A 115,343-nucleotide genomic window follows, 5' to 3' on the forward strand; every position below is an offset into this window, starting at 1 on the left:
TTTATCGGGATCCCACCAAGATAATCTCCGTGCTCGACACCAAGGTAGAGGCTCCGGCAGAGGCGGCTATTCCCTTCGAACGGAACAAGCGTCTGGGTAGAGGGCTCAACATGAATGGATATGTGGATGCCAACCCCGTAGATGGTAACGATGCCCCCATGACCGAAGCTGATTTCCAGGGCATTGCCGAAGCCGGATTCCAAAGCGTACGTATCCCGACGACTTGGGTGAAGCACTGCGCCAAAGAGGCTCCCTATACCATCGATGCGGACTTCTTCCAAAAGATGGACTGGACCATTGAGCAGTGTTTGAAAAACAACCTCGCTGTCTCCATCGACCAACACTACTACCCGGCCATCAATATGGGCGAAGATGACCCTGACCTCACATGGGAACAGAACCTCGACCGAATTAAGTCGTTCTGGACACAGATTGCCGAGCATTACAAGGATTACCCCAACGACATGCTCTTCTTCGACTTGCTAAACGAACCCAACATGCGCCTTGGAGCCGATGGTTTGAACAAGCTGCATGCCGAACTCATTGCCATCATCCGCCGGACCAACCCGGGCCGTACACTGATTATAGGCACTCCCAATCTGGGACAGACCTGGACACTGGGCGAACTAAAATTCCCGGAAAACGAATGGAATATCATCGTTCAGGGTCACTACTACCTGCCTCATACCTTCACCCATCAGAATCTGGAGTATGTGCCGAGTGCGATGGTAGGACATCAGGTAGAGTGGCACGGAACCGAAAATGAGAAGGCGCCCATTATTCGCGACCTCGACTTCTGCCAACGCTGGAGCGAACAGAGCAGTCGTCCGCTCAACATCGGCGAATACGGTGTCTGCCTCAAAGCCGACCAGCAATCGATGAACCGCTACTTCTCCTTCATGCAAGAGCAGTTCCAATTGCGCGGATTCAGCAGCCACATCTGGGCATACCGCGGGCTGTTCGGCCTCTATGATCTCCAAACAAAGAAATGGAATCAGGAAAGTATTCAGGCGCTGACCAATTTCTAATTATAAAAGATTATTTATTCCTATGAGATATTTATTTAGCCTACTTTTCTTGCTGGCTTACGGGAGCACTGTGGCGCAACAACCGCCCATGTTGCCACGTGATGCCGCCATAGAAGCCAAGATAGAGAAACTGTTGGAGCAGATGAGCCTCGATGAGAAAATCGGGCAGATGGTGGAACTGGAGATAGGCATGATTACCTATCGAGACCCGCGTTACGTCGTGGAGAAGCTTGCCCGGATGTCGGAGCAGGAACTTGCCGACACCTTACGCCGCTTTGGGCTCGACAAGCAGCACAATGCAGCCCAGTTGGCACTGACAACGCCCGAAGATAAGCAAAACAAGGAAAAGCTAATGAGGCTCTACTGGGTGTCCAACGATATCCAGTCGAAGCTTCCCTTCCGGTTGGATGAGGCGGCGCTCGATTCCGTAGTGGGCAAATATAAAGTCGGCTCCATTCTCAATGCGCCACAAACTACCGCCCAGACCCCTGCTATGTGGAATCAGGTGGTAAAGACCATTCAGGATGTGTCAATAAAACATCTCGGTATCCCCACCGTGTATGGTCTCGACCAGATGCATGGCACCACCTACTCCACCGGTGGTACGCTTTTCCCGGGTGCCATCAACATGGCGGCCACTTTCAACCGCGACCTTGTATATAAGATGGGTGAAATAGTGGCCTACGAGACTCGTGCCTGTAATGTACCCTGGATTTACGGCCCATGTATCGACCTCGGCAGAATGCAAGCCTGGAGTCGGCAGTATGAATCATTTGGCGAAGATGTATTCCTCTCCAGCGAGATGGGGGCAGCCGCTCTTCGCGGCATGCAAGGTGATAATCCTAACCATATCGATGCATACCACGTGGCAGGCTGCCTAAAGCATTACTTTGCCTACGGAGCACCATACAACGGACTGGATCGTTCACCGGCCAGATTGAGCTACGAGGAACTGCGCGAGAAGCAGTTTGCGCCCTTTCTGCGGGGAATCCGGGAAGGAGCCTTAAGCATCATGACCAACAGTTCCAACGTAAATGGAGTGAAGGGCACGGTCAACCGGGAATTTATCACCGGCTGGCTCAAGGAAGGGCTTGGCTGGGACGGAATGGTGGTAACCGACTGGGGAGACATCGATGGAGCCGTTACCAGCGACCGCGTGGTCCCTACTGCCAAGGAGGCAATCCGGCTAGCCATCAATGCCGGTGTAGATATGATGATGGTTCCCTCGCAATTCACTTACAACGGCTTACTCAAAGAACTGGTAGAAGAGGGTGGCGTCAGCATGGAACGCATTGACGATGCCGTGCGACGCATCCTGCGCCTGAAACACCGGGTGGGACTTTTCGAACAGCCTAACACCTTTGCTAAAGATTATCCCAAATTCGGTAGTGAGGAGTTTGCAGCATACAGCCGGCAGGCCGCATTGGAATCCATCGTTTTATTGAAGAACGACTCTGTAGACAGCCAAAGTCGCTTATTGCCCATAAAGCAAGGCACCCGACTGCTGGTATGTGGACCTAATGCCAACAGCATGCGTACACTCAACGGCGGCTGGAGCTATACCTGGCAGGGCGACGGTGCCGACCGCGAGGAATTTACCGGGCATTTCAATACCATCTATGAAGCCCTGCGAAACAAGTTCGGAAGCAATCATGTGACATTGGTAGAGGGCGTGAGTTACGACTCGAAACGCTGGGCAATGGATCATGCCGATAATATCGGCGATGCCGTGGCTGCTGCTGCCGACAATGACTATGTGATAGTGTGCATCGGAGAGAATACCTACGCCGAGACCCGGGGCAACATTGCCGATATCAATCTCAGTACCAATCAGAAAAATCTGGTGAAGGCACTGGCTGCTACGGGCAAGCCCATCATCCTGGTGCTGAACGAGTCGCGCGGACGCGCCATCAGCGACATCGAACCTTTGGCAAAGGCCGTAGTACACACCATGCTGCCTGGCAATTATGGAGGAGATGCGCTGGCCGAACTCTTAGCGGGCAATGAAAACTTCTCCGGCCGTCTGCCATATACCTACAGCGCTCAGCCGAATGCAATGGTCAACTACGACTATAAGGCGAGCGAAGTGCGCGAGACCATCAGCGGTGTATACGACTATAATGCCAAGACCTACGAACAGTGGTGGTTTGGAGCCGGTATGAGCTATACCACCTATACCTACAGCAACCTCCGTGCCGATAAGAATAGTTTCACGAAAGACGATGTGCTCACTTTCACAGTCGATGTAAAAAACACAGGCGCCATGGCGGGCAAGGAAACAGTAATGCTCTATGCTTCCGATCTCTATGCTTCGCTCATGCCCGACAATCGCCGCCTGCGCGGGTTCGAGAAGATTGTACTCGCCCCGGATGAAAGCAAAACAGTAACTTTCCGCATCAAGGCAAGCGACCTCGCCTTTATGGGAACCGGCAAGAAGTGGACACTCGAGGCTGGCGAATTCAATATCGCCTGCGGAGACCAGTCGGTGAGCATCCACTGCACGGAAGACTATACCTGGGAAGAAGAAAATATACCTGATAACTGATGAATATGAAGAAGAGTGTTTTCGTTTTATTTTTTCTTTGCCTGGCACTATCCTGCGACGCGTCTGTATGGCCGGCTGTATGGATTGGTTGCCACGCAGAAAAATCGGGCGCGGATCTGCGTGTCGCCTATTTCCGTAAAAGCGCGCAGTTAAACACGGTGCCCGACGCGCACCTGATACGCGTATCGGCAGACAACAGGTATAAACTCTTTGTCAATGGAGTACTTGTTTCTCTGGGACCGGCGCGCAGCGATCTCAGCAACTGGAATTATGAAACGGTGGATATCGCACCCTACCTTCGCCAAGGGAAAAACACCCTGGCAGCCGTAGTATGGAACTATGGAGAGAAGCGTCCGATGGCACAAATGGGAACCAACGAGATTGCCCTATTGGTATGTGCCGACGGAGCAGCCCCGGTGTTCAACACCGATTGGAATTGGCAGGTGCTGACGGGCGAATCCTATTCATCGCTCGACGACTTTGTAGTGCCCGGCTACTATGCGGCCGACCGCGGTGAGCGGTTTGACGCCAACAACTACCCCTGGGGATGGCAAACAGAGCAAGAAGCCCCCGGATTCGATTGGAAGCAAGCCCGGAACCTGGATGCGGCAGCCGACAAGGGTACACGCGACCGTGGAGGCCGCCTCCTTGTGCCTCGCTCCATACCACAAATGGAGATGCGCGAGGTGTCGGCAGGCGATATCAACTTGCCACTGACCGTTGCTCCACATACAAGAACGTCGGTATTGATTGATCGCGACTCGCTCACCAATGCCTATCTCCACCTGACCACTTCAGGCGGCAAGGGGGCTAGTGTGGAAGTATGTTACGCCGAGGCACTGTTCAATCCCGATATGCCCGACATCTGGCATGCCACCAAGCCACATCGCGATGAGACAACAGGCAAAGTTATGATGGGAGTGAAAGACCAGTTCCTGATGGATGGGGGTACGCATCGGCAGACGACTACACTTTGGTGGCGTACCTGGCGTTATCTGGAACTGACGGTGGAAACAGCCGACGAAGCATTAACTATCGAACGCCTGGGAGCCACCTTCACGGCCTATCCGCTAAAGAAGGAGAGTCACCTGCGCGCAGGTCGGGAACTGGAGCAAATGGAGAAGATAGGCTGGCGCACCGCCCGCCTCTGTGCCAACGAAACCTATATGGACTGCCCCTATTACGAACAGCTTCAATATTTTGGCGACGCCCGGATTCAGGCCATGCTCACCCTGTACAACACCCGCGACACACTCCTGCCCCGGCACGCCATCGAGCAGGGACGCATGTCGATGACCGCCGACGGGCTGACACAAAGCCGTTACCCTTCGGCCTCGCCACAGATGATATCCTCCTATTCGCTCAGTTGGATAGGTATGCTCTACGACTACTGGATGATGCGCGACGGACATCAGTGGCTCCGTCAATACCTGCCCGCCGCTCGTCACATCATAGGCTGCTACGAGGAATACTTGCGGACCGACAAGAGTCTGGCGCGTATGCCCCATTGGTTCTTTGCCGATTGGGCCACGGGTTTCGACTATGGAGAACCCAACTACGGTCAAGACGGCAGCTCGGCCTATCAAGATCTGGTGTTTGTTATGGCACTGCGCGAACAGGCCGCTATGGAAAAGGCTTTCGGCTTAGAAGTTTTGGGGAATTATTACCATGATTTAGCTCGTCAGATAACCGCCGCCATCAAAGCCAAATACTGGAACAGCGCGCGCGGATTGTTGGCCGATACTCCTGAACACGATGTTTATTCACAACACGTCAATGCCCTGGCCATACTGGCTGAGGTGCTTGAAGAACACGAAGCGCAAGAGGTGTGCCGCAAGATGCTTGATGATACTACACTCATCCAAGCCACTTTCTATTTCCGCTATTTCGTACAGCAAGCCATGGATAAGGTCGGCATGGCCAACCGCTTGCTCGATACCCTGCAGCCCTGGCGAGACCAGCTTGCCATCGGGCTCACCACCTGGGCAGAAAATCCCGAACCGTCGCGCTCCGACTGTCATGCCTGGAGTGCCCATCTCAATATCGAGTTCTATCGTATGTTGTTGGGCATTCACTCTGCCGCTCCGGGGTTTGCCAAAGTTCGTCTGACTCCTGCTCTTGGTCACCTGTCGGAGGCATCAGGCTCCATACCCCATCCGTTGGGTAGCATCTCTGTAGCATACCTAAAGACGGGCCAAACCTTGCATGCCCGGATTATGCTTCCGGAAGGAGTCCACGCTACCCTTGAATGGAAAGGTCAATGCGTGGAAGTAGAACATTCGCAGGAGTTAGTTATAGCAGAATAAAAACTTATTTATGTTTTATCAAAATCTCAATACGTTCGAATGAAAAAAATACCAAGATAACTTCTGAGCGGATAGCTATAGGCTATTCGCTCATTTTTTACCGGACAGTAATGGATGATAAATTGGACCGAAAAAACCTCCGCTTTAAATGTAGCCATATCTTTATTTGTAGAACATCTTACTGCAAAAGTAGCCTTATTTTACGGATTCTGCGGAAGCTCCACACTATCTAAATCTGTTATTTTGTACCCCTGAGCAGAATCGAACTGCTATTTAACGTTTAGGAAACGCTTGTTCTATCCGTTGAACTACAAGGGCTTTTGCATAGATTCTGCATATTGCAGTAGATTGCGGATGCAAAGATAATGTATTCTGTCGATTTTCCGAAAAAAGTTTTGTTAATCCGATTAACTTTACGAAATTTGTCGGTCAGTGATAGAATACAGTAACCCCAAAAAATTAATCTATAGTAATTCGTAAGTTATGGCAAACGACATGATGGTCAAAGAACTGGAGCAAGTGGTAGTCCGCTTCTCCGGAGACTCCGGCGATGGTATGCAGCTCGCCGGCAACATCTTTTCAACAGTTTCGGCTACCGTGGGCAATGATATCAGTACATTCCCCGACTATCCGGCAGATATCCGCGCCCCGCAAGGCTCACTCACCGGTGTTTCCGGTTTTCAGGTACATATCGGTGCAGAGAAAGTCTATACCCCAGGTGACAAATGCGACGTATTGGTAGCGATGAACGCCGCCGCACTGAAAACCCAATATAAGTTTGCTAAATCCACTGCTTGTATCATCATCGATACAGATGCTTTCCAGAAGTCAGACTTGGAAAAGGCCGCTTTCAAGACCGATAATCCGATAGAGGAAATGGGTATTAAGCAGGATGTCATCGCCGCCCCCATCTCGAAGATGGTGAAAGACTGCCTTGCCGACACCGGAATGGACAACAAGTCCATGCTGAAATGCCGCAATATGTTTGCAGTAGGCCTGGTATGCTGGCTGTTCAACCGCGATCTGAAAATAGCCGAAGATTTCATCCGCGAGAAATTCGCCAAAAAGCCCGAAATTGCCGGGGCAAATATCAAGGTCATCCATGCAGGATATGACTACGGACACAACACCCATGCTTCCGTAGCCCATACATATAAGATTGAAAGTAAGACTACCGTTCCCGGCAGATACATGGATATCACGGGGAACAAAGCAACTGCTTACGGTTTCATCGCCGCAGCTGAAAAGGCTGGCTTGAAGCTGTTCCTCGGCTCCTATCCCATTACTCCGGCAACCGATGTACTGCACGAACTCTCCAAGCACAAGTCTCTGGGCGTGATGACCGTGCAATGCGAAGACGAGATTTCCGGTTGCGCCACTTCTATCGGCGCCGCTTTTGCAGGTGCGCTGGCTGTGACCTCCACTTCCGGTCCCGGTGTCTGCCTGAAATCGGAAGCTATGAACCTGGCAGTCATTACAGAACTTCCGCTGGTTGTGCTCGACGTGCAACGTGGCGGTCCTTCTACCGGTCTGCCCACCAAGTCAGAGCAGACAGACTTGTTGCAGGCATTGTTCGGCCGCAACGGTGAAAGCCCAATGCCCGTCATCGCCGCCTCTTCACCCACAAGCTGTTTCGACGCAGCCTACATGGCAAGCAAAATTGCACTGGAGCACATGACCCCGGTCGTATTGCTGACCGACGGCTTTGTTGCCAATGGCTCCGGCGCCTGGAAGCTGCCCAAACTGGCAGACTATCCCGCCATCACCCCTCCCTACGTGACTTCCGAAATGAAGGACAACTATACTCCGTACAAACGCAATCCCGAAACAGGTGTCCGCTATTGGGCCATTCCCGGACAAGAAGGCTATATGCACATCCTCGGCGGTCTGGAGAAAGACAGCAATACCGGTGCCATCTCCACCGATCCCGAAAACCATGACTTGATGTGCCACCTGCGTGCCGAGAAGGTTGCCAAAATCCCCGTACCTGATGTAGAAGTGCAAGGCTGTGCAGACGATGCCGATTTGCTGATTGTCGGTTTCGGCGGTACATACGGCCACTTGTATTCGGCCATGGAAGAGATGAACAAGGCAGGCAAGAAGGTTGCCCTCGCCCACTTCACTTATCTGAATCCGCTCCCCAAGAACACGGAAACCGTTCTGAAGAAGTACAAGAAGGTGGTAGTTGCCGAACAGAATCTCGGACAATTTGCAGGTTATCTACGTATGAAGATAGACAACTTCACCCCGTACCAGTTCAACGAAGTCAAAGGACAACCGTTCGTCGTTGCCGAGCTGGTCGCAGCGTTCAATAAATTAATTGATAATTGACAGTTGACAATTGATAATAACCATGCGTAATATGCGGATTATCAATGACCAGCCACCAATTATCAACTATCATTTATCAACTATCAATTAAAAAAGATTATGTGCGAATATACAGCAAAAGACTATAAAAAAGGACAACCCCGTTGGTGTCCGGGTTGTGGTGACCACTTCTTTCTGGCTTCACTGCACAAAGCAATGGCAGAAATCGGCAAAGCTCCTTGGGAGAATGCCGTCATCTCAGGTATCGGCTGCTCCAGCCGTCTGCCCTATTATATGAATACGTATGCGATGCAGACCATCCACGGACGTGCTGCTGCCATCTCTACAGGTGCCAAGGTTGCCAATCCCAACTTGACGGTATGGCAAATCTCCGGCGACGGTGACGGTCTGGCCATCGGCGGTAATCACTTCATCCACGCCGTACGCCGTAACATCGACCTGAACATGATTCTGCTGAACAACCGCATCTACGGCCTGACCAAAGGTCAATATTCTCCGACCTCCCCACGTGGTTTCGTCAGCAAGTCGTCTCCCTACGGTACGGTAGAAGATCCATTCCACCCGGCAGAGCTTTGCTTCGGTGCCCGCGGCCGTTTCTTTGCCCGCGCGGTAGCTACCGATGCTCCGGGGACCGTAGAAGTATTGAAGGCAGCTATGGCCCACAAGGGCGCCTCCGTTTGCGAGATTCTGCAGAACTGCGTTATCTTTAATAACGGTACGCATGACTCCGTGGCCAAAAAGGAAGACCGCGCCAAGAATGCCATCTACTTGAAGCACGGCGAACCGATGCTCTTCGGCGAGAACAACGAATACGGACTGATGCAGGAAGGCTTTGGTCTAAAAGTCGTGAAACTCGGTGAGAACGGCATTACAGAGAAGGATATCCTCATCCACGATGCCCACTGCATGGACAACACCCTGCAACTGAAGCTTGCCCTGATGGAAGGTCCCGACTTCCCGATTGCACTCGGTGTTATCCGCGATGTGGAAGCTCCTACTTACGACGATGCCGTTCATGAACAAATCGAAGAGGTGTCTGCCAAGAAGAAGTATCACAATTTCGAGGAATTACTGATGACGAATGATACGTGGGAAGTAAAATAAACCACTAAGATTTATTAATATCATGTTTGCACGAAACAAATAAGGTGCAAACATGATATTAATTTCCTAAAAGTAAGAGTACCTCCCTATCCTTTCTCTCCCAAACATAGATACTTATTACGCCAAACATGCAGTTCTTCCATCAAGAATAACTATATTTGCCACAGTAACACATTTTGAAAGTAATTCTCAGACTTATATTGGCTTAATATCAATCTCACAAACTGCAGGCTGATAGCTCTTTCGTTCGGGTAATCCTTCCCGGATAAAGGTCAAAAACACTCCCACCCTGAAAAGAAAATGCAACCACTGCAACTGTACCAGATTTTATTGCAGTGATAGAGCATACCTCCGATGAACAAGGCTACCAATAAGGGTCGACAACAAGACTTCAAGGAAAGAGAGGGAAATTGTGGAATACCTACTGTGGATTTTTTCCACATCTCCACACCACAAACACCCGAACTTCCCTTTTTCCCGATAGAAAATAAGCAATTGATTATCAACATTATTCATCCTTAAAAGGATAGTCTGCCTTTCGTTTGGCATACCTCTTGCTAAAATATCCGCCGAAAGGACGTAACATTTATAATAAGATAAATCAATTATTTTTCAGTAGTATGAAAATCAGGATGAGAAAACGGTGTGACATTCCACATTCAGCGTCGCACTTCCAAAAAAGTTTGATTATTGCAAGTTGGTTATTAGCATTTCTTTTCACCGGAACAGCCTTCGCACAAGAAAGCCGAACCATTAAAGGCATTGTGAGAGATGTAACAGGAGAACCGCTTATCGGTGCCAGCGTCATACAGAAAGGTACCAACAACGGCGTCATTACCGATGTGGACGGTAACTTCACACTGACCGTTCCTGCAGATGCAACACTCTCTATCGCTTACATGGGCTATGCTACCCGGGAGATAAACCTGGCAAAACGAAAAAAGCAAGGCGACCTGAAGATTACACTCAGCGAAGATACCCAGCAACTGAAAGAAGTCGTAGTAACGGCAATGGGTATCAAAAAAGACACGAAACGTGTCGGCTATGCCATCAGTACCATCAGTGCAGACGAATTGGTAAAGGCAGGAGCACCCAACTTTGCCTCTGCCATGTACGGTAAAGCACCGGGAGTCCGCATCACACAGACACAAGGCGGTTCTGCCGGAGCTGTCTCCATCAACGTACGCGGACTGACTTCCATCACTGGAAATAACCAGCCACTCATCATTCTGGACGGTGTACCCATCCGCAACGGCGGCACGGGTAAAGGCACGGACTTCGCCGAATTTGGCAACGACGGACAAATCCGTTCCAATGGTCTGGTAGACATCAACCCAGAGGACATCGAGAGCCTCAGTATTCTGAAAGGAGCTTCTGCCACAGCTCTCTACGGCTCGGAGGCTGCAAACGGTGCGGTAGTCATCACTAGCAAGCGCGCCAAAAGCGGCAAGCTGACGGTGGACTTCAATGCCCAAGTCATGGCAAACTTACCGGCTTATCTGCCAAAAGTACAGACCGTATACGGGCCGGGAACCTACAACACCGCATACAGCGATTATGAGAAACAGACGGGAGGCTTCTATCAGAGAACCCTAAACGGACAAAGCTACAAAAGCCTCCGTTCCACCACCTTGTCCTTCGGCCCGAAATACGACGGCAGCGAGGTACTTTACTGGGACGGGAAGATGCGCCCCTACCAGGCACTGACCGACAACCCGTGGAAAGAGTTGTTTCGCACCGGCTGGACCCAGACTTACAATCTCGCCATCTCACAAGGGACGGAAACCACCAGCAACCGCTTCTCCTACACATTCATGGACGAGATTCCCAATGCCCTGACCGGAAGCTTCACCAAACACAACTTCAAGCTGACCGGTTCGTATCAACTGGCGAAACCGCTGAAACTGGAATACTCCCTTAACTACATCGTACAGAATGTAGAAGACCGCCCGCAAACCTCGCTCAACCTATACAGCGGTTTCGGCAACATGTTCTCCACCTTCCTGGACATTCCCTATCTGAAACAAAGTTACGTCACCAGTCTGGGATACCGTAATACCTTTGTCGGAGGAAACGCCACGCTGACTCCCGAGGAATCATGGGCCTACGACCCCAGTTACGCCACCGGAGTGAACAACATGCTGTGGAATATGTACCATCACCATAGCGACGAGACAGAGAACCGGCTCATCGGTATGATTCGCCCCACCTGGCAGATAACCAACTGGCTGAGTCTGCGCGCCCAGGTTTCAACTGATATCACAGATGTGAAGCAAACACTGAAATATGAAAGCGAACAACCCAATTCCCTATACGACCCCAACGGTAGCTTCCAGTCCATCAACCGCCGTTACGACATTGTCTATGGAGATGTTATGTTGAACTTCAACTATAATATCAACCGCTTCGACATTGCCGCCACCGTAGGCTGGACCGGACGCTACGAAAATATGAACAATATGAGGGTCTCCACCAATGGCGGGCTTGTCACGGAAAACTGGTTCGACCTCAATGCCAGCCGCTACACGCCAAGCAGTACTCTGCAACGTATGGAACTACTGAAAACCGGCTATATGGGTACACTGAGCCTGGGATGGGACAACTATCTATTCCTTGAACTGACCGGACGCCAGGAACGCTCGTCTACCCTAAAAGACCAGAGTTTTTTCTATCCTTCCGCCAATCTGAGTTTCCTCTTCACCCAAGCCTTCCACATGCCGTCATGGTGGAACTATGGAAAATTGCGCCTCTCATACGGTATCGTAGGAAATGCTCCTGAAACCTATACCGCCAATATCGTCTACGAGCAAGGTTCGGACAACGGATTCACCTGGAACACCATTCCCTCTTCATGGGGGAATGCAGATATCCGTCCGGAAAAGAAATACGAATACGAGATAGGTCTGGAAAGCAAGTTTTTAAATAACCGGTTGGGTATAGATATATCCTACTACAACAACCGTGTAAAGGACCAGATACTCTCCACGCCGCAACCTTCCACATCAGGCGTAAAGAATGTGTTGATGAATGTGGGCGAGGTAGCCAACCACGGCTGGGATATATCAATCAGTGCCACTCCCATACTGACCAGAGATTTCCGCTGGGACCTGACAGCCAACTATGGTGTATATAAGAACAAAGTAGTGAAACTGGCCGATGGAGTGCCCTATCTGGAAATACTCAACTCCGGAGGCAGCGGAATAAAAATACAAGCTGTGGAAGGCCAGCCAATGGGTGACATCTATGCACAGGTTCCCCAAGTGAACGAAAACGGTGAGTACCTCGTTTCCGATAAAGGTCTTTACCTCAACCAAACTGAATTGCAGAAAGTCGGCAACATCAATCCGGCAGGCGTAGGAGGTCTATTCAACTCTTTCTCCTACAAGAATGTATTCCTCGATTTCAGTATCGACTTCCGCATCGGAGGAGATGTCATCAACGAAATGAACCAATATGCCACCGCAGTGGGTCTGACACCCGAATCCCTGAAGTACCGTGATACGGAACACGGCGGACTATCCTATTACTATCCGGGCGACAACAATTCCAGCGGAATTCCGGTACAAGTAGACCCTTCCACGGGTGCCGGCCCCAACGGAGAGATAATCTACCACGACGGCATCATTCTTCCGGGTGTAGTGGCCTCCACTGGCGAAAGAAACACACGTATCATTCCGGCAGGCTATTACTACAACACCACCTATAATTGGGGAACGGAGGCCGAACAGCTGACATACCGCCATTCGGTATTCGACAATTCTTATGTCAAACTGCGTGAATTGACCATCGGCTACCAATTTCCTGAAAAGATGATCTCCAAACTGGGACTGGGCCGGCTGAGTGTGTCGGTCTTCGGACGTAATCTCTTCTACTTCTACAAAGCACTGAAAAACTACGATGCGGAGTCGTCCGTCGGAACATCCTGGGCCAACCAGGCTACCGTGGGAAGTTCTACCACAGCTACCCGCAGTTTCGGTGTTTCACTTCGTGCAAGTTTCTGACAAAACAACCATCCAAAAAACAACAAAGAGTATGAAAAAGACAAAGATATTATCTCTTGTTTCATTGGGAGCATTCCTCTTGACAACATCAGGCTGTACGGATTATGACTTCGACAGCAAATACGAAGACCCCTCCAAAGTAACCCAAGTCACCATCAGTAATCTGATGGTAGGAGTCTTCCAAAAAGTAAAGGACTATGATGTTTACGAATACAACCGGTTCTTCGGATTCGATTCACAGTTTACGGGCAAGTATGCACAAACCTTCGGCTACTCCAACACTACGGATATGTATACCCCCGGCTATATACCCGCTATTGACGGACAGTGGGACAATGTGTATTCGGCACTGGCCCAGTTCCGCAAGCTGGAATCTCTCTACGAGGAAGAAAGCGCGGCAGAACAAGCCCAGGACGAGGCATTCTATCTTGCCGCCAAAGTACAGTTGTACGATTTCTTTGCCGCCACAGTGGACGTTTTCGGGGATATGCCTTTCTCGGAAGCTTGTACGCTGCCGCTTACCAACGATGTAGGTAAATCGTATGCTCATTATGACAAGGCCGAGGATATTTATAAAACCATTCTTGACGAGCTCAAAGAAATTGCTCCGCGGTTCCGCTCCATCCCCACACCGAGGAACTTCAATACACAAGACTTTATCAACAACGGGGACATGGACAAATGGGAACGCTATGCAAACTCCTTGCGACTGCGCCTTGCCATGCGCGTAGCCGCGCAAGGAGACTTGCAGGCGGAAGGCCGTACCGCCATCAAGGAAATCCTGGAAAATCCGTCAGCCTATCCGTTGATAGAGGAACAAGAAAACAACATTCTCATTGTCAACCAGAAGTCTGGGCAACTGAACTTCACCGCAGGCCACGGACTGGGTGACTGGGTAACCAACCGACTTGCTTCGGGCGCCATCATCGACCGCATGCTGGGCCATGGCAACTATGATATGACCAGCAATGACCCACTGAGCGGCGTTTATGTGAAAGGAGAAGACGACCCGCGCATCCTGCTCAACTTCAATCCCGTGAAGATTACCAACCAAAACACCGGTCAATTGGACGAGCACCGTTATCTGGGTACAGACCTTACCGTGGCGGATGAGCTGACGGAATATTACAACTCGCAGGCACAAGACGAAGTCAATACCAGCAACACCGGTTTCTCACAAATCACGCAGAAAGGTTTCTTTTGGGAAAACGACAAATTCGACATGCTGATAATGGCCTCACCCGAAATCCATTTCCTGAAAGCGGAAGCCTATGAAATGGGGTATGGAGTGGCAAAGAATGAAGCGAAAGCGGAAGAAGAGTTCAAAAAGGCTGTCAGCCAGTCCATCACGCTTTACTACTATTACGATTCGGTAAGTACGGGTGAAAACGCACGCCGGTATGATGCCCCTACCGCCGAAGAAACCGCCTCTTTCGCCGCTGCCAAATGGAACAGCACGAAATATACAGACAAGATGGATGCCATCATTACCCAAAAGTGGCTGCATTTCGGTTTCCTAGCCAGTCGTGAGGCATGGAGTGATATCCGACGTACCGGCTATCCGTCCGGCCTAGCCTTCCCCGAAGTGGCCGGTACCATCACAAATGTGCCGAACCGCTGGAGATACCCGAATACGGAAGTCAACTACAATCCCTACTATAAAGAGGTGTCAGCCGAAGACACTTACTACCACAAACTGTTCTGGGCAAAATAAGGACTTTGTTCGCAAACCCATTTTGCCCGAAGAGTATATCATACTCACCACAGAATAACACGGATTAACACAGATTGCCTTAGGAGTTCTGATAATAAAGAGCTTTTAGCAGTGTTAATCCGTGCTATCCTGTGGTGAGTATGTATTTGCCCCCTCTGTTTCTTTTATTCCGAACAGTATCCCTCCTTTTTTAGAAATCTTAAGGATTTCCCGGTAGGGAGATTGCGGGAAACCACTGTCTTTAATGAACGACGGACAAACATCGCTTCCGCAAAAACTGAACTATAACATAACGGACTAAATGAAAAAGTATCCAAATGACTTGATTGGCGACATCATGAAAGCCTTCGGCAAATATGCCGACCGACCGGCATTCGTCATCGAAGACACGGCCTGCACTTATGGAGAGCTGGCAACTTGCGTACAGAAAATATCCTCCCTATTCAAGGACAGAGAAGACAAAATTATCGGCATCGTCGCAGAAAACAGACTGGAAACATACGCATCCATACTATCTGCACTGATTTGCGGAAAGACATACGTCATCCTGCATCCTTCCTACCCCAAACATAGGAACGACAGAATTGCCGACTCGGCAGGCATTCGCCTCGTGCTGCATACCGAGAATATCCATGTCTTGAACCTCGACACCCGGAATCTGGAACTGATATGTACCTCCGAAATAGAGCAGGCAGAGAACTCCGCCACGTTCCATGCCGCAGAAGACATCCTCCATACGGCAGAAGAGGAAAATGCCTACATCATCTTTACCTCCGGAAGCACGGGCGAACCCAAAGGAGTACCCATCTCCCGCCGTAACCTGAATGCTTTCTATACCGCCTACCACCGCCTCGACTGGCAACTGGACGAGAACGACCGGATGCTGCAGATGTTCGAACTCACTTTCGACGTTTCCATCGTATCCTTTCTATATCCGCTGACGCTGGGTGCTTGCATATACACCGTTTCTCCGGAAGGCGTGAAATACATCAACGTAATTGAAACTCTGGAAAAATACGACCTGACCTTCGCTGCCGTGGCCCCTTCACTGCTCCAGCTGCTACGTCCCTATTTTCCGGAGATACACCTCCCCGCACTTAGATATCTAGTGGTTACTGCCGAGGCTTCTGACGCGGAGCTGTTGGATGCTTTCAGAAAATGTGTCCCCAATGCCTCTTTCATAAACCTATACGGACCGACAGAGGGAACCATCTACTGCACTGCCTACCGGATACCCGTCACCTCCTGCAAGCATCACAACGGCATGACCGCTATCGGAAGGCCTTTCGAAGGCATCGATGCCCTAATTATGGATAACGACGGTCGCCCGCTGCCTACCGGAGAAACCGGCGAACTATGGATTAGCGGCAATCAAGTGATGGGTGGATACTGGAATGCTCCCGAAAAAAACGGGGAATGCCTCGTAGAGACCGCCAATGGAAAAGTATACTACAAGACGGGAGACCTCTGCCGGATGGATGCCGACGGTGACATCATCTATTGCGGACGAAAAGACTCACAGATAAAGATACAAGGATTTCGCATTGAGCTGAGCGAGATTGAACATGTGGCAAAAAACTTTTTCAACGGTGAATGCCGTGTAGTCGTCATTCCCAAATACGACAACGACAACCAGTGCGAACTGCATCTCGTCGTAGAGAAGAAACAGCTCGACAAACAGCAGATAGAGGAATATCTGTATAGCAGGCTTCCCTACTACATGATTCCCAAGCATATGCATTGCCTGGAACAGTTTCCGCTGAACACCAGTAGCAAAACAGACAGAAAGAAAATACAAGAACTAATTTAAACTTGACAATGGATACACAGACTATTTTGAATGAAATGAGCCTCATCTTTCGGGAGGTACTGAAAAGAGAGAACATTGTACTTGACAATGAGACCACCGCCCAGGATGTGGAAGGATGGGATTCACTGACCAACATGCAACTGATAAACAAGATAGAGAAGAAATTCAATGTACGCTTCACCTTCAGAGATATTGTAAAACTCAAAAACGTGGGAGACATCTGCCATGCCATTTTAACCAAAACCAACTAGGAAATGTCATTCATATCCCTGAACTTCGTCGTACTGTTTGCGTGTACTTTCATTCTATACCATACGCTTCCTTCACGATTCAGAAAAGCGACCTTACTGACAGCCAGCTGCCTCTTCATAGGCTTCTACCACCTCACTTTTCTGATAACGGCCCTCATCCTCACGCTTACCACCTTCTACCTTGGCAAATGGATAGGACAGACCAAGCGGGAAAGCAGCATGAAGGGAATTTATTTTTCAGGTGTGTGTTTTCTGGTCGTGAGCTGGTTGGCATTCCGGTATGCCGACCGGCTTACAGACTGCCACATCCTTTTTCCGCTGGGAATCTCTTTCTATACTTTCCAGGCCATTTCGTACCTGACAGAAATCTATTGGCAAGAAGAAGAACCGGAAAAGAGCCTGCCCGACTTCATGATATACATGCTCTTCTTCATGAAGTTCCTTTCCGGTCCCATAGAAAGGGCAGGTGACATGCTCCCCCAACTGAAGTCCTGCAAAGCTACGGACTATGCATCCATGGTCTACGGAATGAGACTGATTGTCGTGGGACTGATAAAGAAACTGATACTGGCCGACTCCATCGCCCCATACATAGACGGTGTCTTCGGGTCGGTATACACAGCCTCAGGCGTGCAATTGCTGATGGCATGCCTCCTATATCCGATAGAGCTGTATGCCGACTTCTCCGGATATACCGACATCGCATTGGGAGGAGCGCGCATGCTGGGATTCAAGCTCAGCCCAAACTTCAACCGGCCGTTCATTGCGCAGACCACTGCCGACTTCTGGCGCCGATGGCACATGTCGCTTTCATTCTGGGTACGCGACTATCTGTACCTCCCGTTGTCCTCGAGCCTGCGTGGATGGGGACAATGGGGCGTATTTCTAAGTCTGGCGCTGACCTTCACGGGACTGGGTATCTGGCATGGTGCCGGATGGAACTTCGCTGTCTACGGACTAATTCAAGGTGTCATCATCTTCTACGAGATGAAGACCACAGCATTTCACCGCAGACTGAAAGCCCAATTGGGAAGCCGCTTATATGCCACATTATCCGTCGTAAGGACCTACCTACTTTTTGCCGTATCTCTGATATTCTTCCGGGCAAGTTCTATGGCCGAAGCGTTCCACTACATCAGCCACCTCTCCTTCGGCGTACATTACAGTTGGAAGGAAATGAACATCGGAATGCCGGACCACAACAGCATTGTGGCAGGAAGCGCACTCGTACTGATATTGGTTTACGAATATTTCATGTCCAAGCATGATTTGCTGGAAGCCCTCGGACGACAGCCGGCAGCCGTAAGATGGAGTATCTATTATCTGCTCGCCATAATACTTTTCACACTGGGACAGTTCAACTCGGACAGCTTCATATATTTACAATTTTGACAATAAAGACACATGATGAAGAAAAACAGCGAACGGAACGCAGCCATACGTTTCATGAAAAAGCTCTTTATCCTTTTTATCCCTTTTATAGCCCTACTGGCAGTCTATTTCCTGGACGACCCTTTCATGGTCCTGAAGAACTATGAACGATACGACCAAACCCCGGTTGTACTAAACGAAGGGCACGTGGGGTGGCAGATGTATCTGAACAACCGGGATACCATCCCCATCGACTCCTATATCATGGGAAACTCCTGCACTATGGCTTATCAATGCCATGAATGGGAGAAATACCTCCACGGCGGAAGAGCCGTACGGCTATTCGGAAATGCCGAAAGCCTTGCCGCCGTCTGCCTGAAGCTGAAGGCACTGGACAAGGCAGGTGCAACAATCAAGAACCTACTGCTGATTATCGACAAGGAATCATTGCACAACGACCGTTGCCTCACCGGACATTCCAACATTCTGCCGCCCGCCATATCGGGAATAAGCAGCTTCAAGTTTCAGAAGGAATTCTGCCAAGCCTTCTTCTACCCGAACTTTCTCTTCCCCTATCTGGACTACAAGCTGTTCCATACCTATCGCCCTTACATGAAAGGGGTTATAAACCCCTATGGCTCCACCCGAAACCCGGTAACCAATGACGTGTTAAATCCCAGAGAGAAAATGATAAAGGAAGAGGGAGATAAGTACTGGGAAAACCGGAAAGGAGAATTCACCAAAGAGAAAATGAAGAATTATAGAGACGGGAAATACCGGGAAGCCCCCCAAGTGCTCAGGGAAAAGCAAATCAATCTGTTGCAGGAAATAAAGTGGATTTGCCGGAAACATGATACCGATGTAAAAATCATTATCAGTCCCGACTACCTGCAAGTCAACATAAACCCTGCCGACGTAAAGACACTGAAGCGCTTCTTCGGAAAACGGAATGTATTTGATTTCACCGGTATCAACGAATACACGGAAGACATCCACAATTATTATGAACCGGGTCATTATAGGCCCGCACTTGGGAAAAGGCTGATGGAAAAGATATATGAACCTTATATCTTGTCACCGAACGCCAAATCTCCGGCATCTCCCAGCCCGGGAACGATATAGGAATGCTCGTTCATCTCCGGGTCGATTGCTGCACACCACAAGGTCACTTCATCTCCAGGGAACAGCTTTTCCAGATGCTCTACGCCCTGCTGGCTGGCTATGACACAAGCTATCTGCAACTTGGCCGGCATCCCCTTGGTGACGAAGGCCTTCCAGGCCAATTCCATACTTTCTCCCGTGGCAAGCATCGGGTCTACAATCAATAATGTCTTCTTGGACAAATCCGGAGTAGCGATGTATTCGATGTGTACATCCACCGTACGGCATTCCTTATCCTTATAATAACGGTAAGCGGAAACAAAAGCATTCCCGGCATGGTCGAACATATTCAAAAACCCAGTATGCAAGGGCAGCCCAGCACGGAAAACAGTGGCAATCACCACCTCGTCATCGGGTGTGCTGACCGACGCCACTCCCAAGGGAGTCTGTACCTGCTTGACAGAATACGTCAGTTCCTTACTCATTTCATACGCCATTATCTCTCCAATGCGTTCAATATTACGGCGGAAACGCATACGGTCGCCCTGGACTGCTACATCACGAATTTCTGCCACGTATTGGTTCAAGACAGAATTTGTCTCGGCAAAGTTGATAACCTTCATAATTATAGAATGTTTTGATGTGCAAAGTAAACGAATTTCACCCAATTTGCAACATTCAGTTAGCAGATATTGTTATGGTTTTATAAAAGATTTCCTATTAGAGAAAAATTTCTCTAATAGAGCTTTTCTTTAAAAAGAAAGTATTACTTTTGTAGGCGAAAAACAAGGGACCTGCTGAAAAGCAGGAAAAAAAGAGCTTTTCTACACCCGTTTTTCCTTGTAAATCAAAGGTAAAAGAGATTAAGGAAAGAGATTATAAACCAAATACCAACATTTTAAATCATTAAAAGAAATGGCAAATTTAGATTTAAGCAAGTACGGTATCCAAGACGTGAAGGAAATTATCCACAACCCGTCTTACGATGTACTGTTCGCAGAAGAAACCAAACCAGGTTTGGAAGGTTTTGAAAAAGGTCAGGTAACTGAACTGGGTGCTGTAAATGTAATGACAGGTATCTATACCGGTCGTTCTCCTAAAGATAAATTCTTCGTAATGAATGAAGCCAGCAAGGATTCTGTATGGTGGACTTCTGAAGAATACAAAAACGACAACAAACCTTGCTCTGAAGAAGCTTGGGCTGACCTAAAGGCTAAGGCTGTAAAGGAATTGAGCGGCAAGCGTCTGTTCGTTGTTGATACTTTCTGTGGCGCCAACCCCGCTACTCGTATGAAAGTACGTTTCATCATGGAAGTGGCATGGCAGGCTCACTTCGTAACTAACATGTTCATCCGCCCGACTGCTGAAGAACTGGCTAACTACGGAGAACCCGATTTCGTATCATTCAACGCTTCTAAGGCAAAAGTTGACAACTACAAGGAACTGGGTCTGAACTCTGAAACAGCTACTGTATTCAACTTGAAGACCAACGAACAGGTTATCTTGAACACTTGGTACGGTGGTGAAATGAAGAAGGGTATGTTCTCTATCATGAACTACAAGAACCCGTTGCGTGGTATCGCTTCTATGCACTGCTCTGCCAACACTAACATGGAAGGTACTGACTCTGCTATCTTCTTCGGTCTGTCCGGTACTGGTAAGACTACCTTGTCAACTGACCCGAAACGTCTGTTGATCGGTGACGATGAACACGGATGGGATGACGAAGGTGTATTCAACTACGAAGGTGGTTGCTACGCTAAGGTTATTAACTTGGATAAAGAAAGCGAACCCGATATCTACGCTGCCATCAAGCGTGACGCTCTGTTGGAGAATGTTACAGTAGCTGCTGACGGTAAGATTGACTTCGCTGACAAGAGCGTAACAGAAAACACTCGTGTTTCTTATCCTATCTACCACATCAATAACATTGTTAAACCGGTTTCTAAGGGTCCTCACGCTCACCAGGTAATCTTCTTGTCTGCTGACGCATTCGGTGTATTACCTCCGGTATCTATCTTGAACCCTGAACAAGCTCAGTACTACTTCTTGTCTGGCTTTACTGCTAAGTTGGCTGGTACAGAACGTGGTATCACTGAACCGACTCCGACATTCTCTGCTTGCTTCGGTGCTGCTTTCCTGAGCCTGCATCCTACTAAATATGCAGAAGAATTGGTTAAGAAGATGAACAAGGTTGGTGCTAAGGCATACTTGGTTAACACTGGTTGGAACGGTAGCGGCAAACGTATCTCTATCAAAGATACTCGTGGTATCATCGACGCTATCCTCGACGGTTCTATCGACAAGGCTCCGACGAAGGTTATTCCTTTCTTCGACTTCGTGGTTCCTACTGAATTGCCTAATGTAGATCCGAAGATTCTTGATCCTCGCGATACTTACGAATGCGCTTGCCAATGGGAAGAAAAAGCAAAAGACCTGGCTGGCCGCTTCATCAAGAACTTCGCTAAGTTCACTGGCAACGAAGCTGGTAAGGCTTTGGTTGCTGCTGGTCCGAAGCTCTAATCTGACAATAAAGTTAGAAACATATGGAAAAGGTATCTCCTCCGGGAGATGCCTTTTTTCTTTTTTAATATCTCTATCTCATTGATAATCCGAAAGTTTTAGTAGTTTTGCAGAAACCATTATTCAAATAAAGCAATATGAAAAGTATCAGATTGATGTTGGCAGGCGCAAGTTTGTTGCTGCTCTGCAGTTGCGGTGCCCAGGTCCAGAAAGAGACCCAAGTTGCCAATGCAAATGAAAGCAAAGAGAATACGGTGATTGAAACCATCATGTCACGCCGCAGCATCCGCCAGTACAAACCGCAAGCCGTGAATCGCGACACCATGCAGATTATCCTGGATTGCGGTATCAATGCACCCAACGGACAGAACAAGCAATCGTGGGAAGTGCGTGTAGTGGATAACCCGGATTTCATCAACGGAATTACGGAAATCTACAAGAAGGAAAATCCCAAAGCCGCCGAAGACCCGAAATTCAAGAACATGTTCCGCAACGCTTCTACAGTAGTATTTATTGCCAATGACCCGTCTTATGACCTTTCACAGATTGACTGTGGACTGTTGGGTGAGAATATGATTCTATCAGCCTGGTCCATGGGAATCGGTTCTTGCTGCTTGGGCGGTCCCACGCGCTTCATGACCTCTACTCCGGCTGCTGCCGAATACCTGAAGAAACTGGATATTCCGGAAGGCTATCAGCTACTTTACTGTATCGCTTTCGGCTATCCGGACGAAACGCCCGCTGCCAAACCCCGTAATGCGGCAAAGGTAAAATTCATCGATTGACTTTCGTTTGAATGACGACAATAAAAAGGAGTGCCTCACCTTTCGGCAGGGCACTCCTTTCATATATAACAACTAAAACTCTTCTGTTTATCAGTTCTTGTTTGCGCGTTTACGCTCAAGCTCATCGAGGATAACCTTACGCATACGCATTGATTTAGGAGTAACTTCCACATATTCATCCTCCTTGATGTACTCCAGTGCCTCCTCAAGAGAGAACTGTACGGGAGGAATCAGACGTGCCTTGTCATCCGAACCACTGGCACGCATATTGGTAAGCTTCTTGGACTTCGTTACATTAATCACCAAGTCGTTGTCATGGGAATGCTCGCCCACTACTTGGCCTGCATAAACCTCTTCCTGCGGGAAAATGAAGAATTTGCCGCGGTCCTGCAACTTGTCAATGGCATAGGCAAAAGCCGTACCGGACTCCATGGCAATCATAGAACCGTTGGTACGCCGTTCAATCTCACCCTTATACGGTTGATATTCCTTAAAACGGTGTGCCATGATAGCCTCGCCGGCAGAAGCGGTCAACACATTGGTACGCAGACCGATGATACCGCGCGACGGCATGTCGAACTCAAGATTTACACGTTCGCCGGCACTTTCCATCTTCACCATTTCACCTTTACGACGGGTCACCATATCAATCATCTTGCTGGCATATTCTTCGGGAACATTGATGGTAAGCTCTTCAATAGGTTCGCATTTCACGCCGTCAATCTCCTTGAAGATTACCTGCGGTTGCCCTACCTGCAACTCATACCCTTCACGACGCATGGTCTCAATCAGTACGGAAAGATGAAGCACGCCACGGCCGGAAACAATCCACTTGCCGTCTTCCTCGCTCTTGCGCACGCGAAGTGCAAGATTCTTATCCAACTCCTTCATCAAACGGTCGTGGATGTGGCGGGAAGTAACAAACTTACCTTCCTTACCGAAGAACGGAGAGTCATTAATGGTGAAGAGCATACTCATCGTAGGTTCATCAATGGCAATAGGCGGCAACGCTTCCGGATTTTCGTAATCGCAGACCGTATCTCCGATTTCGAATCCTTCGATACCTACCAACGCACAGATGTCACCGGAAGACACTTCCTGCACCTTTACACGGCCCATACCTTCGAATGTATGCAATTCCTTGATTTTTGATTTCACGATACTCCCGTCACGCTTTGCCAAAGACACATTCATGCCTTCTTTCAATATGCCACGGTGTACGCGGCCCACAGCAATACGCCCGGTATACGAAGAATAATCCAGCGAAGTAACCAGCATTTGCGGTGTACCCTCCAACTGTTCGGGGGCAGGAATATTCTCCAAGATACAGTCCAGAAGCGGATAAATGTTATCAGTCGGCTGCTGCCAGTCGGTACTCATCCAATTATTCTTGGCAGAACCGTAGATAACGGGGAAATCCAGCTGGTCCTCGGTTGCATTCAGGCTGAACATCAAGTCGAACACCATCTCGTACACTTCTTCGGGACGGCAATTTGGCTTATCCACCTTATTCACAACAACGATAGGTTTCAGACCAATCTGCAGAGCTTTCTGCAATACAAACCGTGTCTGCGGCATAGGACCTTCGAAAGCATCCACAAGCAGAATGCATCCATCCGCCATATTCAATACACGTTCCACTTCACCTCCGAAGTCACTGTGTCCCGGAGTATCAATAATGTTAATCTTGGTGTCTTTGTAGTTGATAGAAACGTTCTTTGAGAGAATCGTTATACCTCGTTCACGCTCCAGGTCATTGTTATCCAACATTAATTCACCTGTGCTCTGGTTGCTGCGGAAAAGGTTTCCGGCCAAAAGCATCTTGTCAACGAGCGTCGTTTTCCCATGGTCCACATGGGCAATAATTGCAATGTTTCTAATCTTTTGCATATAATACCTATTATTTTCAAGCGACAAAGTTAGTGATTTTGGATTAGATATGCAGTATAGATATGATTTTTTTGCTGAATATCATTGTGATATAAAAGTTTATCCCTATCTTTGCAGCCCCGAAAGGGAATATTTATAATAACTTTTAATTAAACATTATGTATTTAGACGCTGCTAAAAAGCAAGAAATCTTCGGCAAATACGGAAAGTCTAACACTGATACTGGCTCAGCTGAGGCTCAGATAGCTTTGTTTTCCTACCGTATTGCTCGTCTGACTGAGCACCTTAAGCTCAACAGAAAGGATTATAGTACAGAAAGAGCTTTGACTATGTTGGTAGGTAAACGCCGTGCGTTGCTGACTTATCTGAAGGACCGCGACATCACCAGATATCGTGCTATCGTCAAAGAACTCGGCTTGCGTAAGTAATCTACTTGCGGCAAAACCATTAAAAAAGGAAGTTTTCCAAAAGGAAACTTCCTTTTTTGTTTATAATCCGATTTATACCTAATTTTGTATCCATGAAAAGAAAAGTATCAGCAGCAAATCTTTCGATAGCAATCACTTTTCTATTGATACTGCTATCATTCGGCTTCGGTTATCGCAGCTATTCGCAGGCAGAACAACGTGTGGTCTCTGACCTGAACCAGGCACTGCAACGCACAGTATTGCAGAACAAGGGATTATGGTTGAATGCGGACACAATCCAGACTTATGCCAAACTACAAGAAGTGATAGGTGCCCCCGTTTCTGTAAACGGTTCCCACAGAGCCTTTACCGAAGCATTGTCCATCACCGGATTGAAAGATGTCTCTACCCTTTCGCTGCATATACTGAAAAAGAACTCTCCCGCCACCGTATTCAATGAGATTCCTGCCGGATGTCTTGCCAGCGACACATTGGTATGGCTCTCCACCACAGCCGATGCATCTGGACTGACACTTTCCTTCCGGGGATATGCCCGTTGCTCAGCTACCATGCTGTTCAGCTTATCCAAGCAGACAATTCCGGCAACATTGCTATTGGCCGCCCTGCTGTGGGGAGGATTCACCTTTTTCTATTTCCGTCGGCGCACAAAGACTAATGCCAGTAACGGGCAGCAACAAGAAAACTTCATTACCTTCGGCAACCTTTCGCTTTCCCTCCAGGAAGCCTGCTTCTATAACGAACAGCAGGAAAAGCTAAAACTCACCCCCATGCAGTACACACTGATGGAGATGTTCTACCTTTCTTCCTCACACCTACTTTTCAAATCCGACATCTGCCAATCGCTATGGCCGGGAAAAGACAATGCAGACGAAACGCTTTACACATTGATACGGCGTCTGAAGCCCATTGTCGAGGATAACAGCAACCTCAGAATAACAACAGATCGTGGCCGCGCCTACGGACTGGAAATAAAAACCTAAACATTATAGAATCATGAAGACTAACAAACTTATCCTATTAGGGCTAATCTGCCTGACTGTCGCAATGCCGACAACCGCCCAAAACCGTAACGAAAAGAAAGAGCGCACTGAACGTGCTGTAAAAGAAGCTATTGCTGCTAAACAATACAAAATCAACGTAGATCGGATGCAACCGATGAGAGGCGGTAGCCGTAACTTGACCACCAACTACACACTGGAAATCAGAAACGACTCCGTTTTCTCTTACCTGCCTTACTTTGGAGTGGCCTACAATGCTCCGTATGGAGGAGGCAAGAGCCTGAATTTCAATGCATCCATCACCGGATACACAACCAGAGCACTCAAAAAAGGCAAAATCCAAATAGACTTCAAGACCCGTAGTGATGAAGACAATTATGAGTACCGCCTCACCATCTTTCCCGATGGTTCTACCAGTATCCATGTGCAACCCATGAACAAACAGTCCATCTCGTTCACCGGAGAGATGGATACAGAAAAGTAATCATCTTCCCCCTTTAAAAGGACAAAAGAAAGTATTGTCAGTCTATTGTCAGGCAAATGTCAGACAACTATCCGCTTTTTGTTTCTTCCATCCCGGCAGAAAGCGGATACCTTCGTGTCCCGAAATCAAACAACAACCGGAACATGAAACAGATAATATGTATTCTTGCCCTGCTCCTAATGAGCGTCACGACAACAAAAGCACAAACCAGCCCGGCAACACCCTCCATCCGAGGTAAAATTCTCACAGAGGAAAAGCAACCGATAGAGTTTGCCAACATCGCCCTCCTTTCCGAAGATTCCACCTTCATACAAGGAACGTGTAGCCGAAGCGACGGTAGTTTTGAACTTCTCCCTCCCACTCCCGGAAACTATCTACTACAAGTTTCTTCCATCGGTTACAAAGCCCTTTGCCAGCCTTGCCCCACCGGGAGTACCCACAACTGGATATTGCAAACCGATGCCGTGCTACTTGCGGAAACCGTCATCACCGCCGCCCGCCCCGTTTTCCGACTAAAGGGCGGAAAGTTGGAGACAAGCGTACGGCAAACCCTGCTCGCATCCTTGAATGATGCCAACGACGTATTGAAACATATCCCCGGACTACGCTCCTCTGATGAGGGGTATACCGTTTTTGGCAAAGGGACACCGGTCATCTATATAGATAACCGCCTTCTGCAAGACAACTCCGAACTGCAACGCCTCTCTGCCGCCGATATTGAAAAAGTGGAGCTCATCACCAACCCGGGTGCAGAGTACGATGCTACCGTTAAAGCCGTTGTACGCATACGCACCGTACGTAACAAAAGAGACAGTTTTGGCGGTAATTTCCGTGCAGGAATCACCCAACGGAGACGCAACAGCCATTACGGACAAGTCAATCTGAATTATCAGAAGAAAGGACTGTCCCTGCTGGGCATGCTGTACACCAATTATGAAAACAGAAAACGCCACCAGGAGGTTCGCTACCAGATACCGTCCGAAATACAATGGGATGTAAATAACCGGGTTCACTTATATAATAAGGGACTACTTGCCGGAGGAAAAGCAAGCGCCAGTTACGACTTCACCCCCCAACACAGCCTCGGTGCCTCCTATGAGTTTCATCGTACCCCCGATTATCACAGCAGTGACCATTCGGCATATACCGTCCGGGCAAATGAAGAATTGGCCGATCACACCATACATTCCTCCCAAAACTTGCAGCAAACCAACCGGCACCAGCTGAATGCCTACTATCAGGGCAGCATAAAGCAACTCCACATAAACTTCAACACCGACCTGGTATACGGCAAAAGTTATAATCACCAGGAGGCTCAAGAAGAAAGCCAGACCGAAGGCAATCGCGACATCAGCTCTTTCAACCACGCCGACAACCGCCTTTATGCCGCCAAGTTGATTCTGACCCATCCCCTTTGGAAAGGTGAACTGAAGACCGGTGCCGATTACACCTTCATCCGGCGAAATGACAATTTCCTGAACCGGCAGCACATACTTCCCGATACAGACAGTCGAATCGACGAAAGCAAGTCCGCCGTCTTTGCCGAATACTCACTGACATTAGGAAAAATCAGCCTTCTTGCAGGACTGCGCTTCGAGCATGCCGTCTCCGACTATTGGGAGCAGGAAAAGTACGTGTCCGGTCAAAGTCGTACTTACAATGACTGGTGCCCCAACCTATCGGTAGACTTTCCTCTCGGCAAAGCCCAAGCCAATCTCAGCTATACAGCCAAAAGCAACCGCCCCAGCTTCTTCCAGCTACGTAGCACACTGAGTTATAACAACCGTTTCATCTACGAAGGCGGAAACCCACTGCTCACCCCCGAAACCAACCACGACCTGCAGTTCACGGCCCTTTACAAGTGGGTACAATTCGGACTTAACTACCAATACCGCCGCAATGCCATTGCCTTCATGACCAAAGAATACGAGGACAATCCGGATGTTGTCATCTTCACTACCGGAAATTTCAAACGGATGCAGTATCTCACCGCCTCTGCCCATCTGTCACCCACCGTCGGCATCTGGAAACCGGAGCTCGGCATTTACTTCGCCCAACCGTTCTTCAAAGTCACCAATCAAGGCAGTAGCAAGAATATGAACCGCGGCAGCATTTACCTCTTTCTGCAAAACAGTCTCCAGCTTCCGGACGAGTGGACTCTCTCCCTTGATGCCGACTACCAGAGCGAAGGCAACTTCGGCGCCATGCTGCAACGTTCCTATTGGGGCATAGACGCTGGCATCCGCAAAACATTCTTCAACAAAAGGCTGACGCTCGGACTGCAAGCCAATGACCTGTGGAATTCCCGGTATGGCTCCTTCATGCTGTTCGGTCCCCGGCTGACCTATACGAAAAAGGCAAACCCGGACTCGCGCAGCTTCTCCCTGAACCTAAGCTATCGTTTCAATGCAGCAGGCAAAGCGTACAAAGGAAAGCACGTATCGGAACAAGACTTGAAGCGGCTATAAACAGAACTTTGGGGAAGAAAGAGAAACAGAACAGAAGAATATTATACAAATAAGCCGACCTGCGGAGATATTTCAGCAATATTTTCCCTCAGAATGTTGCATCAAGTAAAAGTTTCTCTTATTTTTGCGGTTTAAGAACTATAAATTATAACTTTTCGACCCCAAAATACTATCATTATGGATACCAGCAAAATTGTAGGAGAAAAAATAAAATCACTCCGTGAAAGCCAATCCATCAGTATGGAAGAACTGGCACAGCGTTCGGGACTTGCTATCGAACAGATTGAACGTATAGAAAACAACATCGACCTCCCGTCACTGGCTCCCCTCATCAAGATAGCTCGTGTGCTGGGTGTACGTTTGGGAACTTTTCTTGACGACCAGGATGAGAACGGTCCCGTGGTCTGCCGTAAGGACGAGTCGCAGAACAGTATCAGTTTCTCCAACAATGCCATCCACAGCCGCAAGCATATGGAGTATCATTCACTCTCCAAATCCAAAGCCGACCGCCATATGGAGCCGTTTATCATTGATGTGGCCGCTACGGACGACAGTGACTTTGTACTCTCCTCACACGAAGGCGAAGAATTCATCATGGTGATGGAAGGGACCATGGAAATCAGTTACGGCAAAAACACCTACCTGCTCGAAGAAGGTGACAGCATCTATTACGATTCCATCGTTCCGCACCACGTACACGCCTATGAAGGGCAGGCAGCCAAGATACTTGCAGTAGTTTATACACCAATTTAAATTAATGGAAAATTAAAAGGTGAAAATGGAAAATGATAAATACTTTCTATTTTCACCTTTCAACTTTCCACTTTCAACTTCCACATCATGTTATACGAACGTACCCTCGGCCAATGGTTGGAACATTGGGCCGAAACAACACCAGACAAAGAATATATCGTTTACTCTGACCGCAACCTGCGCTTCACCTGGAGCCAGTTCAACCGCCGGGTGGACGACATGGCCAAAGGACTTATCGCCATCGGCGTGGAACGGGGAACACACGTAGGTATCTGGGCAGCCAATGTACCCGACTGGCTGACTCTATTATACGCTTGCGCCAAGATAGGTGCCGTCTACGTAACGGTAAACACCAACTACAAACAGTCCGAGCTGGAATATCTCTGCCAGAACTCCGACATGCATACCCTCTGCATCGTCAATGGCGAAAAGGACAGTGACTTTGTGCAGATGACCTATACCATGCTTCCGGAACTGAAGACTTGCCAACGCGGACACTTGAAAAGCGAACGTTTCCCTTATATGAAAAACGTCATCTACGTGGGGCAGGAGAAGCACCGGGGCATGTACAACACGGCCGAAATACTTCTCTTGGGCGACAATATAGAAGACAGCCGCCTGAATGAGCTCAAAAGTCAGGTCACTTGCCACGATGTAGTGAACATGCAATACACCTCCGGCACTACGGGATTCCCGAAAGGCGTCATGCTGACCCACTACAACATTGCCAACAACGGTTTCCTTACCGGTGAGCACATGAAGTTTACCGCCGATGACAAGCTCTGCGTCTGCGTACCATTGTTCCACTGCTTTGGCGTGGTACTTGCCACCATGAACTGCCTGACACACGGCTGTACAGAAGTAATGGTGGAACGCTTCAACCCACTGGTAGTGCTCGCCTCTATCCACAAGGAGCGCTGCACGGCACTTTACGGCGTACCCACCATGTTCATTGCCGAACTGAACCATCCGATGTTCGACATGTTCGACATGTCCAGCCTCCGTACGGGTATCATGGCAGGTTCCCTCTGCCCGGTAGAGCTGATGAAGCAGGTGGAAGAGAAAATGTACATGAAGGTAACCAGCGTTTACGGGCTGACCGAAGCTGCTCCCGGAATGACCGCCACCCGGATAGACGACCCGTTCGATGTACGTTGCAATACCGTAGGACACGACTTTGAACATACGGAAGTAAAGGTTATCGACCCCGAAACCGGAGAAGAGTGTCCCGTAGGCGTACAAGGTGAAATGTGCAACCGCGGATACAACACCATGAAAGGTTACTACAAAAACCCGGAAGCCACGGCCGAAGTCATTGACGAGAACGGTTTCCTGCACTCGGGAGACCTTGGAATAAAGGACGAGGACGGCAATTACCGCATCACAGGACGCATCAAGGACATGATTATCCGCGGTGGTGAAAATATCTATCCCCGCGAGATAGAAGAGTTCCTCTATCAACTGGAAGGCGTAAAAGACGTGCAGGTAGCCGGTATTCCCTCTAAGAAATACGGTGAAGCCGTAGGCGCTTTCATCATCCTGCACGAAGAAGTGGATATGCACGAATCGGATGTACGAGACTTCTGCATCGGCAAAATATCCCGCTACAAGATACCCAAGTATATCTTCTTCATCAAAGAATTCCCCATGACGGGAAGTGGCAAGATACAGAAATTCAAGCTGAAAGACCTGGGATTACAGCTTTGCAAGGAGCAGGGGATTGAGATTGTGTGATAATAAAGGATAAGAGATAAGGGGTTAGCGATTAGGGATTATTTGGGGCCGCATAGACTTTAATATAGGCATAAACCCATCCTTAATCCCTAATCGCTAACCCCCTTATTTTTCTTCTTTTTCCGGATACTTCATATTCTCCTCTTTCATCTGTTCCAAGACCTCATGCAGGTATTTGGCAGACTCCCATTTAGCCATCGGAAGGTCGTGGAGCAGGTAGTTGCCGCAATCTTGCGGAGCGGCACCGGGGACTTCACCTTCATATTCGGCAACAAAGCGGAAGGTGTCCTGCATCAGTGTCAGTATGTCCTGCGGCTTCAAGTCACCTTTCATCAGCAGATAATTACCGGTGAGGCAGCCCATGGGGCCCCAATAGATAATCTTGTCCTGCCACTGCGGGTCGTTGCGCAGGTAGGTGGCGGCAAGGTGTTCGATGGTGTGCAGAGCACCTTGTCCCAAAGCAGGCTCACGATTGGGCTCTTTCATACGGATGTCGAAAGTAGTGACTGTTTCTCCGTTCACTTCATCCTGGCGGGATATGTAAATGCCGCGCAACAAACGGATGTGGTCGATTGTAAAACTAGGAATCTTCTTCATGAGTTATGAGTTATAAGTTATGAGTTATAAATTGCTGGGAAGGGTGGAGAGGAAGGTCCATATCGTGAGGAACGAACGCTCTGCCATGGTTCCCCAGAAATCGGCATACTGCGAAGCATGGTCCTCTACTCCGGGTGTGTCGCTGATGATGCGGAAGCTGAGAAAAGGAACATTGTACAGATAGCAAGTCTGCGCAATGGCGGCAGACTCCATATCAACGGCAAGACCGTCGGGGAAACGTTGCTTGATGGTATCCAGCTCCGTACGGTTGGTGATGAACTGGTCGCCGGTACAGACAAGTCCGCTGTGGATGCGGCTTTCCATTCCGGCTTCGTTCAGCGACAAGGCATGTTTCAACAGAGAGGAACATCCCTCGTAAGAGGCGGGAAAACCTTGCACTTGTCCGTACTCGTTACCGTCGCCGCACCAGACGTCGTGATACACCAGACGTTGGCTTGCCACTACATCCGTCACCTTCAGGCAAGCATCAATGCCGCCCGCCACACCGGTGCTGACGATGCAGTCCGGAGAAAAGCGCCGTATCAGTTCCGAAGCTCCTACCGCTGCACTCACCTTACCGATGCCGCATTGCGTCAAGATTACATGGTTACCGCCCAATGTACCTTCCACATAGCGGAAACTACCATCGCCCGACGTATTCTTATCCTGCAAGCGCTCCACCAACCGGCGGTGTTCGCTGTCCATTGCACTGATTATCCCTATTGTCATATCTATAATAATTTAAGCTTGCATATTATCGTTAAAGCACTTTAATCTTTTTTTGGAAAGGCAAAGGTACAACATTCTGCCGATAACGTGACAATAACAATCTGCATTTATGTATCTTTGCCACAAAAGCGAAGATAGGCTGCACCTCAACAAAACTTTTTCATGCAAGCATGAAAGTTCTGTATTCGGTTTGCACTATCTTTGCCCCACAATTGATTAATTGATAACTCATAACTTATAACTCATGAAGAAGCTTCTTCCCGATCTTATTGCCATCTTGGCATTCGTCCTCCTTTCCTTCGCCTACTTCTTCCCGGCGGATATAGAAAACCGTATTCTCTTTCAGCACGACACGGCTGCAGGAGCAGGGGCAGGACAAGAAGTCAAGGAGTATTACGAACAGACGGGCGAACGCAGCCGTTGGACAAACTCGCTGTTCGGCGGTATGCCCATGTATCAGATAGCCCCTTCGTATGACTCCACCAAGTCACTGCAGTGGGTACAGAAAGCCTACCAACTCTTCCTGCCCGACTATGTGTGCCTCACATTCATGCTGATGCTCGGCTTCTACATCCTGCTGCGCGTCTTCGGCATACCGGTCTGGCTGGCCGGACTGGGCGGTATCATGTGGGCATTCTCGTCCTATTTCTTCATCCTGATATCTGCCGGACACATCTGGAAGTTCATCACCCTTGCCTACGTGCCGCCCACCATAGCAGGCATTGTGCTCGCCTATCGTGGGAAACTGCTGTGGGGAGGCATCCTCACCGCCTTGTTCGTGGCCCTGCAAATCACCTCGAACCACGTGCAGATGTCCTATTACTTCTTCTTCGTCATCCTTTTCTTTGTGGGAGCCTACTTCGAGAAAGCATGGCGTACCAAGACATTGCCCCAGTTCTTCAAGGCAAGTGCCGTACTGATTGTGGCAGCCCTCGTCGGCATAGCCGCCAACGTATCCAACCTCTATCACACCTATGCCTACAGCAAAGAAACCATGCGCGGCAAAAGCGAACTGGTGCAGACCGGCGACGCTGCCAAGCAGACCAGTAGCGGGCTGGACCGCGACTACATCACCCAGTGGAGCTACGGCATCGACGAAACACTGACTCTGCTGGTGCCCAACTTCAAAGGCGGAGCATCTGCCGCCCTCAGCCAGAGTGAAACTGCCATGAGCAAGGCAAACCCGATGTACAGCAGTCTGTACGGCTCACTGACACAATATTTCGGTACCCAGCCCATGACGTCGGGTCCCGTCTACGTCGGAGCATTCGTCTTGTTTCTGTTCGTACTGGGATGCTTCATCGTGAAAGGACCGTTGAAGTGGGCATTGATAGGAGCCACCTTCTTCTCCATCGTCTTGTCCTGGGGCAAGAACTTCATGCCGCTGACGGATTTCTTCATCGATTACGTCCCGTTGTACAACAAGTTCCGCGCCGTGTCCTCCATCCTTGTCATAGCAGAGTTCACGATACCTTTGCTGGCTATCTTTGCCCTGAAACGCCTGCTCGAAGAGCCGGAAATCTTAAAACAGGAAAAGAAGCCCCTCGGCATCAGCCTGCTGCTCACTGCAGGCATCGCCCTGCTGCTTGCCATTGCCCCGGGCAGCATCGGCTCCGGCTACGTGCCCGCCCAAGAGGCACAGATGCTGCAGAATGCCGTCAACCAGCAGATGATACCCGCCAACGAACTCTCCGACATCCTTGCCAACTTGGGAGAGATGCGTGCCGAACTCGTCAGCAGCGACGCCCTGCGTAGCTTCATCATCATAGGCATCGGCTGCAGCCTGCTCTGGCTCTATGCAAGCGGCAAGCTGCGTAGCTCGCTGACCATTGCAGGTATCACCATACTCTGCCTGGCAGATATGTGGGGGGTCAACAAGCGCTATCTGAATGATGCCCAGTTCGTGCCCCACTCCATCCGTACGGAAACCTTCACCAAGACGAATACAGACGAGCTGATACTACAAGATACCAGCTTGGACTATCGTGTATTGAACTTTGCCACCAGCACCTTCGATGACAACAACACCTCCTACTGGCACAAAAGCGTCGGCGGTTATCACCCGGCCAAGCTGCGTCGCTACCAGGAAATGATAGAGCATCACATCTCTCCCGAAATGCAGGCGGCCTACAAGGCCATTGCCACCGCCGGAGGTGAGATGGACAGCGTGGATGCCAATAAGTTCCGCATACTGAACATGCTGAACACCAAATACTTCATCTTCCCTGCAGGACAGCAAAGACAAACCGTTCCCATCCTCAACCCGCACGCCTACGGCAATGCATGGTTTGTAAACAAGGTGCAGTATGTGAACAACGCCAACGAAGAGATTGACGCCCTGGACAGCATCATACCCACAGAGACAGCCGTAGTGGATGCCCGCTTCAAGGATGTGCTGAAAGGTACCACGGAAAGTTATAAAGACAGCCTCTCCAGCATCCGCCTGACAAGTTACACACCTAACCGCCTGACGTACGAAACGAACAATGCCCAAGACGGTATTGCCGTATTCTCCGAAATCTATTATCCGGACGGCTGGCACGTAACCATCGACGGACAGCCTGCCGAACTGGCACGCGCCGACTATATCCTGCGCACAATGTATGTTCCTGCCGGACAGCACACCATCGAAATGCGCTTTGACCCCACCAGCCTGCACGTGACGGAAGGCATCGCCTACGGAGCACTGGCGCTGCTGGTGATAGGTATCATCGTGGCAGTGCTGATAGCCAAAAGGAAGTATGTAAAGGCATAAGAACAAATATCATATCATTCCCCCACAAGCACCCGACGCATTCCGCTATTCATACCCTGATACGGAATGCGTCGAGTGCTTATGTCCGTTCCGTTATCCCCTCATGTTTGTTCTGTCATTCCCTTATGTCTGTTCTGTCAACCCCTATATATTGATGAAAAACCACGGCTGTGAAGCATATTCTTCACAGCTGTGGCACGTCTTCTTCACCGCTGTGGGAAAGGCGTACCACAGCCGTGCGCACATGATAAACCCAAAGGCTTCTCAAGACAAACCACCGTGCAAAACACAACAGAAGCCTATGTAGCACACAACGGAAGCCTATGCAAGAGACAAGAAAGCCCGGTCAGATGCGCAAAAAACCGTTTCTACCCTCCCGGGTAAAAACGGTTCAAGTCAATAATACATGAAAAAACGCTATTTAGAGAGAGTCTCTTCTATAACGGAATGGTTCTCTTCCTTCTTCACTCATCATCAGCAGTTCTCCGAACTGACATCAAAGTTAGGGAAGCATAACAAGAACAACAAATAGAATCTACGAAAAGGCATATCTCATCGACAGAACGGAAAAGAATGAACCCTACAATAGGGAAAAGAATGAAAAAAAAGCTATAAACAGTCGGCAGAACGATATATTTCAGTAACTTTGCTAACGTGAAAACAGGCTGCACCCCAGCATAAAAAAATGAACAGTATGGAAACTACCAGACAAAATAAAATAGCCCGTCTCCTGCAGAAGGAACTGAGTGATATCTTCTTGTTGCAAACCAAGTCCATGCCCGGCATACTGATTTCCGTCAGTGCCGTACGCATCAGCCCCGACATGAGCGTGGCACGCGCTTATCTCAGTATATTCCCCTCGGAGAAAAGCGAAGAAATAGTCAAGAACATCAACGGAAACATGAAATCCATACGCTTTGAACTGGGTACCCGCGTACGCCACCAACTACGCATTATCCCCGAACTGAAGTTCTTCGTAGACGACTCACTGGACTATCTGGAACGAATTGATGAACTGCTGAAATAATGTCCCTTCCCTTCTTTATAGCCCGCCGCTACCTCTTCTCCAAGAAGAAACACAATGCCATTAATATCATCTCCGGCATTTCGGTGTGTGGGGTGGCATTGGCTACGTTGGCGTTGGTATGCACCTTGTCCGTGTTCAACGGTTTTCAGGACATGGTGGCAGGCTTTTTCACAGCTTTCGACCCGGAACTGAAAATCACCGTCCGCGAAGGTAAGGTTTTCGACCCGCACGAAGCGTGCATCCGGCAAGTACACGCCCTGTCCGAGATTGACGTGTGGACGGAAACACTGGAAGAGAATGCCATGGTGCAGTACAAAGACCGCCAGGCAATGGCCGTCATCAAGGGAGTGGAGGACAATTTCGAACAGCTTACCTCCATCGACAGCTTGCTCTATGGGACGGGAAAGTTCCTGCTGAGCGACTCGGTGGTGGACTATGGTTTTCTGGGTGTGGAACTTATATCCGAGTTGGGCACCGGCATTCAGTTCGTGGACCCGTTGCAGGTCTATGCCCCCAAACGGAACGTACGGGTAAACATAGCCAACCCCACTGCGGCTTTCAACCGGGAGTATCTCTTCTCGCCCGGCGCCATCTTTGCCGTCAACCAGCAAAAATACGATTCACGCTACATACTGACGTCACTCGACTTTGCCCGCCGTCTGTTCAATTATGACACGGAAGTCTCTGCCATCGAGATGAAACTGAAACCCGGTTCCAACATCGGCTCCGTACAAAAGAAAATAGCAGGCATTCTCGGCGACCGGTTCATTGTACAGAACCGCTACGAGCAGCAGGCCGATGTTTTCCGCATCATGGAAATAGAGAAACTCATCTCTTATCTCTTCCTCACCTTCATTCTGGGTATCGCATGCTTCAATGTCATCGGTTCGCTGTCCATGCTGATACTGGACAAACGGGAGGACGTGGAGACACTGCGCAATCTGGGTGCCGATGACCGGCTTATAGCGCGCATCTTCTTGTTCGAAGGCAGGATGATTTCTGTATTCGGCGCCCTCTCCGGCATCGTTTTAGGATTGTTGCTGTGCTTTCTGCAGCAACGTTTCGGGTTGATTTCATTGGGGGGAGGCAATGGAAGTTTTGTAGTGGACGCTTATCCGGTAAGTGTACATGCCACGGATATTATTCTGGTATTCTTAACGGTCATCACTGTAGGCTTCTTGTCCGTATGGTATCCGGTGAGATACCTCAGCAAGCGGCTGCTGAGAAAAAGATAAAAAAACAGTTACTTCTTACGGATAATCGTCAATCCGTCACGCAGGGGAAGAATGACTTTCTCCACACGCGCATCCCGCGCCACCAAATCATTGAAGGCTTTGATACTGATTGTTTGCAGGTCTGTGCGATGGGGTTGTTCTTCCAGCACATGGCCATCCCACAAGGTATTGTCGGCAATGATATATCCACCGCCGGAAAGGCGGGCGAGCACCATTTCATAATACTCTATGTATTTACGCTTATCTCCGTCAATAAAGGCAAGGTCGAAAGTGAGGTCCAGTTGCGGTACCCGCTCCAAGGCATCGCCAATGTAGAACCTGATTTTATCCGCGTAATCGGAATTCTCCAGCCACGGACGGGTGAAGTCCTCCTGCTCGTCGTTGATTTCAAACGTATGCAGCATCCCGCCCTCCGGCAGTCCTTCTGCTATGCAAAGTGCGGAATACCCGCTATAAGTCCCTATCTCCAGCACCTGCCGGGGACGAATCATCCGGACAAACATCTTGAGCATACGCCCCTGCAAATGTCCGGAAGCCATGCGGGGATATAGCAACTTGACATGCGTGTCGCGATAGAGCGCTTTCAGATAATCGCCCTCATCATCAATGTGCTGCAAAATGTATTCGTCAATCGTCACTTTGTTAATGGATTATAGGTTAGGGATAAGGGATTAGGGGTTAGGGGTTAGTTCTGCGCACAATTATTAATTAATCATTAACCGCTAATCCCTAACCCCTTATCCTTAATCCCTTATCCTACAAGTATCTGTTACTGTTAGGCAGCACACTATCTTCAGCATGCTTCAAGGCATCTTCTACGACATTGATTTCAAGGAAAGAGGTCTGTGTGCCTTCCTTACCGCTACTCAGGTAGCCCACCATGTCCGTAGGACATAAACGGCCTTCCTTCAACAAGCGACGCAAGGCTGCAAAGTAATATTCCTGCCCGTTGGCAAGTTCGGGCATATAGATAGCTTCCACACCGTAGGAAAGGGCAAGGTGCCGCATGGTCTTTTCCTTGTAGCAGATGGCCAACACCGGATATTTGCCACGGAAAGCGGCAAGGTTACGGGCAGTACGGCCGCTGTAACTGTCGGTGATGATTGCACGGATTTTCAGTTTGGTGGTAGCCTTTACCGCTTGTTTGGCCAGGAACGCAGTCACGTCGTTGCTGTTCTCGTCCAGCGGAATACGGATATCGTTGTCAGACAGCTTGTCTTTCTCCGCTTGGGCGGCAATCTTGGTCATCGTCTTCACCGCTTCTACCGGATACTTTCCATAGGCGGTTTCACCGCTCAACATCAAGGCATCCGTACGATAATAGATGGCATTGGCAATGTCCGTTACCTCCGCACGGGTGGGACGCGGATTGGAAATCATGGTATGAAGCATCTGTGTGGCAACAATCACCGGCTTCTTGGCAAGAATACACTTGCGGATGAGCACACGCTGGATGCCCGGAATACGTTCCTGCGGAACTTCAATACCGAGGTCACCGCGAGCTATCATCACACCGTCGGCTACTTCCAGGATTTCATCGATATTATCAACGCCTTCCTGGTTCTCAATCTTAGCAACAATACGGATATCGCTGTTATGAGCGTCAAGAATCGCCTTGATGTCGAGTATATCCTGCTTATTGCGCACAAAGGAGTGGGCAATGAAGTCTATGTTCTTCTCAATGGCATAAAGGATATTGGTGCGGTCCTTCTCCGTCAGAGAAGGCAGATTGATGCGGACGCCGGGAACGTTGACGCTCTTGCGGCTGCCCAGAGTAGCCTCATTCTGTACTTCGCAGAGCAGGTAGTCGGGGGTCTTCTCTACAACAACCAACTCCAAGTCACCGTCATCAATAAGGATATGGCCGTCCACATTCAAGTCTTTGACGAAATGGGGATAGGATACCGAGATACATTCACGGGTAGTCTCCTGCTCCGGGTTGCCTACCACCTTCACGCGGTCGCCCGCCTTGAAAGGAATGGGCTCAGCCAGAACCGTCGTGCGGACCTCCGGTCCTTTCGTATCCATCAGGATAGCGATGCGGTTGGAAACCGTACGCACATTGTTTATCAACTTCTCGGCACCTTCACGGCCAAGATGTGCAGTATTCATACGTACAACATTCATACCTGCATCGAACAACTGCTTTATAAAATCAACATCACAGCGCTGGTCAGAAATCGTTGCGACAATCTTCGTTTGCTTCAATAACATAATCTATATACCTATTTTATTTAATAATCTTTTAACGCCTCCATGGCCAGACGGTAGGAGTTCAGCCCGAAACCGAGAATGACACCTTTACAAGCGCAGGAAATCATGGACACATGACGAAAAGCCTCGCGGGCATGTACATTAGAGATATGCACCTCAACCACCGGAGAAGTGACCGAACGGATAGCATCCTGCAGAGCGATGGACGTATGGGTGTAAGCACCCGCATTCAAAATGATGCCGTCCACATCAAAACCTACCTGCTGAATCTTGTCTATCAGCTCTCCCTCAATGTTGGACTGGAAATAGTCAATCTGTACATCCGCATATTTCTTACGGAGTTCGGCAAGGTAGTCTTCAAAAGTAACGCTACCGTAAATGGAAGGTTCACGTTTGCCCAAGAGATTTATATTGGGGCCGTTAATAATCTGTATCCTCATAACACAATTTTTTATACCTTTGCGGTGCAAAGATAGTGCAAACCGAAAGCAGATGCAAATTTATTTGCAATTTGCTGAAATGCAGCCTATTTTCGCGAAGCAAAGGTAGAAAAAAGAAATGAAATCAGAAGAAAAATCCACGAATAAGGAGAAACAAACGCTGATAATCAGAAAGTACCACCAGTATCTGAAACTGGAAAAAGCACTCTCACCCAATACAGTGGATGCTTACCAAACAGACTTACAGAAGCTGCTGCACTTTCTGGAAGGAGAGGGTATCGCTATCCTTGACACTACCCTGGATGACTTGCAGCATTTTGCCTCCGGACTGCACGACATCGGCATCCATCCCCGCTCGCAGGCACGCATCTTGTCGGGCATCAAGTCATTCTTCCATTTCCTCGTCATGGCCGACTACCTGGAGGGAGACCCCAGCGAACTGTTGGAGGGACCCAAAATCGGATTCAAGCTTCCAGAAGTACTGACGGTGGAAGAGATAGACCGCATCATCTCCGCCATTGACCTAGGCACAAACGAGGGGCAACGCAACCGGGCCATCCTCGAGACTCTATACAGTTGCGGCCTACGGGTATCGGAACTGTGCAACCTGAAAATCTCCGACTTGTATTTCGACGAAGGCTTCATCAAGGTAGAAGGTAAGGGCAGCAAACAGCGCCTTGTACCCATATCGTCCCGTGCCATCAAGGAGATAAGGAACTGGTTCGTGGACCGCAATGGAGGCTGGAAAATCAAGAAGGACTTCGAGGACTATGTATTCCTGGCACGCTGGGGCAAAAATATCTCGCGCATCATGGTATTCCATCTCATCAAGGAACTGGCGAAGAAGGCCGGCATCACCAAAAACATCAGTCCGCACACCTTCCGCCATTCCTTTGCCACCCACCTGCTTGAAGGAGGAGCCAACCTGCGCGCCATACAAAGTATGCTGGGCCACGAATCTATCGCTACAACAGAAATTTACACACATATTGACCGGCACAGATTGCGCAGTGAAATCATAGAACATCATCCCCGCAATATAAAGTACCGCAAAGAGCGAGAAATTCATTAAATTATGATAAAATTGCTGCACGAGTTAACAAACTGTAATAGGATTTAATATCTTTGCGTTGTTATGTTCATGCCTAAACAGCACACTAACATGGAATAGACAAATTTCAATTACAAACAATTAATTTATACCTAAAATGACTAAGAAATTGTATCTGCCGTTTTTAATGGCAATGATTGTTGCATTAATGACATCGTGCAGCAAAAAGATGGGTGAATTGTCATCAGATTATTTCACCGTAACTCCTCAAGTTCTAGAGGCTGTAGGTGGTAAAGTTCCCGCTACAATCAACGGAAAATTCCCCGAAAAGTACTTCAACAAGAAGGCTGTGGTAGAAGTGACCCCTGTGCTGAAATGGAATGGCGGCGAAGCTAAAGGCCAATCGGCTGTGTTCCAGGGCGAAAAAGTAGAAGGTAACGACCAGACTATCTCTTACAAGATGGGCGGCAGCTACACTATGAAGACATCTTTCGACTATGTACCGGAAATGGCCAAATCCGAACTGTATCTGGAATTCAAGGCTACAGTAGGCAAAAAGACTGTCACTATCCCTGCTGTAAAAGTAGCTGATGGTGTAATCTCCACTTCTGAGATGCTGGAACAAACATTGGGCAGCGCTAACCCCGCCAATGGTGACGACGCTTTCCAACGTATCATCAAAGAAAAGCATGACGCCAACATCATGTTCTTGATTCAACAAGCCAACGTACGCGCCAGCGAATTGAAGACTGCCAAAGAATTCGGCAAAGAAGTGAAAAACATAGACGAAGCTGAAAACAAGAAAATCAGCAACATCGAAATCTCCGCATACGCTTCTCCCGATGGTGGTGTAGGCTTGAATACTACACTGGCTGAGAACCGCCAGGACAACACGGCTAAAATCATCAACAGAGATTTGAAGAAAGCAAAAATCAATGCAGCAGTAGACACCAAGTATACGGCTCAGGACTGGGAAGGCTTCCAGGAACTGGTATCCAAATCAAACATCCAAGATAAAGAATTGATTCTTCGCGTTCTTTCCATGTATCAGGATCCTGAACAAAGAGAACAAGAAATCAAGAACATCTCTTCTGTTTATAAGACTTTGGCTGACGAAATCCTGCCGCAACTGCGTCGTTCACGCCTGACTTTGAACTACGAAATCATCGGTAAGTCTGACGAAGAAATCGCAAACCTCGCCGACAGCGATGCCAAGCAGCTGAACATCGAAGAATTACTGTATGCCACCACCTTGACTAAAGATGCTGCCAAGCAAGAAGCCATCTTCACAAAAGCTACTCAAATCTACCCGAACGATTTCCGTGCTTACAACAACTTAGGTAAACTGGCTTATCAGGCTGGTGATCTTAACAAGGCTGAAAGCTACTTCAAGAAAGCTCTCTCCATCAAGGATGCTCCTGAAGCAAACATGAATCTCGGTCTGATTGCCTTGACCAAGGGCGACAGAACAGCAGCAGAAAGCTATCTGAGCAAGGCTTCCGGTTCTAAGGAACTGAACGAGGCATTGGGTAATCTGTATGTTGCTCAAGGACAGTACGACAAGGCTGTCAGCTCATTTGGCGACACTAAGACTAACAGCGCTGCTTTGGCACAAATCCTGGCTAAGGACTACAACAAGGCTAAGAACACACTGGCTGCTATCGAAAGACCAGACGCTTATACTGACTACCTGATGGCTGTACTTGGCGCAAGAACCAACAATACATCTATGGTAACCAGCAGTCTGAAGAATGCCATTGCAAAAGAACCGGCTTTGGCAAAGAAGGCTGCTTCTGACCTGGAATTCGCCAAATACTTCACTAACACTGACTTTATGAATATCATCAAATAATAAAGGTTAGATTGAAAAGAACGTGCCCGGCATAGAAATATGTCGGGCATTTCTTTTTATTCACACCAAAAAGAAGTATTTTCGCGACGAAGTATCAGAAAAAGAACCGGAATGAAGAAAATCTATCTTGCATACCTTCTGCTTATTATATTGTCTGCCTGCGGCAGCAAAAATACAAATTCAGTCTACCTAAATGGTGAAATCAAAGGGCTGGGGAATGATACCCTTTATATATATGGTACGGACAAGTTCTATAACCGTATGGACACTCTGCTTGTCAAGGATGACAAGTTCTCTGCAACCCTCACCACCGACACGCTTGTCTCTACATGGCTGCAATTCAGTGACGGCACAGAATATCCGCTTTACCTGAACAAAGGAGACAAAATAAAGATAAAAGGCTCCGCCGCCGAGCTTACTTCACTGGAAATCACGGGGAATGCCCCCAATGAAGAACTGACAGCTTTTCAGAAAGAGTTGAAAGGTTTGAGTACTCCCTCGGAGAAAGCATTGGAAGAAAAAGCAGAAGCCTTCATCAACAGCCATCCTTCTTCGCTGGTAAGTATCTATCTGCTGGAGAAATATTTCGTGCAAAAACCGCAACCGGACTTCTCCTTAATCAAAGAAATGACAGAACACATGACCGGAGGCTTGAAAGACCGTCCGTATGTGGACGAACTGCTTGACCTTATCCAAGAAGAAGAGAAGGTATCCGTTGGGAAAACCATCCCTTACGTCAACCTGCCCAATGCCAAAGGCACACAAATCAGCCGTACTAGCTTTAAGGACAAATATCTGTTGATACATTTTTGGGCATCTTGGGACCCGCAAAGCATGGAAGCCAACGCTGCCCTGCGCCGGATTTACAAGAAAGAAGAAAAGAACAAGCTATTCGCACTCTGGGGCATTTCCTTGGATATCGACAGAAAGGAATGGGAAGAAGCAATCAAAAGAGATACCCTGAAGTGGGAACAGAGTTGTGATTTCTCCGGATGGAACACAGCGCCCATCAAACAGCTCGCCATACAAGCATTGCCTGCCAATCTGTTCCTTAGCCCTTCCGGAAAAATTGAAGGGAAGAATATGAGTGAGGAAGACATCAAAAAGAAACTGGAGGAGATAGAGCAAAAGGAAAAAGAGAAGAAAGAGAGTGAAAAGAAACTCAAAAAACAAAACCGACGGTAGCCTATCCTGCCATCACTAACCCCTAATCACTAAAAACGTGCTCATAAAAGTTTTTGGAGCGGCTGTTCAAGGTATTGACGCAACCCTCATCACCATTGAAGTCAACAGTTCCAGAGGCTGTATGTTCTATTTAGTCGGTTTGCCGGACTCTGCGGTCAAAGAAAGCCATCAACGTATCATATCTGCTTTGCAGGTCAACGGCTACCGGATGCCGACCAGCAATATTGTCATCAACATGGCTCCGGCTGACATCCGCAAGGAAGGTGCAGCTTACGATTTACCTTTAGCCATCGGCATACTTGCCGCCAGCGAAGTTATCCAGTCCGATAAGCTGGAACGCTATCTGCTGATGGGTGAACTAAGCCTTGACGGCAGCCTGCAACCTATCAAAGGAGCACTCCCCATTGCCATCAAGGCCAGAGAACTGGGGTTTGAGGGTATGATTGTACCGCAACAGAATGCCCACGAAGCGGCAGTAGTAAACAATCTGAAAGTGTACGGAGCGGGAAACATCAAGGAAGTTATAGAATTCTTTAATGGCACGCAGGAATTAACCCCTACGTTAGTCAACACCCGCGAGGAATTCTATTCCCAGCAGAGCAACTTCGATTTCGACTTTGCAGAAGTAAAAGGACAGGAAAATGTGAAACGAGCCTTGGAGGTAGCTGCTTCGGGCAGCCACAATATACTTCTCATCGGTTCGCCGGGCAGCGGTAAGTCCATGCTTGCCAAGCGTCTGCCATCTATACTTCCTCCCCTCTCTTTGGGAGAGAGTCTGGAAACGACCAAGATTCATTCTGTTGCCGGAAAGTTGGGCAAAGACGGTGGACTCATCTCGAAACGCCCGTTCCGCGCCCCTCACCACACCATTTCTACGGTAGCGATGACCGGTGGAGGAAGTTTCCCCCAGCCCGGTGAAATCAGTCTGGCACATAACGGAATTTTATATCTTGATGAACTGCCAGAGTACAGCCGTAACGTATTGGAGGTTCTTCGCCAACCGCTGGAAGATAGGAAGATTACCGTGTCACGCATCCGATGCAATGTAGAGTACCCGGCAAGTTTTATGCTGGTAGCCTCTATGAATCCGTGTCCATGCGGGTATTACACGCATCCCACCAAGGCTTGTGTATGCAGTCCTGGACAAGTACAAAAGTACCTGAACCGCATATCCGGACCTTTGCTCGACCGTATCGACCTGCAAATTGAAGTCACCCCACTCCCCTTTGAAGAGATGGCAGATTCTCGCCCCGGCGAATCGAGCGCCACCATACGCGAGCGTGTGATACGTGCCCGACAAATTCAAGAAGCAAGGTATGCAGACATTCCCGGCATATATTGTAATGCCCAGATGAACAGTAAACTGCTTGCTCGCCACGCCCGTCCGGATGACAAAGGACTTGCCATGCTCAAAACTGCCATGAACCGCCTAAACCTTTCGGCCCGCGCCTACGACCGTATATTGAAAGTATCACGCACCATCGCCGACCTGGAAGGCTGCGAATTGATACAGCCGGCACACTTGGCGGAAGCTATCGGATATAGAAATCTGGATAGGGAGGACTGGGCAGGATAAATCGTCGCGAAATAAAAATATAAAATTCCGTGGAACTTCCCAGCCCCACGGAATCATGATCAAGAAATCTATTATCTTTTTATAATAGTAGTTCTCCACATATTATACAGAAGAAATTCTCACATCTTATTCTTCATTTTGAATACCGAGTATCATATACCCATAAGGAGGCAATGTAATATGATAGTCCTCAGACAATACAGGTGGTATATTATCTCCATCCAATAGATTTAGAGGAGTTTGTCCCAGCAAGATACCCGTATTCTTCAAATTCACAGAAATGGTTTCCGTACTATTCTGGAAATTCATAATGACTAGGGCCGAAACTTTCCCATCTTTATTGCTTCGTTTAAAGACAGTATACTTACTATCATCATTTGAAGGAATACAAGTGCGCTGTCCCATGGGAGCCAACCCGTTATAGCCATTCTGCAACCTGATTAAATCATAAAACTTCTTCTGGTCCTTTTGAGGCCACTTATCAAGAATTAATTGGGCTATATAATCCGAATGATGATCACCATAATGGTTTATTACTACTGTCCCCATGGAAATTAAATAAGCCAATTCAAAAAGGCGCTCCTCATTAGTAGCTGGAATCTCCCACATTGGTGGAGTAATAGTTGTTGCCCCCAATGCCACAATACGGTCTCTATAACTCTTCAACTTTCCATTCAATTCACATGGGTTCTGATTTCTTCTGGCATTTAAGACCTCACTTCTTTTTCCACCGCCCCAACCATACATATCAAAACCTTGAATTAGTTTAAAATCAAACCTGCTAATCCATTTTTCAATATTTGAAGCTCCCTCCGCATTAGTTAGAATGCCTCTACGATTTAAAACTTTTATAATAGACTCATTGATAATATCGTCAGTAATACCATCATAGACCTCAGGAGCATCCAGAAGTATTCCATCCACCCCCTTATCTGCCCAAAAGTCCAGATAATTCCGACACTCTTCCTGCCACTCCCAATTGTTAAAGTTGTAGCTTGGAATGCGTCCTTCAGCCCCATCCGAGTTTCCCCAACACGAATAGTAATAAGCCTGGGCTCTGTCACTCCAAAACCAATTGTCATTCAACTTCTTATCACTGAAATGAAACCAGTTCCTCTCCTTACTATATACACCATTACGCTGATCATCACATGCTTTTTCAAAGAAAGGAGCTTTATACCAACAATAACCAACATTTCCAAAGAAAGTCAGCCTCATATCCCGTGCATGTACTTCACGGAGAAGGTCCTCAAAATCTTCCAATGTTCCAATAGACGGGTCTATGGCATAGTTATTTGTAGCTCCAAGCCCTCCCCACACACTAGGATCACCTTCATATATAGCCGAAAGTTCAATATTACGATAACCTTGTGCCTGCAATATATCCAAACTGTCTTTTATAGAGTTAAGCGTTTGGCGATAGTATTTGGGGTAATACCTTGTCATACCAGAAGTCTCTTCCCACCACGTTGCATTACGTGGTGAACCAAACCCCTTAATGACCAACGAACGGCTACCTGCTCTACTTTTACTTTTGGCATCCAATATAGTTAATTTGATATACCGATATACACCATTCAATTCTTTTACGTACTCAGTACCGGCAATACCCGAACGACAGTCTGCCAATAAGTCCCATTTTTTATTATCATTTGACCCTTCAATAATAAAGGACCAAACATCTTTTTCCACAAAAGTCTGTTTTATATTCCGAACATCACATGGCAAACCTAAATCCGCACATAACCATTGCGGATAAGCATTATTGTCCGCATACCAAAAAGTAGTATTGTCACCATCAAAGGCCTTCTTCTGAGTATGATTATTGTCGCAAAACGAAGAAGTGGCAGCTAAAGCATTAAAGGCCAAATCCTCAAGTTCCCGACCGCCTAAAGAAACCACATCTTTTTCTGTTCCAAAAACTCGAAATTCACAACTGTGTGCCCAATATCCCTTCGCTGAGCCCAAAATAGTCAGTCTAATATAACGGAATTCTCCTGAAACCGGAGTTTTGAAATCAAATCCACTAATACCATCTGTATTATCAACCAAAACAGCCCAGTGCAATTCATCATTGGAACCTTCAATCTTAAACTTCCAGCTATCATGGTCTTTAAAGATTTGCTGAATTCCGGATAACGTACAAACCTCTTCCAGATCAACAGTCAAAGATTGGGGAAACTGCTCATTATCAGCAATCCAATAGGTTGACATATTTCCATCCAAAGCATCATTCGGATTATGATCCTTTTGCAGCACCACATTAGTGCATTGCTTACCTAAAGCAATATTCTTATCCGCATTTGTTCCATTTATAACAAATTCTTTCGAAGAAGGCAGAAAACCATCTTTAGACTCAAGGACAGTTAATTTTACATAACGGTACACGCCACTCACACTTTCTGCAAAAACATCACCGGAAGCTCCTTTCGTCTTATCTACCAACAGCAACCAATTCTCTTTATCAACAGAGCCTTCTACCTTGAATTTCCAAACAGACGATTCATGAAATACCTGACAAATGCTAGTCAATGAATAAGAGGTTTTCAAATCTACTACAATCCATCCGGCAGACTGGCTAGATTGCCAGAAAGAAGTCAAACTACCGTCTACAGCTTTGGCTGAAGAATGCTTCCCTTTGGAAGAAGATGCCACAGTGGACGCTCCTACCGATAAATTTCCTTTCCTTACTTCAAGAATATCCGTTCCAGACCTTGCAAAAGAGAAACTATCACCATACTTTTCCCGAGAATAGCCATGGAGAGATAGCATCATCACCAATACCCATACAATCTTAAATTTCATAATCATCTTAAATTTGTTTATCATGTTTATTTGAATCTCATAGATAGAACGTTATCGAATTATCCCCCAACTTGAGTTTCATTTCCCCACAGTTTGGCACCATTACCCAAATTCTTTCGCCACTCATGCCTCCATCTATGTATATCCTGATCACGAATAAAAGCTTTAGGCCTTCTATCTTCTTTGGTCGGAGCAGGAGGTAGAACTCCAGCTTCTGATTGATACCAGTATACCACACTACTAATATCCAGTGTCAAATTATTATTATGCCCATGTTCTATTGTCCCTCTTAACGATTTCTCAAAATAAATCGGATCTGCCACAAAGAAACGATACACATGCGTTCTTCCCAACCAACCATTGTCATTATTAACCCTTGCATAACCATAATAAGGATGATTGAACAAGGTCTTCGGACACCACGAAGTATTAAAAAAGTCTTCAGTGCCCGTACCTAACAAAGATGCCTTTTCTTCACCATCAATGAATATCATATCATCTCCTTCTCCATACCACATTGTTGAAGGAGAATGGACATAATAATTTATCCCTACAAAATGTCCTTTACCCTTTATATCAGCAAACAGATAGTTATTAGCACCGTCCACATTATTACCCATTGGTCCTACCAATCCCCATTCGGTTTCACCTTCTGGTAAAGCTTCCGTCAATTCATGATTATACCATGCATGGAAACGTCCTGAACCCACCGGCAATTTTCTCATTTCTACATAATCTACATAAAAATAGATGCAATCAATATTTATATCGCTTTGATTCTCTATCTCTAAACGGGCACCATTGGCAAAAGGCATCTGGAAATAAGAAACCAAACCAGTCCCATTTGTAGGACCAACTGCCAATGGGAGTGTAGCATATTCATAATGCTCGTCCCATCCATTTCCAAAAAAAGCAGCAATCGGAGACTCTACTGAAGGAGTAGACCGTCCATCCCAATATATCCTGAATATGAGATCATTTCTCATAATATGCATCGGGGCAATAGTAAACCAAATATGGTTAATAATACCAGTACCCGGAATATCAACACTCCATTTCTCTCCTGGTTTTATAGGACCTACATTATCATTATTATTCCCCGTTTTATCGGCACTACTTATTCTACGGTTACGGACACCTTCTTGAATAGTAGTCAACCCTCCTAGTTCTCCACCCCTCACTTGAGTATGACCATCTAAAGTTGCGAACATACTCAAAAAGAACAACATAATCAAATTTATTTTTTTCATTCTTAATGTATTAATCAATTAAACAATACACATATTGATTTTTTACTGGGTATTGGAAGACATGGAAGGTGGAGCATCTTGCGGCCTACTTCCCCATTTATAATTAGGCTTTTTCCCCATTATCAACTCCAGTTCCCCCCCATTTACCAGTTCAGAGTGATAGAACCAAGGTTTAGAAAGTTTCTTCCCGTTCAATTTGGCAGATTGTATATACCGATTCTCATTGGACACATTTTTTGCTTCAATTACAAACTTACCACCTTTATAGTATTTTTCATCCAAATGAATGGTTACCTTCTCAAATAATGGCGAACTAATCTCATAAAAAGGCTCCACACAGCCTCCTCCATTCACTTCAAACAGCCCCATTGCAGCCATTACAAACCAAGCTCCACCTTGTCCCTGGTCTTCATCACCCGGCCAACCATGAATAGGGGTCGAGCCATAATATTTATTCATCATTTCTCGTGCCCAGTACTGCGTTAACCAAGGCTTTCCAGAATAATTAAACAGAAAAGCCGCCTGCATACACGGTTGATTACCGTGATTCACATAAGCCGCACTGAACCTATCACCCGGAGGAGAGAAACTGTATTCAGAAGAAATTTCAAATCCTTCATTTAACCGACGGTTAAATTCTTCCCTACCAATCATCTTAACCAACTCATTCATATCATGAGGTACCATCCACGTATATTGCCACGAGTTACCTTCTACAAATCCAGAGCCCAGCCACGACCAACTGGTAGAATGCTCATCTTTATTAATAGGTTCAAAATCCGGCATCCACGTTCCATCACTATATTTCGGCCGGACATATTTCGTTTCCGAATCGAAAACATTTTTATAATTATAAGCACGTCTTGTAAAATAATCATAATCCTCTTCATAGCCAAGAGCCTTGGCAAATTGTGCCGCATTCCAATCATCAAAAGCGTACTCCAATGTATTAGAAGTTGGCCCCTCATAGGTAGTTCCAAAGACATTATGATGAGATTTCTCACCATAAGGCACAAATCCATACTTCAAGTAAACATCCAAATGCCTATTGCCTACAATACCACCAGAAGAAAGTGCTGTTCCCTGTGTTGTCAAGGTCTTTTTAACAGCTTCATACGCTTTATCTACATCATAATTACGAATACCTTTCTGATATGCACTCACCATAAGAGGTATCTCATGCTGAGCTCCCATAATATCACAATACTCCACTCCCGGAGGTCCATTGGGTAACCATCCACCCACTCTGTAATACTCCAATAATGACTCTACCCACTTATTCATAATGTCTGGAGTAGCAAGTGCCCACAATTGATTGAGATTCCAAAAAGTATTCCAAAAAGCATCACAGCCATAAATAGGCGAAGCAGGATCTTTCAATTGTTGTGTTCGCTCATACATATCAACATATTGACCGTCCACATCACTGAAAATAGTCCTTGAACAATAAGAACGATATAAATTCGTATAGAACTTTCGTTTATCTTCCTCAGTTCCTCCTTCAATTTCAATGGTGCTTAAGATTTTTCTCCATTCATTAACGGCATATTTACGGACTGCATCAAAGTTCCAGCCAAAGCCTCCAGACTCCACTTCCAAATTCTTTCGTGCTTGTTCAATACTCACATACGATATAGCAGTCTTAAGCTGGATAATCTCACCCTCCTCCGTATTAAAATTCATAAAAGCACCGATATCATGTCTTCCCCAACAAATGCTTGAAGTAGTATCCACATACCCATTGACCCATGTTCCAAAAGATTTCATCGGTTTATCGACACGAGCAACAAAATATACTGTATAATCATTCAGCAGATTGGTTGGCTCATCATACGACGATTGGGTAGAGAAACCTTCTATTTCATAATCACTGACTTTGGATATAGAAGCCCATCTAACTTCATATGGATATTCCGAACCATTCTCCAAATCAAATAAAATACGGGAACTATCCGATTTTGGAAATGTATACCTTTGAAACCCCGTACGTGTTGTAGAAGTTAGTTCCGCTTTTATATTATAATCATCCAAAAGGACTGAATAATATGATAAAGAAGCTTTCTCATTTTTATGATTAATACGGGAGCGGTAGCCGCTATCAGGTTCGTTTTCTTCTCCCGGCTTAATTTTCAGAGGTCCGGTAACAGGCATGGTCAGTAAGCCCCCCATCGTCCAACTATGTATATGACTAAAACCTATGATCTGATTAATTTTATACTCATAACCACCTCTCCATACATTCCCCTGATTGTCCGGACTAAGCTTTACCATTCCGAATGGCATAGCTGGTCCGGGAAATTGCATCCATCTCGAATCAGAATTTCCAATCATAGAATCAACGTACTCTGTGACATCCCTTGACTGTCCCCAAAGAGAAGAGCTAAAGTATAACAAGAACAATAATATCACCTTTTTCATACTTATAAGTATATGAATTTCATATAAATACTTTACATGCCTACCGAACCTCTTTGATTAAGTTCAAATTCAGCTATCAATTAATTCCACCCCATCCCGGATTCTGTACAAAAATATCAGGATTCTTATTAACTTCATCTTGATGGAACGGCCACAAATAGTGCTTAGGTGCCTCAAATACTCTTTCCTCAACCAAAGTACGTTTAAAGAAACTATTATCACGGGCACCAATATCCATACCATGGACCGCTTTTACCTGATCGCTTATCTTCCAACGATTACAATCGAAATACCGATGAGTCTCCAAAGCTAATTCCACTTGACGTTCGCGTCTAATTTTTTGTCTCATTTCATCTTGAGACAAACCTGCCTTCAACCCTGGCAATCCCGAACGTTTACGAATCAAATTTACATATTTATAGACATCATCCACCGGACCAGAAGCCTCATTCAATGCTTCTGCATAATTGAGGTAAAGTTCCCCCAAACGGAAATAATTCCATGTCTTATTTACAAAAACTCCTCTTAAAATATCTACACCATCCTCATCCAAAAACTTACGCATCAGATAACCAGTAGTTGTATAGTCAGGTCCACCAGTACGTCCATCAGGAGCTCCCATACGGAAATCAATCTGACGTCCTCTCCAGTAAGCACCGCTATAAGTAACTGTTGCATAGAATCTCGGTTCTCTGTCTACAAACATATTAAAAGTATTTTCCGGATAATACCCCTCTGCATCTGCCTCTTCCGTAAACCCTTCTTCAGAATATCCTGATTCAGAATATCCTGATTCAGAATTAATTATTGGACTACCATCAGCATTATATCCTAAAATAGGAGTTGTACCATCTGCCATTTCATATGCATCAACAAGCTCCTGAGTAGGACATAAGCCTGACCAACCGCCTAAACTGAGCGGAGCGGCAGCACGTTCCATCTGGTCATAAATCGCCACATTCTTTGCAAAAATAATCTCCTTATTCCAGTTCTCTACAAACAAGTAACGGTAATTCTCCATTGGGTCACCTGACGGTGCATAATACAACCCATAACCTGCCTTTTCCATTTCATCTATACATGTTTTGGTATATTCGGCAGCAATCTTCCAACGTTCCGCTTCATAAGAGAGGGGGAACAAGTGATTTCCTTCTTTATCTGTAAAGTTTGCATAATCAGGATTACCATTCCACAAGGGGCTAGCCCTATAAAGTAAAGCCCTCGCCTTTAATGCCATAGCAGCAGCTTTTGTCACACGACCATATCTGTCTGCTCCTTCTTTCATTTTCAGCATACCTCCAGCCTTATCACACTCGTTAGTAATAAAATCTACACACTGATCTAACGGCATTCGTTTACACAATTCTGAAAAATCTTCATTGGGATCAAATACTTTCTCTGTAATGTGTATCGGCCCATAAATACGCAATAATTGGAAATGAAAAAATGCACGTAAGAAAGTAGCCTCTCCAATCCAACCGGCACGCTTTGACTCATCCATAGGAACCTTAGCTACATTTTCAAGAAAGATATTCGTTTTTCTAATACCCTGGTATGCCATATTGGAAATATCTTTTAAAACATTATCAGGTGTCCAGGACCCATTATTCATGAAGTAGGCAAAACAATTTGTATAAGGATAATCCAGCTCATCTGCCGCACCAACGAATGGATTGTGCCCCCAATCATTCGTGAAATTCAATTCCCAGGGCATATTCCAATAAATGGATGATAAGAATTGCTCTGCATAATTCTCTCGTGTAAACACATCATCAAGGGTCAAATCTTCATCAGGTGCTTTATCTAAGTAATCAGCACATGAAGTATTTACTCCCAATAATATCATCAACAAAGTGATGCAAACTATATTAATACGTTTCATATTCGCTCAAGTTTAATCGTTCTACTTTTTAAAAATCCACTGCAAGTCCAAAATTCACAGCCCGTTGAATAGGATACCAATTATCAGATTCCGGATCAATTGTGTGATTAATCTTATCCCATGTATAAAGGTTAGTTCCGTTTACAAACACTCTGAGATTATTGATCTTCAATTTACTTACAACTTTCTTTGGCAAAGTATAGCCAACTTCCAGATTCTTCAAACGCAAATAACTAGCATCTTTCTGCCAAACCGTCGACCGCCGCATACTTTGTACATTAAAGCCATCCGTAACCACCGGATATTTTGCTGCACCAGCAGTTTCAGGTGTCCAACGATTGTCATAAATTTCCTTGAATACATTGAAAAAGCCCATACCACTAGCAAATGGCCAGAAAGTACGATCTTCGAAGAAAGTACTCGTACGAGCAGCACCTGTAAAATAGGCACTCAAATCAAATCCCTTATATTCAATCGTACCACCAAATCCAAAAACCAATTCTGGTTCACGAGTATAACCTATTGCGCATTGGTCATTTGAATCAATAATATTATCTCCATTGATATCCTTATATTTCACATCTCCCGGTATTGGACGTCCACCCAATAAAGACTGGTCATACCAATTGTCAATATCTTCTTCTGATTCAAAAAATCCAGCAGCTACCAAACCGAACGGTTGACCGATAGGATGTCCTATCTCGGACAAATTTGAATAGAGTGGATCGGCTTTATCATTTTCAAGTACTTTACTACGAGCAAATGTTACATTCCCGCGTAATGAATAGAACAATCCGGAAGAAGTACGATCTTTAAATTCCAACAATGCATCAAAGCCTTTATTTTCTGCTTTTCCCAAATTACCCCATAAAACACTTGCAGCCAAGAAACCTGCTCCCGTTGGTACAGATTGGCGTTGCATTAAAATACCCTTTCTTTTTTCATAGAAAAAATCCATCTGTAAACTAAAACGGTCTTTCCACAAACCTAAATCAAGTCCTAAATTCGTTTTAACCGCAGTTTCCCAAGTAACATTGTTGTAGCCAATCTTAGATTCAATAATACCGGGCCATCTAATTTGATCTTGTCCAAAATAGTACACTTGTTCCCAATTCTGATCCATCTTTGTCAAATACAAAAAACGATCACCACCAATTTGGTCATTACCAACTTCTCCATGTGAAAATCTTAATTTCAAATTGCTTACTAAATTATCTTTCCAAAAAGATTCTCCAGAAACTAACCATCCTAAAGATATAGCAGGGAAGAAGCCCATTCGCTTTCCTTTCGGAAAGTTCTCTGATCCATTATAGCCCGCATTAAATTCTATAAAGTATCGCTGTGCATAGTCATAAGTCGCGCGCATCGCCAAACCTTGACTTCGATAAGGTAAATTCATAATAGAAGTCCCAGCAGACAAATTATCATATTGTCGACGATTTAAAAGTAACATACCTGCAACAGAATGTTTATCGAATGTGCGTTGATAATTTACCGAAAAATCCATATAGATAGCACGATTTGAATTTTGTTCGATACTATACCCCATTGCCTTATCGTCCCGGTGTGTAATATATTGATCTTCTCCAGTTTGTTCATTCTTGCCAATATATTGCTTTATACCAAATTCCTTATATCTCAATGCTTTGTTTGCGTGATAAAAGTCAAAAGAGAAATGCCCCTTCACCGATAGTCCTTTTGTTACTAAACGAGATAAGTCCCAGGTTAAACCTGCTGTAGATTGTATAGTAGTCAAATGCTCATCAGAGTAACCCGTTTGCGTAGATTGTCCCCATGGATTAGAGCCGATATACGTAGGCAGACCACTGATACTTCCATCCGGATTCGTCACAGGAAATGCAATAGGTCCAGTATCACGTAAACCATTAAAGATACCTGCTGCACCAGCACCCGGATAATTACGGTCATCAATAATACCACCAACACCCAGCTCTACAACCAAGTCTCTAGTCAAGTTTATATCTACGTTAGAACGATAATTATATCTGGAAACTTTTGCATTCGTATTATGAGGATTACTTTTATCCGTTTTATATATACCTGTCTGCATTGAATATCCCAAATTCACGTAATACCGTACTATTTCATTACCGCCAGTTACACTCAAATTGTTTATTGTCTGATATGAATTTTTATTAAGAACCTTATCTATCCAATCCACATTCGGATATAAATAAGGATCTGAACCTGTACGGAATTTCTCCAACTCTTCATTAGACCAACGAGGAGCCTTGCCCACATTAGCCAATCCCTCGTTCATTAATGAGGCATATTCATAACCGTCAATATAATTACGCTCGGCCAAGCTGGAAAGAATAGCAGATTCTGTTCGGAACGAGACTTGAGGCTTACCTTGCTTACCTCTCTTTGTATTAATCAGAATAACGCCATTAGCACCTTTCACACCATAAACAGCAGTTGCCGAAGCATCCTTAAGTACAGACAAACTTTCGACTTCATCTGGATTTACTGAACTTATAGACCGCTCAATACCATCTACTAAAACCAAAGGTGCCTTTTCTCCCCAAGTTGCAATACCACGAATATAAATAGACGCTGCATCAAATCCTGGTTCACCAGATGTCTGTCGTGTTATAATACCTGGCATGCGACCAGAAAGCGCATTTGGTAGTGAAGTGGTTGCAGTTTGCTTAATAGCTTTAGGAGCAATGTTGGATATAGATCCTACTACACTGACCTTTTTCTGAGTACCATACCCTACCACCACAACTTCTTCCAATTGAGTATCTCCCTCTTTCATTATGATTTCCAGATTCTCTTTTCCATTAACTGGCAGTTCAAGATTTCCAAAGCCAACATAAGTAAACAACAATACACCGTCACTAGGAGCTTCTAATGTAAATTGTCCATTAGCATCAGTAATCGTACCGATAATTGTTCCTTTTACTACAACATTTACACCAGGAAGAGTAATACCAGCCTCATCCTTTACGATACCTGTAACTTTAATCCTTTGAGAAGGAGACATAAAAGCAACATTGTCAGTGTCAAAGGAAACAGATTCACCTAATACATTCAAGGGAAATGCCAAACACCCTATAAATGCATACAACTTAAAATTCCAAAGAAAACTCTTTTGAATTTCTGTTCGAACGCTTTTGTTTTTCATAATTTTAAATACCATATTTTTAGTTCAACAAAGAAGTAGATATAGTAATTTACCCATACCTATTACTAAGAGCAAAAGTAGACTATAGAACAGTATTTCGATGAAACAAATGTCTCATTAAATACCATAAACATCCCCTTAAGGAGAAAAAAATAGAATTTTTTTCCTATACAGAACTAATAGGAACTTTGTTGTTTCTTATCAGAATACACAATATATTCCCATGAACGCAATAATGCATTAACATTCTGTTTATCAACCACTACCTTGATATTATGTTTTCCATTGGGCAATTGATAATTCCAGAAAAGATCTAAACGACGATAACGGAAACTTGTTGGAAACTCAGCTTCCTCTACAAAATGATTATCAATATAAAGTTTTGCTTTTATAATATCATCCGGTTGACTATAGTCCCTACGAATCGCCTCACCCCTAATTACAAAACCAACCCCATCTATGTCAAAAGATAAAGTATCAATATCTGTACAGTTCAATCCTTTCTTAACCAGCGGATACACTCCTTCAAAACATTGTTCTAAACGTACAGCAGTAGGCTTTTGTATCGGTAGCATTACCTGATTGTCAAACACCGTCCCTCCATTTTTCTCTATCATTAGAAGAGCATGTCTATAACTAATAGCATATAAATCATCTAAACTCAATGAAGTATATTTAAATTTCTTGGCTTCTGCTCCTCTCAAACCTTGCATCCAATATTCCGGAATCTGACTATAGCCCAGCATCACACCTAAAATACCACCGGCAGAAGAAGGATTACAATCAGAATCTTGCCCAGCACGTGTAGATATTTCCATTGTTTTAGTAAAATCTCCATTACCATACAACAAACCAAGAACAATATAAGCTGCATTTATCTTTGCATCAATATCTAATGGTACAAAAACTCCATCAGGACATCCAACTTCTTCCGAATAATGTTTCTGCAATTCAAACCATGTCTGTTTCCAATCATCCGGGTATTGTTTATGCCATTTTATTACATCCGAAATACATTGATAGAATGTACTTTCAATAGGTATGGTTTTCAAAGCTTCCTCCACAATATACTGAATATCATTTGATATAAAAGCCAAACTATACATCGCACCCACATATACTCCACCATACCAACCATCACCATAACACATAATATGTCCAATCTTATCGCTAATCTCAGAAGCAGAATTTGGCATACCTGGATTCATCAAGCCAGCAAAATCAGCTTCAATCTGATAATCTATATCATCCGCATGGGGATTAAACAACCAATGCCCAGACTCCTTTACCCCATGTAAAATATTGTATCTAGCAGCCTGATTAGCATGCCACAAATTATAGTCTGCCGTCGCAAATGCAATGGCAAAAGAATCAACAGGAGCGTCTAGTCCAACTCTTTCCAATACATCTACAAATGTCAAATCCATATAAATATCATCATACAAATCGGGCCAAGAATCCATTAACTCTTGTACATAGCCTTCATGCCATGGGATAGACTGATAATCTTGTATAAATGTTCCCTGATATCTGAACTCCGTATGACTGCCAAAACTAACTCCAATGGTTTGTCCTGCCCATCCTCCTTTTATTTTATCCAAAAGTTGGCTTGTAGACATGGTATTTGTAACTGACGAAGATTGTTGGTGGCAAGAAGTCATTGTTCCTCCAGCCAAAAACAAGATTAATACAATAACTAATTTTTTTCCGATTGTTTTCATAATATTATCTCATAAGTATTCTGCAAATCCAATAGCCTATAGTATTCTATTGCGCATAAATTCAATTACTTCTTTTTGATAAGGAATCGAAACTTGCGCTCCAATTCTTGTGACAGACAAAGCAGCAGCTGCTGTTGCAAACTGTACACAATCCTGTAAATCTACTCCTTCCACCCACTGAGCTACAAAAGCACCACAGAACGTGTCACCAGCTCCTGTCGTATCTACTGTATTCACTACATATGAAGGAATCTGTTTCTCCATCTCATCCGAAACAATAACCGACCCCTTTTCTCCCAATGTCAGAATTACGACTTGTCCTACTCTTCTCAATAGACTTCGAGCAATACCTATCGGTTCCGAAAAGTCCAATGACTGTCCTGCTATAAGCATAGCCTCAGTCTCGTTCAGAATAAGAATATCCACTTTCTCCAGGATATAAGAAGGTATCTGCTTGGCCGGAGCTGGGTTCAAAATGATTTTAGTGTCAACAGTATGAGCATACTCAATCAACGAAATCACCGATTCATAAGGAATCTCCAGCTGCAGCACCAATGCATCCGCTTCTTTTATAACTGGAAGAATAGTATCCATTCTTTCTCCTCGCAATAAATTATTTGCCCCTGGAGCCACAGCAATGCAATTCTCTCCATTTTCCGCAACAAAAATAAAAGCAATCCCAGTAGAGTGTCTCACACACTTCTGAATATAATCCACATCAATTCCACTATCTACAAAAGAGGTTATAAGTGTATCTGCATAGGCATCATCTCCCAGACAAGAAATAAATGAGACATGTCCTCCTGACCGGGCAGCAGCAATTGCCTGGTTAGCTCCTTTGCCTCCATATGAAAGGCAATATTCTGCATCTCCTATTGTCTCACCCGGTTCAGGCAGGTGACTGACGCGGGCAATCAAATCAACATTCGTGCTACCGACCACAACTATTTTCTTACATTTTTCCATTTCATCATTAGATATATAAATTACCATTTAAAGTCCCGCATAAATAATCAAACCGATTCCAGACAAGAACAGAATGAACATACATGTCAGTAAAGTTCTGTTTATTTTAGGACCTCCCACAAATTCTTTCCAAATAAATACGCCCCAGAATGCAGCCACCATCGTAGCACCTTGTCCCAATCCATATGAAATGGCTGCACCGGCTTTTTCCGTAGCCAACAAACTGAACAGATTGCCAATACCCCAGATTATACCACCCAATATTCCTACAGCATGCAGACGGAAACTACCAGCAAAATAATCCCCATAAGATGTAGATGTACCGACAAAAGGACGCCTCATGGCGGCTGTATTGAAAATGAAGTTACTGGTGAAAATACCAATAGAAAAAATCACCATTGCTGTATAGGGGGTCATCTTACCGACTTCAGGACATTCAAAATTCTGCAAATCCATAGAACTTGCAATAAAGCGGAAAAAGAAAGACATCATAATACCTGCCACTATAGCTATCACAATACCTTTTGTTTTTTGTTGCTCCCCACCTTTTCCCATATTCTTATAGGCCCAAGCATTAAAGACAATCGCCACAATCACCAGCAGAACTCCTAAGAAAAGGAATACCGGACTACCTTGCGGTGCATTAAAATAATTAATGAATACTCCCAGAACCAAAGCCAGCCCTACTCCCAATGGAAAGGCCACAGACATACCTGCAATAGAAACAGAGGCAGAAAGTAGAATATTGGAAAGGTTGAATATGACACCCCCGATAAGAGCCGAAGCCAGATTAGATGCGTCAGCCTGCAACAAATCATCAACAAAACCTCGTCCCAATTCCCCTACGCTCCCCATTGTAAACGCAGCCAGAAGTGACAAAAGTAACACACCTATTACATAATCCCAATAGTAGAGTTCGTATCGCCAGACACGACTGCCCGCCAGCTTCTGGGTATTGCCCCAAGACCCCCAACACAGCATTGTTATAAAACAAAACACTACTGCCAACGAATAATTTTCAATGATAAACATAGTATTAGAATTGATTTATTAGAATTAAATACTCAAACAGTTACTGACCACAAAATTAACCTGCAAAAAGGATTTAGCATATAATAAATGTCCCAATAAATAATACAAAAGTCTCAATCCCATTCCAAACTATTTCACATCTTATATCCTGAGACTATTTTACCTTTTCTACAGTCAAATAGTCCAATCCTATCAATGAATTAACTGCCTTTTCATTTTTATCCAGCTGTACAAGTTTCAAGAAATTCTCCCCTTTCTTCAGCTCCAATATACCTAGTTCAACTGTCATCATGCTCAACTTTGAATTATAAGTATCAACAGAGGGAAGAACCGGACTTTCATTTACCTCAACAGAAAAGCGACCATAATCTGGGGCAATCGTAAACCTGCACTTTACCGAATATTTTCCTCCCTCATCAACCACAAAACCTAAATTAGCACAATCTCCTTTCCTACTTTCTCTCCATATAAACTGTACTCCATTACTCCAATTCATCTCAGGAATACACTGCGTTCGTTCCATGCCACCAGTTACAGAAATATTCATAAATTCTCCCTCCACTTTTCCATTTTTGTCAACAGAGTTACTCACCAGGTCATTCTTATGCTTCGCTATATCAATTACAGCCATCTTTTCTTCTGGTTTCCGGTTCGTTTTTCCTCCCGGAAGCATATACCAATAAGTAGTCGGTGCGTAATTGACATATGTCGCACTCTGATGCCAAAATTCCATATCAAAAACAAGAGATTTCTTAAACGTTATGCCATCCAACCCACGATATCTCAAATTTGCCACGTGTCCAGGCTGATAAGCTCCTGTGCCATCGGGTTGGGCAATAAAAGGATGTTCAAAGAAATTTGGCATACACCAAGCATAACCGTAATAATCCTCCGTCCCGGTCCCAAAATGTGACGGGAAACTTTCTCCATCAATATATACCTTTTCATCCCCTTCACCCCACCAATCACCAACTGTATTAAAGATTGTTATAGCATCACCAACATAAACACCTTGACCAGTTAAAGTTACAAAGTTTATGTCTTCTGCATCCAATGTCCCATTGATACTCTTATGTAACCCTGTATATTTACGATGATATTCCATCCAGCCTACGCCGAAATACATGGTTCTCTCATTCCATTCCCAATCAGACGAATAAACAGTAAGAGATGTACTCACTACTTCAGTTCTCAAATTCTCCAGAGAAATTTCACATTTATCTTTATACGGCATCACCCAATAACAAGTCATCATAGAATCTTTGCTTACAGTAGTATAAAACGAACTATAAGGCGAAAGACGATTACCCGTTCCATAAAAATCACCAACCGGACACCAAACTGTCTGATTACCATCAAAAGTAATTCTAAGTATCACGGAACGTAAAGCTTGAGCCAAATCATCAGCAGATAGTTTAAGTTGTATACCACGTATAGCTCCTCCACCCTCTAGAACAATCCGATTCTCTCCCGATAAATTCGTAATAGCCTTATCCCCAGATACTTTTTTTTGATATTTTCCTTCAAGAATAGGTTGTTCCATCAGTTCTCTCTGTGTACCATCAAGTACATCAGCTTCCTTTTTCAAATCATCCAAAGTAAATGTTTTTACAATACTTCCCTTATCATATGTGCGATAGTTTACACTATAAAAGAAGTTCTCTCCGGGTGGACGATTCCCTGCTGCAGTGATACCAGGAGTTTCATAAGTAATCTTGCAATGCTTTGCATAAGGAATCGGTAAATACAAATCATGTCCCCGTTGTTTATAAGGAGTCAAAGGAGATACAGACGTAGATATAGGCGCATCTGCCAGAAAGTGACCACTGATAAGACTCAGTACCTCACCTTCAATAGCTGGTATATCCGAATCATCCAAATAAAAACGTAATATACCGTTATCATTATAGTTGGCCACCGTAATCCATATACGTACTACAGCACCAGGTCCTTCTGCGTCAAACATAACAAATTCCCTACGTCCATCCTTTTCTTCCGTACGAAGAAACTGGCTAAAATCCCAATTAGCAAACCAGTCATAAGAACCTTTCACTGCATGATCTGAGAAACGGTCATAACTGCTGAACTGCCGCACAGTGTAATATGGAGATGGATAATCAACCAATGACTCACGGTTGGTCATCTCCTGCAACAAAGAGGAAAAAGTTATCTCATTACCATTAGCAAACGAAGAAAGTATAAACACCTGCATCAGCAAGACCAAAAAGAATTTACTACATGTCATTATTTGTCATGATATTAAAATTATACCAGATATTTTCTATACCAATACATAAGCTCCCTTACAGTCCATACATAGTCTTAGTCAGTATCCCGACGTCAAACGTTGGGGTGTATTCAAATATTTATGGACTACCGGATCTTCCAGTGCCTCTGGAGTATTCACAATAGACATCGGAATATAATACGAATCAGCCATATCAGTGAGCTGCTCAACAGACTGTTTCCCTTCACGGTATGTCAAATCAAACTCAAAATTCATTTCACCGGGAGAATCTACACAGAAGTTAACTACCCATAAGTTATTGTAAAGCATACCATAAAGTTCATTTTCTTTTTTAGGAGCATCCTGCAATCGCATCCCCATATGATGTCCTCCAAAACTGACAATTGGAACGTCTCCTGACGACCAGATCCGTGCACCATCCTCCGCTTCATATTTCACCCAGCTGTCTATAACAAAAAAGTCCTTGCATGAGTTAGGTATTTGTTCTTTGTACAGTTCATAAGGAATTCCTCCATTGGTAGCAACCGGTTGTCTACAATCCTGAGGAAAAGGAAACTTAGCATAGAATACTTCTGGTGCTATTGATGAAATTCTGTCAAAGAAAATATTAACCTTCGCTCTCGGAACCTCTTTGAAAATCTCAACCTGACGGTTCATATTCTTCACCCTTGGATGTTCCATATCCTGCGAAACAATCCATGAATAAGGTGTTTCTCTCACTTTAGCCTTACTTTTCGGTTTTGCCCACTCCATTCTAGTAATCTCATTGAACTTCTCTATACGTTGTGCTTCATCCATATGCATATAGATATCACCTTGAGACCATCTGTCCATATCATTGAAGTGTACTACCATGAAGTCGGCAAGCCCTTCCGTAAACAACGGTTCATCCATACCTTTCCAGCGTGCAGATGTCACCCAACCGTTCTTATCAAAAAATAACTCCGGCAAATCTATTTTCTTATCAATAATCTCTACCTCCGAGGTATCAAGTGCAAAACGAGTAAACGAATTAGCCGGCATATCAGATACCCAAAACCATGCCTCAGTTCCTCCGGGAATCGCCTCACGACTAGTATTAAGATTCTCATCAACTACCCAGCGCCAAACATAATCTCCCTCTTTAAACAAAGGATATGACTTTCCATTCTCCAAGTTTCGTACAGATTTATAGTCTACCTCCCTAAAACCGGTAACATCCAGTTTAACCCATCCTGTATAAGATGCATTTGCCGCATTAACAACATACAAACCAGCATCTGCCTGCGCGAACTTATTACGTGCCAGTTGTGCCAGTAAATATTTTCCCCGCTCCCACGGACGATAAGCAAAACCATTCTTTTCATTCAGCTGTCCTTGCGTATATAAACTATAAGGTGCCTCTGAAGTCTCATTAGAACCATATGTATGTTCAAAATAACGGCATAACAAACGGTTAATCTCTTTCAATTCATCTTTAGCTCCACTATTCAGTTCTCCCCATACTGGCGAACTGATCGCTTTTGTATGGTAAACAGCACGACGTGCCACTTCCATCTCGCGTGGCATAGCTGCACCACCAAAAGCCCACCAATCTTGCCACTCACCTTCGAAAGTTCTCAATTGATTTCCAATCTCCTTTTCTATATTCCTCATCGCCTCACCTGCTGTTTTCATACGCAACATAGGCTTGAAACCCATCTCATTCCATTTTTTGATAAAAGCAAGCAACTGTGGCATAGGACCATCATTATCACATCTCCACTCATTGGTAAAAGTCAATGTAAGGAAGGGGTAATCGTACCCTTTTTCTCTCAAATCCTTCAAGCGTTTCACACACACATCATATGCTCCATGCATAGATACATCATCAGTCTGTAGAATATTACCATTGCGCGGCCATGATGTTTGCGTATTGGCATATTCCCGCTGTTGTAAACGCCACTCCTTTTCCGCAAAGAAAAGATAACCTTGCCAATAAGGATATCCTGACCAAACCAAAAGTTTTCTATCATCAGGCATTTTCCACCAAAAAGCACCAGGTTGCTCTACCGGAGAACCACCCCAATGCGGATTAATGCCAGTCCAGATATAATGTATGTCACGGTCAAGTAACCTTGTTGCTGCTGCACGTGGGAAACCATTCACATCATGTTGCATACCCACTTCAATATCCAATTGAGACCACATATCTTTAGGAATCCAGTCAAACATCTCATCCCATTGTTCCTTATTGGCATAAGGGTGTATATGAAAAGGCATAGCATTGATTCCAATCTGTTTGTTTTCAATCATGTCTAGCATTGATTCCCGTCTGTCCTCAGAAGCTGAATTCCACCATGAGTAAAATGGATCTAACGCTTCTACTGTCCATGCAAACCGATTCTCCGGAATTTCATCTTTGGTCTTCAATGCCAAATCCAATGCCACATCAATAAAACGTTTATGCAAATCAACAGCAATCAATGCATGGTCAGTATAGCCATAATCAGTATGTGTGATATGAACAATATCAATATACTTAAATCCTAGTGTGTCTTTTCCCTCTACACTGCTCTCTACCGTATTTTCCGTTGTGTTTTGACAACTGCAAACCAAGGCGCCCAAAAGGAACAGTGCACCGATAAATAGTTTGTTAACTATACATTTCATAATATTCCGATTTTTGATATTTATTTTTTATTGAAAATACATACTTTACCCTGAGACCTTCCACTTCAGTCCACAAAATCTTTAGGTAATACCCCAAATTGTTTTAAGAAACATTTGGAAAAATAAGAAGGAGAATTGAACCCTACCATATAGCAAATTTCATTGACCCGATTTTCACCATCCTTCAACAATTGGGCTGCACGCTTCAGGCGTTCTATACGCAAATATTCATTAGGAGTCAAATCAAGTACTCCCTTTATTTTCCGATAGAAATTAGAACGGCTCATATTCAGCATTTCAGCCATATCCTCCATACTGAACTCCGGACTATGAAGATTAGAAAGAATTATTTCATTCAGCCTTTTAATGAATTCCTCATCAGCCTTTGTCAACGCCATTGTATTGGCAGCCACAAAGGGAGACTTGGCAAAAGTTTGACGTAGCGTTTCTCTATTCTTAATCAAGCTGGCAATCGCAGCCAAAAGATATTCCGGTGAGAAAGGCTTCTCAATATATGCATCAGCTCCTAGCTCCAACCCCTCTACTTTAGACTGTATATTAGTTTTAGCTGTCAATAGGATGATGGGGATATGACTATAATCCAATTTGGATTTTACAGTCTTGCATAACTCAAAGCCATCCATTAGTGGCATCACGACATCACTTACAATCAAGTTCACAAAATTTTCATCCAATATACGCAAAGCCTCTTCTCCATTGACAGCTGTCAGAACGATATACTCATGCGACAACTGCCTACTTACGAAAGAAAGCATTTCCGGATTATCTTCAACTACCAATACAGTATATCTGTTTTCATTATTTTCTTTAAGCTCCTCCCACTTCGCCTGGAGTTCGGCAGAAGGTTCCATATTACTGACATCCCCAGATTCCATCGTAATAGCATTATCTTGGGTGAGTGGTAGAGTAAGGCAAAATATATTTGCGTCTTCTCCCTCCACCATTCGTAAACTTCCCCGATGCAGTTCAGCCAAAGAACGGGAAAGCGCCAGTCCAATACCTGTGCCGGAAACCACCTTTCCATTTTCCTCCCCATTAAAACGGACAAATGGTTTGAATATTTCCTCCTTCATTGTATCCGGTACGATAGGCCCATCATTCACTGTCCGAATATGGAATATTCCATTCTCCACAGCCATATCCGTTTCCAAGAAAATCTGTACATAGCTCTCTGCATACTTCATGGCATTGCTCAACAGATTACTGAGTATCTTGGTAAAAGCTTCTTTATTGACATGCGCGTAGCAAGCCCGTTCAGGTATTTTCAAAGTGAGATCCAGTCCTTTCTGTTTGGCAAGAGAAGTAAATCTCAAATGTGTCTTCTGTACTACTTCCGTTATATTGCATCTAGTGAAATTCAAACTGAATCCTTGACTTTCAGTCTTGCGAAAATCCAATAACTGATTCGTCAGATTCAGTAAGCGTTCCGTATTCTGTTCCATGATATTCAGATCCTCACGAGTTTCCGCATCAACATCTTTTTTTAGAATGATATTTTCCAAGGGTCCTTTAATCAAAGTTAAAGGAGTACGTATCTCATGTGCCACATTCGTAAAGAAATCGAATTTTGCATTATAGATTTCACGTTCTTTCTCCTGCTCGAACTTTTCCATCTGCCTTTGTTGTTTTCTGTTATTCCGCTGCTTCAGATAGAGATAAAGATAGGCAAAGAAAATCAAGAACAGTAATGCATAAACGACATATGCCCAAACAGAAAGGTAGAAAGGCGGCAGAATACGGATATGTAAAGTCGTCTCTTCTTCATTCCATATTCCATCACTATTGCCTGCCTTTACCCGAAACGTATAATCTCCATAATGCAGGTTAGAATAAGTCACCAACGGACTCTCCCCTACAGTCAACCACTCACTATCAAAACCATCCAACTTATACATCAGTTTATTCATCTTCGGAGCCTGATACCCCAAAGCAGCAAGCCGGAAAGAAAAAGAATTTTGCTCCGCACAGAGTAACAACTTATCCGAGAAAGTAATATTTTCCTGTAACGGCGAATTCTCAGCACCAGCCCGCATCTCTTTATTGAAAAGGAGAAAATCGGTAATGACGGCAGAAGGAACATATTTATTTTCCGAGAATGTCTTTGGATTGAAGGCGACAAAACCGTCAATACTACCAAAATAGATAGTACCGTCCTTATCTTTAAAACTGGAACGATAGTTGAATTGGTCACTCGGCAACCCGTTCGCCGTCGTATATACTTTTACCGCTCCTGAAGTTAAATCAAAACGGGCTAAACCATTATTCGTCGTTAACCAGAATACCCCGTCTTCATCTTCTGCAATTTGGTAAACCACATCATTCGGCAATCCATTACCGGTATCATAGCGTGTAAAGTTTTCTGTTTCCGGATGAAACAGACAGATTCCTCTTCCCTGGGTAGTCAGCCAGACATTCCGGCGTGAATCTTCAAAAACACTCAGAACCTTATTGTTGGAAAGGCTCTTTTCATCTTTTTCATTGTGTACATAATTCTTCCATTCTTTCTTGCTGACATCATAACGAAAAACCCCACAAACATATGTAGCCAACCACAAGTTTCCACTGGTATCTTCCTTAATGTCATACACAAATATTCCTACTAATTCCGGAATTATATCAAAACTGTCCGTTTGTCTGTTATAACGCATCAAGCCACATCCTGTCCCAATATAAATGTCCCCTGCAGCAGTCCTGCAAATAGCAAAAACATTATTGTCATTCAAGGAATGTGGGCCGCCGTCATATTGATATGACCTTACAATAGTTTCCGTACGGGTATCAATTACCTTCAGTCCTTTGGAAAAAGTTCCTACCCAAAGCTCATTCTCTACCGAACACAACCCATGCACATTTGTAAAACCAAGACTCTGAGTAAAGAACTTGAATTCCTTCGTCACCGGATCAAACCTATTCAATCCACCATCTTCTGTTCCAATCCATAACTTTCCCTGACTATCCTGGCAGAACTCACGTATCCGTTTCCCATGTAAGCCATCATTCACTCCCTTCGGATAATATCTTTCAAAACAAGTATATGAATGCGGATAGTAATTGATACCTCCAAAATAAGAGCCTATCCAAACGCCACCTTCGCAATCCTTACACAAAGAATAAACTGCATTATCCGACAGTGAATACGGATCATACATAGAACTTTTCAAATGCACATATTTATCTGTTCGAAGATTATAAATATAGATCCCAGACTCACATCCTATCCATAATTCATCGTCAGAAAAAGACATCAACTCACGGCACCATATCCGTTCCCCCGTCTCATCTGTCAACAGCAAATCGCGGACTTTTCCCGAACTAAGATTCATTTCCTTTATACCTCCACCGACAGAAGCTATGTAAAAGCAGTTATAAGCCCCCGGCAGTACCTTCATGAGCGGATCACCTTCAAAGACCTTCTTACCATCAGAAGAGACAAAAGGATGAATCGTCTTGAGTCCGTCTTTTGAATAGAACAATCCGTTTCCATAAATCCAAATCGTTTCACTGTTATCAAAAACAACACAATGTACATTCGAAGTCAAAAAAGGGAACTCCTTAAGTGTATGGTTCCTTAATGCCTTTGTCTGCAAATTATAATGGAATATACCCTGGCGTTCTACCGTAATCCATACATCTCCATTTTTGTCTCCAACAATCATGGCTGCAGCATTATCTATGGTAGTACCTTCATCACTTAACTGTTTGAAAGGCTCAAAAACATCTCTTTCCGGATAATATATATACAATCCCATATCCGTACCCACCCAAATATTGCCTTCCACATCTTCATATAGAGCAAGTATATAGTTGTTCCCAAGACTATGCTCATCTGTCCTATCATATTTGAATATCTTAAATGACGAACCGTCATAGCGGTTTAGACCGTCTTTGGTTCCAAACCACATAAAGCCGGCTTTATCTTGTAGAATATCGTATACTGTATTTTGAGATAGCCCGTCCCGGATAGTAAGACTATTAAGATAATAGTGCTCCCCGATTGTTTGTGCATAACAAGTGAAAAAACATATCAGGCATATAAAAGCTATCAGCATTTTCTTCAGATTCGTGTTCTTCATCGCTCTATTATTTAGACCTCAAATATAGGCCATTTTGCCAACGAACGATAAAAAATGCGTCCCAATGAATGAAAGATTCGTCCTATCCCCCTCTATCTCGCTAGATAAGGGGGATTTAGAGCTGCAATATTTCCTACTTCTTTTCTATCCGAATGCGCGCATCCACCGCTATCACCTGCTTTTCAGTCGCCAACAATGGATTGATATCCATCTCCTTGATTTCCGTTGCAAAGCGCAGCAAGGTGGAAAGCCGTACAATAATTTCGGCAAATTTATCTTCATTCACTCCCTTCTGCCCACGCGTACCTTTGATAATCTTATAGGCACGCAACGAGTGAATCATGGAGTAAGCCTCCTCGTAGGACAACGGTGCAAGACCGGAAGATATATCCTTCAGCACCTCCACAAAAATACCGCCCAGGCCGCAGAGTACCACATGTCCGAACTTCTCTTCATATTTGGCACCGATAAACAATTCCGTCCCTTTCAACATCGGCTGCACCATGATAGCACTAGCTTCGGGAATCTGCATCATACGGTCGAATTCCAATGCCAAATGCTGTTCACTCTTGATATTGAGCACAACACCGCCCACATCCGACTTATGCACCGGCCCCACCACCTTTGCCACCACCGGGAACCCCGTGCGACGCGCAAAGGCAAGCACTTCTTCCTTGTTGTCCGAAACAAACTCCTCCACAATAGGAATACCTGCAGAGCGGAGCAATGCCTGCACATAGTGCGGGGCGATATAACCGTCCGCAGGAATGGAATCTATAATCCGGCGGATACGGGGAACATCCACTCCAAAGAGCTCGATTTCATTATTGGCAGGCCGCGGGGCATTCATTATCCGCGAAAGTGCCGTGCCGAGAGTCACCTCATCGGCAAAGTTCACATGGCCCTTTGCCAGGAAAGCGGCAACCTCGGCTCCCGCCGTATTGATGGAAGGAAGAATCGGAAAAATCGGCTTCTTGCAATGCAGCATCTTCTCGTGCAGCACATCATACATTTCAAACATGGTCACCAGCCCCGGAGTGCCGAAAATAGCCATTACAGCATCAATATTGTCAAACTTCTCCTCACAATACTCCAGACAGAGGCACAGATGTTCCGGCGTACCCGTAGCCAGAATATCAATGGGATTCCCCACAGCCGCACCGGGGAAAAGCTTACCCTTAAGTTCCTCCGCCACCGGTCCTTCCAGTTTCGGAACATTCAGTCCGCCCTTGCTCAATGCATCGGTCAGCATCACTCCCGGACCGCCGGCATGGGTAATGATGGCGAAGTTTTTCCCTTTCAGTTCCGGCAGTGTGAAGATACAACCTACGGTCGTCAGCTCCTCGCGCGAATAGCAACGCACAATACCCGCCTTACGGAACAAGGCCTCTACCGCCGAATCGCTACTGGCAATGGCCCCCGTATGCGAACTCGCCGCCCGGCTGCCGCTTTCGCTACTGCCCGCCTTGATGGCCGCAATCTTGCAGCCCTTCTTGATGAGCGAGGATGCATGAAACAGCAGACGGTCGGGGTCACCGATACTCTCTATATAAAGAAGTTTTATTCTGGAATCCGCTTCCGGATTGAAGTGTTCGTCCATGTATTGCAACACATCCTCCACGCCGATTTGCTTGGCATTGCCCACAGACCATACAGAGTTGAATTGCAATCCCTTGGTCACGGCGCTCTCCAATATGAACACCGCTGTGGCACCGGAGCTGGAAATCAGGTCCACCCCTTGCGGATGCAGTTGCGGGATGGGCTGGCTGAATACACTGTGATGCCACGAGTTCATAAAACCGATACAGTTGGGGCCTATCAGAGAGGCTCCATACCGGTTCACCGTTTCCAGTATGCGATCTTCCAGCACAGCACCCTCATGGGTCTCCTCACCAAAACCGGCAGAAAGGATAATGAACGCCTTCACCTGCTTCTCCGCAGCAAGCATCTCCACCGCATCGGGACAAAGCGCGGCAGGTATGGCAAGGATGGCAAGGTCCGTATCGGGAATGTCCTTCACATCCGCAAAGGCAGCAACACCCTGCACTTCAGTCTCTTTCGGATTCACGGCACGAAGCTCACCGGTATATCCGCCGCTAAGCAGATTTTTCAGGATAGCCCCTCCGGGTTTGTGTACATTGTTGGATGCCCCCACTACCACAATACTGGCCGGGTGAAGTAATTGGCTTGTTATCATAGTCTGTTTTACATTAAGTTAATGATTCATGCACAAATATACATTTTCCATACATAAAAGCAATCGGTAAAAGAGAAAATAAGCTTAATCCCTTTGCAAAATATAAATAAGTTTACGGAAGTATATATATTTGTGCCATCAATAACAATACGCAGAAAACTACCCTATATGGAAAGCCGTGTCAAAGAGATAGATTATCTGAAATGCATCTTCATCACCCTGATGATTATCTTCCACCTTGTATATATAGGCGACAAGTATCCGTATGCGAAACAAATCGTCTATACGTTCCACATGTCCGCTTTCCTGATTATTTCGGGCTATCTGGCCAATAACCGGAAGGATGCCCGAAGCTTTCTCCGCAAGTTTCTATGGATTTTCATTCCGTATGCCTGCATGGAGGCGGCCTATACGGTGATGTCGCATTTCCTGCCCGTACGCGAAAGTGTAGATGCCATTACTCCTACCGTATTGCTCGACAAGATATTCCTCCATCCGATGGGGCCTTACTGGTATCTGCATACACTGATTCTGTGCAGCCTCATCTATTATATCACATTCCGCTATGTAAGGCTGTCGGTTGTCTCCCGGCTGGTTGTGACCGGTGTCTGCCTGTTTGCCCTTTCCCATTGGGGAGGATTGATGAACTTCTCCAATGCCCTCTATTTCCTTATCGGCATGACAGTGAGCCAAAGCGGGCTTCGTTTTACACAAGTCTTTCGCGCCACAACCTTCGCCATTGTTCCATTCGTAATACTATGCTGTTTTCCCGCCAATCTGGATAGGGGTACTCTGGCAGGAGTCGCCATCACCTGGCTTTCCATCAGCCTGCTGTTGGTAGCCTACGGCTATCTGCCGGTACAAGCCAAACGGCTTTCCTTCTTTATAGGGCGCAATACGCTGGTCATACTCCTTTTCTCACCCATTTTCACCATTCTGTCCAAGGCGTTTCTGCCCGTGTTCGCCTTCGACCCTACGGGGATGCTGTTCCTTGTCACTGCCACCGCCTTCACTCTTAGCGGCTGCATGGGTATGGCGTGGGCTATGGACAAGATGCACGTTTCCAGATTCTTCTTCGGGAAGAGGACTATATTGTGCTGAGACGGTTCACGTCTTCGCCCACAAAGGGAAGTTTCACCACAAACTCCTTTTCGTCCTTAAGAATCTCCACCAGCGTGCCGTATAGGGCATACTGCCGCTGCAGGTTCTTCAATCCCGCTCCGTTACTGGCCACATAGTTGCGCAACTGAAGATTGTTGCGTACCGTAATCCTTTCGTTTCCTATGGATATATGGACTATCAGCGGCGACTTCTTTGTACTGATATTATGCTTCAAGGCATTCTCCACAAGCATCTGTATGCTGGCAGGAATGACGAGACAATGATGATTCCGCAAATCATCTTCTATCTCCACATGCAGCGCATCGCCAAAGCGGATATGCTCCAGGTATAAATACGACTCTACGAACGACAGTTCTTCCTGCACGGTCACCGTAGCTCTGCCATGCGTAGTGAGCAGATAACGGTACACCGTAGACAGCTTCTTGGCAAACCGGTTCGTCTTTTCGGTATCCTGATAAGCAAGGGAGGCAAGGACATTCAGACTATTGAATAAGAAATGAGGATTAATCTGGTTTTTCAGCACCTCGAACTGATACAGCGCCTTCTCCTTCTCGATGACAGCCATCTGCTTCTCCATCTCCGAACGTTGCAGGCTATAGAAGAATATCTCTATCTGCAGAACGATAATCCAGTTCCACGGCACTACCGGCAGGGAGTTTCTCAGGATATGCCAGAAATTTCCATGCCCGCCCATCAGCAGGAAGTTCAAGATGTACGTCAACAGAACAGCCAGTGCAGTGGTCAACACAATATCCACCAGAATCCTCACCGCATTGTTGCGCTGTTTCAGTCTTTTATATATCAAGTTGATAACCCCAAAGTCGATGAACCCCAGCCCTATGCACAAAGGAAGATTCAGAAAGAACTGCACCATGATATTCGCATACCACGGCTTACCGCTGATGACGTTATAAACGCACCCTATGACAAGCAACGAGACGGAAACCGTCAGTATAAAAAGGAATATGTATCTCTTATGCCTCATAACTTATAACTCATACCACTCCGTCCACCCATTTCAAGAAATCGGCCACGCGACTGCGGCTCACCAATACCTCGTGCGGGCACTCCGGCTCGAAGTAAAGCTTCAAGCGACTGCCGAAGTACCTGGAACTCTTCCGGATGGACCTAATGTTGGATATGCAGCTCCTTGAAACCCTAAAGAAAACATCCCTATCCAGCATTCCCTCCAACTGGTCCAGCGAGTAGCTGATGATATACCGTTTCCCGGAGAAGAGGTGCAGATAAGTCAGCTTGTCCTCACTATAAAAGAAAGCGACATCCGGAGTTTCTACGTAGCGGAAGGTATCGCCCACCTGCACCAGAAAACGGTTCTTCTTGTTGGCTGCCAAGTAGCCGAGTTCCAGTTACCGATATTCGGGAGCCGCAGAACGGAGGGCACTGTTGCGCTCGAACTTGCACAAGGCTGCTTCTAGGTCGCTTTCTTCAATGGGTTTCAGCAGATAGTCGATGCTGTTTACCTTGAAAGCCTTGATGGCATATTCGTCGTAGGCGGTGGTGAAGATAACGGGCAAATCGACGGGACACTGCTCGAATATCTCAAAGCTCAACCCGTCGGACAAGCGGATATCTACAATCATCAAGTCCAGGCTACCCTGACGCAAGAGCAGTACAGCCTGCTCCACGCTCTCTGCCCAGCCCGCCAACTGCCAGGAAGGGCGCAGCCGTTGCATCATACGCTTCAGCTCTTCGTAGGCGAAGCGCTCATCTTCTACTAATAAATACTTTACCATACAACATGTCTGTTATTGCGACAAAGATACTATTTTACCTCTTGTCTTTACTAAAATGGCATTTGTCATTTCAGCGTATACCTGAATCCCACCGTCAGGCGCAGAGTCGGTCTAAAGCAAGGCTCGTCCTCATCGTTCTTGAAGTTATTGAGAAAACCTTTCAAACTACGGTCCGACATACTTATCCCGCGTATCCAGTTACCGCCCACTCCCAGATAAACAGCCGTCTTCCTACTCAACTGGCACGAAGGACTGATGTATGACCTCAGCATGACGGTAGAATAGATTTTCGATTTCCCGTCGACTTCCATCACGGCAGACATGCCGTCCATATCGAGGGCGGTCAGTTCCAGCTTCAGCTTCTTGTTCAGCCAGGTGGCGACGGACACTTTCATGCCGCTGGACATATCCACTTTCAGCTCATACCTGCCGGCATTCCTCCAACTGAAGTACATCATGGGCAGTATCATCGGGATACCGTAAGAGTTCGTCAACCCCGCACCGATGCCCAAGTCGAGGTTCTTCCGCAGTTTATAGACAAAGATGATTGCTCCATTAGCCAGTAGGGTCTTCATGGAAACCCCGTCCAACGGGGCATAGACACCGCCGCCCACAGAGGCTATGATACTCCACTTGTCGGACAGGGGACGGATGTGGGAGATATTCAGACTGGCATTCAGCAGATTGTCCGGATTCAACTCCCGCGCCTGCCCCTTATTATGGAATACGCCATAGGCAGCATTGACGGTTGCCGACCACGCCACCAGCCTGCCCTTGTCGTCATGCCTGACGGAAAGCGGCAGGTTATACCTTCCCGATACCATCATCAGGCTGCCCGAACCATACTCGTTGCCGAGGTCATCCTTCAACGAACTTTCGGGCAGATAGTCGTAACTGATATAGCCTTGCCCCCGGCAGCAGAACGGCCACGCCGCAAGCCACAACACCAATAGAATCACAGAGTTTGTCTTCATGGGAATATGCAAATGTTTTCTGCAAATATAGTCCTGCGGCAAGTAAGCGGGAAGCATTTACGGACGGGGTGCGGAATGGGGAAGACGAAATGCGGAAACCGGAAGGCGGAATGATTCCATGTTTTACGTTACGCATTTCACGTTACGTAAAATACATAATATTTTCGGGATAAAACAAATATCAGGTGAAGCACCCATCAATCTCCAAACTAATTGTACCTTTGCGGAACTTTAAACAAAAAAATGATGAAAGAAGAAACTTTCAATTATTCCAAAGTTCCCCATAACTTCGGCTTATGCGCTACTGACACATGCCCTTATACTGACACCTGCCTGCGCCGGATTGCATATACGTATGCACCCTCAAACAACATCTTCCTATATGTACTGAATCCGAAAGCAATAGAGTCCACAGCGGGAAAATGCAAATATTATTGCTCGAATAAGAAAGTGCGCTATGCCAAAGGCTTTATCCATACGGCAGAAGCCATCTCTGTCGGCCAGTCCGGCACGTTCCGCTACCGGCTCATCGGCTTATGGGGTATCCGAAGATATTATCAGAAGCGGAAAGGGGAAACTTTGCTCTCACCAACCGAGCAGCAACAAGTCATTGCAATTGCCCGTAACTTAGGACTCCAACGGACGGAGTACTTCGACGCTTATGTAGAAGAGTACGACTTCACATGACAGCTCCGGTCACCTCACATGATAACTCCGGTTACCCCAAACGGTAACTTCATTTACACTACGAGGTAAAAGGCTTTACACTATGGTGTAACGACCGTTACAATATGGAGTAACGGCCGTTACACCCTATGGTAAACTGCTTTACATTAGAAGGTAAACAAGCGGTAAATACAATACGCTGTCTTTTCCTGATTTAGCTAGACGCTTTTTCTTTTTATAACCGATATCAGTAGACGGTTCTTGGAATGTTGTACTGGTTCAGTAGTCACTTCTTCCCAAGCCCTGCTGATATAGTAGACACAGCAAAGTGAGTTGTCCTGATTCTGTTGACAGTCATCCTGCTGCATTTGCAGAGCCCGTGCTTGCTTGTCCGGCAAGACTGGGTGCCCCTAAAAGAGGCATTCTGTCTTTGTCAGGTGCGCTGTCCTGCGCCTTCGCCCGGACTTGCTGTCCGGCTTTGCAAAGATATTGCATCCTTCTTTTTATTGCTACTTGTGGAAGGATATTTTTTCTTCTTCCACATTTTCTTCTGTATTCCCTTCTCCAGATGCGCCACAGCAGGTATTTTATACCCGATACTCATATGCGGTCTGCGATGGTTATAGAAATGTATGTAGCGAGCTATGACATTTCTTGCATGCCCGATTTCGTTGAACCGGCCTCGAGGATGGCTGCTTTCCGCCTTAATAATCCCGTTGATACGTTCCGCAACGGCATTGTCGGTGGGTTTGTAGTCTTCCGTCATACTGATGGCAATGCCATGTTTCTGAAGAAGTGCCACGTATGGGTCGCAACAGTATTGTACGCCACGGTCCGAGTGATGTATCAGGCCCGTAAGATTTTCATCTCCTGTCATTTCAACAGCCTGCTCTATAGCCTGTTGCAATGCATTGATGGTTGCCGATACCCGTAAGGTGTCGGCAAGCACCCATCCCACTATCTTATGGGAGTAGGCATCCGTAATCAGATGCAGATAACAGACTTCACCATTGGCAAGTGGTATATAAGTAATGTCGCTGACCCACAACTGGTTGGCTGAAGTCAAGGTCAGTCCTTTGATTAGGTTCTTCCACTTGTGGTAGCGATGGTTGGAGTTCGTCGTATGCCGGGTCTTGCGGGCAGGAAGCATCAAGCGGTGTTGCCGGAGCAATGCATAAAAGCTGTCCCGCCCAGGCATGAACCCGGCTCCAAAAAGCACGGTGAGCATAATCCACAGTTTGTAACAGCCTATACCCGGATCTTCGATACGGATATCACGGACAGCATCCAGCATGAGACGTTCCCTATGTATCTGACTCTCAATGTCAGCCTTTGACTGGTAGTAGGCTTGACGACAATGGCCAAACAGACGGCAGGCCAACGCAACTTTCAGGTTGCGCTGACTGACCAGTTCCGTTACGATTTGGCCCCAGATTTTTTTCTGATAGGGATGTTGAAGAGTTCTTCAGCACGCGTAATCATCAACTCACGGGCTTCTGTTTCCAGCTTGGAGAAAGACAGAGCTTTCTCCAGCTCTTTAATGCGCTTTTTTAATTGGGTATTTTCATCTTTGTAGGCTTCCTTGCTGCGATTGGACATATCTGGTGATTCTTGTTCAGAAGGCAAAGATAGCTCTTCTGCTAAATTTGAATACTTTTTAATCCAACTATTTAGCAAGGCAGGGCAACAAATGCCATGTGCCCGGCAAAAGGCATGCTTACTCATACCTGATTGGTAGTAAGAGTGAAGAAAAAACAGTTTTTCATCTTCACGATAAAGCTTTCGTTTTGAAGTCATAATAGTAACACATTTATTAGTTTGTAAATGTGTCTACCTATATCAGGATAAGACACGCTGATTTAAAGGGAAGTATTCAGTATAAGACTATGGCAGTATTTCACCTTCCGCTGTCACCTTTACGTAGATTTCCCTTTCCCCTTGCTCCATCTCTACCAAAAAGTAACTGCCATCGGGAGTCTCAATAAAGTCGGCATCATCAATGACATAACCGGGATGGGCAGCCGTAACGGCGTTCTTCACTACATCCTCCAGATGTCTCTTACTGATATCCCAGATAGTATAGGCCCATGCACCCTCAGCGGTGAACATCACATCCTTGCTGATACTTCCGTGCACGATTTCGACTTCCGTCATACCGTTCTTTTCTTTTTCAATATCCACAATGCGGGCATTGGGATATTTCTCTGCTATAAAATCTTTGATGGCAGCGGAAATATCAGAAGGGAGATAATCTTCGGGAGAACCGCCGTTGTGCGCATCGGCCACTTCCTTCACCAGAATGCCGTCCTCCGAATAATAGAGGTCCATTTCCTGATTACCTTTCTCCACTTCGATGATGTAGACAACAGCCATTTCCTTACGTTCCAGCTTGTCTACATCTTCCACCTTCCATACATTATAATAGGTACTACTCTCGTAAGAGCTTCTCACCGGAGCGGGAAGGTCTGCACAACGGAGGTCGGTTTCGGTCATCTGCCATACACCGTCTTTGGTGAACCAGGCCTCCTTTTCGAAATTGTCCTCATGGAAATCAGCCACATAATATGCACCTTTTGTTTCCCATTCTATACGCTGGGCATTGGGATGCTCCTTGGCCAACGCATTACTCAGTTCCGCGGGCACGGAGATTCCGTCGTTGTCGTCATCATCACAGCTTTGCAAGGCAAAGGCAAACACGCCTAACGCCAATAATAAGAAGTACTTTTCCAGTTTCATAGTCATTTCGTTTTTTTACATTATCAATACCAAGTTTGTTCATTTTGTATGGCAAAGATGAAGCCTAAATCTGGAAAGAATCTGGAAGAATACTCATATTTTGCAGAAAACAGCTATCTTTGTGCCACTAAAAGCGTTCATAACAAAAGAGATACATAATAACACAATGGAAAAGAAATTCAAACGTACCACCGTGACCTCGGCATTGCCGTATGCCAACGGCCCGGTTCATATCGGACACCTGGCAGGCGTTTATGTTCCTGCCGACATTTATGTCCGCTACCTGCGACTGAAAAAGGAAGATGTAATCTTCATCGGCGGCTCCGACGAACACGGAGTGCCCATCACCATCCGCGCCAAGAAGGAAGGCATCACCCCGCAAGACGTGGTGGACCGCTATCATACGCTTATAAAGAAGTCTTTCGAAGAGTTCGGCGTTTCCTTCGACGTGTACAGCCGTACTACTTCAAAGACGCATCACGACACGGCTTCCGACTTCTTCCGCAAGCTGTACGATAAGGGAGAATTCATCGAAAAGACCAGCATGCAGTATTACGACGAAGAAGCTAAGACCTTCCTTGCCGACCGCTACATCACCGGCGAGTGCCCCCACTGCCATGCCGAAGGCGCTTACGGCGACCAATGCGAGAAGTGCGGCACCAGCCTCAGCCCCACGGACCTGATTAATCCGAAGAGTGCCATCAGCGGCAGCCAGCCCGTGATGCGTGAGACGAAGCACTGGTATCTGCCGCTGGACAAACACGAGGAATGGCTTCGCCAATGGATTCTGGAAGACCATAAGGAGTGGCGTCCCAATGTTTATGGCCAATGCAAGAGCTGGCTCGACATGGGCTTGCAGCCGCGTGCCGTGAGCCGCGACCTGGATTGGGGTATTCCCGTTCCCGTAGAGGGTGCCGAGGGCAAAGTGCTCTATGTATGGTTCGACGCCCCTATCGGCTACATCAGCAACACCAAAGAGTTGCTGCCCGACACATGGGAGAAATGGTGGAAAGACCCCGAAACGCGTCTGGTACACTTCATCGGAAAAGACAATATCGTGTTCCACTGCATCGTGTTCCCCGCCATGCTGAAGGCAGAGGGTAGCTACATCCTGCCGGACAACGTGCCGAGCAACGAGTTCCTGAACCTGGAGGGCGACAAGATTTCCACTTCACGCAACTGGGCGGTATGGCTGCACGAGTATCTCGTTGACTTCCCCGGCAAGCAGGATGTGCTGCGCTACGTGCTGACCGCCAACGCACCGGAGACAAAAGACAACGACTTCACCTGGAAGGACTTCCAGGCACGTAATAACAACGAGCTGGTTGCCGTTTATGGCAACTTCGTGAACCGCGCCCTGCAACTCACCAAGAAGTACTTCGACAGCGTAGTGCCCGCCGCAGGCGAACTGAACGACTACGACCGCGAGACGCTGAAAGAATTTGCCGACGTCAAGGCAGAAGTGGAGAAGTTGCTGGATGTATTCAAATTCCGCGACGCACAGAAGGAAGCGATGAACCTTGCCCGCATCGGAAACAAATACCTTGCCGACACCGAGCCGTGGAAGCTTGCCAAGACGGACATGGAGCGCGTAGCCACCATCCTCCATATCTCCTTGCAGTTGGTCGCCAACCTTGCCATTGCTTTCGAACCGTTCCTGCCCTTCAGCAGCGAGAAGCTTCGCAAGATGCTGAACATGGACAGCTTTGACTGGGCAGAGCTGGGACACACCGACCTGTTGCCTGCCGGACATCAGCTGGGCACCCCCGAACTGCTGTTCGAAAAGATAGAAGACGACGTCATCCAGGCACAAGTAGACAAGCTGCTTGCCACCAAGAAGGCAAACGAAGCCGCCACCTACAAGGCAAACCCCATCAAGCCGACCATCGCCTTCGAAGACTTTGAAAAGCTGGATATCCGCGTAGGTACAGTGCTTGAATGCGAGGCAGTGCCCAAGATGAAGAAGCTGCTGAAGTTCAAGATTGCCGACGGGCTGGAAAACCGCACCATCGTCAGCGGCATTGCCCAGCACTACAAACCGGAAGAACTGGTAGGCAAGCAAGTGCTGTTCATCGCCAACCTCGCTCCACGCCAATTCAAGAACGGGCTGGTAAGTGAGGGAATGATTCTCTCTGCCGAGAATTATGACGGCTCGCTGGCGGTGACTTCACTGCTGAAAGAGGTGAAGCCGGGCAGCGAGGTGAAATAAAACAGTAACAAGGTAACGAGTTAACAAGGCTACAAGGAGGAAGGAAAAGCCTCGTGGCCTTGTTAACTCGTTGCCTTATCAACCAATAAACTATGTCCGATACATCACTCAAAGAAAAAACAGCCAAAGGCCTCTTCTGGGGAGGATTCAGCAACGGCATACAGCAGTTGTTAAATCTGGGATTCGGAATAGTCCTTGCCCGTCTGCTGGATGCTTCGGATTATGGTATGGTAGGGATGCTTACCATCTTCTCCGCCATTGCCGCCGCCTTGCAGGAGGGTGGGTTCATTTCGGCACTGACCAACCGGAAGGAGACTTTGCACAAGGATTACAACGCCGTGTTCTGGTTCAGCCTGATGTGCAGCACTACTATATATATATTACTCTTCTTTGCCGCACCGCTGATTGCCGACTTCTACGATACGCCCGAGCTGATACCGCTGTCCCGTCTCTCCTTCTTGGGATTCGTCATTTCCAGCATGAGCATTGCACCGAGGGCATATCTATTCAAGAACCTCAGAATCAAGGACACTACCGTCATTTCTATTTCAAGTCTGATAGTCTCCGGCATTATGGGCATCACATTGGCGGCAAACGGATTCGCCTATTGGGGAATTGCACTGCAAAGCATCTCTTTCATCACCGTAATGACGGTTCTCAATTTCTACTTCTCGCGTTGGAGACCCCGCTTCCGGTTCGACTTTACACCTATCAAGGAGATGATAGGGTTCAGCAGTAAGATAATCATTACGAATATCTTCACCATAATCAATAACAATTTGTTTTCCGTCTTGTTGGGTAAGTTCTATTCGGAACGGGAAGTGGGTAACTTTACGCAGGCAAACAAGTGGAACGGCATGGGACATACCACGATTACGGGCATGATAAACGGCATTGCACAACCCGTCTTTACCCGGGTTGCCGACGACAAGGCACGGCAACTTGCCGTATTCAGAAAGCTGCTACGCTTCACCGCCTTTATCTCTTTCCCCGCCATGCTGGGATTGAGCTTGGTATCGAAAGAACTGATTATAATCACTATCACGGAGAAGTGGCTGCCCAGTGCCGATATCTTGCAACTGTTATGTATTTGGGGAGCATTTATTCCCGTCATCAATCTGTTCTCCAACCTGCTCATCAGCCGGGGACATTCTTCTATCTATATGTGGAGCACCATCAGCTTGAGCCTGCTGCAAATAGTAGCTGTATGTGCCATATACCCATACGGGTTGGAATGGATGCTGCGTATTTTCGTCATTATCAATATCGGCTGGCTGTTTGTATGGTTCCGTTTTGTCAAGAGGGAGATAGGATTAAGACTGCGCGATATGCTGAAAGACATCTCTCCTTATCTCTCCCTATCCATTGTACTCGTAGTGTCAACTCACTATGCTACTCAGCCCATAGAAAACCTATACTTAAATATGGCAGCCAAAATCATTATGGTAGCTGGGCTTTATGCACTGGTTTTGTGGAAACTACAATCTACCATCTTCCGGGAAAGCATTGAATTCCTCTTAAAGAAAAAAAGAGCATGAGCCGCATAGCCTACATCATATCCGCCTACAAGGATGCCCCACACTTGGCACGCCTGGTTGCCGCACTGGATGACCGGGCAGACTTCTACGTGCACATCGACCTCAATGCCGATATACACCCTTTTGAAGAAGCCTTGGGAGACAAGGTCACTTTCGTGCCCCGCCACCGGATAAGCTGGGGAGGATGGGAACAAGTGGAATATCAGAAAGAATTGCTTGCCGCCGTATTGCACAGCGGTATCCCCTATACCCGCGTAGTATGCCTGAGCGGGCAAGACTATCCGTTATGGAACAACAACGCCATCCACCACTATTTCGAGGAGCATCAAGACACTGAATTCATCGGCGGTTTCAACCTGACACACTGCACCGTGAAACAGCAGTTGCACAAGATAACCCATTACCACCCTTTCCGTGACCTGCCTTGGAAGAGTATATGGTGGAAGAACAAACTCATCGTAGCATCGCGCAAGCTGGTACAGATACTCCCCATCCGGAAAGCCCCTTTTGCACCCTTGGAGGGCAAGCAGGCAGATGTCTATTTCGGTTCCGACTATTGGGCCATCACGTTGCCCTGCGCACGATATGTATATGAAAAGTTGTGCACGGAGGAGAAGCTGGTGAAGTATTTCAGAACCAGCTTTGTACCCAGCGAGCTGTGCATACAGACCATCGTATTCAACTCCCCTTTTGCCTCAAAAGGGCTTCTTTTAGAGGGGGAATACCCCGGACTTACCCGTCTCACTCCCTTGCACTACATAGACTACGGCGCATCCATCCGCGTGATGACACTCGAAGACCTGCCGGTATTGCGGCAGTCTGGAAAGATGTTCTGCCGGAAAATAGTAAGCGGCACATCAGACAGATTAATGGAAGCCATAGAGCAGACAAGAAGAGAATAAAAAGAGAGTTATCCCAACAGATATGCCACTTTATCCCAACCGGAATGCTGCAAAGAAGCAATTAATTCGTATTTTTGCAGCATCACATTTCTATTGATACAATGAAAAAGAATGTAGCAGTCATATTGGCAGGAGGAGTCGGTAGCCGTCTGGGATTGTCCACTCCCAAGCAATTCTTCAAGGTAGCGGGAAAAATGGTCGTGGAGCACACCATCGATACTTTCGAAAGCAATCCACATATTCACGAGATAGCTATCGTATCCAATCCTTTCTATATCTCCGATTTCGAATCTATCATCATCAAGAACGGATGGAAGAAGGTCAAGAAGATATTGAAAGGCGGACAAGAACGGTATCATTCCAGCCTATCCGCCATCAAAGCCTACGAAGACACTGACGTCAATCTGATATTCCACGATGCCGTACGTCCGTTAGTGAGCCAGCGGATTCTGAATGACGTTATTGCCGCATTGGAAACCTACAAAGCTATTGATGTGGCAATGCCCGCCACGGATACCATTATACAAGTCAATGACAGATTCATTCAGGAAATCCCAGACCGCAGCAAACTGATGCGAGGACAGACTCCGCAAGCATTCCATCTGGAAACCATCAAGCATGCCTATGACATTGCCTTGCAAGACCCGGCCTTTAAAGTGACCGACGACTGCGGCGTAGTAGTGAAATACCTTCCGGAAGTACCGGTTTATGTAGTGAACGGCGAAGAAAGCAACATGAAGCTGACCTATAAGGAAGACACCTATCTGCTGGACAAATTCTTCCAGCTGCGCAAAAGTGAACTGAACACCTTGCCCATCGACCAGGAAAACAACCTGAAGAACCGGGTTGCAGTCGTATTCGGCGGTAGTTACGGCATCGGCGCAGACGTGGCTCAGCTACTCAAAGAGAAAGGAGCCAACGTATTCTGCTATTCGCGCAGCATGAACGGAACGGATGTAGGCAACAAAGAGCAGGTGAGCAAAGCCTTGCAGGAAGTGTACCGCCAATGTGGACGGATAGACTACATTATCAATACTGCCGGACTGCTGAATAAAGAACCTCTGATGAGTTGCGACTATCAGACCATCTGCAACGCTGTGAACACCAACTATATGGGTACTGTCAACGTGGCACTTGAAGCCTTCCCCTATCTGAAGGAGAGCAAAGGTAAACTCGTATTCTTCACTTCCAGTTCCTACACTCGGGGGCGTGCCTTTTACAGCATCTATTCATCGACCAAAGCCGCCATCGTGAACTTTGTGCAAGCCATAGCACAAGAATGGGAACCGTTCGGCATCAGCGTGAACTGCATCAATCCGGAACGTACCAAGACACCGATGCGTGTCCATAACTTCGGCATCGAACCGGATAACACCTTGCTGACCTCCGAGCAAGTAGCCATTACCACCATACAGTCACTGCTTTCCGAATTCACCGGACAAGTCATCGACGTAAAAAGAGAAGAAGTATGAAGAACCAATACCTATCGGACTACGTTGCCGACAACCTACGCGCCTGCCAACTGAAGCAACTTTCCATACTGAAAGAGGTGGACCGCATCTGCCGGAAACACAAGTTAAGCTACTGGCTTGACGGAGGCACACTGTTGGGAGCCATGCGTCATGGAGGATTCATCCCCTGGGATGATGACATAGACATCGGCATGACACTGGAAGACATGCAAGCATTCATGAAGGTAGCCCCCTCCGAACTACCCGACACACTGTTCCTGCAAACCCCGGAAAGTGACCCTACCAGCAAAGAGCCCATCGTCAAGATAAGGGATTTAAACTCAATCTATATTGAAGCAGGAGATACCTTCAGCGTAGAGTATCAGAAAGGACTATACGTAGATATATTCCCTTTCATCGACTACCCCACCGTGCCCCGCCCATGGGCAAAGAAGCTGTGCAAAGGCATCTCCGTCAGTTACTCCATCCTACACGCGCAACACTACTACTCGCTGCGCTCCTTTGCAGAATTCTTCTACTTCGGCATGAAGTATGCGCTTTTCAAAGGGATATGGGCAATGCTCTGCCTGGTACGCCCCAAAGGGACCTATCTTTCGAATATACTCATCAATAACGGATACGGCATCATGCACCGTAAAGATTCCGTCTTTCCGCTCTCCACCATCACTTTCGAAGGAAAAGATTTCCCGGCACCGGGCAATGTGGACGCCTATCTGAAAGATTTATATAAAAACTACATGGACATTCCTCCCAAAGAGAAGCAGATAGTCCATGCCTGCTATATTCACCCGGAACTAAAACCATTGCCATGAAACCAGCCCTTGTAGATGTATCTGTACTGATTCTTTTCTTCAACCGCCCCAAACTGCTGGCGCAAGTATTCGAACAAGTGAAGAAAGCACGCCCCGCACGACTGTTTCTCTATCAGGACGGCCCGCGCGGCGAGCGTGACATGCCGGGCATAGAAGCTTGTCGCAAAGTAGTGGCAGACATCGACTGGGAATGCGAAGTACACCACAACTACCAAGAGAAGAACTACGGCTGCGACCCATCGGAATACATGGCACAGAAGTGGGCATTCTCCTTGTCGGACAAATGTATCGTGCTTGAGGATGACGACGTGCCTGCCGTCTCTTTCTTCGGCTTCTGCAAGGAACTGCTCGACAAGTATGAGCACGACACACGCATCAGCATGATTGCCGGATTCAACAACGAGGAGATTACACCGGACATCACTTCCGACTACTTCTTCGCCACCACCTTCTCCATCTGGGGATGGGCGAGCTGGCGGCGGGTGACGGACCAATGGGATGAATTCTACACCTTCCTGGACGACAAGGAGAACATGCGGCAACTGAAGAACCTCATCCACACACGGCGCTACCGCAAAGACTTCATCTACATGTGCCAACGCCACCGCGAACACGGGAAAGCCTATTACGAAACCATCTTCCACGCTTCCATGTTGTTCAATTCGGGTCTGAGCATCGTGCCCACCCGCAACATGATAAACAATCTGGGAGCCACTGCCGACTCCACCCACTTTGCCGGCTCCGTGCACACCATGCCGCGCGGTTACCGCCGCATCTTCACCATGAAACGCCACGAAGTGGAGTTTCCACTGAAGCACCCTCGCCACGTCATCGAGAACACAGCCTACAAGGATAGCGTTTACCGCATCATGGCATGGCGGCATCCCTGGATAAAGATTGCACGGTCGTTCGAGGAACTGGCGTTGAACCTACGGTACGGCAACTTCACCATCATATGGCAAACGCTGCAAAAGCGTATCCGGAAATGGACGAAACAAGACCGGCATCTGTAACAAGAAAAAACATTCAAAAAAGAAGAAACGAACAACAGTCATGAGAGTACTACTTATCAATACATCCGAACGCATCGGCGGCGCAGCCATCGCCGCCAGCCGTCTGATGGAATCACTCAAGAACCACGGCATCAAAGCCAAGCTGCTGGTGCGCGACAAGCAGACCGACCAAATCTCCGTTGTGTCACTGGACCATAACTGGCGCATGGTGTGGAAGTTCGTCTGGGAGCGCATTGTCATCTGGAGCGCCAACCGCTTCAACAAGAAGAACATCTTTGCCGTAGACATTGCCAACACGGGGACAGACATCACCTCACTGCCCGAATTCCAGCAAGCAGACGTCATCCATCTGCACTGGATAAACCAAGGGATGCTCTCGCTGAAGAACATCGAGAAGATTCTCGCCTCGGGCAAGCCCGTCGTCTGGACCATGCACGACATGTGGCCCTGCACTGGCATCTGTCACCATGCCCGCGAGTGCACCCACTACCAGCAGGAATGCCACAACTGCCCCTTCATCCACGGAGGCAGAGGCAAACGTGACCTTTCCTACCGCATCTTCCACAAAAAGCAGGCATTGTATCGCAACCGTCACATCAACTTCGTCACCTGCAGCCGCTGGCTGGAAGAACGTGCCCGGACAAGCGCCCTCTTCTGCGGACATGCCGTGACGTGCATCCCCAACCCCATCAACACCAACCTCTTCAAGCCCCGCAACCGACAGGAAGCCCGCAGCCGTTGCCTACTGCCGCAAGACAAAAAGCTCATGTTGTTCGGCTCGGTGAAGATTACGGACAAACGGAAAGGCATTGACTACTTGATAGAATCGTGCCGACTGCTGGCCGACAAGCATCCCGAACTCCGGGAACAGTTGGGTGTCGTCGTCTTCGGCAACCAATCGCAACAACTGGAAAACCTGCTTCCATTCAAAGTCTACCCGCTGAACTTCGTCAGCAACGAACACCAACTGGTGAACATCTACAATGCCGTGGACATCTTCGTGACCCCCTCGCTGGAAGAGAACCTGCCGAACACTATCATGGAAGCCATGGCATGCGGCATTCCCTGCGTCGGATTCAACGTGGGCGGCATCCCTGAGATGATAGACCATCTGCACAACGGCTACGTGGCACAATACAAATCCTCGGAAGACTTTGCCAACGGCATCTACTGGACGCTGACCGAACCCGACTACCCCAGCCTCTCGGAACAAGCCTGCCGGAAAGCCATCTCCCACTATTCGGAGAACGTCGTCGCCAAGAAATACATTGACCTTTACAACAAAGTGACCGGAAGAAATGCATAACCACCCCACCCCGAAATTCAGCATCATCACCGTGACCTACAATGCCGAAGCGGTACTGGAGGACACGATTCAAAGCGTTATCTCGCAAACCTACCACCACGTAGAATACATCCTTGTGGACGGTGCGTCCAAAGACGGCACGCTCTCCATTATCGACCGTTACCGCGACCGCATCACCCGCATCGTGAGCGAACCGGACAAGGGATTGTACGACGCCATGAACAAAGGCATCCGCCTTGCCACCGGCGATTACCTCTGCTTCCTCAATGCCGGCGACAGCTTCCACGAGGACGACACCTTGCAGCAGATGGTGCGTTCCATCTCCGGCAACGAACTACCCGACGTGCTGTACGGCGAAACGGAACTGGTGGACAAGGAAGGTCACTTCATCCGCATGCGCCGCCTCGCCGCCCCGGAAGTGCTTACTTGGCGAAGCTTCAAGCAGGGCATGCTGGTCTGCCATCAGGCCTTCTTTGCCAAAGCTTCCCTTGTAGAACCCTACGACCTGCAATACCGCTTCTCCGCCGACTTCGACTGGTGCATCCGGGTGATGAAGAAGGCAAGGGCGTTACACAACACCCATCTCACCCTCATCGACTATCTGGAAGAGGGAATGACCACCCAGAACCGGCAAGCATCCCTGCGCGAACGCTTCCGCATCATGGCGCGGCATTACGGGCTGATGAGTACCGTAGCCCATCATGCCTGGTTCGTATTACGGGCCGTGATAAAGAAATAGCACAAATTTCGAGGACAAATATACTTTGTTCCCGCAAGACCTATACCTTGCGGGAATCCCCCCTATACCCAGCTCTCTACAGTATAGGAGTGAGTACCCAAAACATCCCCATGTTTTCACCTAAAACATCCGGATGTAATGGGGCAAAACATCCCCATGTTTTGGGGTAAAACATCCGGGTGTTTTGGAGAAAGACATCCAGATGTTCTGCATATTAAGTCCTATACCGTGAGGGGCTAAGTCCTAAGACGTAGGAGATTAAGTCCTAAGGCAAAGGAGGCTGGGTAGCTGTAAGCAGCGCCTTCAACTCTTTTACCCCTTCCGAAGCTCCCTTTTGAATGACATGTATCGGACGCATGACGTGCGTGTCCACCGGCTTGGGGTCTATCAGATACACTTCGGCGGCACGGGGCACGTAGTTCAGCAGTCCCGCAGCGGGATAAACGTTCAGGCTGGTGCCGATGATGACGAAGATGTCCGCCTGCTCCACATACCGGATGGCAGTCTCAATCTCCGGCACCGACTCGCCAAACCACACGATGAACGGGCGGAGCTGCGTACCGTCGCCCGCCTTGTCGCCCAACTTTACTTCATATTCCTCCGGCGCCAGTTCCTTGACGAAATGCGGATTATAAGGGTCGCGGCTGGAACAAACCTTCGTCAGTTCCCCATGCAAGTGTATCACGTGCGTACTGCCGGCACGCTCGTGCAGATTATCTACGTTCTGGGTGACGACCGTTACATTGAAATCCCTCTCCAGGTCGGCAACGCCCAGATGCCCGGCATTCGGCACCACATCGAGCAACTGCTTGCGACGTTCGTTATAGAAATTAATGACCAGTTCCGGATTACGTGCATACCCCTCGGGAGTCGCCACCTGCTCCACCGGATATTTGTCCCATAATCCGCCCGCATCACGGAATGTGCTGATGCCGCTCTCGGCGCTCATACCAGCACCCGACAATATGACCAAGTTCTTCATTTTCCGCTCCTTTCCTTTATTAAAGTAAGACAAATATAAGAAGAATGTTCAAGTTGTGATATAAATAAGAAAAATTAAATACTTAAAAGCCTTATCATTCAAATAAAAGACGTACTTTTGCCACTCATAAATTTGCAATAGACTGGAAAAGAAACCAATCCGGTCGTCAACAAAAGAATCTTATGGACAAATTCAGTTATGCTATCGGCCTTGGAATAGGTCAGAATCTTTTAAGCATGGGTGCCAAAGGCATTGCAGTAGATGACTTTGCACAAGCAATCAAAGACGTTTTGGAGGGCAACCAGACGGCAATCAGCCACACAGAAGCCCGTGACATCGTCAACAAGTACTTCGCCGAACTGGAGGAGAAGATGAACGCAGCAAACATAGAAGCCGGCAAAAAGTTCCTGGAAGAGAACAAAAAACGCGAGGGAGTTGTTACGCTTCCCAGCGGACTTCAATACGAAGTTATCACAGAAGGAAACGTCGGTCACTATGCCAAAGCAACCGACCAAGTGCAATGCCACTACGAAGGCACACTGATTGACGGAACGCTGTTCGACAGCTCCATCAAGCGCGGCCAGCCTGCCACATTCGGTGTAAACCAAGTGATACCCGGTTGGGTGGAAGCCCTTCAGCTTATGCCCGAAGGTGCCAAGTGGAAACTCTACATCCCCAGCGACCTGGCATACGGAGCGCAGGGTGCCGGCGAGATGATTCCTCCCCACAGCACGCTCGTATTCGAAGTCGAATTACAGAAAATTTTATCTAAATAAACAACAAGTAAAAGCAAAATGAAAAAAGTAACATTTCTCATGGCTCTTGCAGTAGCTGCCGGTATGGCATCTTGTACTGCTCAAAGTCCGAAAGCTGATTTGAAGACGGACATCGACTCATTATCTTACGCCATCGGTATGGCACGTACAGAAGGTTTGGACCAGTATCTTGCACAACAAGGCATTGACTCAACCCAGATGTCAGAATTCCTGAAAGGTTTCAACGAAGGCGCAGCCAAAATCGATAAGAAAGACGTGGCTTACATGGCCGGTCTGCAAGTAGGCCAGATGGTCAGCAAGCAATGGGTGGAAGGCTTCAACCAACAAATCTTCGGCAACGACTCCACACAGAGCATCAGCCGCGAAAATCTGCTGGCAGGTTTCGTAGCAGGTGTCATCGGCAAGGGTGGTGCTATGGATATGATGAAAGCTCAAGAGTACATGCGTACTCAGATGGATGCCATCAAAGAAAAAGCAACTGCAGAAAAGTATGCTGACAACAAAGCTGCCGGTGAAAAGTTCCTGGCTGAGAACAAGGCTAAAGAAGGTGTAGTAACTACCCCGAGCGGTCTGCAATACAAAATCATCACCAAGGGTAACGGTGCCGTTCCTGCCGACAGCAGCAAGGTGAAAGTAAACTACAAAGGTACGCTGATTGACGGAACAGAATTCGATAGCTCTTACAAGCGCAACGAACCTGCTACTTTCCGTGCCAACCAGGTAATCAAAGGCTGGACAGAGGCCCTCACCATGATGCCCGTCGGCTCTAAGTGGGAACTCTATATCCCCTACGACCTGGCATACGGTTCAAGAGAAACCGGTAGCCAAATCAAGCCGTTCTCTACTTTGATATTCGAAGTGGAACTGCTGGGTATCGAGAAGTAATGTAACAATCCGAAGGGAGGGGCAAAACCCTCTTGATACTTCTTTTAGGCGCGGATTACGAGGAATAACGCGGATTTGGTAAACTAAATCCGTGAAATCCGCGTAATCCGCGCCTTATCGTTACCCCTCACTTTTATTCATTTTTCCGTCCCTTTTTATAGATAAATTAAAATAAAGTCCTATATTTGCTTACTATTTGATAACAACAAGAACTTTACTTATTTACTATTATGGAAAAAATAGACAATCTTGACCGGCAGATTCTGGAAATCATTTCCCAAAATGCCCGTATCCCTTTCAAGGACGTAGCTGCTGAATGTGGCGTGTCACGTGCTGCCATCCATCAACGTGTACAGCGCCTGATTGACCTTGGCGTTATTGTTGGCTCAGGCTATCATGTAAATCCCAAGTCCCTTGGATACAGAACCTGCACTTACGTAGGAATCAAGCTGGAAAAGGGCTCCATGTATAAGACGGTAGTTGCTGAGCTGGGCAAGATTCCCGAAATCGTAGAATGCCACTTCACCACTGGTCCGTACACCATGCTGACCAAGGTATATGCCCGCGACAACGAGCATCTGATGGATTTGCTGAACAACAAGATGCAGGAGATTCCTGGCGTAACCGCTACCGAGACCTTGATTTCCCTGGAACAGAGCATCAAGAAGGAGATTCCTATTTGCCCCGAGAAATAACGAACAACAATGGATTTCTTGAACGAATATCATCTGTCGGGCCTTGTCATAGGTATCTGCACATTCCTCATCATCGGCTTGTTTCACCCCATAGTTGTGAAAGCCGAATATTATTGGGGCACCAAGTGCTGGTGGATTTTCCTTTTACTCGGCATCGGCGGCATCATTGCCTCCCTTTATACGGAGAACATCATGATAGCCTCCCTTTTGGGCGTCTTTGCATTTTCCTCGTTCTGGACCATCAAGGAGATATTCGAGCAGGAAGAACGAGTGAAAAAAGGCTGGTTTCCCAAGAATCCAAAACGAACTTATAAGTTCTAAGGACAAAGGTTATAAGGAATTTTATCCAAAAGTCTTGCATATTTCAATAGAAAATGCTACTTTTGTCCTCGCTATCCAAGCAAGGATGCATCGGACTTGTAGCTCAGTTGGTTAGAGCAACAGACTCATAATCTGGAGGTCCCTGGTTCAAGCCCAGGCTGGTCCACAAAGAATTGCCTCATAAACAAGTGTTTATGGGGCTTTTTTATTAGGACTTCTTCTCTTTGGATTTTCGAAATACTGACAAGAAACAGGCTGTCTTGCTTCGTTGTTGACCTATTGTTGACCCCAAAATAAGTACCACAAACAGATAATCTCACCACACAGATAAGCAGACTACAAACTATTCAGAATATCTAAAATGAAAGAATTTACTTATGAACAGATAAGAACAAAGGCTCTTAAACAGGGAGTGAAAGATAATAAGGTTCACATTGGATTGTGGGCTAATCTTAATAACTATCTAAAGACAAGGAGAAAAAAGAATGGAAAGGTTACTACCTATTATATTTCATTGCAGAAACTATCTTATTAATTTACTAATATTTAAACTGACATGATAATTCATCTACCAACAGGAAAGAAGTTCCATAACAGAAAGGAAGCCAAGATATATTTTGGCACTGCCTACTATTACAAAATGGAACGTGAGAAAAATATTTAGTGTTTACCAACAATGTTCAATCAGCAACTAATGAATATGAAGATACAATTAAAGTACTTGCAAAACAGGACAAGTAACATTAGGCAGGATTATATTAGAAAGAGATACAGGGAAGCCATCAACCATCCTCTTATTGATTTTACAATGAGAAGTCTTTACTGCATCCTACCCATAGACCGCCCCAACTTTATAACACTGTCCCACCTCTTTATGAAAGTGGATTTGAATATTAAAGTGAAAGGATATTATATCAAGCTCTTACACCCAACCAACAGAAACGCTTACCTCGTCTATTGTTGGGAGATAGTCAGATTAATGCAGCTTGCAGAGCATTCGTTTCTGATGTGAATTTCAAGAGTACAGGGGACAGCATTACAGGTTGGCAGCTCTTAAACCCGCTCAATGGTTCTGTAAAGTCAAGTTACATAGATAACTTCTTGGAAAGGAATCTTAATTGCACAGAGTTTGTACAAGGCATCCAACGTGCCAAATTAGGAGATAGTGAATACGCTTGGTTCTTGGGCTAAGTGGATTGTTGATTGAGAGAGGAAAGGGCAGCTATTCAGTTAGTTGTCCTTTCTTTATATCTACCAACCTATTAAATATCGTACATTATGGATATAGATTATACTGTGGGTGAAGTGGAATTGTCCTACAAACCCAAATTCAAGAATATATATAAGGTAACCGTTTTGTGGAACTGGAGAAGGAAGTATTGCTTCCCATGACCATCTTCATCAAAAAAGTCCTGCTGAGAACCTGTACCGGCATCAGTTTTGTCGACTCCACTCCCTTACGTGTTTGTCGTAACCAAAGAATCCTTATTCATAAGACATTTGAGGGACTTGCCGAGCGTGGAAAATATTCAATGGGATGGTCCTTCGGATTCAAGTTGCATCTGATAATCAATGACAAGGGTGAAATTCTCAATTTCATGTTCACGCCTGGAAACGTGGATGACCGGGAACCGTTGAAGCAAGGTAAGTTTTCGTAGAACATCAAAGGAAAACTATGCGCAGACAAAGGATATATTGGTCAGGCTCTGTTTGAGAACCCTTTTCTTAATGGCATACAGCTTGTCACTAAAGTTAAAAACAATATGAAGAATTCACTGATGAGTATTGCCGACAAGATTTTGCTCAGAAAAAGAGCCTTGATCGAAACTGTCAATGACGAATTGAAGAACATTGAGCAGAGGGAGAAATCCTTACCTTTAATAAGGATAACACCTATACAGAGAAAGGCGAAAATGACACTCAAAATGATACATTTGAATACTTCCCTAACAGATATATGTTCGTTACTTATTATACAACTGATTGGGGAGAAGAGAATACCATTTACACTGTTGTTAAGATAACTAAAGATGAGCTATATCTTAACAACAATGAAAACTTTAAGATTAATTGGAACGACCTTATTAATGGTCATGTTGGCTGTAAACTTTACAGCATGTAGTGATGATGAAGATGAACAGACAATCATTGAACAAGCTAACCTTATAGGTAAATGGCAGACCACTTGGGAGAAGATTCACAAAGTGGAGAATGATAAGGAAGTAGTAACTTCTGATGAAGCATATACCAATGGTTTATGGGAGTTCAAAGCTGACGGTACTTGCACAGAAGGCTATGCGGACGGTGGATATACAGAAACAAGTCGTTGGTCTTTGAAAGACAATAAGCTGACTATCTCTTACGATGATGGTTATTCAGATGTCCTAACTGTTAATGAACTTACAGCTACTAAGTTGGTTCTCGCCTTTGAGGATTGGGACACAATGGATGATGGTAGCGAGGAATTGGATGACATTACAACAACCACTTACAAGAAGATTGACTAATTACCAATCTACTTAAGACAGAGCAGCATTTGAGGAAACTCTTATGCTGTTTTTCTTTTTATAAAGCTACTACAATTTCAAGGAATACTTCTATATATAATCCCATTCGCAAGAATGTTGCAGCAGTTTATAATAAACAAAACTTTATATAATCTTCTATTTCTTGAGCAGTTACAGCATAAATCGGTGCAAGTTGCTCAAAATGGGAATCTCTTGTAAAACGAGAGCCGTTGGTGAGCATAGCTAACAGATTCTTGGATTTCAATTTATGTCCAGAGTAGGTAAGGGCTAAAGATACCAAATCGTTGATAGGTACACCAGACTTTAAGATGGAATAAATATCATAATAATCGCGAAAATTACTCCTGCGTAGCATCACCTCCATCTTCATAGCTCCAATAGACTTTACATCTGCCAATCTGAGATTATTCAGATATTCCACAGGCATACTTACAGGAGAATATTTAGGACAGGCATAAAAGGAGAACTTTACTCCAGACACTAAATACTCCACATGGTCTATATCTAAAATGTCCTTATGCTGAATATCACCTATTACAGCGAGCTCTTTCTCTATCTGATACCATGCCACTTCCATTTTCTCTGTTTTAGAGGTACGCCATTTCATAAAGTCCAAGTCCTCACTTTGTCGAGTTCCCATTTGCAATGACAAAGCTGTGCCACCTACCAAGAGATAGGGTTTGATGCAGTCCAACTTAGAAACGGCTTCAAAAACCTGCAGCGTGTGTGGAGCTAAACCTTTCATGCAAACATTTTATTAAGATGGCGGGTAGCCATAGACTTTATATAAGCATCTGGCTTCTTTGCCTTGAAATAATACCATGCAAAAAAACGATTCAACGTGTAGAGATATTCCGCTTGGGGAACAAGATAATCCAGCCACACCTGCTTAATTTTCTTGAAAGGATAAATTAGAAACAGTTGGTTTATTTCTTCCAAGTCAAGATGTAACAAGGTTTTCTCAATCAGCATATCATCTGGAATATCCTTGATTAAGTTTTCATTGTACGACCAAAAGCAGTGTTCTTGCTTCAGTTTCGCCAATAGTTCTTGTTTTACCACATCTCTTGACATAACTCCCTGTTTTAGAATAACACAAAATTAGTGATTATTCTTGTCCAAAGCAAATCACAATGGAGAATGTTTCATTGTGAATAAGATTTTTAGTAAATTTGCATAATAAGTTCAGTGTTGACCTATTGTTGACCTCAGAACCTACACAGAGATAATTAACGTGTTGATAACGAGGCAGCTCAGTTGGTTAGAGCAACAGACTCATAATCTGGAGGTCCCTGGTTCAAGCCCAGGCTGGTCCACAAACAAGAGGCTCATTCTTAATAGAATAGAGCCTCTTTTAATTTTTGGACTCCGCCATACAAGCCCGGTATTTGTGTAATAAAACAACCTTCATCATGAAATACGGAGTATCTCCAAATACACTGCTCATAACTGCCGGAACCATATGGTCATTGGCAGGAGTCAATATTCTGCGTATAGGCCTGACCTGCTGGATAGATGACGGACATTATTGGCTATTCAAAGTCTGCGAAGCCAGCCTGGTATTCCTTCTGTTCTCCGGCATTATTTTCCATAGGCTGTACAAGAAACATACTCTCCGTATCTCACAGAAGAAAGGTAAGCACTGCCCCTTTTCCTTTTTCGACGTAAAAGGATGGATTGTCATGATAGGCATGATTGCAATGGGAATTGTAATACGTACCTGCCACCTTCTGCCCGACTCCTTCATCGCAGTGTTCTATACCGGACTTTCTCTCGCGCTTCTCGGCACCGGGCTACGCTTCATCTGGTATTGGTGGAGGAACAGATAACTCCGGATTCACCGATTCCCATCCTATGCAGGCTCCGGCAAAGTGCTGATCGCCTCGCTCTTTATCCTTTCAGGCTTATTGCTATTCCCCGGCAATTTCCAAGCCATGCTGTAGCCCTTGGCCCTTATCCTCATCGGCATCTTCCTTCTCAGACATCACCATAGGAGAAACTGGACACACCAAAGGACAGTGCATCGCCGTGCCAAGATGGTACAACGGATGATGAACAAGAGAATGGGAGAGCAAGAGGAACATAGCACCCGGAGAAACCTACATAGACCTGGACTGCAGTTGGGGAGGAGTGGAACTGCACATACCCGCCGACTGGCAAGTACGCATAGAATGCAGTTGCTTTTGCGGCGGATGTGAAGACAAACGCTGGCAAGGCACACCTGCCAAACAAGCATTCCTTTCCGCCTCTTGTTCGGTATTCCTGCCTGGACAGCTATCCTTTTGTGGTATCATCTGCAGATTGTGGCAGGCACTTCATTACAAACAGAAAATTTCACCGCCCCGAGGCAGAAAAGGCCGCTCCCCTGCCACAAGAAGAAAGTATTGACCGGATCACGGTAAAAGACGGCTCCCGGATTCACATCATCAAAGTGGAAGACCTATTATACATCCAGGCTTGTGGGGACTACGCAACCCTGGTGACATCAGACGGAGAGTACATCAAGGAACAGACCATGAAAAACTTCGAGACACATTTGCCAGCAGATAACTTTGTCCGCATCCACCGCTCGAGCATTGTCAACGTAACCCAGATATCACGAGTAGAACAGTATGGAAAAGAGACCTACCAAGTGACGTTAAAAAGTGGCGTCAAGCTACGGGTAAGCCTCTCCAGATACCGGTTACTGAAGGAACGGTTGGGCATATAAATGCCGCAACCAGTCCTTCAGAATACTTCCTGCAGAGGAAAAAGACAATTAATCTTAAAATACAGCGGAATATATAACTTTGTCCAAAGTTATTTGTTCCTTTACCTTACTATGATGAAACATCTGTATTACATACTTATGTTTACCTTCCTCTGTCTGGGTTTGACTGCCATCTCCCAGGAGGAACAGCCGGACTCACGGAATACTACCATGAGTCCGGCGGGAATAGTTGTCGGAAGTCCGGCCTCCGAATGCTCCTTTACCGCCTACACACAGTGCGCATCGTACACAGCCACCCACCGTTCACTATTCAATGACGAAAATACCGACTGCTGGACCAACGAAGCGTTGTGTCCGAACAGCCTATACACACATAACCACGCCTCTCCGAAATTCCTGAAGATGAGAATTCTGAAACCAGCCGGGCAACTGGAGCATCTGCTTTCCAGCCATCTGTCTGCCGGAGAGAGCGCCAACCTTTCATTCAATCCCAGTGCCCTCCGCTATTCCTGCGGATACTACATCTATGCACTGCTGCATATCCTGATTTAGACTTTATCGGACTTATTGCAAACCATTACCGGAGGTGTACTGCATGTACATCTTTCGCTTTTTTATTATCCATTTCATCACATTAATATCATAACTATGTCCGATTTATTCCTCCCCACCCTTGAGATGATGGGGCTCACTTTTGCAATCGGTTTCTTTGTGGCATTCATCATCAAACTGATAGCCAGCGCAGCCGATTCACTCGATTTCTACAGTTCCCACCAGCAGGAGTTACTCCGCCTGCGCCGTATAAAGAAGTTCCGCCAGAAGATGGAACTGATGCTACACACCCCCTCCATGCACGGAAACATCTTCGGCAACGACACGCGCGAAGACTACAGCCGGGGTGTGGACCGTGAAAACGAAAAGCCTCGGGGCTATTACCACGGAGTAAGCCACGGTGTCTCCAAAAGAAACCTGGTAGACTACTTCTACCCAGAAGATACCCATATGATGTATCTGGAAGATGCCATCAGCCACCGTGACAACAAGAACAAGACTAAAAAGAACAACGACACCAAAAACAAAGACTAATCATGGAGAATATAGATTTTGCAACCTTGTTCCAAGGATTCGGAACAATGATGGAAAGCGGCTGGCTGCTCTCCTCTGCCCGTGTATTTTTAATAGCCCTGGGCCTGCTGCTCATATACCTGGGATGGAAAGGCGTACTGGAGCCTATGGTCATGATTCCCATGGGACTGGGTATGGTCGCCATTAATTGCGGCACCCTTTTCATGCCCGACGGTACATTGGGGAATCTCTTTCTGGACCCGATGCTTTCGGATACGGACGACTTGATGAACACCATGCAGATAGACTTCCTGCAACCGGTCTACACCCTGACCTTCAGCAACGGATTGATTGCATGCTTCGTATTTATGGGTATCGGTACCCTGCTCGATGTGGGCTTCCTGCTACAGAAACCGTTTGCCAGCATATTCCTTGCCCTATGTGCCGAATTGGGAACTTTCCTGACTGTACCCATCGCATCTGCATTGGGACTGTCCTTGAAAGAAAGCGCTTCCGTAGCCATGGTAGGAGGTGCGGACGGACCGATGGTGCTTTTCACTTCCTTGGCCCTGGCCAAACATCTGTTTGTACCCATCACAGTAGTGGCCTATCTCTATCTGGGACTGACATATGGCGGTTACCCCTATCTGGTGAAGCTGCTGGTGCCGAAACGCCTGCGCGCCATCAAGATGACGAGCAAGAAGCCGCCCAAAAACTATGATGCCAAAGTAAAACTGGCTTTCTCGGCTATATTGTGTGCTGTACTGTGTTTTCTGTTCCCGGTTGCCTCACCGCTGTTCTTCTCCTTGTTCCTCGGAGTGGCAGTACGCGAATCGGGGATGAAGCATATCTACGATTTTGTAAGCGGTCCGCTGTTGTATGGTTCTACTTTCATGCTCGGCCTGTTGTTGGGCGTACTTTGCGACGCACATCTGCTGCTCGACCCTAAAATTCTTAAATTGTTGGTATTGGGCATGGGCGCACTGTTGCTCTCCGGTATCGGCGGAATCATTGGAGGATACATCATGTACTTCATCAAGCGGGGCAATTACAATCCGGTCATCGGAATTGCAGCCGTGAGCTGCGTGCCTACTACGGCGAAGGTTGCCCAGAAGATAGTAAGCAAGGACAACCCCAATTCCTTCATCTTGGGAGATGCCTTGGGGGCTAATATTTCAGGAGTAATCACTTCGGCCATCATTACGGGTATCTATATTACTATAATTCCCTATCTGTAGCCTGCGTAGTGGGTTTAGGTGACGGAAAGAGGTTGTGGTAATCACAATCTCTTTCTTTTTATGATACATGGGGCAAGCTGTTGCATTTCAGATAAAATCCTTTACCTTTGCCGGCAAACACATTTATCAAGATATCAGGATGAAGAAAGTATTTAAATTGGCCGGAGGATTCATGGTCGGGGCATGCATCGGCTTTGTAGGAATAATAGGTGTAAGAGTCCTGGTTTTGGGAGACTCGTTCGACGGTTTACACAGCAAGTTTGCCGAAACCGGCATGCTGGAGACAGTAGGAGTTTCCTTGTTAGCCATACTGATTCTGCTGTTCTCCATCTTCCTGCAAGTGCTTCTGCACGAAGGCGGGCATCTTGTCTGCGGACTGGCAACCGGCTACCGCTTCGTCTCCTTCCGCATCTTCAACCTTACCTTCATACGGAAAGACGGGAAATTATGCATCAAGCGTTTCAGCCTTGCCGGAACGGGAGGCCAATGCCTGCTTACCCCACCCGAAAGGCCTCTTGAAGATATCCCAACCACCTTGTACAACCTGGGTGGAGTGCTTGCCAACCTGCTGACCGCCATCCTTGCCTTCCTCCCCCTGCTGACCGTAGACGGGCTGCCTTACCTGCTGAAATTCTTCCTTCTGATGCTCTCTTTGATTGGCATTCTCCTTGCAGGGATGAACGGCATCCCCATGAAGATGGGCGGCATCGGCAATGATGCCGACAACATGCGCCTGCTTCTCAAGGACAGCAAGAGCAAGCAGGCACTGGTCACCCAGCTGCGCATCAACGCACTGGTGCAAGAGGGCATGCGTCCTAAGGACATGCCTGCCGAATGGTTCAGCCAAACGGAAGACATCAACTACAAAGATGCCCTGCAGGTCACCATAGCCTTGATGAGCGCCTCGCGCCTGCTCGACTGCGAAGAATGGGAAGCCGCCTACAATGCATTTGAGAAAATAATGAGCCACCGGCACGAAGTCATCGGACTTTTGATAAAGGAAAACGCTTGCGAGCTGCTCTTCACCGCATTGGTGACAAAGAGGACCGCACGGGCAGAAGAATTATATACCGATGAGCTGGATACCTACATCCGGCAATATAAGGATGTGACGTCTTCCAAACAGCGGCTGCTCTGCGCCCTGGCACTCTACCGGGACAAGGACACAGCAAAAGCAAAGGAGATTTACGAAGCCACCTGCCAACGGAAAAACAAATACTTGATGCAGGGAGAAGTCAGTTCGGACATAGCCTTGATGAAATCAATCCTTACCGCCAAGAATGCCTTGTAAGATGGAACGATATTTCTTTTACTTGTTATATCTGCTGCTTGGCTGCTCACTATGCGGTTGTAGCAGAAAACAAGCGCCAAAGCAGGCACAAGACCCAGATACGGAGACCACCATCCCGTACGCCGACACCATAGCGGCACCCGTCCCTCCGGCTCCGGTTAAAAGCCGGACAGCCCGCTACCTGGACTCCCTCGGTTTCGTCAACATCGCCGAAGCGGACAGCAGCATCGCCATCGACTTGATGTACACCCGTGCCGACAACTTCACCGGAACCCTATTGTACGAAGACCTGAAAGAAGCCTACCTGCACCCCGATGCCATGAAAAGCCTGAAGCGGGCACAACGCCTACTGAAAGAACAGTACCCCGGCTACAGCCTCATCGTCTACGACGCAGCGCGCCCCTTGTCCGTACAGCAGAAGATGTGGAACGTAGTGAAAGGAACCTCCAAATACATCTATGTCTCCAACCCCTCACGCGGCGGCGGCCTGCACAACTACGGATTGGCGGTGGACATCAGCATACTCGACGATAAAGGAACTCCTCTGCCCATGGGCACCCCGGTAGACCATCTGGGCAGGGAAGCCCACATCACAGAAGAAGCCGTGCTCGTGGCACAAGGCAAGCTGACAGAACAAGAACGTGAAAACCGGCTGCTGCTCCGGCAGGTAATGAAAGAAGCCGGATTCCACCCGCTACCCAGCGAATGGTGGCACTTCAACCGCGTCAGCAGGCAGACGGCAAAGGAGCGATACCGGGTCATCCCTTAACTCTCACCCCCAGCTTGTCCGGAAACTTAAATTTGCTATCGCTTTGACGCGGATGACGCAGATGACGCGGATGACGCGGATGACGCGGATTTTTAATATTCTTAATCTGTATTATCAGCGTCATCTGTGTCTGAAAAATAATCAGACAGAAAGCTGCGAATTTATGCCCCACTTTGTCCTTTTTGAGATAACTTTGCATCAGAATAAATAAGCCAAGCCATGCCTTTATCCCAAGACACCCTCCGCTTCATCCGCGAGCATCGCCGCGACGACGTGCGCAGCCTTGCCTTGCAGGCACGCCGCTACCCTTCGGTAGACATGCCCGCCGCCATCACACAGATTTCCGGCTGGCAAATTGCCAAAGAGAAGATACCCGCATGGGCCGAGAACGAGCATATACTCTACCCCGCCCACCTTTCTCTGGAACAATGCTCCTCCCAAGCAACGGCACAGTATAAAGCGGAGATTATAACTAACCTGCTACATACAGAACAAGAACATCCCGCGCAGAACAGTACCCCCACATCAGCCGGCACCTTTACCGACCTCACCGGAGGTTTCGGCATCGACTGCGCCTATCTCTCCTCCCGCTTCGGGCATGCCACTTACGTCGAGCGCCAGGAAACCCTCTGCCAGATAGCCGCGCACAACTTCCCTGTCCTCGGCCTGAACCACATCTCCGTCTGCCACGCAGACAGCGTCCGCCATCTGCAAGAGATGGAACCCGTGGACTGTATATTTATAGACCCTGCCCGCCGCGACGGACACGGCGGAAAGACCGTAGCCATCGGCGACTGCGAACCCGATATAGCCGCCCTCGAAGAACTGCTGCTGCGCAAGGCAAGACACGTACTGGTAAAACTCTCCCCCATGCTCGACCTCACCCTTGCCCTGAACGATTTGAAGCATGTACGAGAGGCACACATCGTCTCCGTGGGCAACGAATGCAAGGAACTGCTGCTCTTGCTGGGACAAGGCGAAGGAGTGCCGGCAGACAACATCCCCATCCATTGCGTCAACTTCACCGGTGTACCGGCTCCCCAAGCCCTCGTCTTCACCCGCCGGCAGGAGAAGGAGCGTGCATGCCCCTACACCCCTCAACTGAAATCATACCTCTACGAACCGAATGCCTCCGTGCTGAAAGCCGGTGCATTCCGCAGCCTCTCCTCATTGTATAAGGTGGAAAAACTGCATCCCAACAGCCACCTCTACACCTCGGGCCACTTCCTGCCGGACTTCCCCGGCCGCAAGTTCCAGATTACCTCCTCCTGCGGCTTCGGCAAGAAAGAAGTGAAAGAGATGCTGGCTGCCGAGAAAAAGGCGAACCTCACCGTGCGCAACTTCCCCGCCACCGTGGCCGAACTGCGCAAACGACTGAAATTGGCCGAAGGGGGAGGCACTTATCTCTTTGCCACTACTCTGGCAGACGAGAAGAAGGTACTTATCCGCTGCCAGGCTACGGGATAAGACACCAACCCCTATACCTTCCCCTGCACGAGATGTACATCTCATGTTGCTCGAGATGTACATCTCATACAGTCCGAGATGCACATCTCGTGCATCTTTAGCGTCAATCTGCCAGATGACGGCAAAGGGAGATACCGCCGAAAGGGTACTACCTCCAAGAATTTATGTAACCTCATTGTAACTGAATCGTTATCTGTTCTTCAACGCTCCGCAATCTCCACGTAACGGCAACCCTCTACTTTTGCGGCAGATTATTAACAGATAATAACAAGTATGAAACAGATTTTGAGAGCATTCTTATTCTTACTCCTATTCACCGCCACCGTCAATACGGCCATTGCCGACGAAAAAGCAAATGTCACGAAACAAGGAACTGTACGTGGACGCATCATCGACGCCACTAAACAAACTCTCCCGGGCGCATCCATCTACATCGAGAAACTACACACTGGCGTGACGAGCGACGTCAACGGCTTCTACACTTTCTCTAACCTTGACCCGGGAACCTATACAGTAAAGGTGAGCTACGTGGGCTACTCTCCCGTAGAACTGAAAATCACCATCCCCGCAGGCCGTACACTGGAAAAAGACGTCGTACTGAACGAAGGCGTGGAGTTGCAGGAAGTGGTGGTAGGCGGCGCCTTCCAGGGACAGCGCCGTGCCATCAACTCACAGAAAAACAACATGGGGATTACGAATGTAGTCTCTGCCGACCAGGTAGGCAAGTTCCCCGACTCCAACATCGGTGACGCCCTTAAACGCATCTCCGGCATCAACGTGCAGTACGACCAAGGCGAGGCACGCTTCGGGCAAGTGCGGGGCACGAGTGCCGACCTCAGCTCCGTCACCATCAACGGCAACCGCGTTCCCTCTGCCGAAGGCGATACGCGCAACGTACAGCTCGACCTCATTCCGGCAGACATGATTCAGACCATCGAAGTGAACAAGGTAGTAACCGCCGATATGGACGGCGACGCCATCGGCGGCAGCATCAACCTCGTCACCAAGAACTCCCCCTACAAGCGTACCATTGCCGCCACCGCCGGAACCGGCTACAACTGGGTGAGCGAAAAGGCGCAACTGAACCTTGGCTTCACCTACGGCGACCGCTTCTTCAACGACAAACTCGGCTTGATTGTATCGGCCTCCTATCAGAACTCACCTTCTGGTTCCTACGACACCGAATTTGTATGGGAGCAGGATGACAACGGCAAGACGTACGTCAACGACTACCAAATCCGCCAATACTACGTCACCCGCGAACGCCAAAGCTACTCCGCCGCACTGGACTGGGACATCAATGCCAACCACAAACTGACCTTCAAAGGCATCTTCAACAACCGCAACGACTGGGAGAACCGCTACCGTACCACGCTGAAAGACCTTGACCCCGACGGCAACGCCACCGTACGCATACAGACCAAAGCCGGTACGCCGGACAACCGTAACGCCCGCCTGGAACGCCAGCGCACCATGGACTTTGCCCTCAGCGGCGAACACCTCTTCGGCGCCCTCTCCATGGACTGGCATGCCAGCTATGCCAAAGCCAGCGAAGAACGTCCCAACGAACGCTACATCGACTTCCAACTGAAGAAACAGAAGTTCGACATGGACCTGAGCGACGAACGCCAACCCTTTGCCAGCCCCAAAACAGGCTCTACCATGACATTGAACGATGAATTCAGCCTGAAAGAGCTGACGGAACAGCAGGAAGACATCAAGGAGCAGGACCTGAAGTTCTCCGCCAACTTCAAACTTCCCTTCAAGAACGGCAACAAGCTGAAGTTCGGCGCAAAGGTAGTGCGCAAGACCAAGGATAAAGAAGTGGACTTCTACGAATACTCTCCTCTGGACGAGGATGCCTTCATGACGAACAGCCTGGCAAATACAGTGGACCAGACCAACAAGAACTTCATGCCCAACAACAAATATCAGGCAGGTATCTACGCCAGCAAGGAATACACCGGCTCTTTAGACTTGAACAACGCTTCCCTCTTTGAGAAAGAGCAGGTGCAGGAAGAACTTGCCGGAAACTTCAACGCCCGCGAAACCGTGACTTCCGGCTACCTCCGCTTCGACCAAAAACTGACAAAAGACGTGGAACTGATGACCGGACTTCGCATAGAGAACACCAACCTTGCCTATACGGGACGCACCTACGATGCCGACGAAGACCTCACCAGCAAGACCGACCGTCAGCGCAACAGCTACATCAACTTCCTGCCGTCGCTGCTCGTAAAGTGGAATGTAAACGATGACTTCAAAGTGCGCGGTTCGTTTACCCAAACCTTGTCACGCCCCAAATACTCGGCCCTCGTGCCCAGTGTGAACATCAAGCGTTCCGACAACGAAATCACCATCGGAAACCCGGAGCTGAAACCTACCGTCTCCTACAACTTCGACTTGAGTGCCGACTACTACTTCCGCAGCATCGGTCTGATAAGCGCCGGCATCTTCTACAAGAAGATAGACGACTTCATCGTAGACCAGGTGAGCACCAACTACGAATACCAGGGTAACACCTACACCCGCTTCACCCAACCCAAGAATGCGGGCAACGCCAACCTGGTAGGGGTAGAGTTATCCTACCAGCGCGACTTCAGCTTCATTGCTCCCGCTCTGAAATGTGTAGGTTTCTACGGAACGTACACCTACACCCACTCCCGTGTGGAAGACTTCAACTTCGAAGGTCGCGAGAATGAGAAAGACTTGAGCATGCCAGGCTCTCCGGAGCATACCGCAAATGCTTCCCTATACTTTGAGAAAGGCGGTCTGAATCTGCGCCTGAGCTATAACTTCGCTTCCGATTTCATCGACGAAATGGGAGAAAGCACCTTCTACGACCGCTACTACGACAAGGTGAACTATATGGACGTAAACGCCAGCTATACCTTCGGAAAGAAGTTCAAGACTACCTTCTACGCCGAAGCCAACAACCTGCTGAACCAGCCGCTACGCTACTACCAGGGCACAAAAGACCGTACCATGCAGGCAGAATACTACGGCGTGAAAGTGAATGCGGGAGTGAAGATTAATTTTTAAACAGCGAATTCTATCTCAACAAGTTATCAACATTAACTACTCAACAATTTAATAATGACAATGAAGAAAATATTCCTTTTACTGTTTATTGCCCTACTCGGCAACGCAGCCATTGCCCAAATCACCGATTACTCCATCTTCGACAAGAAGTTCAACTTCTACGTAGCCAACGACCTCGGCCGTAACGGCTACTACGACCAAAAGCCCATCGCCGAACTGATGGGACAAATGGCAGAAGAAGTAGGCCCCGAATTCGTTCTTGCCACCGGCGATGTACACCACTTTGAAGGCGTACGTAGCGTGAACGATCCGCTTTGGATGACCAACTACGAACTTATTTACAGCCACCCGGAGCTGATGATAGACTGGTTTCCCCTGCTGGGCAACCACGAATACCGCGGTAATACGCAGGCTGTGCTCGACTACAGTAATATCAGCCGCCGCTGGACCATGCCCGCCCGTTATTATACCAAGACGTTCGAGGACAACGGCGCTACCATCCGCATCCTTTGGGTAGACACCGCCCCGATGATTGACAAATACCGCAACGAAAGCGAGACCTATCCCGATGCCTGCAAGCAGGATTACCAGCAACAACTTTCCTGGATAGATTCCGTACTGACTGCCGCCAAAGAGGACTGGGTTATCGTTGCCGGACACCATCCCATCTATGCCGAAACCCCGAAGGACGAGAGCGAACGCGCGGATATGCAGGCACGTCTCGATCCCATCCTGCGCAAGCACAAGGTGGATATGTACATCTGCGGGCACATCCACAACTTCCAGCACGTACGCGTGGCAGGCAGCGACATCGACTATATCACCAATTCTGCCGGTTCGCTCGCCCGCAAGGTGAAGCCCATCGAAGGGACCGTATTCTGCAGCCCCGAACCGGGTTTCTCCATTGTATCGGCCAGCAAAAAGACACTGGAACTGCGCATGATTGACAAGAAAGGGAATGTATTGCACACGGTGACGCGCAGCAAATAATCCAAGCCGGCACGCAAGCAGGCGCATTCCCCCGAAGCCCTGCCGAACAACCACTTTCCTCCCACGAAGCAAAAGACCATGTTTCGTAGGAGGATTTTTCCATCTCATACGACAAAAACAAAGCCTATCCGCAGGAATACAAGAAAAAGCCCTATATTTGCATTTGTCAATACATAACTATGATGAAGAAGATACACTTCCTGCTACTAATCAGCCTGCTACTTGCCGCTTGCAGTGATGACGACAAAGAGAAACAACCCGCTTTTGTGACCAATATCACCATATCCGATGCCGGAAAGACCTTCAATCCCGGTGATGCCGTGACCGTCAAAGCCGACGGCTTGCAGAGCGGCGACCAAATCATATTGGACATCTACTGGCCGATAGCCGACAATCCTCTCTTTCCCGAAGGGTATTCACGCTACACACGCGCCGTTACCACGGAGCAAACCACCAACAGCATTACTTTCCTTGCCCCCGGACACTGGCCCGCCTCACGGGTAGAAATGTTCCTGGAACGGGCAGGACAGCTTCAGCCTCTCGGCCAGATTTCGGTAGCCGACGGACAATCCCCCGAAGAACCATATCTCTACGGTATCACCAACTCCCACGCCATTTACACACCGACCGTTCCCCGCGGCATCACCCGTATCGACCTGGTAACACAAGAAATATCGGAAGTAATCCAGTTCCATGACGACGAAGATTTCCACCTTGCCGCCAACATCCCCGGCACCAACATCCTCTGCGGGATACGGGAGAAAGACGGCAGTAGTTTCATCGACGGATACGACCTCTGCATGCACTATTGGTGTAACCCGGTAGAACGTAACGCAATTACCATCTGCTCGGACTTCAACAACACTGTTTCCCTGGAAATGGCCGGAGATAAGCTCCTCACCTACTGTAGCATCTCTTATCCGGTATATACCCGGTTGAATATGCCACCGATACATACTCCCGAAATACCATTACCGGATGGACTGAAGCCCGAATCCCTCTCACGCTATCCGGGCGTGATAGCCGACGTCCACATGCTGCTCTCGGCCAACAACGGCGACGACACCTTCTCGCCCGTCGTGATAGACATCGCCAAAGAAAAGATGCACTGCTACGACCCCATCAAAGCCGAAGCCTTGATACCTTTCCGGATTATGGAACCATCCCCCGAAAACCCAAACAGCCTGCAATGCAAAGGAGGCTATATCGTTTCCCGTGCCAATGGTGGAGATACGCAATTCTGCTTATGGGATACTACTGCCGGAAACTTGAAAGAGCCTTTCGCCACCTACCCCAACGCCGTACGCTCCGCTGCCATGTACTACTCCAAGGACGGGCAGACAAGGAAACTCTACGTGCAGTTTGCAGGCTATCGTGAAGGCGACTTCATCGAAACTTATGATTTCCAGACAAAGGAATGGAGGATGTTTATGTTCTACGTACCGTTTGCAGAGATTTTACTGGCACGATAACCGGCTCCCTTACTGCTTTTTCTCCCGTAAGTCATCCTTGGGTATGGTCGTCTCACTGCCGTCACGCGTAGCTATGTAGTGAGGAGACATGATTTCGATGCCTGCTTCGTTGAAGGCATCCTGGATATTCTGATGCAAATCAGAGTAAATCTGGCTAAGGCTGTTGGCATCCCTGATATAGGCATTCACTTGATAAACCGGATAATAATCCTGAAGGGAAGTCTCCAATACAAACGGACGGGGATCATCTATCACTCCAGGAGTATTCAATGCAGCCTCTATCAACAGCTGATGTGTCTTCCGCCACGGAACATCGTAGCCAATACTGACCTCCGAATGGATAATCAATCCATACTCACGGGCAGACTGGCTGTAATTGACCGTATGGGAAGACATGATGAAAGAGTTCGGAATGGTCACCACCTCATTCTTCGGAGTACGGATGCGGGTGACGAGCGGTGTTTTCTCAATGATGTTGCCCGTAGTATCGTTCAGCTTGATGCGGTCACCCAGCTTGAAAGGCCGCATGTAGGTTATGACCAGTCCTGCAATGATATTGCCGATAACCGTACTGGAACCGAGCGAAACAATCAAGCCGACAAACACGGAGATTCCCTGGAAGACTCCCGACTTGGAACCCGGCAGATAAGGGTAAATCATGGCAATCATAAACGCATAAAGCAAGAAGCGCACAATATGATAGGTAGGAATGGCCCAATCCGGATAGAAGCCGTTTATCTTCAGCCGTTCAGCCTGCACCTCATTGGCAAGATAACGCACCAGTCTGACCAGATACTTCACCGCATAGCATATCACAAAGATAGTGAACAGATTGGGTATATAGTCGGCTATTCCATTCAAGATGACCTTTATAGGATTCCAGATGTAGGAGAATAATGTATAAGCCAAGCTCTTGGTCTGAGGGAAAATGGAGAATAATAACGGAACCGTCAGCAGCAACTGCAACAGCATGACTACATAACGCACCAGGTTGGCAACAAACACCAGCAGGTTGACCTGCTTCTGCGTATCCAGCAATTCATAATCCTGAATAGAGATCGGTTTCAGCTTGGTATCCTTCAGCTTCTGAATGCGTAGTTTGAGTTTTCTGAACAGCCAGTTGGTAAACTTGAACAAGAAGAACTGTCCCACAAGCACCAGGATAAAGTACAAGATACGCTTACCCAACTGCCACAAGCTATGCTCCTTCTGCATGGCTTTCAGTTTGTCCACCACGACATGCCTCTTGCTGGCGGCCAGCTGGTCGCGGGTACAGTTTTCCCACAAAGCATCCTGATCGGTAAAGGAAATGATGACCTTTTCGCCATACATCAAGTCTGTAACAATATCCGTACTCTCTAAATAAACAGAGTCCGGACGCAGATTGAAACGCGTGCCCAATGCTTCGATGACGTTGCTTACATCTTTGGCTCGCTGTTGGGGCGTATGCCCTCCACGCTTGGCATACAGATAGAACAAAGTGTCCTTCTCCACCACCACCGGAATACCCGGTGTCACCGTCCGCAACGAATCAATGCGTTGTTTCTGCAATGCCAGCTTCACCGAATCGGCCGCATAGCCCGCCAACTTCATCTGCTCCATTTCCATCCGCAGGTTCGCCTCATTCAGCCGGGCTGTTTCCAACTCCTGCCGGACAAGCGACAACTGAATCGAATCGGAGTCAGTCCTTGCCACTGTGACACTCCCCACACTATCCTCACCTAAAACACTGAGCACTTTATCTACCAACTGAGCTGACACTCCGTCTGCCAGCATCAACAGCCAACAAAGACAGAAAGCACGGATAACCTTCATATATAAACTTCTTGATTTGATTCTTTAATTATGCAAATATACCCAATAAATGCTTCAAACATACGGAATGTTTTTAACTTCCTATCCTAATCAACATAACTTTTTCATGCAAACATGAAAGTTCTGTATCCGGTTTGCATTATCTTTGTACTCAAAATTGACATACCTATGGATATATTGTTTCTTGTCGGAGGACTGCTCCTCATTCTTCTGGGTGCCAATGGCTTGACAGACGGTGCCGCATCCGTTGCCAAACGTTTCCATATACCGTCCATCGTCATCGGGCTTACCATTGTCGCCTTCGGTACTTCCGCACCGGAACTCACCGTCAGCATATCCTCTGCCCTAAAAGGCAGTGCAGACATTGCCATCGGCAATGTGGTGGGAAGCAATACGTTCAATACCCTGATGATTGTGGGTTGTACGGCCCTTTTTGCCCCGATAGCCATTACCCGTAACACACTGAAACGCGAAATACCCCTTTGCATCCTTTCATCCTTCGCCCTGCTGATTTGTGCCAACGACGTCTTACTGGACAGCAGTGGGGAGAACATACTCAGCATCACCGACGGCCTATTGCTGCTATGCTTCTTTACCATTTTTCTGAGTTATACTTTTGCCATTGCAAAAAGGGATGGAAGTATGAAGGAACCGGAAAAGGAGCACTTACAGGAAGAAGACGAAATCAGGCTGTTACCCGCGTGGAAATCCGCCCTATACATTCTCGGCGGACTTGCCGGCCTCATCATCGGAGGTAATTTCTTTGTAGACGGTGCCAGCGGCATAGCCCGCGGATTGGGTGTCAGCGAATCCATCATCGGTCTCACGCTCGTAGCAGGCGGCACTTCATTACCCGAACTCGCCACCTCCATCGTAGCCGCCTTGAAGAAAAACCCCGAAATAGCCATCGGAAACGTCATCGGAAGTAATCTCTTCAATATATTCTTCGTACTGGGTTGTTCGGCCTCCATCACTCCACTGCGTCTGACGGGCATCACCAATTTCGATTTGTGGGTACTCGTAGGGTCCAGCATCCTGCTTTGGCTGTTCGGTATCTTTTTCGGGAAACGCATCATCACCCGGGTGGAAGGAAGCATTCTGATTCTCTGCTACATTGCCTACACAGCGGTACTGATATACAACCTCTAACAGCAAATTTACAAACACCCTACGCGGTATTTTAAAGATTATCACGTATTTTTAAATAAGGCAAGCTGTACCTCGGCATAAAAAATAAGCAAGCTTATTTTGTTCTGCTCTCAGTTTGCATTACCTTTGTGGTCTCAATATTGAACAACTATGGCAATTACAATCAAGAAAGTAACCACAAGACGGGAACTGGAGCGCTTTATCCGTTTCAACTACCTGCTATACAAAAACAACCCTTATTCCGTCCCCGACCTTTTCGATGACATGCTCAACACCTTCAACAAGAAGAAAAACGCTGCATTCGAATTTTGTGAAGCCGACTATTTCCTGGCTTATCGGGAAGGTAAAATCGTAGGACGTGTAGCTGCCATCATCAACCACAAGGCAAACCAAACCTGGAACAAAAAGGAAGTCCGCTTCGGCTGGATAGACTTCATCGATGATGCGGAAGTCTCCGATGCCCTGATTCGCACCGTGGAAGAATGGGGAAAAGAACGGGGAATGACACATATACAAGGCCCGCTGGGATTCACAGATTTCGATGCCGAAGGTATGCTCATCGAAGGATTCGACCAGCTCAGCACCATGGCCACCATTTATAACTATCCCTACTATCCGCAACATCTGGAACGCATGGGCTTTGAGAAGGATGCCGATTGGGTGGAGTACAAAATCTACATTCCCGACGCCATACCCGACAAGCACAAGCGCATCTCCGACCTCATCCAGCGCAAGTATAACCTCAAGGTAAAGAAATACACATCTGCCAAGAAGATTGCCCAAGACTACGGTCAGGCCATCTTCGAACTGATGAACGAAGCCTATCAGCCACTCTATGGCTATTCTGCACTGAGCCAACGGCAGATTGACCAATACGTCAAGATGTACCTGCCCATCCTCGACCTACGCATGGTGACATTGATTACCGATGCCGATGACCAGCTGCTTGCCGTAGGCATTTCCATGCCGTCACTCGCCGAAGCGTTGCAAAAAGCCCACGGGCGCCTGCTTCCTATGGGTTGGTATCACCTGGCCAAGACCATCTTCTTGAAGAAATATCCCAAGATGCTCGATTTGCTGCTGGTTGCCGTGAAACCGGAGTATCAGAACAAGGGGGTAAATGCATTGTTGTTCTCCGACCTTATCCCCGTCTATCAGCAACTTGGTTTCGAGTATGCCGAGAGTAATCCGGAGCTGGAGCTGAACGGCAAGGTGCAAGCGCAGTGGGAGTACTTCAAGACGGAACAGCATAAACGGAGAAGATGCTTTGTGAAAGGAATAAAATAAGTTCTAAATCCAGAATATAAGCTTGTCAGAAGTCCATAAAAGACATTATTTTTTTGCGAACCCCCGAATTTCTCATTACCTTTGTCGCAATGCGCAATATGAAGGAATAACGTACTTATGGAAGATAACAACAATATGACCCTGCCGCTGGAAGAAGCAGACAACAATATCACAGAGAGCCCCGTTTCCAGCGTGGAATATACCGACGACAACATCCGCCACCTGGACGACATGGAGCATATCCGTGTCCGTTCCGGTATGTACATAGGCCGTCTGGGCGACGGCTCACAGAACGATGACGGCATCTATGTGTTGCTGAAAGAAGTGATGGACAACAGCATCGACGAGTTCAAGATGGGTGCCGGAAAGCGTATAGAAGTGACTATAGAAGACAGTCTGCGTGTCAGCGTACGCGACTATGGACGAGGCATTCCGCAAGGCAAACTGGTAGAGGCGGTCAGCAAACTGAATACCGGGGGTAAATATGATTCAAAGGCTTTCAAGAAAAGTGTCGGACTGAACGGCGTGGGCATCAAGGCGGTCAATGCGCTGAGTAGCCGTTTCGAGGTACGCAGTTACCGCGACGGCAAAGTACGTACCGCCATCTTCGAGAAAGGAACGCTGTTGAGTGATGTGACCGAAGACTCGACAGAAGAAAGCGGAACCTATATCTTCTTCGAACCGGACGCCACACTCTTCCTGAACTATTCCTTCCAGAACCAGTTCGTAGAAACCCTGTTGCGCAACTACACCTACCTGAATACGGGCCTCACCTTCATTTACAACGGCCAGCGCATCGTTTCCCGCCACGGGCTGGAGGACTTGCTGAAAGACAACATGACCAGCGAAGGCCTTTACGACATCATCCACCTAAAAGGAGAGGACATCGAGATTGCCTTCACACACACCAACCAATACGGCGAAGAGTACTACTCCT

At 46.9% G+C, this 115,343-nt stretch carries 82 protein-coding genes, 3 tRNA genes and 6 pseudogenes (2 of these 91 only partly in view); 61 read left to right on the top strand and 30 right to left on the bottom strand.

Annotated elements, in window-relative coordinates; genetic code table 11:
- The 3 genes in view from NQ510_RS03685 to NQ510_RS03695 are tightly spaced (at most 22 nt apart) and all read left to right on the top strand, a layout consistent with a single transcriptional unit that may run on beyond the window.
- Positions 1 to 1,028, top strand: partial view of a glycoside hydrolase family 5 protein gene (locus tag NQ510_RS03685; RefSeq protein ID WP_005830690.1) — the 3' portion only. 385 nt of this gene lie to the left of the window's left edge; 1,028 of the gene's 1,413 nt are visible here — the last part of the coding sequence; its start codon lies off the left edge, out of view; its stop codon occupies positions 1,026 to 1,028.
- A 22-nt stretch (positions 1,029 to 1,050) separates the two neighbouring features.
- The gene (locus NQ510_RS03690; RefSeq protein ID WP_005830693.1) at positions 1,051 to 3,573 is read left to right on the top strand and encodes a beta-glucosidase; all 2,523 of its coding nucleotides are present in this window, start codon (positions 1,051 to 1,053) and stop codon (positions 3,571 to 3,573) included.
- A 5-nt stretch (positions 3,574 to 3,578) separates the two neighbouring features.
- Positions 3,579 to 5,879 carry an alpha-L-rhamnosidase-related protein gene (locus NQ510_RS03695; RefSeq protein ID WP_034525997.1) on the top strand — a complete coding sequence of 767 codons (2,301 nt, stop codon included), beginning with the start codon at positions 3,579 to 3,581 and terminating at the stop codon, positions 5,877 to 5,879.
- A 246-nt stretch (positions 5,880 to 6,125) separates the two neighbouring features.
- On the opposite strand, the gene NQ510_RS03700 is transcribed toward NQ510_RS03695, so the two are convergent.
- Positions 6,126 to 6,197: transfer RNA gene (locus tag NQ510_RS03700), tRNA-Arg, on the bottom strand.
- 165 nt (positions 6,198 to 6,362) lie between these two features.
- Here NQ510_RS03700 and NQ510_RS03705 point away from each other — a divergent pair.
- The 8 genes from NQ510_RS03705 to NQ510_RS03740 all read left to right on the top strand — a co-directional run bounded on the left by NQ510_RS03705 (position 6,363) and on the right by NQ510_RS03740 (position 19,583).
- A complete protein-coding gene (locus NQ510_RS03705) occupies positions 6,363 to 8,210 on the top strand; it encodes a 2-oxoacid:acceptor oxidoreductase subunit alpha (RefSeq protein WP_005830698.1) in 1,848 nt (615 codons plus the stop codon).
- A gap of 99 nt (positions 8,211 to 8,309) precedes the next feature.
- A complete protein-coding gene (locus tag NQ510_RS03710; RefSeq protein WP_005830701.1) occupies positions 8,310 to 9,314 on the top strand; it encodes a 2-oxoacid:ferredoxin oxidoreductase subunit beta in 1,005 nt (334 codons plus the stop codon).
- 620 nt (positions 9,315 to 9,934) lie between these two features.
- Complete coding sequence (locus NQ510_RS03715) at positions 9,935 to 13,315, top strand: SusC/RagA family TonB-linked outer membrane protein (protein ID WP_005830708.1); 3,381 nt, start codon at positions 9,935 to 9,937, stop codon at positions 13,313 to 13,315.
- Positions 13,316 to 13,346: 31 nt separating this feature from the next.
- Positions 13,347 to 15,029 (top strand): SusD/RagB family nutrient-binding outer membrane lipoprotein, encoded by a 1,683-nt coding sequence (locus tag NQ510_RS03720; RefSeq protein WP_034525936.1) that lies wholly within the window; start codon positions 13,347 to 13,349, stop codon positions 15,027 to 15,029.
- Between the two features lie 301 nt (positions 15,030 to 15,330).
- On the top strand, positions 15,331 to 16,839 hold the full coding sequence (locus NQ510_RS03725; RefSeq protein ID WP_005830713.1) for an amino acid adenylation domain-containing protein: 1,509 nt from the start codon (positions 15,331 to 15,333) through the stop codon (positions 16,837 to 16,839).
- A gap of 8 nt (positions 16,840 to 16,847) precedes the next feature.
- Positions 16,848 to 17,090, top strand: a complete 243-nt coding sequence (locus tag NQ510_RS03730) for an acyl carrier protein (RefSeq protein WP_005830717.1) — start codon at positions 16,848 to 16,850, stop codon at positions 17,088 to 17,090.
- Positions 17,091 to 17,093: 3 nt separating this feature from the next.
- Entirely contained in the window at positions 17,094 to 18,482 is a 1,389-nt protein-coding gene (locus NQ510_RS03735; RefSeq protein ID WP_005830719.1) for an MBOAT family O-acyltransferase, read from the top strand.
- Positions 18,483 to 18,494: 12 nt separating this feature from the next.
- Positions 18,495 to 19,583 (top strand): hypothetical protein, encoded by a 1,089-nt coding sequence (locus tag NQ510_RS03740; RefSeq protein WP_005830721.1) that lies wholly within the window; start codon positions 18,495 to 18,497, stop codon positions 19,581 to 19,583.
- Here the strand turns inward: NQ510_RS03740 and upp are convergent.
- Positions 19,526 to 20,185: a uracil phosphoribosyltransferase gene (gene upp / locus NQ510_RS03745; RefSeq protein WP_005830723.1), complete on the bottom strand. Its 660-nt coding sequence runs from the start codon at positions 20,183 to 20,185 to the stop codon at positions 19,526 to 19,528. The genes NQ510_RS03740 and upp overlap by 58 nt on opposite strands.
- 292 nt (positions 20,186 to 20,477) lie before the next feature.
- Between upp and pckA the strand changes: the two genes are divergently transcribed.
- A complete protein-coding gene (pckA, locus tag NQ510_RS03750) occupies positions 20,478 to 22,085 on the top strand; it encodes a phosphoenolpyruvate carboxykinase (ATP) (protein ID WP_005830728.1) in 1,608 nt (535 codons plus the stop codon).
- Positions 22,086 to 22,222: 137 nt separating this feature from the next.
- Entirely contained in the window at positions 22,223 to 22,870 is a 648-nt protein-coding gene (locus NQ510_RS03755; RefSeq protein ID WP_005830732.1) for a nitroreductase family protein, read from the top strand.
- Between the two features lie 90 nt (positions 22,871 to 22,960).
- Here NQ510_RS03755 and typA read toward each other — a convergent pair whose 3' ends face one another.
- Complete coding sequence (gene typA, locus NQ510_RS03760) at positions 22,961 to 24,760, bottom strand: translational GTPase TypA (protein ID WP_005830735.1); 1,800 nt, start codon at positions 24,758 to 24,760, stop codon at positions 22,961 to 22,963.
- Positions 24,761 to 24,918: 158 nt separating this feature from the next.
- Between typA and rpsO the strand changes: the two genes are divergently transcribed.
- The 6 genes from rpsO to NQ510_RS03790 all read left to right on the top strand — a co-directional run bounded on the left by rpsO (position 24,919) and on the right by NQ510_RS03790 (position 31,625).
- Entirely contained in the window at positions 24,919 to 25,188 is a 270-nt protein-coding gene (gene rpsO, locus NQ510_RS03765) for a 30S ribosomal protein S15 (RefSeq protein ID WP_005830737.1), read from the top strand.
- 92 nt (positions 25,189 to 25,280) lie between these two features.
- Positions 25,281 to 26,168 carry a helix-turn-helix domain-containing protein gene (locus tag NQ510_RS03770; RefSeq protein WP_005830741.1) on the top strand — a complete coding sequence of 296 codons (888 nt, stop codon included), beginning with the start codon at positions 25,281 to 25,283 and terminating at the stop codon, positions 26,166 to 26,168.
- Positions 26,169 to 26,181: 13 nt separating this feature from the next.
- Positions 26,182 to 26,670 (top strand): DUF4251 domain-containing protein, encoded by a 489-nt coding sequence (locus NQ510_RS03775; protein WP_005830743.1) that lies wholly within the window; start codon positions 26,182 to 26,184, stop codon positions 26,668 to 26,670.
- A 143-nt stretch (positions 26,671 to 26,813) separates the two neighbouring features.
- Positions 26,814 to 29,138: an outer membrane beta-barrel family protein gene (locus NQ510_RS03780; protein ID WP_005830745.1), complete on the top strand. Its 2,325-nt coding sequence runs from the start codon at positions 26,814 to 26,816 to the stop codon at positions 29,136 to 29,138.
- 177 nt (positions 29,139 to 29,315) lie between these two features.
- Positions 29,316 to 29,891 (top strand): helix-turn-helix domain-containing protein, encoded by a 576-nt coding sequence (locus NQ510_RS03785; protein ID WP_005830747.1) that lies wholly within the window; start codon positions 29,316 to 29,318, stop codon positions 29,889 to 29,891.
- A gap of 87 nt (positions 29,892 to 29,978) precedes the next feature.
- Positions 29,979 to 31,625, top strand: a complete 1,647-nt coding sequence (locus NQ510_RS03790) for an AMP-binding protein (RefSeq protein WP_034525939.1) — start codon at positions 29,979 to 29,981, stop codon at positions 31,623 to 31,625.
- Positions 31,626 to 31,730: 105 nt separating this feature from the next.
- On the opposite strand, the gene NQ510_RS03795 is transcribed toward NQ510_RS03790, so the two are convergent.
- Both NQ510_RS03795 and NQ510_RS03800 read right to left on the bottom strand, forming a co-directional pair.
- On the bottom strand, positions 31,731 to 32,222 hold the full coding sequence (locus tag NQ510_RS03795) for an S-ribosylhomocysteine lyase (RefSeq protein ID WP_005830754.1): 492 nt from the start codon (positions 32,220 to 32,222) through the stop codon (positions 31,731 to 31,733).
- Between the two features lie 24 nt (positions 32,223 to 32,246).
- Complete coding sequence (locus tag NQ510_RS03800) at positions 32,247 to 32,951, bottom strand: 5'-methylthioadenosine/adenosylhomocysteine nucleosidase (RefSeq protein WP_005830756.1); 705 nt, start codon at positions 32,949 to 32,951, stop codon at positions 32,247 to 32,249.
- A gap of 244 nt (positions 32,952 to 33,195) precedes the next feature.
- Between NQ510_RS03800 and NQ510_RS03805 the strand changes: the two genes are divergently transcribed.
- The 3 genes from NQ510_RS03805 (at position 33,196) to NQ510_RS03815 (ending at position 37,968) form a co-directional block, all read left to right on the top strand.
- Positions 33,196 to 35,706 (top strand): YfhO family protein, encoded by a 2,511-nt coding sequence (locus tag NQ510_RS03805; RefSeq protein WP_005830759.1) that lies wholly within the window; start codon positions 33,196 to 33,198, stop codon positions 35,704 to 35,706.
- A 694-nt stretch (positions 35,707 to 36,400) separates the two neighbouring features.
- Positions 36,401 to 36,733, top strand: a complete 333-nt coding sequence (rbfA, locus tag NQ510_RS03810) for a 30S ribosome-binding factor RbfA (RefSeq protein ID WP_005834378.1) — start codon at positions 36,401 to 36,403, stop codon at positions 36,731 to 36,733.
- Positions 36,733 to 37,968, top strand: a complete 1,236-nt coding sequence (locus NQ510_RS03815; protein WP_005830763.1) for an FtsX-like permease family protein — start codon at positions 36,733 to 36,735, stop codon at positions 37,966 to 37,968. Before rbfA ends, NQ510_RS03815 begins: the two co-directional genes overlap by 1 nt.
- An 8-nt stretch (positions 37,969 to 37,976) precedes the next feature.
- Here NQ510_RS03815 and NQ510_RS03820 read toward each other — a convergent pair whose 3' ends face one another.
- The 3 genes from NQ510_RS03820 to aroQ all read right to left on the bottom strand — a co-directional run bounded on the left by NQ510_RS03820 (position 37,977) and on the right by aroQ (position 40,622).
- Entirely contained in the window at positions 37,977 to 38,606 is a 630-nt protein-coding gene (locus tag NQ510_RS03820; RefSeq protein WP_005830764.1) for an O-methyltransferase, read from the bottom strand.
- Between the two features lie 118 nt (positions 38,607 to 38,724).
- Positions 38,725 to 40,182, bottom strand: a complete 1,458-nt coding sequence (gene pyk, locus NQ510_RS03825; protein WP_005830765.1) for a pyruvate kinase — start codon at positions 40,180 to 40,182, stop codon at positions 38,725 to 38,727.
- Positions 40,183 to 40,202: 20 nt separating this feature from the next.
- On the bottom strand, positions 40,203 to 40,622 hold the full coding sequence (aroQ, locus tag NQ510_RS03830) for a type II 3-dehydroquinate dehydratase (RefSeq protein WP_005830766.1): 420 nt from the start codon (positions 40,620 to 40,622) through the stop codon (positions 40,203 to 40,205).
- A 118-nt stretch (positions 40,623 to 40,740) separates the two neighbouring features.
- Between aroQ and xerD the strand changes: the two genes are divergently transcribed.
- From xerD to NQ510_RS03850, 4 genes are all read left to right on the top strand, one after another.
- Positions 40,741 to 41,694 carry a site-specific tyrosine recombinase XerD gene (gene xerD / locus NQ510_RS03835; protein WP_005830767.1) on the top strand — a complete coding sequence of 318 codons (954 nt, stop codon included), beginning with the start codon at positions 40,741 to 40,743 and terminating at the stop codon, positions 41,692 to 41,694.
- A gap of 136 nt (positions 41,695 to 41,830) precedes the next feature.
- Positions 41,831 to 43,525, top strand: a complete 1,695-nt coding sequence (locus NQ510_RS03840; RefSeq protein ID WP_005830769.1) for a tetratricopeptide repeat protein — start codon at positions 41,831 to 41,833, stop codon at positions 43,523 to 43,525.
- Between the two features lie 111 nt (positions 43,526 to 43,636).
- A complete protein-coding gene (locus NQ510_RS03845; protein ID WP_005830772.1) occupies positions 43,637 to 44,710 on the top strand; it encodes a TlpA disulfide reductase family protein in 1,074 nt (357 codons plus the stop codon).
- Between the two features lie 37 nt (positions 44,711 to 44,747).
- Positions 44,748 to 46,286, top strand: a complete 1,539-nt coding sequence (locus tag NQ510_RS03850; RefSeq protein WP_005830774.1) for a YifB family Mg chelatase-like AAA ATPase — start codon at positions 44,748 to 44,750, stop codon at positions 46,284 to 46,286.
- Positions 46,287 to 46,412: 126 nt separating this feature from the next.
- Here NQ510_RS03850 and NQ510_RS03855 read toward each other — a convergent pair whose 3' ends face one another.
- The 12 genes from NQ510_RS03855 to NQ510_RS03910 form a co-directional block, all read right to left on the bottom strand.
- Positions 46,413 to 49,091, bottom strand: a complete 2,679-nt coding sequence (locus tag NQ510_RS03855; protein ID WP_158573900.1) for a discoidin domain-containing protein — start codon at positions 49,089 to 49,091, stop codon at positions 46,413 to 46,415.
- Between the two features lie 59 nt (positions 49,092 to 49,150).
- On the bottom strand, positions 49,151 to 50,341 hold the full coding sequence (locus tag NQ510_RS03860) for a glycoside hydrolase family 172 protein (RefSeq protein ID WP_005830778.1): 1,191 nt from the start codon (positions 50,339 to 50,341) through the stop codon (positions 49,151 to 49,153).
- Between the two features lie 42 nt (positions 50,342 to 50,383).
- A complete protein-coding gene (locus tag NQ510_RS03865) occupies positions 50,384 to 52,759 on the bottom strand; it encodes a GH92 family glycosyl hydrolase (RefSeq protein ID WP_005830780.1) in 2,376 nt (791 codons plus the stop codon).
- A 76-nt stretch (positions 52,760 to 52,835) separates the two neighbouring features.
- The gene (locus tag NQ510_RS03870) at positions 52,836 to 54,641 is read right to left on the bottom strand and encodes a RagB/SusD family nutrient uptake outer membrane protein (protein WP_005830782.1); all 1,806 of its coding nucleotides are present in this window, start codon (positions 54,639 to 54,641) and stop codon (positions 52,836 to 52,838) included.
- A 28-nt stretch (positions 54,642 to 54,669) separates the two neighbouring features.
- Positions 54,670 to 57,792, bottom strand: a complete 3,123-nt coding sequence (locus NQ510_RS03875) for a SusC/RagA family TonB-linked outer membrane protein (protein ID WP_198136114.1) — start codon at positions 57,790 to 57,792, stop codon at positions 54,670 to 54,672.
- Between the two features lie 176 nt (positions 57,793 to 57,968).
- Positions 57,969 to 59,513: an ADP-ribosylglycohydrolase family protein gene (locus NQ510_RS03880; protein ID WP_005830786.1), complete on the bottom strand. Its 1,545-nt coding sequence runs from the start codon at positions 59,511 to 59,513 to the stop codon at positions 57,969 to 57,971.
- A 36-nt stretch (positions 59,514 to 59,549) separates the two neighbouring features.
- Positions 59,550 to 60,506 carry a ribokinase gene (rbsK, locus tag NQ510_RS03885; protein WP_005830788.1) on the bottom strand — a complete coding sequence of 319 codons (957 nt, stop codon included), beginning with the start codon at positions 60,504 to 60,506 and terminating at the stop codon, positions 59,550 to 59,552.
- The gene (locus NQ510_RS03890) at positions 60,507 to 61,511 is read right to left on the bottom strand and encodes a GRP family sugar transporter (RefSeq protein ID WP_005830790.1); all 1,005 of its coding nucleotides are present in this window, start codon (positions 61,509 to 61,511) and stop codon (positions 60,507 to 60,509) included.
- 154 nt (positions 61,512 to 61,665) lie between these two features.
- Positions 61,666 to 63,756, bottom strand: coding sequence for a glycoside hydrolase family 172 protein (locus NQ510_RS03895; protein WP_005830792.1), 2,091 nt, complete (start codon positions 63,754 to 63,756; stop codon positions 61,666 to 61,668).
- Positions 63,757 to 63,837: 81 nt separating this feature from the next.
- Positions 63,838 to 66,390 (bottom strand): hypothetical protein, encoded by a 2,553-nt coding sequence (locus NQ510_RS03900; protein WP_005830794.1) that lies wholly within the window; start codon positions 66,388 to 66,390, stop codon positions 63,838 to 63,840.
- Between the two features lie 65 nt (positions 66,391 to 66,455).
- Positions 66,456 to 70,469 carry a hybrid sensor histidine kinase/response regulator transcription factor gene (locus NQ510_RS03905; protein ID WP_175522703.1) on the bottom strand — a complete coding sequence of 1,338 codons (4,014 nt, stop codon included), beginning with the start codon at positions 70,467 to 70,469 and terminating at the stop codon, positions 66,456 to 66,458.
- A gap of 148 nt (positions 70,470 to 70,617) precedes the next feature.
- Positions 70,618 to 72,681, bottom strand: a complete 2,064-nt coding sequence (locus NQ510_RS03910; RefSeq protein ID WP_005830797.1) for an acetate--CoA ligase family protein — start codon at positions 72,679 to 72,681, stop codon at positions 70,618 to 70,620.
- Positions 72,682 to 72,849: 168 nt separating this feature from the next.
- Between NQ510_RS03910 and NQ510_RS03915 the strand changes: the two genes are divergently transcribed.
- Positions 72,850 to 73,782: an acyltransferase family protein gene (locus NQ510_RS03915; protein WP_005830800.1), complete on the top strand. Its 933-nt coding sequence runs from the start codon at positions 72,850 to 72,852 to the stop codon at positions 73,780 to 73,782.
- Here NQ510_RS03915 and NQ510_RS03920 read toward each other — a convergent pair.
- The 3 genes and pseudogenes from NQ510_RS03920 to NQ510_RS03930 form a co-directional block, all read right to left on the bottom strand.
- Positions 73,769 to 74,788, bottom strand: coding sequence for a sensor histidine kinase (locus tag NQ510_RS03920; RefSeq protein WP_005830803.1), 1,020 nt, complete (start codon positions 74,786 to 74,788; stop codon positions 73,769 to 73,771). The two genes, NQ510_RS03915 and NQ510_RS03920, sit on opposite strands and share 14 nt — an antisense overlap.
- A 10-nt stretch (positions 74,789 to 74,798) precedes the next feature.
- A pseudogene (locus tag NQ510_RS03925) lies at positions 74,799 to 75,557 on the bottom strand (LytR/AlgR family response regulator transcription factor).
- A 65-nt stretch (positions 75,558 to 75,622) separates the two neighbouring features.
- A complete protein-coding gene (locus NQ510_RS03930; RefSeq protein WP_034526003.1) occupies positions 75,623 to 76,531 on the bottom strand; it encodes a DUF6268 family outer membrane beta-barrel protein in 909 nt (302 codons plus the stop codon).
- Between the two features lie 246 nt (positions 76,532 to 76,777).
- Between NQ510_RS03930 and NQ510_RS03935 the strand changes: the two genes are divergently transcribed.
- Complete coding sequence (locus tag NQ510_RS03935) at positions 76,778 to 77,218, top strand: DUF6078 family protein (protein WP_080545845.1); 441 nt, start codon at positions 76,778 to 76,780, stop codon at positions 77,216 to 77,218.
- Between the two features lie 412 nt (positions 77,219 to 77,630).
- Here NQ510_RS03935 and NQ510_RS03940 read toward each other — a convergent pair whose 3' ends face one another.
- From NQ510_RS03940 to NQ510_RS03950, 3 genes are all read right to left on the bottom strand, one after another.
- Positions 77,631 to 78,632: an IS3 family transposase gene (locus tag NQ510_RS03940; protein ID WP_227212994.1), complete on the bottom strand. Its 1,002-nt coding sequence runs from the start codon at positions 78,630 to 78,632 to the stop codon at positions 77,631 to 77,633.
- Entirely contained in the window at positions 78,614 to 78,994 is a 381-nt protein-coding gene (locus tag NQ510_RS03945) for a transposase (protein WP_005828537.1), read from the bottom strand. The genes NQ510_RS03940 and NQ510_RS03945 overlap by 19 nt, the downstream gene beginning before the upstream one ends.
- A gap of 87 nt (positions 78,995 to 79,081) precedes the next feature.
- The gene (locus NQ510_RS03950; protein WP_034525943.1) at positions 79,082 to 79,933 is read right to left on the bottom strand and encodes a PepSY-like domain-containing protein; all 852 of its coding nucleotides are present in this window, start codon (positions 79,931 to 79,933) and stop codon (positions 79,082 to 79,084) included.
- Between the two features lie 166 nt (positions 79,934 to 80,099).
- Between NQ510_RS03950 and metG the strand changes: the two genes are divergently transcribed.
- The 8 genes from metG (at position 80,100) to NQ510_RS03990 (ending at position 89,924) form a co-directional block, all read left to right on the top strand.
- Entirely contained in the window at positions 80,100 to 82,142 is a 2,043-nt protein-coding gene (metG, locus tag NQ510_RS03955; protein ID WP_009037611.1) for a methionine--tRNA ligase, read from the top strand.
- 92 nt (positions 82,143 to 82,234) lie between these two features.
- On the top strand, positions 82,235 to 83,680 hold the full coding sequence (locus tag NQ510_RS03960) for a lipopolysaccharide biosynthesis protein (RefSeq protein ID WP_005830822.1): 1,446 nt from the start codon (positions 82,235 to 82,237) through the stop codon (positions 83,678 to 83,680).
- Positions 83,677 to 84,582 carry a beta-1,6-N-acetylglucosaminyltransferase gene (locus NQ510_RS03965; RefSeq protein ID WP_005830824.1) on the top strand — a complete coding sequence of 302 codons (906 nt, stop codon included), beginning with the start codon at positions 83,677 to 83,679 and terminating at the stop codon, positions 84,580 to 84,582. Before NQ510_RS03960 ends, NQ510_RS03965 begins: the two co-directional genes overlap by 4 nt.
- A 101-nt stretch (positions 84,583 to 84,683) precedes the next feature.
- Complete coding sequence (locus NQ510_RS03970) at positions 84,684 to 86,054, top strand: bifunctional cytidylyltransferase/SDR family oxidoreductase (RefSeq protein WP_005830829.1); 1,371 nt, start codon at positions 84,684 to 84,686, stop codon at positions 86,052 to 86,054.
- Positions 86,051 to 86,866 (top strand): LicD family protein, encoded by an 816-nt coding sequence (locus NQ510_RS03975; protein WP_005830831.1) that lies wholly within the window; start codon positions 86,051 to 86,053, stop codon positions 86,864 to 86,866. The genes NQ510_RS03970 and NQ510_RS03975 overlap by 4 nt, the downstream gene beginning before the upstream one ends.
- Entirely contained in the window at positions 86,863 to 87,879 is a 1,017-nt protein-coding gene (locus tag NQ510_RS03980; RefSeq protein ID WP_005830833.1) for a hypothetical protein, read from the top strand. The genes NQ510_RS03975 and NQ510_RS03980 overlap by 4 nt, the downstream gene beginning before the upstream one ends.
- 40 nt (positions 87,880 to 87,919) lie before the next feature.
- A complete protein-coding gene (locus NQ510_RS03985; protein ID WP_005830834.1) occupies positions 87,920 to 89,185 on the top strand; it encodes a glycosyltransferase family 4 protein in 1,266 nt (421 codons plus the stop codon).
- The gene (locus tag NQ510_RS03990) at positions 89,178 to 89,924 is read left to right on the top strand and encodes a glycosyltransferase family 2 protein (protein ID WP_005830836.1); all 747 of its coding nucleotides are present in this window, start codon (positions 89,178 to 89,180) and stop codon (positions 89,922 to 89,924) included. The genes NQ510_RS03985 and NQ510_RS03990 overlap by 8 nt, the downstream gene beginning before the upstream one ends.
- Before the next feature lie 265 nt (positions 89,925 to 90,189).
- On the opposite strand, the gene NQ510_RS03995 is transcribed toward NQ510_RS03990, so the two are convergent.
- A complete protein-coding gene (locus NQ510_RS03995; protein WP_005830840.1) occupies positions 90,190 to 90,906 on the bottom strand; it encodes an SIR2 family NAD-dependent protein deacylase in 717 nt (238 codons plus the stop codon).
- Between the two features lie 182 nt (positions 90,907 to 91,088).
- Between NQ510_RS03995 and NQ510_RS04000 the strand changes: the two genes are divergently transcribed.
- The 10 genes and pseudogenes from NQ510_RS04000 to NQ510_RS04045 all read left to right on the top strand — a co-directional run bounded on the left by NQ510_RS04000 (position 91,089) and on the right by NQ510_RS04045 (position 96,090).
- Entirely contained in the window at positions 91,089 to 91,682 is a 594-nt protein-coding gene (locus NQ510_RS04000) for an FKBP-type peptidyl-prolyl cis-trans isomerase (protein ID WP_005830842.1), read from the top strand.
- An 18-nt stretch (positions 91,683 to 91,700) separates the two neighbouring features.
- Positions 91,701 to 92,567: an FKBP-type peptidyl-prolyl cis-trans isomerase gene (locus tag NQ510_RS04005; RefSeq protein WP_005830844.1), complete on the top strand. Its 867-nt coding sequence runs from the start codon at positions 91,701 to 91,703 to the stop codon at positions 92,565 to 92,567.
- A gap of 230 nt (positions 92,568 to 92,797) precedes the next feature.
- Positions 92,798 to 93,262, top strand: a complete 465-nt coding sequence (locus NQ510_RS04010) for an Lrp/AsnC family transcriptional regulator (protein WP_005830846.1) — start codon at positions 92,798 to 92,800, stop codon at positions 93,260 to 93,262.
- Positions 93,263 to 93,271: 9 nt separating this feature from the next.
- Positions 93,272 to 93,583: a DUF4491 family protein gene (locus NQ510_RS04015; RefSeq protein WP_005830847.1), complete on the top strand. Its 312-nt coding sequence runs from the start codon at positions 93,272 to 93,274 to the stop codon at positions 93,581 to 93,583.
- A 92-nt stretch (positions 93,584 to 93,675) separates the two neighbouring features.
- A tRNA-Ile gene (locus tag NQ510_RS04020) sits at positions 93,676 to 93,749 on the top strand.
- Between the two features lie 390 nt (positions 93,750 to 94,139).
- Positions 94,140 to 94,324, top strand: a pseudogene (locus NQ510_RS04025) (hypothetical protein).
- 168 nt (positions 94,325 to 94,492) lie between these two features.
- Positions 94,493 to 94,774 (top strand): annotated as a pseudogene (locus NQ510_RS04030) (DUF3871 family protein); the annotation flags it as partial.
- Positions 94,775 to 94,861: 87 nt separating this feature from the next.
- Positions 94,862 to 94,936, top strand: a pseudogene (locus NQ510_RS04035) (JAB domain-containing protein); the annotation flags it as partial.
- Positions 94,933 to 95,454 (top strand): annotated as a pseudogene (locus NQ510_RS04040) (IS982 family transposase); the annotation flags it as partial. The pseudogenes NQ510_RS04035 and NQ510_RS04040, both read left to right, overlap by 4 nt.
- 180 nt (positions 95,455 to 95,634) lie before the next feature.
- The gene (locus NQ510_RS04045) at positions 95,635 to 96,090 is read left to right on the top strand and encodes a lipocalin-like domain-containing protein (protein WP_005830863.1); all 456 of its coding nucleotides are present in this window, start codon (positions 95,635 to 95,637) and stop codon (positions 96,088 to 96,090) included.
- Between the two features lie 127 nt (positions 96,091 to 96,217).
- Here NQ510_RS04045 and NQ510_RS04050 read toward each other — a convergent pair whose 3' ends face one another.
- Both NQ510_RS04050 and NQ510_RS04055 read right to left on the bottom strand, forming a co-directional pair.
- The gene (locus tag NQ510_RS04050; protein WP_005830867.1) at positions 96,218 to 96,856 is read right to left on the bottom strand and encodes a nucleotidyl transferase AbiEii/AbiGii toxin family protein; all 639 of its coding nucleotides are present in this window, start codon (positions 96,854 to 96,856) and stop codon (positions 96,218 to 96,220) included.
- Positions 96,853 to 97,185, bottom strand: a complete 333-nt coding sequence (locus NQ510_RS04055) for a hypothetical protein (RefSeq protein WP_005830869.1) — start codon at positions 97,183 to 97,185, stop codon at positions 96,853 to 96,855. The genes NQ510_RS04050 and NQ510_RS04055 overlap by 4 nt, the downstream gene beginning before the upstream one ends.
- Before the next feature lie 176 nt (positions 97,186 to 97,361).
- On the opposite strand from NQ510_RS04055, the gene NQ510_RS04060 reads away from it, so the two are divergent.
- From NQ510_RS04060 to NQ510_RS04115, 12 genes and pseudogenes are all read left to right on the top strand, one after another.
- Positions 97,362 to 97,427, top strand: a tRNA-Met gene (locus NQ510_RS04060).
- Positions 97,428 to 97,523: 96 nt separating this feature from the next.
- Complete coding sequence (locus NQ510_RS04065; protein ID WP_005830871.1) at positions 97,524 to 97,940, top strand: hypothetical protein; 417 nt, start codon at positions 97,524 to 97,526, stop codon at positions 97,938 to 97,940.
- A gap of 539 nt (positions 97,941 to 98,479) precedes the next feature.
- Positions 98,480 to 98,821: pseudogene (locus NQ510_RS04070) on the top strand (LytR/AlgR family response regulator transcription factor); the annotation flags it as partial.
- A 111-nt stretch (positions 98,822 to 98,932) separates the two neighbouring features.
- Positions 98,933 to 99,373, top strand: a complete 441-nt coding sequence (locus NQ510_RS04075) for a hypothetical protein (RefSeq protein ID WP_196029313.1) — start codon at positions 98,933 to 98,935, stop codon at positions 99,371 to 99,373.
- Positions 99,374 to 99,469: 96 nt separating this feature from the next.
- Positions 99,470 to 99,907: a hypothetical protein gene (locus NQ510_RS04080; RefSeq protein WP_005830882.1), complete on the top strand. Its 438-nt coding sequence runs from the start codon at positions 99,470 to 99,472 to the stop codon at positions 99,905 to 99,907.
- A 2-nt stretch (positions 99,908 to 99,909) separates the two neighbouring features.
- Positions 99,910 to 101,124, top strand: coding sequence for a sodium ion-translocating decarboxylase subunit beta (locus NQ510_RS04085; protein WP_005830884.1), 1,215 nt, complete (start codon positions 99,910 to 99,912; stop codon positions 101,122 to 101,124).
- A 139-nt stretch (positions 101,125 to 101,263) separates the two neighbouring features.
- Positions 101,264 to 102,415, top strand: a complete 1,152-nt coding sequence (locus NQ510_RS04090) for a hypothetical protein (protein ID WP_034526008.1) — start codon at positions 101,264 to 101,266, stop codon at positions 102,413 to 102,415.
- A gap of 1 nt (position 102,416) precedes the next feature.
- Complete coding sequence (locus NQ510_RS04095; protein WP_034525946.1) at positions 102,417 to 103,184, top strand: M15 family metallopeptidase; 768 nt, start codon at positions 102,417 to 102,419, stop codon at positions 103,182 to 103,184.
- 219 nt (positions 103,185 to 103,403) lie between these two features.
- On the top strand, positions 103,404 to 104,651 hold the full coding sequence (locus NQ510_RS04100) for a THUMP-like domain-containing protein (RefSeq protein WP_005830896.1): 1,248 nt from the start codon (positions 103,404 to 103,406) through the stop codon (positions 104,649 to 104,651).
- Between the two features lie 273 nt (positions 104,652 to 104,924).
- Positions 104,925 to 107,693: a TonB-dependent receptor gene (locus NQ510_RS04105; protein WP_005830906.1), complete on the top strand. Its 2,769-nt coding sequence runs from the start codon at positions 104,925 to 104,927 to the stop codon at positions 107,691 to 107,693.
- A 60-nt stretch (positions 107,694 to 107,753) separates the two neighbouring features.
- The gene (locus NQ510_RS04110; protein WP_005830908.1) at positions 107,754 to 108,683 is read left to right on the top strand and encodes a metallophosphoesterase; all 930 of its coding nucleotides are present in this window, start codon (positions 107,754 to 107,756) and stop codon (positions 108,681 to 108,683) included.
- Between the two features lie 179 nt (positions 108,684 to 108,862).
- Positions 108,863 to 110,155, top strand: a complete 1,293-nt coding sequence (locus tag NQ510_RS04115) for a WD40-like domain containing protein (RefSeq protein ID WP_005830909.1) — start codon at positions 108,863 to 108,865, stop codon at positions 110,153 to 110,155.
- Positions 110,156 to 110,164: 9 nt separating this feature from the next.
- On the opposite strand, the gene NQ510_RS04120 is transcribed toward NQ510_RS04115, so the two are convergent.
- Positions 110,165 to 111,970, bottom strand: a complete 1,806-nt coding sequence (locus NQ510_RS04120; protein WP_005830910.1) for a mechanosensitive ion channel family protein — start codon at positions 111,968 to 111,970, stop codon at positions 110,165 to 110,167.
- A 168-nt stretch (positions 111,971 to 112,138) separates the two neighbouring features.
- On the opposite strand from NQ510_RS04120, the gene NQ510_RS04125 reads away from it, so the two are divergent.
- The 3 genes from NQ510_RS04125 to NQ510_RS04135 form a co-directional block, all read left to right on the top strand.
- On the top strand, positions 112,139 to 113,119 hold the full coding sequence (locus NQ510_RS04125; RefSeq protein WP_050756856.1) for a calcium/sodium antiporter: 981 nt from the start codon (positions 112,139 to 112,141) through the stop codon (positions 113,117 to 113,119).
- Positions 113,120 to 113,269: 150 nt separating this feature from the next.
- The gene (locus NQ510_RS04130; RefSeq protein WP_005830912.1) at positions 113,270 to 114,406 is read left to right on the top strand and encodes a hypothetical protein; all 1,137 of its coding nucleotides are present in this window, start codon (positions 113,270 to 113,272) and stop codon (positions 114,404 to 114,406) included.
- Between the two features lie 117 nt (positions 114,407 to 114,523).
- Positions 114,524 to 115,343 carry the start of a DNA topoisomerase IV subunit B gene (locus NQ510_RS04135; RefSeq protein WP_005830915.1) on the top strand. Its footprint extends 1,115 nt past the window's final position, so the window shows 820 of its 1,935 coding nt (coding positions 1-820); the start codon lies at positions 114,524 to 114,526; its stop codon lies beyond the right edge, outside the window.

The sequence above is a fragment of the Bacteroides uniformis genome (genome assembly GCF_025147485.1).
Classification (GTDB): domain Bacteria; phylum Bacteroidota; class Bacteroidia; order Bacteroidales; family Bacteroidaceae; genus Bacteroides; species Bacteroides uniformis.

Coding starts and splice junctions, on each gene's coding strand:
- NQ510_RS03690 (WP_005830693.1), top strand. CDS start 1,051: ATGAGATATTTATTTAGCCTACTTTTCTTGCTGGCTTACGGGAGCACT.
- NQ510_RS03695 (WP_034525997.1), top strand. CDS start 3,579: ATGAAGAAGAGTGTTTTCGTTTTATTTTTTCTTTGCCTGGCACTATCC.
- NQ510_RS03705 (WP_005830698.1), top strand. CDS start 6,363: ATGGCAAACGACATGATGGTCAAAGAACTGGAGCAAGTGGTAGTCCGC.
- NQ510_RS03710 (WP_005830701.1), top strand. CDS start 8,310: ATGTGCGAATATACAGCAAAAGACTATAAAAAAGGACAACCCCGTTGG.
- NQ510_RS03715 (WP_005830708.1), top strand. CDS start 9,935: ATGAAAATCAGGATGAGAAAACGGTGTGACATTCCACATTCAGCGTCG.
- NQ510_RS03720 (WP_034525936.1), top strand. CDS start 13,347: ATGAAAAAGACAAAGATATTATCTCTTGTTTCATTGGGAGCATTCCTC.
- NQ510_RS03725 (WP_005830713.1), top strand. CDS start 15,331: ATGAAAAAGTATCCAAATGACTTGATTGGCGACATCATGAAAGCCTTC.
- NQ510_RS03730 (WP_005830717.1), top strand. CDS start 16,848: ATGGATACACAGACTATTTTGAATGAAATGAGCCTCATCTTTCGGGAG.
- NQ510_RS03735 (WP_005830719.1), top strand. CDS start 17,094: ATGTCATTCATATCCCTGAACTTCGTCGTACTGTTTGCGTGTACTTTC.
- NQ510_RS03740 (WP_005830721.1), top strand. CDS start 18,495: ATGATGAAGAAAAACAGCGAACGGAACGCAGCCATACGTTTCATGAAA.
- upp (WP_005830723.1), bottom strand. CDS start 20,185: ATGAAGGTTATCAACTTTGCCGAGACAAATTCTGTCTTGAACCAATAC.
- pckA (WP_005830728.1), top strand. CDS start 20,478: ATGGCAAATTTAGATTTAAGCAAGTACGGTATCCAAGACGTGAAGGAA.
- NQ510_RS03755 (WP_005830732.1), top strand. CDS start 22,223: ATGAAAAGTATCAGATTGATGTTGGCAGGCGCAAGTTTGTTGCTGCTC.
- typA (WP_005830735.1), bottom strand. CDS start 24,760: ATGCAAAAGATTAGAAACATTGCAATTATTGCCCATGTGGACCATGGG.
- rpsO (WP_005830737.1), top strand. CDS start 24,919: ATGTATTTAGACGCTGCTAAAAAGCAAGAAATCTTCGGCAAATACGGA.
- NQ510_RS03770 (WP_005830741.1), top strand. CDS start 25,281: ATGAAAAGAAAAGTATCAGCAGCAAATCTTTCGATAGCAATCACTTTT.
- NQ510_RS03775 (WP_005830743.1), top strand. CDS start 26,182: ATGAAGACTAACAAACTTATCCTATTAGGGCTAATCTGCCTGACTGTC.
- NQ510_RS03780 (WP_005830745.1), top strand. CDS start 26,814: ATGAAACAGATAATATGTATTCTTGCCCTGCTCCTAATGAGCGTCACG.
- NQ510_RS03785 (WP_005830747.1), top strand. CDS start 29,316: ATGGATACCAGCAAAATTGTAGGAGAAAAAATAAAATCACTCCGTGAA.
- NQ510_RS03790 (WP_034525939.1), top strand. CDS start 29,979: ATGTTATACGAACGTACCCTCGGCCAATGGTTGGAACATTGGGCCGAA.
- NQ510_RS03795 (WP_005830754.1), bottom strand. CDS start 32,222: ATGAAGAAGATTCCTAGTTTTACAATCGACCACATCCGTTTGTTGCGC.
- NQ510_RS03800 (WP_005830756.1), bottom strand. CDS start 32,951: ATGACAATAGGGATAATCAGTGCAATGGACAGCGAACACCGCCGGTTG.
- NQ510_RS03805 (WP_005830759.1), top strand. CDS start 33,196: ATGAAGAAGCTTCTTCCCGATCTTATTGCCATCTTGGCATTCGTCCTC.
- rbfA (WP_005834378.1), top strand. CDS start 36,401: ATGGAAACTACCAGACAAAATAAAATAGCCCGTCTCCTGCAGAAGGAA.
- NQ510_RS03815 (WP_005830763.1), top strand. CDS start 36,733: ATGTCCCTTCCCTTCTTTATAGCCCGCCGCTACCTCTTCTCCAAGAAG.
- pyk (WP_005830765.1), bottom strand. CDS start 40,182: ATGTTATTGAAGCAAACGAAGATTGTCGCAACGATTTCTGACCAGCGC.
- aroQ (WP_005830766.1), bottom strand. CDS start 40,622: ATGAGGATACAGATTATTAACGGCCCCAATATAAATCTCTTGGGCAAA.
- xerD (WP_005830767.1), top strand. CDS start 40,741: ATGAAATCAGAAGAAAAATCCACGAATAAGGAGAAACAAACGCTGATA.
- NQ510_RS03840 (WP_005830769.1), top strand. CDS start 41,831: ATGACTAAGAAATTGTATCTGCCGTTTTTAATGGCAATGATTGTTGCA.
- NQ510_RS03845 (WP_005830772.1), top strand. CDS start 43,637: ATGAAGAAAATCTATCTTGCATACCTTCTGCTTATTATATTGTCTGCC.
- NQ510_RS03855 (WP_158573900.1), bottom strand. CDS start 49,091: ATGAAATTTAAGATTGTATGGGTATTGGTGATGATGCTATCTCTCCAT.
- NQ510_RS03860 (WP_005830778.1), bottom strand. CDS start 50,341: ATGAAAAAAATAAATTTGATTATGTTGTTCTTTTTGAGTATGTTCGCA.
- NQ510_RS03865 (WP_005830780.1), bottom strand. CDS start 52,759: ATGAAAAAGGTGATATTATTGTTCTTGTTATACTTTAGCTCTTCTCTT.
- NQ510_RS03870 (WP_005830782.1), bottom strand. CDS start 54,641: ATGAAACGTATTAATATAGTTTGCATCACTTTGTTGATGATATTATTG.
- NQ510_RS03875 (WP_198136114.1), bottom strand. CDS start 57,792: ATGAAAAACAAAAGCGTTCGAACAGAAATTCAAAAGAGTTTTCTTTGG.
- NQ510_RS03880 (WP_005830786.1), bottom strand. CDS start 59,513: ATGAAAACAATCGGAAAAAAATTAGTTATTGTATTAATCTTGTTTTTG.
- rbsK (WP_005830788.1), bottom strand. CDS start 60,506: ATGGTAATTTATATATCTAATGATGAAATGGAAAAATGTAAGAAAATA.
- NQ510_RS03890 (WP_005830790.1), bottom strand. CDS start 61,511: ATGTTTATCATTGAAAATTATTCGTTGGCAGTAGTGTTTTGTTTTATA.
- NQ510_RS03895 (WP_005830792.1), bottom strand. CDS start 63,756: ATGACATGTAGTAAATTCTTTTTGGTCTTGCTGATGCAGGTGTTTATA.
- NQ510_RS03900 (WP_005830794.1), bottom strand. CDS start 66,390: ATGAAATGTATAGTTAACAAACTATTTATCGGTGCACTGTTCCTTTTG.
- NQ510_RS03910 (WP_005830797.1), bottom strand. CDS start 72,681: ATGATAACAAGCCAATTACTTCACCCGGCCAGTATTGTGGTAGTGGGG.
- NQ510_RS03915 (WP_005830800.1), top strand. CDS start 72,850: ATGGAAAGCCGTGTCAAAGAGATAGATTATCTGAAATGCATCTTCATC.
- NQ510_RS03920 (WP_005830803.1), bottom strand. CDS start 74,788: ATGAGGCATAAGAGATACATATTCCTTTTTATACTGACGGTTTCCGTC.
- NQ510_RS03930 (WP_034526003.1), bottom strand. CDS start 76,531: ATGAAGACAAACTCTGTGATTCTATTGGTGTTGTGGCTTGCGGCGTGG.
- NQ510_RS03935 (WP_080545845.1), top strand. CDS start 76,778: ATGAAAGAAGAAACTTTCAATTATTCCAAAGTTCCCCATAACTTCGGC.
- NQ510_RS03945 (WP_005828537.1), bottom strand. CDS start 78,994: ATGACTTCAAAACGAAAGCTTTATCGTGAAGATGAAAAACTGTTTTTT.
- NQ510_RS03950 (WP_034525943.1), bottom strand. CDS start 79,933: ATGAAACTGGAAAAGTACTTCTTATTATTGGCGTTAGGCGTGTTTGCC.
- metG (WP_009037611.1), top strand. CDS start 80,100: ATGGAAAAGAAATTCAAACGTACCACCGTGACCTCGGCATTGCCGTAT.
- NQ510_RS03960 (WP_005830822.1), top strand. CDS start 82,235: ATGTCCGATACATCACTCAAAGAAAAAACAGCCAAAGGCCTCTTCTGG.
- NQ510_RS03965 (WP_005830824.1), top strand. CDS start 83,677: ATGAGCCGCATAGCCTACATCATATCCGCCTACAAGGATGCCCCACAC.
- NQ510_RS03970 (WP_005830829.1), top strand. CDS start 84,684: ATGAAAAAGAATGTAGCAGTCATATTGGCAGGAGGAGTCGGTAGCCGT.
- NQ510_RS03975 (WP_005830831.1), top strand. CDS start 86,051: ATGAAGAACCAATACCTATCGGACTACGTTGCCGACAACCTACGCGCC.
- NQ510_RS03980 (WP_005830833.1), top strand. CDS start 86,863: ATGAAACCAGCCCTTGTAGATGTATCTGTACTGATTCTTTTCTTCAAC.
- NQ510_RS03985 (WP_005830834.1), top strand. CDS start 87,920: ATGAGAGTACTACTTATCAATACATCCGAACGCATCGGCGGCGCAGCC.
- NQ510_RS03990 (WP_005830836.1), top strand. CDS start 89,178: ATGCATAACCACCCCACCCCGAAATTCAGCATCATCACCGTGACCTAC.
- NQ510_RS03995 (WP_005830840.1), bottom strand. CDS start 90,906: ATGAAGAACTTGGTCATATTGTCGGGTGCTGGTATGAGCGCCGAGAGC.
- NQ510_RS04000 (WP_005830842.1), top strand. CDS start 91,089: ATGGACAAATTCAGTTATGCTATCGGCCTTGGAATAGGTCAGAATCTT.
- NQ510_RS04005 (WP_005830844.1), top strand. CDS start 91,701: ATGAAAAAAGTAACATTTCTCATGGCTCTTGCAGTAGCTGCCGGTATG.
- NQ510_RS04010 (WP_005830846.1), top strand. CDS start 92,798: ATGGAAAAAATAGACAATCTTGACCGGCAGATTCTGGAAATCATTTCC.
- NQ510_RS04015 (WP_005830847.1), top strand. CDS start 93,272: ATGGATTTCTTGAACGAATATCATCTGTCGGGCCTTGTCATAGGTATC.
- NQ510_RS04045 (WP_005830863.1), top strand. CDS start 95,635: ATGAAAACTTTAAGATTAATTGGAACGACCTTATTAATGGTCATGTTG.
- NQ510_RS04050 (WP_005830867.1), bottom strand. CDS start 96,856: ATGAAAGGTTTAGCTCCACACACGCTGCAGGTTTTTGAAGCCGTTTCT.
- NQ510_RS04055 (WP_005830869.1), bottom strand. CDS start 97,185: ATGTCAAGAGATGTGGTAAAACAAGAACTATTGGCGAAACTGAAGCAA.
- NQ510_RS04065 (WP_005830871.1), top strand. CDS start 97,524: ATGAAATACGGAGTATCTCCAAATACACTGCTCATAACTGCCGGAACC.
- NQ510_RS04075 (WP_196029313.1), top strand. CDS start 98,933: ATGATGAAACATCTGTATTACATACTTATGTTTACCTTCCTCTGTCTG.
- NQ510_RS04080 (WP_005830882.1), top strand. CDS start 99,470: ATGTCCGATTTATTCCTCCCCACCCTTGAGATGATGGGGCTCACTTTT.
- NQ510_RS04085 (WP_005830884.1), top strand. CDS start 99,910: ATGGAGAATATAGATTTTGCAACCTTGTTCCAAGGATTCGGAACAATG.
- NQ510_RS04090 (WP_034526008.1), top strand. CDS start 101,264: ATGAAGAAAGTATTTAAATTGGCCGGAGGATTCATGGTCGGGGCATGC.
- NQ510_RS04095 (WP_034525946.1), top strand. CDS start 102,417: ATGGAACGATATTTCTTTTACTTGTTATATCTGCTGCTTGGCTGCTCA.
- NQ510_RS04100 (WP_005830896.1), top strand. CDS start 103,404: ATGCCTTTATCCCAAGACACCCTCCGCTTCATCCGCGAGCATCGCCGC.
- NQ510_RS04105 (WP_005830906.1), top strand. CDS start 104,925: ATGAAACAGATTTTGAGAGCATTCTTATTCTTACTCCTATTCACCGCC.
- NQ510_RS04110 (WP_005830908.1), top strand. CDS start 107,754: ATGAAGAAAATATTCCTTTTACTGTTTATTGCCCTACTCGGCAACGCA.
- NQ510_RS04115 (WP_005830909.1), top strand. CDS start 108,863: ATGATGAAGAAGATACACTTCCTGCTACTAATCAGCCTGCTACTTGCC.
- NQ510_RS04120 (WP_005830910.1), bottom strand. CDS start 111,970: ATGAAGGTTATCCGTGCTTTCTGTCTTTGTTGGCTGTTGATGCTGGCA.
- NQ510_RS04125 (WP_050756856.1), top strand. CDS start 112,139: ATGGATATATTGTTTCTTGTCGGAGGACTGCTCCTCATTCTTCTGGGT.
- NQ510_RS04130 (WP_005830912.1), top strand. CDS start 113,270: ATGGCAATTACAATCAAGAAAGTAACCACAAGACGGGAACTGGAGCGC.